This is a genomic window from Halobacillus sp. 12SKB, from assembly GCF_052941655.1.
The window spans coordinates 3241515-3356857 of sequence record NZ_JBRFWR010000001.1; the positions used below are offsets into that span (position 1 = coordinate 3241515).

A 115343-nucleotide genomic window follows, 5' to 3' on the forward strand; every position below is an offset into this window, starting at 1 on the left:
TCCCTCCTCTTCTCATCCATGATTTTCTTTCTTTTATCTTTCATATCATTCAATTGATTTTCAAACAGCTGTTGGAACTGTATGGAAGATTGACTCCCTGATTCTTGCTTGTCTTTCCATTTTTCTGTCCATTTTTTTATGTTCAATTGAGGAGGTGATCCTCCATTGTTATCTTGATTCAGCAACGTCTGCTTCGTCTCTTCTTCTGTGATTTCTGTAATGATCTGAACCGTTTCCCCCACTCCCAGAATGAAGACCTGCCTCCCAATACGAACGGCCTGGATAGAACGGTTCGGCCCCAGGTTCATTCCTCCGAGATTCTGCATCGTGCGGTTTTGGCTGAACATTTTATTTTTTTGGTTAAAGAATTTAAGCAGACCATATAAGAGAGCTACCACAAAAATCAATGCAAAGATCAACTTAACCACATTCCACACCAGACTGCCCCCGGCATCCATTTCTACTGAGGAATCTGATGTTTGCTGATCCTCTTCCTGCCCACCTTCAGATGAAGGACAACCCTCAAGTTGAGGGTTCTCCAAACATTCAAAGGCCGTGGGCTGCGCAAGCCCATGGACAGGAAATACACCCATCATTATGATGAACAGGATAACTGCAACTGTCACTCTTGTTGTATAAACCATGGGCACTCCTTCTTAACTCAACGCTTTTTGGATAGCCTCGATCACTCGATCAGCCTGGAATGGTTTCACGATAAAATCTTTCGCTCCAGCTTGAATGGCATCCACAACCATGGCTTGCTGCCCCATAGCTGAACACATAATGACTTTGGCATCCGGGTATTGGCCTTTGATTTCTTTCAATGCCGTAATTCCATCCATCTCAGGCATCGTAATATCCATCGTGACCAAATCCGGTTGCTCCTCTTTATATAGTTCTACTGCTTTCCTGCCGTCTTCCGCTTCACCAGCAATTTCGTAGCCATTTTTCGTTAAAATATCTTTCACCATCATTCTCATAAATGCCGCATCGTCTACGATTAAAATTCTTTCTGCCATGTTAAATCCTCCCTAGTAATCCATTGTTTATCGTAATTTTGTCAAACGATCTTTCGGACTCAAAATATCTGTCACCCGCACGCCAAAGTTCTCATCTATGACGACCACTTCTCCTTTAGCCATCAATTTTTCATTGACATGGATGTCGACAGGCTCTCCCGCTAATTTATCAAGTTCCAGCACTGAACCTGATGATAATTCCAGTATTTCTCTGACAGAACGCTTCGTACGTCCAAGCTCTACTGTTACTTTCAACGGAATGTCCATCAACATATCCAAGTTCTTTTGTTCAGACCCGTTCAATTGGACAGGATCGAAATTTTGAAACTCGGCGGTTTGGACATTTGCGTCATCAGCTGTTTGGCCGGATGGTCCTCCAACGTATTGTGGAGTATGAGTAGCCTCAGTTTTGTTAGAAGATTCATAGAATGTGCTGTCAGGCATGCTCTTCCTCTGTTCTTCTTGTTTCTGAAATGAAGGCTGTTCTTGGACCGGTTCAGGTTCGCTCTTTGAAGACGGTTCTTCTGGAGTCTTGAAGCTCTCTTCATCCTTAGTCTCTTCCTGCTGTGGATTCATTAATTCTTCCACAAGCTCTTTCGCAAAACTCACTGGAATGAGCTGCATGATATTTGAATCAATTAAGTTCCCTACTTGGAGTTGAAAAGAGACTTTTACAAGCACTTCCTCATCAGGAATCTTTTGAGTTCCTTCATCCTCCTCCAGATCCAGCACATCAATAGCTGGTGGTGAGATGTCCACTTTCTTGTTGAAAATTGTTGACATACTCGTAGCGGCAGAACCCATCATTTGATTCATCGCTTCTTGCACAGCACTCAATGCAATTTCATTCAAATGCTCATCCGGGTCCGTCCCGTCACCTCCAAGCATCAAATCCGCAATGATTGCGGCATCCTTCGTTCGTATGACGAGTACATTTTCGCCTGAAAAGCCGTGTGTATAGGTAACACCTACCGCTACATGCGGCTTCGGGAATTCATCAGGTAAGTCTTTCCTTTCCAGGACTGAAATCTGCGGCGTTGTAATATCAACCTTTTGATTTAAAAGAGAAGATAGTGCAGTCGCTGAACTTCCGAATGAAATGTTGCCAATCTCACCTAAGGCGTCTTCCTCCAACGATGAAATCATTTCATCTCCTGTAAATTTCGAGAGGCCCTCTTCGTTGTCTTTGTCACCCCCGCCGTTCAAAAGCGCATCAATTTCATCCTGGGATAACATATCATCACTCATTTTCTCCGGCACCCCCTTGATATTCCTCTAATACTTGCACAGCCAGCTTATTCTTTGATTTCCCTGGCTGTATGTAAAATTTAACTTCATCATCCACCTTCAATTTCAGCGGTTGGTCGATGGGCTGGTCAAGTCGGATGACATCTTCTTTACTCAATCCTAAAAACTGTTCAATGCTCATGTCAGCTTCTCCCAGGAGCGCCCGTACATCCAACTCCGCTCCCTTGATCGTATGGCTGATGGCTTGGACTTCTTCAGGATCCCGTTCTTTCGGCTTTTCTTTTTGCATCCAGTAGTGGACGGATAACCTCGGGATAATCGGTTCTAGAACGACATGCGGAATGCATATATTGATCATCCCGCTTGTCTCTCCTATAGTTGTGTTTAATGAAACGACAACAACGGTTTCATTTGGTGAGACCATCTGCAGAAATTGCGGATTTACTTCAAATTCTTCCAGTAAAGGATCAATATCGACAATCGATCCCCATGCTTCTTGATAATTCTCTAATGACCTTTCAAAAAGATGAGACATGATCGTCGTTTCAATTTCAGTCAGATTCTCTATTTTATTGACACTGCTTCCTTTTCCTCCAAGCACACGATCCATCATGGCATAAGAAACGTTCGGGTTTGCTTCTAACAGGATCCGTCCTTCAAGGGGAGGCACGCTGAAAATATTCAAGATTGTCATTGTAGGAATCGATCGGATAAATTCTTCATAAGGTAACTGATCCACCGAGGCCACTTCAATGTTCACATACGTTCTCAGCTGTGCTGAAAAATAGGTGGTCAACAGCCTGGAAAAGTTCTCGTGTATTCGTGTTAAACTTCTAATCTGATCCTTAGAAAAGCGGAGCGCTCTCTTAAAATCATAAACTCTAACCTTCTTTTCCTTTTTTTCATTCTTTAGCTCTTCTGCATTCATCTCCCCGGTAGACAGGGCTGAAAGCAATGAATCGATTTCATTCTGCGAGAGAACCTCTTCTGCCAAAACCTCACCCCCCTTTCTTCTTCTACTCTATTTATTGAAGGACTTTGTTAACCGTGTAGACGTCTGTCACTTCTCCTTCAGACATGAACTCATTCAGTTTCAACTTGACCTTCGCTTCCAAGTCAGATAATCCGGATTGAAACGTCTCAGAATCCATGGCCGATAATTCTTTCAGCAAAATGTTCTGCATTTGAAAGTCTCTTTTTTTTAATTCTTCCATAGATTCTTTACTGTCCGTCACAACACGGAAGCTGATGCGAACATAATCTCCATTTTGCAAGTCTGTTGTGATTTCCTCTGTTAAGAAGGAAGCTTCACGAATTTCATCGATGGATCTTTCTCCACTCGCTTCGCTTTCTCCATTAAAATTGAGCACAAGCACCAGCGCTACGACACCGATGACAGTCAACGTACTTAGCGAAATCACCGTCACCTTAAATCCATTCACTTGTCTTCACCTGCCTTGTCTGACACCCTGACGATACCGATTTCTTTATAAAAACCAGTGATCTTTTCAACAACCTGTTCTTCACTCTCTTTCACTAGGAACGTCCGTCCGGTAGTTGTCATCACTGTCGTATCAGGGTTCGATTGGATTTGCTCTATGTAAATCGCGTTGAAGGTAAAAGGTTGGCCATTTAATTTAGTTAAAGTAATCATTCTTATATAGAGAGGGGCATTGATTCAGACCCCTCTATCCCCTTTTATCGTTTCAAGTTGACGAGCTCTTGTAAGATTTCATCCGATGTCGTGATGATCCTTGTGTTTGCCTGGAACCCACGTTGAGCAGTAATCATTTCAGTGAATGATTCTGCAAGGTCGACGTTGGACATCTCCAGGGCTCCGGATACCATCTGGCCCGTTCCGTTTTGTCCAGCAATAAGCAGGTCATCAAATCCAGCAATAGGTTCTCCAGCATTTTGAGTGTACTGGAAGCTATTCCCCCCTAACTTTTCCAATCCACTCGGGTTCGGAAAGTTTGCTAACAAGACCCGGCCGGCCACTTGTGGGTTTCCGTTTTCATCAACGTAATTAACCGTACCATCTGTTTGAATGCTGAAACTTTGAGCACTTTCAGGAATGGTAATAATCCCAGCAGTTTCCCCACCTGCAGCATTTAGTATGGGTTCTGAAGTTGTCGTATCGTCTGCAGGATCACCAGGAGTACCATTTTCATTTGTAATAGATTCATAAGGCTGCCCGATCAGATACTTTCCTTCGCTGTTCACAATCGCTCCATCAGAATCCAGATAGAAATTACCTGCACGTGTATAACTTTGATTAACACTTCCTAAGTCAACCGTTTTTACAGTTGGGTCAATGAACCCGTCCCCGGCTTCAGCGAGTACAAACATCCCATCACCCTCAAGAGAAAGGTCGAGTGGACGATTGGTTGTTTGTCGGTTTCCTTGAGTGTGTATCGTATCGATTGAACCAACTTGTGAACCCAGACCGACTTGCGAAGGGTTGATTCCACCTCTTACATTCCCACCATCTCCGGCAATCGGGCCTTGAGCTGCAGACATCGTCTGACTCATCATATCCTGGAAGGTGACTCTTCCTTTTTTGTAACCATAAGTGTTGACGTTTGCGATGTTGTTCCCAATTGTATCGAGCTTTGTCTGAAAACCTTTCATACCAGAAATCCCAGAGTACATTGAACGTAGCATATTGACGACATTCCTTTCTTTCACTAGATTCATCTGCATCGATCGGTCAGCAGATGTTCAAGGCCTCCCACTCAGGGTCCAGCCTATTCGTTTATAAAAATTGTTCCATTGATGTTCGTGAAAATTTGAGACTGTGTTTCGTTGCGATCCATGGCTGTTACGACCGTTCGATTTTTTGAGCTGACCACAAGCGCCGCTTCGTTGAGCACGACCAAGGATTGGTCCACCCCTTTTTTGCTGGCTTCGTTCATTTTCTCTCCAATTTTTGACCAGGTTTGTTCCCTGATCTCTATCTTCCTGTCTCTCATCCGCTCCATCGCATGCTTACTCAATTTAATTTCTTTTGCTTCGTGAAGGAACTGTTGAAAGGGAACGTTAGCTTTTTTGTTCAGGGGTCCCCTCTTCGGTATGGGTAATGGTCGATGTATAGATTGTATACGCGGGTCCATATTATTCCTCATTAACTATGTTCTCAGTTTCACCGTCTACCTCTCCCACTTTGGTAATGTACTCCACTGAGATTTTCTCCCCTGATTTGAGTTCTAAGTAGGTTTCAGCCCCATTCTGATTGACTGCTTGGACGATATCCGATTCCGTTCGCTCAAGTAATCCCGTTTCCTGGTCATAAACAGGGTAAGAAACTTCTTTGCCAATCAGACCACTGTACTGGATAAGGGGAGGGAGGTTTTGACTGTCCATAAACCTTTGGAAGGACTGCGACATATTGGTCATTTGTTCCAGGCTTGAAAACTGTGTCATTTGTGAAATAAACTCTTTGTCTTTCATAGGGTCCAAAGGATTTTGGTTTTTAATTTGTGCCATAAGTATTTTCAAGAAATCATCCTTACCGAGCGTGCTGCTTCCAGTACCTCGAACCTGCTGATTTTGCAAATATAGAGAAGGGTCTATACTTGTCATACCATCACCTATACTTTCTCATTCATTAATATTTCGTGGAAACTGAGTTCTTCGTTTTCCGGATCTTCCCCTTCGTCTTGTTCATAATCATGATTGTGATCCCGTGGTTGACCCCGGTCTTTATCGCTGCTCTCCATCTGCTCTTGGAGCTGTTGCTGCATGGCAGAGGCTTCGACTTTCTCTATCACCACTTGCTGCGGGGAAAACATATGTCTTAATTGTGTTTTGTTCCCTTCAAGCATTTCTTTGGCAGCTTGACTGGTTACCAGTATTTTCACTGCCATTTCACCGTTGATTTGCGCAAATTTCACAGTAAGATCTCCCAGGTTCCCTGGTTTCATCTTGATCAGCATTTCCATGTTACCTTTTGGATTCGTGAACATACGACTGGATTGTATAATTCTCTCCAGCTCGTGGATCACCTGTTTTTGTGAAGATGAGCCCTCTTGACTTTGGTTCATATGGATGACGTGCTGTTCCACTTTTGTTATGGGCATCGATGAACCATTGGATAATGGCTGATGATTAGAAGATTGAAGTTTAGTATCCTGCTGTACTTCTTCTCCCAATGCCTGCTTTACCCACCTAACAACTTCCTTTCCTGTTACGGGTGTCTGTTGATGATAGGTTTTTGGAACTTCCATTCGATTTTGATACATCTGGATCAACTTATTGAACACTTTTTGCTCTTCATTAGACGCTTTTTTCATAACTCTTTCCAGTACATCCTGCCCCAGGCCATTTTCTTTGTTCGGCAAAGAATCAACGAGTTGCATGAATTTCTGCATCAACTCTTTCATATCTTTACCAGCTTTATGAGATAGGTGTGGCGAAGGGCCTTCTTCAATGAAGGTCTGAATGATTTCCCTCATTGCCTGCCATGTCTTATGTAAGTTTTCTTCTGTTTCGACAGGATTGGATGAGGAAGAGGTTTCTATCCCATTGAAAGATGAAGGAAGATGTAACAAGGAACTATCATTTTTCGCAGTAACTGTGGTCATCAGCGATGTCAATTCCTTGAATGTCACCACCAGATTTTGTTTTTCAAAAGTTAAATCTGAGAAATTGTCTTCCGGTATCAATTTTTGTTCCAACTGAATCATGGGTGAAATAATATTTGAGAAGAGTCCTTCTGAAGCCGCTTCTTTAGCTCGTTGGACGATTTCCTTCCACTCCACCCCTTCTCCACCAGACGATGCCCCCTGCTCGACCAAGTTCGAAATGATCGTCTCGATTTCTTCAATGAGTGCTATGAATTTCTCAGTCGTTTCTTCTAGTTTGACTTCTTTTGAGTCAGACATTGAGTTCATCGCATGAAAATTGATGAGAAGGGATCCAAAGAGAGCTCCTTCCGGCTTACCTTCAGCTTTTTGTTTCGTATTAGGGTTCATGACCATTTTTTGCGAATTCCCTAAAACCGTCATCATACCTGTATTCACTATTACACCCCCTTTCAAGGAAGCCTCAGTCTTCAATAAGAATACTTGCGATGTTTGCTGCAGTTTCCGCATCCATCTGACCAAGGATTTCTCCTCTTTCCTCACTAGCTACATCACTTAAGACTTGCACCGCTAAATTTTCATTCATACTTTCAAGAATAGGGGCAGCTTCTTCTGGCTCCATTTCCTGAAAAGATCGAGCCATATCTGCCGCTCTTGAATTGTCGTTCTCACCCTCTGATCTTGCATCTTCCAAATCAGCTTCCAACTGCACCACCTGTTGTTCCAACTCATTGATTTGATTCTGTTTACGATCCGATTCTGATTGCATTTCTTCCATCTCAGCTTCTTTGTTGGCAATAACGGCCTGCAACCGGTCCATTTCGCCGGCTTTTGAATCTTCACCTTCGGATGAAACGGCAGTGGATATTCCTGGAATTCGACTGACATACTTTTCAGCTTCTTCAAAAACGTTGACACCACTTAACGTGAGGACGATCAAGGTGAGCGTAATAAGGAAAATCAGTGGAGTGAAAATGGCAGCGATGATTTTTAAGAAAGATTTCTTGTTTTTTTTCGTAGGTTCACTCTTCGCCATTTCATCACCTATTCTGGAAATTTAAGTATTGTTGCATGGATAGTTCATCCATCTGTTTGTTTTCTTCATTTTTTATAAGGTGCCATTGCTCATTCCGCTTATGCTCTACAATTTTTTCAAACTTTTTCACCTCTATATGGGCTTGAGAAAGTTTGACTTGTTTTTGTTGCATCTTTATCCTGGCTTTCTGGACAGCGGGCTGAAGGTGATCGATCGTCTCCTGTAAACCTTGTATGTATCGTTGATGCCGGACGATGGCTTCTGCTTTCACCGTGTGGTATTTCATTTCTTGCTCAAAGCTTTTTTCCGCTGTTTCTTTCTTCTTCAGACATTCATAAAGTTCTTCTGCATGTTTTTCAAAAATGCTGACAGCTTCCTGATATACCTTCTGGGTCTTTTGCTTCTCTCGGTCTCTTAAATCTCTAATTCTTTGGAATGTTTGAATATCAGCCATACCTAGCGGCCTCCTAAGCGAACAAATTTCTAAGATCTTCCACTGACTTCTCAAAGCTTGCCGGCTCGTGAATCCCTTGTCTTAAAAATTGAATGATGGCAGAGTGATAGGATATCGCTTGATCGATTTCCATGCTCGATCCCTTTTTGTAAGCACCAATTTGGATCAGCTCACTATTTTCTTCGTAAGTAGCTAAGAGGGCGCGCAGCTTCTCAGCAGATTCTTTATGTTCGGTAGCAGCAATTTGCTTCATCACACGGCTGATCGACCTTAAGATATTGATAGCTGGAAAGTGACCCTGTTCTGCAAGTTTTCGATCAAGAACAAAATGACCATCGAGAATTCCCCGTACGGTATCAGAAATTGGCTCATTCAAGTCATCACCGTCCACTAAAACTGTATAAAAAGCAGTAATCGTTCCGGTGGTACTTGACCCTGTCCGTTCTAAAAGTTTCGGTAATAGAGCAAAAACAGATGGAGTATACCCTTTTGTCGTAGGTGGTTCGCCTGTAGCGAGACCGATTTCACGCTGAGCCATGGCAAAACGGGTGACAGAGTCCATCATCAAATTGACGTTGTACCCTTGGTCACGAAAATATTCACTTATGGCTGTGGCTGTGTACGCGCCTTTCACCCTCATTAAAGCAGGCTGATCTGAAGTGGCAACGACGAGGATGGAGTTTTTCAACCCATCTTCTCCAAGGTCATTCTCAATAAACTCTCTCACTTCTCGTCCTCTTTCACCGATCAGAGCGATCACATTCAAATCGGCGGAGCTGTTTCGAGCGATCATTCCCATCAATGTGCTTTTACCAACCCCACTCCCTGCGAAAATACCGACCCTCTGTCCTTTTCCAACAGTCAGCATCGTGTCCACAGCTCTCACACCAACTTGAATCGGTTCATGTATCGGTGGCCTCATGAGGGGATTAGGAGGGTTTTGATCTGTTGGATACCCTTTCAAACCCAGCGGCATGGCCATTCCATCTAACGGGTGCCCTGTAGCATCCAGAATCTTACCGACAAGGCCCATTCCGACTTTTATTCGCATAGGTTCACCGGTTGCCTCAACAATGCTGCCTGGACGAACTTCTTTCACTTCCCGAAAAGGCATCAAGAGGATGTTTTCATTGTTGAAACCGACGACCTCGGCTGCAATCTTTTCTTTTTGTTCAGACGTATGGATATAACACAAATCCCCGACCGAGGCTTCCGGGCCTTTCGATTCAATCATTAGTCCGACAACTCTATGAATTTTTCCATACCTTTTCATAGATTCTCCATTGGAAATCGCATCAAAATAACGCTGCCTATTCATTTCCCATCTCCTCATTCGCAATAGAGAGCAGTTGTTGTCTGAGTTCTGATAACTGTGTATCTATACTTCCATCAAGCCTTCCAAACTGGGATTCCACGATACAGGCGGTAGGTTCCAATTCTTCTTGAGCATAGATGCTTAGGTAAGAAGATGGTGTGACCAGCCGCTCAAGTTCGTCCGACTGTTTATAGACGAGGTCGTATTTTTCTGGGTGAACATACAAAGCGACTTCAGGTTGGCCTTTAACCTCTTCGATCACTTTTTTGACCAATGGTATGAACAGATCCGATTCTTCTTCAAGTTTCGCATGAAGGATCTTCTCAGCTGTTTTCATGGCCACTTCTACAATGGTTCTTTCACTATTAGTAACCGTACGGTCATGCGAAGCTTTCGCTTGTTGGATGATATCGTTGGCCTGGGATAGTCTGGTTCGTAATGCGTCGATTCCCTCCTCATGACCTTTTTGGAAACCTTCTTTCAGCCCTTTTTGGTAGGCTTCATTTTCAATTACTTTTCTCTCTTCTTCCCAAGTAGCTTTAAGTGACTCTATTTCTTCTTCCGTGGATCGGATCAACTGTTCTCTTTGATTCTTTACTGTCTCTAATTCTCTTTGGGCCTGTTCCAGCTCTTGGTCGATTTGCAGACTTTTTTGTTCCCGTTGATTTTCCTGAGCGCCCGGCCCTTGAATATGAACGGGTCTTAAGCCGATGACTCGGCCATTTGATGAAGGTCTATCTTTAGACAATGATGTCATCTCCTCCACCTCTTGCTATCACAATTTCACCAACATCTTCTAAACGGCGAATGGTAGAAACCACTCTCGTTTGGGCTTCCTCCACATCCCGAAGTCTGACGGGTCCCATGAACTCCATCTCTTCCTTAAATGTGGTCGCCATCCGTTCAGACATGTTACTGAATACGATGTCTTTGACTTCTTCACTGGACACTTTAAGCGACAGACGCAGATCATCATTTTCCACATCGCGGATGATCCTCTGAATCGCCCGATTATCAAGAGCAACGATATCTTCAAAGACGAACATCCGCTTCTTAATTTCTTCCGCCAGTTCAGGATCCTGTATTTCAAGGGAGTCAAGAATCGTTCTTTCTGTACTACGATCGACACCATTTAAAACTTCCACAACGGCTTGAATGCCCCCTGTTTCTGTATAATCCTGTGTTACCGTGGTCGATAACTTTTTCTCGAGAATTTGTTCAACCTGACTGATCACTTCAGGGGAGGTCGAATCCATAGTGGCAATTCTTCGAGCCACATCTGCCTGAAGCTCTTGTGGAAGTTCTGATAAGATCTGTCCGGACTGTTCAGGATCGAGGTAGGACAAAACGAGCGCTATCGTTTGCGGGTGCTCATTTTGAATAAAGTTCAGAATCTGGTGAGCATCTGCTTTTCTAGCAAAATCAAACGGTTTCACCTGCAAAGATGAAGTGAGGCGTCCGATAATATTAGACGCTTCATCAGAACCGAGCGCTTTCTCAAGGATCGTTTTGGCATAACCTATTCCCCCTTGAGAAATGTAATCCTGAGCTAAAGCAATTTGATGGAACTGGTCCAGTATTTCCTCTTTTTCTTTGCTATCCACTTTTTGAACAGAAGAGATTTCCAACGTCAATTGTTCAATCTCTTCTTCATCTAAATGTTTGTAAACTTGGGCAGCAACATCCGGCCCAAGGGAGATCAACAGGACAGCCGCTTTCTGTTTCCCTGTCAACGCTGACTTTCTCAAGGCCATACAAAGACCTCCTTAATCTTCCGCAATCCATGATCGCAATAGTTTCGCAAAATCTTCCGGTTTTTCTTTAGCCATTTTTTCCAGCTGTTTTCGTTTGCGTGTTCCTTCATCTTCTCGTTCTTCTATAGAAGGCACGTCCTGAGGTTTGGATTCATGAACCTCTTCTTCAAACATCATGTACTCTTCTTCATGATCTTCCTCAGCCCTCTTTCTGCGAGTAAGAACGATGAAAAGGACGATGATTATAAATAGGAGTAAACCTCCTATTACATAAGCCCATAGAGGGATACCTTGACCTGAATCAGGAAACTCAGGTTCTCCGTTGAACTCCTGGAAAACGATCGATACTTTTTCTTGTGTGTCTACTTCTCCGTACTCGCCATTGATCGATGTGGTTATCATAGAATCCACAATGGACTGTACGCTCTCTTGAACGGTTTGCTGCTCCGCAGCAGTCAAGTATTCGATTTCTCCCTCTGGACCCACACTTTTCGTATTATCGATCGCTACTTGAATCCCTAGGTCCCTTACTTTATATGGGCTTTCTTCGATATTCTTTTTTATGCGGTTGAACTCGTTGTTAATGGTTTCGCGATTCATTTCGTAATCGCCACCTGAGCCCTCTGTGCCAGCAGGGTATTCTGGTATGTCCCCTTCTTCCGTGCCTACAGGACCACCCTCAGGCACACCGCCTTCGTAGGTCTCTTCAATTCTTTCTACACTTACAGGCAGCCCCTCCATCGTTTCAGGGTCTACCGGTTCTACCAGTTCCTCTACACGATTTTCTTTTGTGAAATCGATGTCCGCGGTTACGGTAGCGATTACTTTCTGTTGACCGATCATCATTCCAAGCATGCGTTGCAAACGCTGCTTAATGTCTCTTTCAATGTCTTTTTTCACATTCTGCTGATATGTATAAGCATTTTCAGAGCTACCTATCGGTGAATCATTTATGTCAAAATAGTTGAAATTTTGATCCATAATGACGATATTATCTTTGGGCAGGTTCGGTACAGACTTGGAAGCCAAATTATAGAGAGCTTCAATTTGACCATTTTCGATTTGATACCCAGGCTGTACATTAAGAACAATCGAGGCTGAAGCAGGTTGCGCAGTTTCAGAAACAAAGACCTGCTCTTCAGGCATATTGATCATGACTTGAGCATCCTGAATGCCTGTGATGCCTTTCATTAAGTTTGCAAGTTCAGTCTGCATCGCATCCAGTTTAATAACATCAAACTCATCATCCGTCATACCCCAAGAAGTATTTCCACTGAAGAAACCATAATCGATTGTTCCACTGTTGGGCAGCCCGGCGGCTGCGAGATCCACAAGCAAACCTTCTGCCTGTGTGTCTGGAACAAGGATGGTTGAACCTCCCTGTTCAAGTTCATATGTAACTCCTCTTGTTTCAAGTTCCGTTTTGATTTGACCAATTTCCTGTAAAGTTAAATCCCTGTACAAGGGAACCATCTTTGTACTTGAGGCTAAAACACTTGTAAGGATAAGGATGAAAATGAGAGCAGCCATTCCGCCAATCATCCAACCCTTTTGCGATTTTTTCCGCTCTTTCCAAAAGGTTGTCAGTCTTCCTTGATATTTCTTTATTTTTTCTTTCATAGTTGCCCCCAAAAAAAGCACGACCTAAGCGAATGGTTTAGTGCGAATTAAATATAGTAGAGTCACACTTGCATACGCATGACTTCTTTATATGCTTCTACGACTTTACTCTGCATTTCCACAGCTGTTTTCATAGTGATGCTTGCCTTTTGTGAAGTAATCATCACGTCATGTAAATCATTGATTTCTCCTTGAGCAAGAGCCTTGGTCTTATCATTAGATAAAATCTGCGCTTCGTTCACCCCTGCGATTGCATTTTTTAACTGACTGGAAAATGCAGCATGAGCTTCACCAGGAGAAACATTTTTCTTCCATTGCGTTTGAGAAGGTTGGCTTAAGGGGATGGTGTTAATTAGATGGTTTGACATTATGGATTCTCCTTACCTTATCTTCCAATTTCCAATGCTTTCATCAGCATACTTTTCGATGCATTGACGGCCGTAACATTCGCCTCATAAGAACGAGTGGCACTCATCATATCAACCATTTCTTTTAAAGGATCGACATTCGGCAGTTCTACATAGCCATCCTCGTTCGCATCAGGATGATTCGGGTTATACACAAGTTTAAACGGCTCACTGTCTTCAATAATTTCGGTTGCTTTCACACCACTTCCTTGCGATGAATCAGTGGCTGCTTTATGTAAAAAACTTTTAAAGCTGTTTTGAGACGGCTCGAAAACAACCATTTTGCGCCGATAAGGCTGCCAATCTCCAGTCTCATCCAGAGAGGCTCGCGTTGTATTAGCGTTCGCCATATTCGATGAAGCAACATCCATTCGTAAGCGCTGAGCTGTAAGAGCGCTCGCACTATTATTCATAGCATGAAAAATACTCATCCGTTAATTTCCTCCTCTGATTACGGATTCCAGGCTACGGAATTTCCCACTCATACGATCAACCAGTGCCTGATATTGAATTTGATTTTGTGCCAGATCATTCATTTCTTTATCAATGTCCACATTATTTCCATTATGGTTGTACACCGTATTCGTTTTTGTAAAAGTCCGATACGGTTCACCAGAATCATTCTTGAAGGGTAAATGTCGTTCATTCGTCCTTTTCGCCTTCAGGAACGAATGTTCTTGATCTAACACATCCTTAAAAGAGACGCCTTTTGCTTTGTATCCTGGCGTATCCACATTGGCAACATTATTAGAGATCGCTCTATTTTTTGCTGAAGAATAGTCTAAAGCATTCTCTAAACTTGTAAAAGTACTACTGAAAAGAGTCATTACCCCACCTCTATTCGACATTTTTCTATACTCACAGACACAATTGTAAAAAAATTCACGTACTTGTGTCTATACAAAATACCACTTTTTTACGAGAGTATTACAAACACCCCAAAGGAACTAGGGACAATTCCCTTGATTTTTGGCTTTTGTTTCCATGTGTCGAAATCTTTCCCATAATGAACATTATTACATAACTTTTTGTCGAATAGTGAATATATTATGGATATTTTTAAAACACGACATAAGATAGTGAAAATAGGTTAAATCTGTTAAAAAAACGCTCTGTTACATGCATGTATTGGTTATTGGTCATTTTAAGTAAAATCGATTGTGGAAGCATTCATTTCGAGGGCACCTTTGCTCTTAGTGGCAGAGGACAATAGGTTCGCTTTCCACAGGGCACTATATGAGTTGTGGTACTTCGAAGTAATTGCAGGGCATGGCGAATTTGATCAAACTTGCTTTATCCTTTTGAGCCTCTCCCCCTTTATCCTGTTGGATCTCATCTTCCCCGCATCACCGATATAATTAATAATTCCCACATTACATTTCAAACATAAAAAACCGCCACTTTATATAAAGTGGCGGTTTGATTTTTCTTAATTGGTACGAAGTTTTTGAAGCTCTAGTAGGAAATTATTATTCAATACTTTGATATACGTTCCCTTCATACCTAAAGAACGGGACTCGATCACTCCAGCGCTTTCCAATTTTCTCAACGCATTAACAATCACTGACCTTGTGATTCCAACACGATCGGCAATTTTACTTGCTACAAGCAATCCTTCGTTCCCTTCCAACTCTTCAAAAATGTGTTCAATAGCTTCTAGTTCACTATAGGATAGGGAGCTGATCGCCATTTGTACGACAGCTTTGCTTCGTGCTTCCTGCTCAATTTCCTCTGTTTTTTCATGGAGAATTTCCATACCGACTACGGTAGCACCATATTCGGCAAGAAGTAGGTCATCCTCATTAAAATTGCTGTTTAGACGGCTTAGAATTAGCGTACCCAGACGCTGTCCACCACCGATAATTGGTACGATTGTCGTCAATCCATTCTCAAAAAGTTCACGGTTTTCTACAGGGAAAGCTGTGAATTCACTGTTAATATCGATATCCGGCGTCGTTTCTTCTATTTTGAAAAGGTTTTGTGTGTACTCTTCCGGAAATTGACGCTCTGAAAGCATTGCCTTCATTCGCTCATTTTCAATTTCCTGATTGATGGCAAAGCCTAAAAGCTTCCCTCGACGGCTCAAGACGAATGTATTCGCTTCAATCACATCCCGCATCGTTGCGGACATATCATTAAAGTCCACCGATTTTCCGGTTGTTTTTTGTAGCATTGCATTGATTTTACGTGCACGGTCTAATAGTTTCATGTTCATTTCCTCCTTGTTGTTCACCCTATAAAATAAATCGACTCAAATCTTTGTTTTTTACGATTGATGATAGTTTGCTGTCTACATACTGTGGTGTGATTTCAATGGTTTCCATCGTGACGTCAGGAGCTTCAAAGGATAAATCCTCAAGCAGTTTTTCTAAGATCGTATGCAACCTCCGCGCCCCGATGTTGTCTGTTTCCTGATTTACTTCATGAGCGATTTCTGCGAGTCTAGTAATAGCATCGTCAGAAAATTCAACCTTTATACCTTCTATTTCAAGTAATGCCTTATATTGTTTCAAAAGAGCATTTGAAGGCTCTGTTAGAATGTTCTTGAAGTCCGAAACACTGAGTTTATTCAACTCTACGCGGATCGGAAACCTTCCCTGCAGTTCTGGAATTAAATCCGATGGCTTAGCCATATGAAACGCACCCGCAGCAACGAATAGAATATGGTCAGTCGCTACTGGTCCATATTTTGTCACAACCGTTGAGCCTTCGACAATCGGAAGGATGTCTCTCTGTACACCTTCACGGGATACATTCGCCTGATTATCGCCCTTCGCGGCAACTTTATCGATCTCATCAATAAAGATCATTCCTGCCTGTTCTACTTTAGCAACGGCATCCTGACCAACTTCGTCCATATCCACCAACTTGCCTGCTTCTTCCTGTGTTAGTACTTTTCGTGCTTCTGAAACAGGAAGTTTACGTTTCTTTTTCTTCTTCGGCATGAATTGACTAAATGCATCCTGCATGTTCATACCCATCTGTTCCATGCCGGAGCCCTGCATCATGTCAAACATGGAAGATTGAGATTCTTCCACTTCGATGGTCACCATTCGGTCTTCCAGCTCACCAAGATCCAATTGATGACGAATACGGCTTCTTTTTGTCTCTATTTCCGCTTCTTCACTCTTATCATCAGGATCCACTTCCTGCTGACTGCCTTGATTAAAGATCATCTCAAATGGATTTTTGAAGTTATTGGACTGCTTTTTCTTAGAAGGAACGAGCAGTTTTACAAGCCGTTTATTTGCTTGTTCTTCCGCTCTGTCTTTCACAGCTTCCATTTTTTCTTCCTTCACCATACGTACGGCCATTTCCACCAAGTCACGTACCATAGATTCAACATCTCGGCCAACGTATCCGACTTCAGTGAATTTCGTGGCTTCCACTTTTACAAAAGGAGCCCCGACTAGTTTCGCCAACCGACGGGCAATTTCAGTTTTCCCTACTCCCGTAGGACCCATCATCAGAATATTTTTCGGTACGATTTCATCCTTCAAATCATCCGTCAGCTGCATGCGACGATATCTGTTCCGAAGAGCAATGGCTACAGATCGTTTGGCGCTTTCCTGGCCAATAATATATTGATCGAGTTTTTCAACAATTTGTCTAGGAGTCAAGTTTAATGACATTCATGGTCCCCCTTAATTGAGAACTTCCAGGATTATTTGATCATTGGTAAACACGCAGATCTCTCCTGCAACCTCAAGCGCTGCTCTCGCAATTTGAGAAGCAGATTGTTCCGGTGAATAACGTTTCAAAGCTCGCCCTGCACTTAAAGCAAAGTTTCCACCTGAGCCGATAGCAAGAATACCATCGTCCGGTTCTATTACTTCCCCAGTACCCGACACAAGAAACATATTTTCTTTATCCATAACAATCAGCATCGCTTCTAATTTCCTTAGAACACGATCACTACGCCACTCTTTGGCAAGTTCCACAGAAGCTCTTGCCAAGTTTCCATCATAGCTTTCCAGTTTTCCTTCAAACTTCTCAAAAAGAGTAAAAGCATCGGCCACCGAACCAGCGAAGCCTGCTAATACTTGATCATTGAATAATCGACGGACTTTTCTTGCCTTATGTTTCATCACTACTTGATTACCTAATGTTACCTGGCCATCTCCGCTCATCGCACATTCTCCATTGTGCTGAACGGCAAAGATTGTTGTTGCGTGAAATTGCTGCTCCATTGTTTTCACCTCTTATTTGCTCGGGGATGACTGTTCATATAGACATTTTTCAACCGATCTTTTGATACGTGTGTGTAGATCTGAGTTGAAGAGAGTCGTTCATGCCCTAACAATTCTTGTACTGAGCGCAAATCTGCTCCTTCGTTTAGCAGGTGGGTAGCAAACGAATGCCTCAATTTATGGGGATGAATATCGACTGTCATTGCTGCCTTTTCCACCATCTTTTTCAATATGAGCCTGATTCCATCAGCTGTTAAAGGCCCACCTTTAGCATTCAAAAACAATCGTTTACTCGATTCATTTTTCTTAGAAGCCAATTGGTTTCTACCATCATTTATATATGTCTGAAGTGCTTTTGCAGCAAACTGCCCGTAAGGAACGTAACGATCTTTACTTCCTTTCCCATGAACAAGCGCTGTGTTCAATGAAAAATCCAGGTCAGGGAGTTCCATTTTCACGCATTCACTAACACGCACACCCGTTCCATAGAGAAGTTCGATAAGAGCCTGGTTTCTCTGTCCTAAGGGCGTATGCAAATCACTCACTGTGAAAAGTTTCTCCAACTCTTCTTCATAAAAGAAATTGGGAATGGGACTTTCCTTCTTTGGCAATACCACATTTAAAAATGGGTTTTGAACGACAATTTCTTCTCGTTCCAAGAAACGGAAGTAGCTTCTCAAACTCGAAATTTTTCTGGAAACTGTCCTCCTTGAGTACTGCGCTTCATATTGCTTAGATAAAAAGATTCGGATGACAGGATACTCACATTCCAGAATCGTTAATCCTTCTGATGTGAGAAAGGATTCGAATTCATCTAAATCCCTCCCGTAGTGTTTTAATGTAAGAGGCGAAGCGTTTTTCTCAATTTGAAGGTATTCCATAAAGAGCTCTTTGTAAGACTGCATAATTCCTTCCACCTCTCAAAGGCGTCTAAATTTTATCACAACATTCATTGACATAACAATGGATTTAATAAAAATGTAACAAAATTCTGAATTGTTTCCAACTCTAATGAATCAAGTATTTAAAGAAATCGTACTTTAACGGGATTAAGTGTCAAGTATGTATACTTACCAAAGCGTAATTATAGCGCCCCACATTATTGCTGTCAATCAAAAAATAGCGTCCCTTTAAAACTCAGCACCCATTTCCATAAACACTCCCTATTATGGAAATTTCAGTGTCATGATAAACAGGGAAGTGGACCGGTTAATCGTGGAGGGTTAATAAAATAGGTTTCCCCAAAGAGGGATTGTCTCCCATGTGAAAAGCGTAAAGTTTACTATATCAAGCTGTCACAATACTCCCTTGTCCTTTTCCTATTAATACCCCAGTGTTAAATAAAACCAATAAGAAAAAGAGCCTACAACTAAAAGGATAGTCATAGACCCTTGGTTTTATAACTCGATCATGATTGAGGCTCTTCTTTATAGTCACATTCGGTACACTGAATCTGTGTCCCCTTCTTCGACTTCTTCTCCACAAGTAAAGATTCACATTTCGGACATGGTCGGCTAATTGGCTTATCCCAAGAGATGAAGTCACAATCAGGATAGTTTTCACAGCCAAAGAACTTGCGGTTTTTCTTACTCTTCCTTTCGACGACTTCTCCATCCTTACATTTCGGACAAGTGACTCCGACTTTTTTAAGAATGGGTTTTGTATTGCGGCAGTCTGGGAAATTTGAGCAGGCAAGGAACTTACCGTACCTTCCCATTTTATATACCATTTCATGCCCACACTTTTCGCAGTCAATTCCTGCAGGCTCATCTTTAATTTCAATTTCTTCCATTTCTTTTTCCGCTTTTTCTAAGCGAGGCTGAAAGCCCTCATAGAAATGACTGATGATATTCACCCAGTCCTCTTTTCCATCCTCGATCGCATCAAGGTCATCTTCCATGCCCTTCGTAAAGTCGACATCGATGATTTCCGGAAAGTACTCTCTCAGTTGTTCAAGGACGATTTCTCCGAGCTCCGTTGGGATAAACCGTTTATTATCCAGAGCGACATATCCACGGCGCTGGATCGTATCGAGAGTCGGGGCATAAGTTGAAGGACGTCCAATCCCGAGCTCTTCAAGCGTCTTAACTAGACGTGCTTCCGTGTAACGCGGCGGAGGCTGTGTAAAGTGCTGGTTCGGTTTGATTTCTTCCGCTTTTACGGTCATGCCCTCTTCGAGGTGAGGCAGAAGCTTGTCTTTCTCTTTTTTGTTATCATCCCGACCTTCGATATAAACCTTCATAAAACCTTTGAACTTCACTTCAGAACCTGTAGCTCTGAACTCTACACCTTCGTTATAAAGGTGGACCGTCATCGTATCCAGGACTGCTGGTGCCATTTGGCTGGCAATGAACCTGTCCCAAATCAATTTGTATAGACGATATTGATCACGGGATAATATGCTCTTCATTGCTTTTGGATCACGGTCTGCACCCGTTGGCCTAATGGCCTCGTGAGCGTCCTGGGCCCCTTCTTGCTTTTTAGTTCCTTTATTTTGTCCATGAAACTCTTTACCGAAATTACCTTCGATGTACTGCTTAGCATCTTCTTTGGCTGAATTCGAGAGTCTAGTGGAATCCGTACGCATATACGTAATCAAACCAGTAGTTCCTTGCTTTCCACCAAGGTCAATACCTTCATAAAGCTGTTGGGCAATCATCATCGTTTTCTTCGCACGGAAGTTCAATTTACGTGCTGCTTCCTGTTGTAGTGAAGAAGTGGTGAATGGAAGGGATGGATTCCTTTTTCTCTCTCGTTTGTTTACTTTATCTACAGAGAAATCTTTCCCTTTCATCCGCTTTTGAATTTGGTCGACATCGTCCTGTGTTTTTAAATCCTTCTTCTTACCATCAACACCATAAAAAGAACCTTCGAATGACTCTTTATCTTTTAAGAAATCTGCTTCAATCGTCCAATATTCTTCTGGCTGGAATTTTTTAATCTCATTTTCACGATCAATAATGATTTTAACAGCCACTGATTGAACACGGCCTGCACTTAAGCCTTTTTTAACTTTCTTCCAAAGAATTGGACTGATATTATATCCGACAAGGCGGTCAAGTATCCGGCGAGCCTGTTGGGCATCAACCAAGTCTGAATCGATGGATCTCGGTTGTTTAAATGAATCTTTAATTGCTTCCTTAGTGATTTCATTGAAAACCACTCTACAATCTGATGTATCGTCAATATCCAAGCTGTGGGCTAAATGCCAGGCAATTGCTTCCCCTTCGCGGTCGGGGTCGGCAGCAAGATAAACTTTCTTTGCTTTTTTGGCTGCTGTTTTTAGTTCTTTTAAAACAGGACCTTTTCCCCTGATGGTTATATATTTAGGGTTGAATTCATTCTCTACATCCACGCCCATTTGACTTTTAGGCAAGTCACGCACATGACCTAGGGATGCTTTCACTTTATATTTCTTTCCAAGATATCGTTCAATTGTTTTTGCTTTCGCAGGTGATTCTACTATTACCAGATAATCTGCCATATATGTTCCTCCCATAGAGGTGTTTTCTCTTTATGTTCATACACTCTTTTTATATTTCTCGTTTTTGATTTACCTTTTGCTGTATAACTAAATCTAATGAAAAGGAAGACTATCTGTCCTTTCCAGAGAGAAAAAGTCGTTCTCACGTTGTTATTTTTGCATGAAATTGGTTGAGTTAGCTTTTTATAAAATAAATCTTCCCTATTATTAAATACAATGAAACCGTTTGTCAAACATATATTTTTCAAAAAAGTCTCAAATTGGTCCAATCTCACCCTTGAATGTAACACCTTTGTAACGGATTATTCAAATTTTTCTAACCAATCTTCCAATATGTCATGATACGTATGAACTAATTTTGCGCCTTCATTAATCATTTTATGACAACCTTCACTCGTTATCCTTCCTGCAGGTCCCGGTAGTGCGTACACATCTTTGCCTTGTTCTAGAGCTTGATCCACGGTAATCATTGTGCCGCTTTTCAGTCGCGCTTCGATGACAAAGGTACTGGGAGTCACCCCCGCGATCAGCCGGTTTCGCTCAGGGAAATGATATTTTTTTGGTGCACAGTCAGGAGGATATTCACTTACGACCAGATGTTCTTGAGTCAAAGTGTTATATAAAATGGGATTGTTCTTAGGATAAATATGCTGAAATCCCGAACCGAGAACGGCAATTGTTTTTCCATTATATTCAGTTGCTAACTCGTGAGCAAGCTGATCGACTCCCTGAGCCATACCACTGACAATAGTAAACCCGGACCGGATAAGTGGGACAAGGACTGATTTCATAGCCGGAAATGCATAAGGCGATGGCTTACGAGTGCCCACCACACTGATGGAAAGCGGTGTATGCAATAAAGATACATCCCCTTCCGAGTAAAGGACAAAAGGAGGGTCTGGAATCGTTTTTAAACTCATGGGGTATGTTTGATCAAACACGGTTACAATTGTATATTTTTGGTCATACATGTCGAGTTTCTTCATTATATTAGGGTCTGTTATATGACGGAGGATAGATTGAGCTCTTGAAAGGGGAATGGATAGATCTTTGGATAACTGTGCCGGTGTACGTGAAAAGGGGTGAAGGAAAGAAGCATCGACCTGCAGTAATTTTCTAAGGAGAGGTCTCGTCATATGAGGAGAATCGTGAAGGAGGAGTAAGCGTGTTCTACAATCTTTCATCAGGCACCTCATCTACATAGTTTAGAGGCCGTACCTGTTCACCGATACGGCCTCTTTCTTCATTTACTTAGTGTGTTTTGCATTTTTCAAATAGATCCTGGTCTTTCAGAACTTGAATCAATGTCTCACCCATAACTGAAGGTGTTTCAGCCACTTGAATTCCACATTCATTCATGACACGGATTTTTTCATCCGCGGTCCCTTTTCCACCAGAAATAATCGCACCAGCATGACCCATGCGTTTTCCTGGAGGGGCTGTACGACCACCAATAAAGCCTACAACCGGTTTACTCATATTCGCTTTCACCCATTCAGCTGCTTCTTCTTCAGCTGTTCCGCCGATTTCACCAATCATGATGACAGCTTCTGTATCAGGGTCTTCATTGAAAGCTTTCAATACATCGATGAAATCGGTCCCATTCACAGGGTCTCCACCAATGCCGACCGCTGTGGATTGACCGATTCCAGCTTCAGATAGCTGGTGAACGGCTTCGTATGTCAGCGTACCAGAACGAGAAACAACGCCGACATGACCTTTTTTATGGATGTAGCCAGGCATGATGCCGATTTTACACTCATCAGGTGTAATGACTCCAGGACAGTTAGGCCCGACGAGGCGTGTTTTCTTCCCTTCCATATAACGTTTTACTTTGATCATATCCAATACAGGGATATGTTCTGTGATGCAAATGGCAAGATCCATTTCTGAATCTGTCGCTTCCATGATGGCATCCGCTGCAAACGGTGCAGGGACATAAATGACGGAAGCATTCGCCCCTGTTTTTTCTACAGCTTCCGCAACTGTATTAAATACAGGAATTCCCTCAACTTCGGTGCCGCCTTTACCTGGTGTGACACCGCCCACGATCTGTGTCCCATACTCAACCATCTGTTTGGTATGGAAAAGTGCTGTGGAGCCTGTAATACCTTGAACAATGACTTTTGTGTTCTTATCAATATATACACTCATCTGATTCCCCGCCTTTCTTACTTGACTAGTTCAACGATTTTTTGTGCGCCTTCTGCCATAGAATCTGCAGAAGTGATGTTCAAGCCTGATTCATCAAGAATTTTCTTCCCAGCATCTACGTTCGTACCTTCTAAACGAACAACGAGCGGCAATGTGAGTCCGATTTGTTTCGTTGCTTCGACCACACCTTCAGCGATCACATCACACTTCATAATGCCACCGAAAATGTTAACGAAGATTCCTTTGACATTTTCATCAGAAAGGATGATCTTGAAAGCTTCGGTTACTTTTTCAGTTGTAGCGCCGCCTCCGACATCCAGGAAATTGGCAGGATCTCCACTATAGTGTTTGATTGTGTCCATTGTAGCCATCGCTAGACCCGCACCATTGACCATACAGCCGATGTTACCATCGAGCGCGATGTAACTAAGATCATATTTAGATGCTTCTACTTCTTTAGGATCTTCTTCTTCAAGATCACGAAGTTCAGCAATATCTTTTTGACGGAAAAGGGCATTATCGTCAAAGTTCAACTTGGAGTCAAGCGCCAGTACATCCCCATCACCTGTTGTAACGAGTGGATTGATTTCTGCAACAGAGCAATCCTTTTGTACAAAAACGTCGTAAAGGCCAAGCATAAACTTAACCGCTTTTCCTAAAGATTCTTTCGGAATATTAATATTGAATGCAAGTCGACGCGCCTGGAATGGTGTGAGACCTGTCACAGGATCGATGACTTCTTTGAAGATTTTTTCAGGAGTCTTTTCTGCGACTTCCTCAATTTCTGTTCCACCTTCTTCAGATGCCATCATCGTCACACGGCTTGTCGCGCGATCGAGAACAAGACCGACATAGTATTCGCTCTTAATATCGCAACCTTCTTCGATAAGTAAGCGCTTTACTTCTTTGCCTTCTGGTCCAGTCTGATGGGTTACAAGAGTTTTTCCTAGTATTTCGTCAGCGTATGTACGCACCTCGTCAAGATTTTTAGCAATTTTGACTCCGCCGGCTTTCCCGCGGCCACCTGCGTGGATCTGCGCTTTGACAACTGTGACATCGCTACCTAATTTCTTCGCTGCTTCGACAGCTTCTTCTGCGGTATATGCGACGTGTCCATTTGGCACAGATACGCCAAAATCACGCATGATTTCTTTTCCTTGATACTCGTGAATGTTCATGTTTCATCCTCCCATCAAATTTCACTGCATGTACATTGTATAAAAAAACGCTATCAATTGTCCATACTAAGCTAGATATCTGTCGAAAAATTCACTAGATTCACAGGTATAATATTATGTAAACTAGTTTAGCGTTGTCTTTTTTTAAACTTAGTTTCTAGGTTTTCCCGGTCGTGACTCAGTGGTGGCTGGGAAGCTACTCGTCTAGCTCCATCGCCCAGACACTTGCGTCATAAGTCGAACATCAACGGAATAAAAAAGCACATTTCTTTGCTGGTCTATGCCAGTCGTTTCTATCAGGGCGATTCCGCATTTGAACACTTTCCTATGGTGGAGCGCCGAGCTTCCTCGGACTGCGTCCTGCGGAATCTCGCCGATCTCCTTCTCCCACGGGGGTCTCACAGCTTCCCCCCATTCGATGTAAGAGAGAAACGCCCCCCTCTACCACGAAGGATTCTCTTCCACGAGCACTACAACTTATGTATAAAGCGCACGACATCAAGATTTTATGCTTTGAATGCTAGCTATGAATACAATTACTTAACCACTTCCTTAAGTATGGATACTGATTATCCCAATAATGATTTCGAAAACCTTTTATGACAAAGGAGTGGAGGGGAATGACGAGACTCCTGCGGGAAGATAGTGCTTGGTGAGACCCCGCAAGGCAACAGCCTGAGGAGGATCACCGTGCTCCCGCGGAAAGCGAGTTATTCCCCGCCCCGATCCACTCAACAAAAGCCTCGAAATCGAGCCCTCCACAATCCTGTTATATTCTTCAAAAAGGATTATTTCTTATGTTGCTGGTCAACGTTGTAAATAAAGGCGAAAACTTCAGCGACAACGTGGTAAAGATCTTCCGGGATTTGTTCGTTGATGTTCAACTCTGACAGCAATTCGACAAGCGTGGCGTCTTCTTGTACGGGTATTTGGTGCTCCTCTGCGGCTTTTAGAATATTTTCAGCTATGATGCCCTTCCCTTTAGCCACTACCTCAGGAGCAGTCGTTTTTTCGGATTGATAGGTCAAAGCAATGGCTTCTTTTCTTTTTTGATTCATATTCTGATATCCAGCCCTTCTTCCACCGACTTTTGTTTGTTAGCGTTAGAGTTTTTTGAAACTACACTTGTGACGCGTGCCTTTATAGAGTTCAGTTCATATCCCGCATTTTCCAAACCCTCTACTAACTTCTTTTGAAACGGCTGAAAAAGCTTTTCAAGTTCTGGGTTTTCATTATATACGACGATAGACACCCGGCGCTCAACAATATTTAAATCTATGATTGTTTCCTCAAGCTGAGAAAGGTGTAAGTAAAACATCACATGACAATAGTCAGAATCAATCTGCCCATCGTCATTTTTCCGCCCTTCCATGTTCATATGTACATCCTTTAGAGCCCCAATGAAATCACCCGGGAATTGAAGCGCTATTTGTAAGGTTTGGGAGTTATCCGAGTAAGAAGCGAGTTGAGTCCCGTTGATTAAGTTTATCAGCCGGTTTGCAGTCTCTGCTTTCACCTCTGAACCTTCACTTAAACCGTTTAACAGCAACGATTTTAACGAGTTTTCAGTCTGTGCAGATGCATCTGTCAATTTGGAGGAGCTTGAAAGAAGATCATGCTCATCATTGAATCCTAGGCCATTCATCATTGTTCGCATTTGGAGCCACATTCTATCTTTGGCAGACAGTGGAATGTTATGGCTTAATGACTGCAGCAAATAAATGAGGAGCTTTTGCTGTACATGGGGAAGTTGTTTTCCTGACAAATGTTGAATATCAGAAAGATAAGACTTGAATTCAGCACTTGTAAAAGGAATTTCATCTCTCTTCTCACTGCCTAATAGAGTGACGGCTTTCTCAATAAACAGCTTTGTTGATTCCTGTAAGTACGGAGTTAAACGTTCCAATATCTTTTGGTTCACTACTTTTTTGAAAGTATCCGTCCATTGTTTACGTGTTTGTTCAGACAATGTTGAAAAATCAGCTTTTGAAGGTTGTTGAGTCCAGAGTGACAGGAGTCTCTCTGCCGTTAAACCCCACTGTTTAACCGTTTTATTCTCTGATGGGGATAACGGAAGTTGATTTTGTAACAGCTCTTGTAAAGAAGCAGCTACTTGTTCTTTAGTGAATGGTAATCGATCCATGCTGGGATTTAGACGAGACCAATTTTGCTTGAACGTTGAATAAGTCACCTTGGTATCTATAATTCCCGATCTCTTAAATAGCTCAAAAGTAGCGCTCGATCCATTCGTCAATTCGGATTTTAATTTATTCAAAATCCTACCTTCAGAGTTCTGAGTTTGTTCTGCACGTAATGTTTGGACCATAGATTTAATTTTCTCATCAGATGGAGAAAGTGATTTTTCTCCCAATTGCTGCTTAACATCTGATAAAACTTGAGAATATTCGGCTGTGTATTTAGCAGATAGCGCAGAGTATACAGAAGGTTGAATGGGCATTTTCCTGCTAATCATATGTAGTAATAGATCACGTGAAACTCGTTGATCGGCCGAAGACTGAAACAACTTGAACACTTGGGCTAACTCTTTCTTATTTAATGGCACTTTCAAATCAACCATTGCCTTCATTAGTGAGAGGTTGTCTTTATTTTCTTGTACTCCTACTTGCTTTAAAAGCGATGCTAGACCCGATGGTGCGGAACGCTCTTCAGAAACCGTTATGGGTCGTAAGACGAGATTAGGTTCTACCTGTTCTACTTGAAATAAGTAAGAGGAACCTTTGATCAACGGTTGATTCACTTTAGCTTCCACACTTTTCATGCCCATGTTCACCACGTACTTGTTGTTTTGTAGTGGCTGTATGACTTTCCCTTTTATCAGTTGGCCTGATTTAGGCTCAACAGGAAGGGCTGAATGTGCAGATAAGCGTGTAAGACTATTGATCAAATGGTTCATCTTTAATCCATCCCTCTCTTAAAGCAGATCTTTTACAGGGGCAAATGTTTTTCTATGAACCGGTGAAGGCCCATAAGCTTTTAATGCTTCCACGTGTGGCTTTGTTCCATATCCCTGATTATTTCGGAATTGATAAACAGGATACTGTTCATCTAATTCCGCCATCATCCGGTCTCGCGTCACCTTGGCGATCACACTAGCAGCGGCGATTGAAACACTTCTCTCATCCCCTTTTATAAGTTTCGTTTGAGGACTTGGTATCGCGTCTAATTCCATCGCATCAATCAGCAAATGTTCCGGTTGGCCAGAAAGATCTTCGACGGCTCTCTTCATGGCAAGTTTTGTTGCTTGATAGATGTTGATTTGATCAATCTCTTCATTTGTGACAATCCCTATACCCCAATCAGCATCTGCTTTGATCCGATCAAAGTAGGCCTCACGACTTTTTAAAGAAAGTTTCTTCGAATCATTCAGCCCTTCTAAGTAATAATCACGAGGTAAAATGACAGCACCCGCCACGACAGGACCTGCAATCGGCCCACGCCCTGCTTCGTCTATTCCTGCTACCTCAGTAAAACCGCGGTGAAACAGATTTTCTTCAAACGTCATCATCATCTCATACTGCTTTTTCAGCTCTTGTTTTTGCTTGATCTCCTTATCATAGCGTTTCATGAGCTGTTGGACACCTTTCCTTGAATCCTCTTTAAACAAAGTCAGCTCCTGATCGCTCAATTCATCGTCATTCAGTCTTTCTTTTATCTGGGCTACAGTCAATTGGGTCATGAAACATAAACCCTCCATTTCTTATCATATCGGACATTTGTCATCAATCTATAACCAAATTTCATTTGTTTTTTCTATCCATATCACTGTTCTCCCTTAAAGGTGTGTCCCCTGTGCGGCTGAGCCGGCTTCTGACATTAACAGACCTCGATGCATACTTTTGATAAATGATAGAAAAAAAACTCACAAAGAAAGCGCAAGGGGCAAGGGCCTCTTTGCGCTTTGATTTATGAGTCAGGGCGTTCAAGGGTAATCATTCCGAGCTTCCCTGTCCTTAAGTCTTGCAAGATAATATCAGAAACTTTTTCAAAATTAATGCGGCCTCCACTTTCGAGACAGCCTCGCTTTTTCCCAATGGCCTCAAAAGCCTCCATCATATCATCCACATTCTCAAGACCAAATCTCTCTTCTAGCCGATCCGGGTAGGATTGATGTAGGAAATTAAGGACATAAGCAGCTACATCTTCTTTAGGAAGGATTTGATCTTTGATCGTGCCGATCGCTGCTAAGCGATATCCCACTTCCTCTTCCTCAAATTTAGGCCACAGAATTCCAGGTGTATCAAGCAATTCGAATTCTTTCTTTACTTTGATCCATTGTTGTTTCGTGGTAACCCCGGGTTTATCCCCTGTTTTAGCCATTTTCTTGTTGGCCAGTCTATTGATCAACGTAGACTTCCCTACATTTGGAATACCTATGATCATCGCCCGCGAAGCTCTGGGGCGTATGCCTTTCGCTTTAAGTTTGTCCATTTTTTCTCTGCCTAACTCTTTCGCTTTCTGGACAACTTTTTGCACATCCTGTTTTTGATTCGCTTCAATCTCAACGGCTGGAATTCCTTTTTCTTTAAAATGTTGAATCCATTCACTGGTGATTTGGGTGTCCGCCAGATCTTTTTTCATCAGCACCATCATTTTGGGCTTTTCTTGTAAAGTGTTATGAAGCATAGGGTTCTGAGAAGAAAGTGGTGCACGTGCATCAACAAGTTCAATAACAAAGTCCACGAGCTTAAGCTTCTCAGCGACTTCCCTTTTTGCTTTGGCCATATGGCCTGGGAACCATTGAATGGTCATGTAGATCCTCCTAATTCACAAGCTGGATGCGATTTAATGGCCAGTAGGAAACAACAGCTTCCCCTACCATCTGGTCCTGATCAATCATGCCAAGCATCCGGCTGTCTGTCGAGTTGTTGCGGTTGTCGCCAAGTACGAACAGTTGACCTTCAGGCACTTCTTCATATTCACCTGGTAAATTCTCCATGGTGAAATCATCAGTCAAAGGCCGGCTTCCGCTTAATTGTTGTTTTCTTTCATTTAGAAATGGCTCTTCCACAGGTTCGCCATTCACATAGAGTTGATCATCTTCATAGGCGATATGATCTCCAGGAAGTCCAATCACGCGTTTAATATAGTCTTTACGTTCTGTTGCATGAAATACAACCACATCAAAACGCTCCGGCGATCCAATCTTATAATTGAGCTTACTGACAATCAAGTGATCCCCGCTATGTAAAGTGGTCAACATGGAAGGCCCTTCAACGACGACCGGTGCAAACAAGAACACTCTTACGACCACAGCCAAAACGCCGGCGATAAGAAATGCTTTCAACCAGTCCAACCATTGTTGTTTCATCAATATCCCTTCTTCCTTGAATGAAGGAGTCTGGAGCGGCAAAACCATAGTGTGCAGGCTGCAGGCACAACCTTTTTAAAATATATGGTTACATTTGCTGCTGAACGCTCTCTAGTCTTGAGTTTTATCTTCGTCTTACAAATCATATCATAAAATTCTTTACCCTTGTTTCTATTTCCGTTTAACTCCCCTTAGTGTAAACTCAAGTCTGTGACGTTAGTGTACGTTTTGGGGCTGTAGGAAATCTATGAAATGGGAATTTAATGGTTGTGAAACCTCTAGATAAGTAGAAAAAAGGAGCTTGGCATCGCAAGCTCCTTTTGACTGAAATTAGATAATTTCTTTAATACGTGCAGCTTTACCGCGTAGGTTACGCAAGTAGTAAAGTTTCGCACGACGTACTTTACCACGACGAGTACGCTCAATCTTAGCGATACGTGGAGAATGAACTGGGAATGTACGCTCAACACCTGTACCGTAAGTAATCTTACGAACAGTGAATGTTTCGCTGATTCCGCCGTTCTGACGCTTGATGACAACACCTTCGAATACCTGGATACGTTCACGTGTGCCTTCGACAACTTTCACGTGTACTTTTACAGTATCACCAGGACGGAAATCTGGGTGATCCGTACGAAGTTGTTCTTTTGTAATGTCATGAATCAATTGTTGCATGATTTTCACTCCTTTTTAACTAATGCTCATGTCTTCTAAGAGGCAGCGGAACATCGTTTTCCACTTAAACCGTACGTTTAAGCACAAAATTTAATATACCATATCTAGAGACAAACATCAACAATACTCAGCTATTTTTCCACTCTTCCAACCACGATTGCTCTTTAGCAGATAATTCTCTTCCTTCAAGCAGGTCAGGCCTTCTTTCGAAAGTACGCTTCAATGACTGATAGTGACGCCACTCATCAATTTTGGCATGGTTCCCTGATAAGAGGACATCCGGCACTTTGTGACCTCGAAAATCAGCCGGCCTCGTATAATGGGGATGCTCCAGCAAACCGTTTGAGAATGAATCCATCGGTGCCGACTGTTCATTTCCGAGAACCCCTGGAAGAAGTCGGACTACGGAATCGATGACGACCATCGCACCAAGCTCTCCACCAGTAAGGACATAATCACCGATGGAAATTTCATCAGTCACCAGTTCCTGTCTGATCCGTTCATCATACCCTTCATAATGGCCGCAAATAAAGACAAGATGATCTTCTTCGGAAAGTTCTTCCGCTTTTTGCTGGGAGTAGGGTTCTCCCTGCGGGCAAAGAAGCACGACACGTGGAGGTTTTTCCGCTGTGTCTTTGATGGACTGAATGCTGTCAAAGATGGGCTGCGGGGATAGAACAAGCCCCGCTCCTCCACCATAAGGGTAATCATCAACTTTATTGTGTTTGTTTTCAGTGTAATCACGGAAATTGACATACTGATGTGAAAAGGCGCCTTGTTCCTGAGCACGCTTCATGATGGAATTCTGCAGTACACCATCAAACATTTCTGGAAAAAGTGTCAGAATATCGATATGCATTAGTCTAGCAGCCCCTCTATTGGATCGATGATGATTGTCTTCCGCTCCGTATCCACTTCTTTAACGACAGGTTCGATATACGGAATGAGAACATCCGATTGATTCTTCCGCTTCACAACCCAAACGTCATTCGCACCAGGAGTAAGAATTTCTTTGATTTCACCTAATTCTTCCCCTGACTCTAAAAATACGGTACACCCGATGATTTCATAAAAATAGAATTCATGGTCACCAAGCTCTTCTTGATGCTCTTCAGATACCATCAGCTTTCCATTCTTGTATCCTTCGACATCATTAATCGTAGGATGATCTTCGAAGCTTACAAGGTCGAAACCTTTATGAATTCGGTGTGTTCGAATTACGAGTGGCTTCGGCTCCTTTTTATCACTTACCCAATACAAAAGCTGACCTGGTTCGAAACGTTCATCAAAATCTGTAACGCGATGAACTTTCACTTCTCCTTTGATGCCATGTGTGTTTATAATTTTACCAACATTGAATAACTGTTTCTCCATGAATGCAATTACCTCGCTCGTATGACTTTTCCGTCTTCCACGACGATTTGACGATCCTGAATGACCTCATCCCATTGATCGCCTTCTTCAACTTCAATCAGCGCCTGTACTTCGTCCGTTTCAAGCTCACTTCCATCAGGCAGGATATCCAATTGTCTGCGCTGATATTCAAGCCACTTCAGCTGATCTTTTCTGCGCCCGATTTCCTTCGAAAACCGGCGCTCCACTTCCTGTCTCGACACCCCGGGCTTGCGTTCCAATTTTTTCTGCTCAAAGGAAAGCTGCCTGCATTCCCGGTCCAGACGTTGATATCTTTCATCGAACTTTTCCTTAATCTGCGCACGACTCGCCTCTGTCAAAATCTGTTTGACAGGTACTGTTCGGATGATCTGCATCTTTTCGCCCGCCCCTCTGCCGTTCCATGAGAATAGTAAAAAAGGGAAAAGGTTTCCCTTCTCCCTCCTTACACCAATAAAATTAGTTCTCTTACATGATATCCAAATAGATTCGTTTTTCAGAATCTGAACCTGCCGCATAAACGACAGTCCGAATCGCTTTCGCAATCCGTCCGTTCTTACCGATGACTTTCCCTACATCATCCGGGTGGACTGTAAGATGATAAACCACTTTGTGATCTTCTTCTTTCTCATCCACTACGATGTCATCAGGATAATCGACAAGCGGAGTTACGATCGTTTCGATCAAGGTTTTCATGGAATCACCACTACTTTATGATTTATTGGTTTTTCTTATCGTGGAACTGTTTCATGATGCCTTCGTTAGAGAATAGGTTACGAACAGTGTCGCTTGGCTTCGCGCCGTTTGACATCCAGTCGATCGCTTTCTCAGCATCAAGTTTAACCTCTACAGGGTTAGCAACTGGGTTATATGTTCCGATTTGCTCGATGATACGTCCATCACGAGGAGAACGAGAATCAGCAACTACTACACGATAAAATGGGTTACGCTTAGATCCCATACGTTTTAGGCGAATTTTTACTGCCATTTTTAACAACCTCCAAATTTCTTTTCTTTAATGTTTCACACAGATTTAGATTTTAGCAGAACTTCAAGGGTGTGTAAAGGTTTTTTCCATTACATAAAAGGAAATTTCATTCCTTTGCCTTTTTTCCCTTTGGTATTGCTCATTTGTTTCATCATTTTCTTCATTTCTTCAAACTGCTTCAACAGTCTGTTGACCTCTGACACAGAGGTTCCTGAACCCTTAGCGATCCGCTTCTTACGGCTTGCATTCATCACAGAAGGGTCCTGACGTTCATTTTTTGTCATCGATTGGATAATCGCTTCTACATGAACGATCTGTTTGTCATCGAAGGACACATTCTGAAGACCTTTCATTTTGTTCGCACCAGGAATCATGTTTAAAATTTCATCCAGTGGTCCCATGTTCTTCACTTGCTCCATCTGCTCAAGGAAATCCTCGAAAGTAAAGGACGCATTACGCATTTTCGACTCCAGCTCTTTCGCCTGTTTCTCATCGACTTGCGTTTGTGCTTTTTCAATTAATGTGAGCATGTCGCCCATTCCAAGGATTCTTGAGGCCATACGCTCAGGGTGGAAGGTCTCAAGCTGGTCGAGCTTTTCCCCCATACCCGCGAATTTGATCGGTTTACCTGTCACAGCTTTGATGGATAATGCAGCACCACCACGGGTATCTCCATCCAGTTTTGTGAGGAGCACACCGGTGACGTCAAGCTGCTCATCGAAGCTTTCAGCTACATTCACCGCATCCTGCCCCGTCATAGCATCGACAACAAGGAAGATTTCATCAGGATTGACGGCTTCCTTGATCTCTTGCAATTCACCCATCAAATCGCCATCAATATGCAAACGACCAGCGGTATCGATGAGCACATAATCATGGTGCTCCTCTTTGGCCTTCGCTATCGCATTTTTGGCAATATCAACAGGATTGGCTTCGGTCCCTTCCTCATGGACAGGCATATCCAGCTGTTTACCGAGTGTCTGTAATTGCTGAATGGCAGCTGGTCGGTAAACGTCGGCTCCTACGAGTAACGGCTTCCTGTTGTAGCTTTTACGCAACAGGTTCGCAAGCTTCCCGGTCGTCGTCGTTTTACCTGCACCCTGCAAACCGACCATCATAATGACCGTCGGAGGACGCTTGGCGACAGCGATTTTACTTTCATCGCCACCCATCAGCTCTGTGAGCTCTTCTTTAACCACTTTGATGACCTGCTGTCCAGGGGTCAGGCTTTCCATGACCTCCTGACCGACGGCGCGTTCACGTACACGCTTAACAAAATCTTTCACGACTTTAAAGTTTACATCGGCCTCAAGGAGGGCGAGACGGACCTCCCTGGTCATCTCTTTTACGTCTTGTTCGTTTACCTTCCCTTTGCCTTTGATTTTCTTGATCGTTTCCTGCAAACGGTCGGATAAACCCTCAAATGCCATCGAAGATCCCCTCCTATTCTAATTCTTGTAATTCTTGCAACCATGATTCATAAGGGGCTGGCAGCTCGTCTTTTTTAAACTGAGCTTCCATCTCCTTAATCACTTTCTGGCGTTTTTCAAACTTCCCATATAGATGAAGCTTTTTTTCATATTCTTCAAGCATCGTCTCTGTTCGGCGAATATTATCGTACACGGCTTGACGTGAGACATCAAAGGTTTCCGATATTTCACCAAGAGAGTAATCTTCGAGATAGTACAACTCCATATAGTTTCTCTGCTTAGGAGTCAACAACGATTGATAGAAATCAAATAGATAATTAATCCGTGTCGTTTTTTCAAGCATGCTTGAAGCACTCCTTGTTAAGTGAAATGCCTTTACACATAAATACTAAAGGAACATGTACCTTTATGTCAAGGCTTATGAAAGTTCTTCTTCTTCCTCATATTCATCAATCATATCTGCAAACAGACCATAAACGAAAGCATGAGCATCGAATGTTTCAAGATCGGTCACTTTTTCTCCCAGGCCTACGAGTTTTACCGGGATCTCCAATTCATTTCGAATGGCAAGAACGATTCCGCCTTTTGCTGTTCCATCCAGTTTCGATAGGACAATGCCGGAAACATCCGTCGCTTCGGAGAATGTTTTCGCCTGACTCATAGCATTCTGCCCTGTTGTAGCATCGAGAACAAGCAGAACTTCATGAGGAGCTCCAGGAATTTCACGTTCAATGACACGTTTCACCTTGGAAAGCTCATTCATCAAGTTCACTTTATTTTGCAGACGACCGGCAGTATCGCAAATGAGGACATCGGCATTCTTCGATTTTGCCGATTGAATGCCATCATAAATGACAGCAGCCGGGTCGCTTCCTTCACTATGCTTTGTGACATTCACTCCGACACGTTTGCCCCACTCTTCCAGTTGCTCTATCGCACCTGCACGGAAAGTATCTCCTGCGGCGAGTGTGACGTTCTTCCCTTCGCTTTTCAGTCTGTGGGCGAGTTTACCGATGGTCGTTGTTTTCCCTACCCCATTCACACCAACAAACAGGTAGACCGTCAAACCACCTGGGTTTTCATTCAACCCTTCGATCTCTTCAGCCCTGTCATCACCATAGTAGATTTCAACAAGCTTTTCGGAAATGATTTCTTTCACCTTTTGAGGGTCCTGAACATTCCTACGCTTCACTTCCATCTCAAGCTCTTCAATCATTTCCATAACGGTCGTAACCCCGACATCAGCAGAAATCAACACTTCTTCAAGTTCTTCGAAGAAGTCTTCATCAACGGTACGGTAGCGTGCAACAAGATCATTGATCTTAGTTGAGAACGAATCCCTCGTTTTTGCCAAACCCATTTTAAACTTAGATGCTATGGAAGCTTTTTCATCCTCTTCCTGACTTTCTGCACCTATTTCTTCTTCTTCTGGGAATGATTCTTCAAGATTTTCAACACTCTGATCATCTTCTTCATCCACTGTTGATTCTAAAGTATCTTCCTCCGTACCCTCTGCAGGGAGCTCTGTTTCCGGAGTTTCTGTTTCTCCCTGAAGGTCAAGCTCCTGATGTTCACTCTCTGCAGGGTCTGCCTCCGGAGAATTTTCCTTTTCGTCGGAACCTTCTGTTTCATCCAGCTTCTGTTCCTCTTTTTCTTCTTCCGACTCAGGACCTTTCACGAATTTTTCTTTCAGTTTCTTAAAAAAACTCATCGACTCATCCTTCCTATGCTTCCAATAATTCCGGTGTTTCCTCTAATCTGACGGATACAAGTTTAGATACGCCTGACTCTTGCATGGTGACCCCATAAAGAACATCCGATTCTTCCATCGTCCCTTTTCTGTGGGTGATCACAATGAACTGTGTTTTCTCACTGAATTCTTTCAAAAACTTAGCAAAACGATCCACGTTCGCTTCGTCCAATGCCGCTTCCACCTCATCAAGGACACAGAACGGGACGGGCCGGACGCGCAAAATCGAGAATAACAAAGCGATAGCTGTCAGAGCGCGTTCTCCGCCGGATAACAAACTCATATTTTGCAATTTCTTACCCGGAGGCTGGGCAACAATATCAACCCCTGTTTCTAACATGTCACCCGGATCAGTGAGTTGCAGATCGGCTCGCCCTCCCCCGAACAATGTACGGAAAACTTCACCGAATTCAGCACGGATCTTCGTAAAGGTATCTTCAAATTTCCGCTTCATTTCACCATCCATTTCATTGATGACTGTATGAAGGGTTTGTTTCGCTTCAAGTAAGTCATCCTGCTGCCCTTTCAAAAATTCGTAACGCTCTTTAATCCGATCATACTCATCGATGGCTCCCAGATTCACAGTTCCAAGCTCTTCAATGGCCCGCTTGATCAGTTTGACCTTTGTCGATGCTTTATCAATATCGTCTACACCCGGGTAGTCCCTCTTCGCTTTCTCAAACGTCATCACATACTCTTCCTGCAAGTATTGAAGCATATTCTCAAGCTCGACATCCAGCCGGTTGGCTTTAACTTCCTTTTGCTGCAGGTCCTGGATGAAGTTTTGATGCCTTCGCTTCCATTCCTTCAATTTTTGTTCGGCTTGCTGAATGTCCGAAGCCAGATCTTGACGCTCTTTTCTCTTCCTTTCGATCGACGAAGTGGTCTCTTCCTTTGCCGCCCTCATGCTTTCTATTTGAGCCTGGATTTCATCTTCTGTCTGATTCGACTCCTTGACTTCCATCAACTGTTGATAAGAAACACGGTTGCCTCGTAATTCCTGCTCGATAAGATCTTTTTCCTGCTGGTAACGGTCCGCTTTTTCTTTTTGGTTGTTTACCGCAGACTCTTGCTCGGCTAGCTGAATTTGAAGCTTCTGCCTGCGTTCCTGCAAGTTAGCCTCGTCTTCTTTTTGACGTTCTTTTGTTGTCGTCAACTCTTCGATCTTTGTATTGATCGAGACGAGTTGCCCCTCAAGGGTACGCAAAGTATCGTCAAGCTCGTTCAACTGCTGATCTGCATGATGAGAATCTTGATCGTACTGGGCCTGATCTTGGTCAAACAATTGAAGCTGATCATTCAAGTGGTCGAGTTTCAACTGTACTTCCCTTTGATCAGACTGCCTTTCGTACTCTTCTCTCTTTAATTCAGAGAGGTTTACATTCCACTGTTCTTTTTCCTCTTCTTGCTCAGCTAAAGTCGTCTTTAGCTTTTTCACTTTACTCTCAACATCCAAAGCCTTCGCTTCGTAGTTGACAATTTTCTCACTAAGTTCCTGCAATTCCTTTTCTCTTGTAAACAAAGATTGTTTGGATTGCTTTTTCGCTCCTCCTGACATCGAACCACCAGGATTGACGACATCTCCATCAAGCGTTACAACTCTGTATTTCCGATTCAATACACGGGCAATTTGGTTTGCATGTTCTAACCCTTCAGCAATGACGATATGACCTAGAAGGTGCTGGATCGGTTTTGAATGGGCCGCATCGTATTGAATAAGATCTGCTGCCACCCCTACATACCCTTCTTGCTGTGAGAGTGATGCACTCCCATGGACAGAACGAGGTTGAATGGAGGTAAGAGGAAGAAAAGTAGCTCTTCCTTTATTGTTGGATTTCAACCAGTGTATCGCTTGTCTTCCGGTTTGTTCGTCCTCCACGACAATATGCTGGGCCTGTGCACCAAGTGCTGTCTCAATCGCTGTTAAAAGGTGGGAAGGTATATCAATCAATTCGAGGACAGCTCCATGAATCCCCTGCAACTGGCCCTTTTGAGATGCTTTTAATACTTCACGAACGCCGTGGAAGTAACCGGAGAAGTCTTCCTTCATCTCTTCAAGCATTTCCTTCTTAGACCGCATGTTTTCCAAATATTGATACCCTTTATAAAGCTTCTCCTGCCACTCTTGATACGTCTGTTTATTCTTTTCGTATCTTTTGCTTAACTCTTGGACTTGAGACTCCAGGTTTTCCCGCTGTGTGGTCAGGTTTTCCAACTCATTTGTCATAGAAGTCAACTGCTCTTCAAGCTTAGCACGTTCAATTCTAAGATCTTTGAATTTATCAATTTGACTACCTTTTTTGGAGTGAATTTGGTCCAGCTGTTTTTCTAAGAGTTGTTTCTCATTCCGTTTAGCTGCCTGCTTATTCAGCAGTTCAATATATTCACTCTTCAAATCTTCGATCTCATCTTCGATCAAATGAAGGTCCTGTTTTAACGCCTGTGTGGTTTGGTTTAACTCTTGTTTCGTTTGTTCTCTTTTTTCTTTGATTTGTTTTAACTTTTGAGTTTCTTCTTCGGCAATCGTCTTTAAATTCACCAGTTTGTCAGAGAGATCCTCATAGGCTTCTTCCAATTTGGATTTGTTTTCTTCAAAATGCTTATGGCGCTCTTTCATCAGTTGCTTTTTCCCCTCAAGATTTTCAAGGTCTCTCGTTAGTTCAAGCAACTTCGCCTGCATGTTTTCTATTGAAGCATCCAGACTTTCCACATGATCCCTTTGACTTTTCAATGAAACCTCATCAGACTCGATTTTCTCACTCAACTCGTTTTCCTGGCTTTTGACTTCTTCCAGATCTTTGAGAATTCTTTCCCATTCTCCGTGAACCTGCTGGATTTGAGTGATCAATAAAGAGATCTCCACGTTCTTAAGCTCATCTTTTTTCTCTAAGTAATCTTTTGCAACAGCCGCCTGCTCTTTTAACGGTTCAAGCTGGCCATCAATCTCCCATATGATATCTTCCACACGGTTTAGATTTTCCTGTGTTTCCGACAACTTATATTCCGCTTTTTTCTTCCGCTGTTTGTACTTCAGTACTCCTGCGGCTTCTTCAAAAATGGACCGGCGATCTTCTGCTTTGGAGCTGAGAATCTCTTCCACTTTTCCTTGGCTGATGATAGAGAATGCTTCTCTACCGAGCCCGGAGTCCATGAATAGATCGACGATATCTTTCAAACGGCAAGTCTGATTATTTATATAGAACTCACTTTCGCCAGAGCGATAAACGCGTCTCGTCACACTGACTTCCTGGTAATCCAAAGGCAGTGCCTGATCCGTATTATCAAGAGTCAAAGTCACTTCTGCCATATTCAATGGTGCCCTGCTCTCACTACCTGCAAAAATGATATCTTCCATTTTACTACCGCGGAGCGATCGGGCTGATTGTTCACCTAATACCCAGCGAATCGCATCCGTTATATTACTTTTTCCACTACCATTCGGCCCGACGACAGATGTGACTCCAGAAACAAAATCAACAGTCACACGTTCGGCAAATGATTTAAAACCTATCGTATCTAATTGTTTGAGGAACATATTCATCCTCCTGTATTTTCACAAATCTTTCATTCACTCAACTTATATATTTTATCATAAAGAAAGCCCCTACGGTAGGAACCGAGAGCTACTTTTATAACACCCTGGTAAATCTTATTGTTCCATAAAAGCTCCCTTTACTTGAAGACTCAGTTTCGAGACTTTTGTTGAGTGGATGGGGGCTGCAGGGAATAGCTCGCTTTCCGCGGGAGCGCGGTGAGCCTCCTCGGACTGCGTCCTGTGGGGTCTCACCCTGCACTTTTTTCCCGCAGGAGTCTCGCCATTCCCCTCCGCCCCTTTGGTTATAAGTATCTCGAAACCCCTTCTGGAATAAGCTGCTTTCATTCACATGGAAATTAAAAGGGAATTAACTCTCAATGAAGCTATTATGTATGCGGAAAGCTTATGACAGAGCGTTTTATGCTTACAAACACCAGGATAGTGAAAGGCATCCTCTCCAACTGTGAAGGGGTTCGTTTCTCTCTTACATCAAAAGGGGTGGTTGGGAAGCTGCGAGACTCCCGTGGGAGAAAGGAGATAGGCGAGATCCCGCAGGGCGGTAGCCCGAGGAAGCTTGCCACTCCCCCACAGGAAAGCGAGTAGCTTCCCAGCCATCCCTGGCGCACAATCCAGGTAACGAACCCTGTAAAGTCTTGAAACTGGGTCTTCCACAATCCTCCCATTTACTTTAACAAACTATAATTATAATGAAGGGTTTCAAAATTCGGTAAAGTCCTTTATCATATGTAATAGCCTAGATAACGAGCCCTGAAGGAGGATTCATTTTTGAGTTTACAAGAAGCAAACCAAGAAAACTTAGAAGTCATCATTAATGATATGGCAGAAAAACTGCAGGTCGTGAACCGTTCCCTCATGGACCCAGAGGATTACGATCTCAACAAATACGAAGAAATCAAATCCCTTCACGACATTATTGAAATGAAAGGTTCATTGAGTGTTTCTGAAATCCAGGCATTCGTTCAGGAACTTGGTCAATACAGAAAATAAAGAACGCTACTAAAAGAGACCGTTATCCGAAGATTCCCTCCGGATAACGGTCTCTTTTTGATCCTTTTTTAAAGGCGGATTATAAATGAGCTCCTTGATTTTCCAATGCTTGTTGAGCCGCTTTTTGTTCCGCTTCTTTCTTTGTACGGCCTACACCAATCCCGCCAATTTCATCCTGGATCAGTACATGCGCGATAAACTCACGGCTGTGTGCAGGTCCTCTCTCTTCAACGATTTCATATTCAATTTTGCTGTTCTTATCCCGTTGAATAAATTCTTGTAGCTGACTTTTGAAATCCATCGCATGAGAAAAAGCACCTTTTTTCACTTTCGGATACACATACGTTCTCAAGAACTGTATAACTGCATCATAACCCTGGTCTAAATAAAGAGCTCCAATGAACGCTTCAAAAACATCAGCAAGCAATGCCGGCCGGTTGCGTCCTCCTGTCAGCTCTTCTCCTTTACCAAGTAAAATCAGGTCTTGGAAATTCAGCTCATTTGCAAATTCTACTAATGAGACTTCACACACAATCGAGGCTCTGAACTTCGTAAGCTCTCCTTCAGCCATGTCCGGGAACTCCCGGTACAAATACTGTGAGACTCCTAGTTCAAGAACGGCATCTCCCAAGAATTCCAGCCGTTCATTATCCTCCCGATCGGTTTTCCGATGCTCATTCACATATGATGAATGTGTAAAAGCCTGTTCCAGTAACGAGATATCATTGAATTGTAAGTTTATCTTTTTCTGGAAACTGGAAAAATCATCCATAAATCACCTTGTCCTTTGCAATGAATTTCTTAAAAATATAGGAAAGGCTGCCCGAAGAAAACGGACAGCGATCCTATTACGACTGGCTGCTTATGTAATTCACAGCGTCGCCTACTGTATTGATTTTTTCAGCTTCTTCATCAGAAATTTCCATATCAAACTCGTCTTCAAGCTCCATTACAAGCTCAACGACATCAAGAGAGTCTGCTTCTAGATCTTCTTTGAAGGAAGCTTCCATAGTCACTTTAGACTCATCAACATCAAGACGATCGACGATGATTTGTTTTACACGATCAAATGTTTCTGCCATTGGAACCTCACCTCCCTTCAGTAATTATAGTAATGTGTAGTCAAAAGCGCAAGAGGTTGTTTAGCCCCGACCAGATTAAGCAAACCTATGAAGTGGCGTATTTTGCCACTTCATAGGGCTTGCTTAAGACCTCGAGGGGCTAACCTCTGGAGCTGGATGTAGTCAAAAGCGCAAGAGGCTGTTTTGACCCGATTTCCAGCAGAAATCGTAATCTCTTTATTTCAATAGAGATCACTGCCTAGTAAGAGCCATGTTTTACATGACCATACCACCATCGACATGTAATGTTTGACCTGTCATGTATGCCGCATCTTCAGAAGCCAGGAAGCGTACCACGCGTGCCACATCCTGCCCTTCTCCTAAACGCTTCAGCGGAATCAAGGCAAGCATCTGCTCGCGCTGCTCGTCTGTAAGGGAATCTGTCATATCTGTAGCGATATATCCCGGAGCTACCGCGTTCACCTGGATGTTTCTAGCTGCCAATTCTTTAGCGTTCGATTTCGTCATCCCGATTACACCAGCTTTAGCAGCGACGTAGTTCGCCTGCCCTGGATTCCCAGAAACACCTACAATTGAAGCAACGTTGATGATCCGTCCATATTTCTGCTTCATCATCTGACGCGTCACTCCTTTTGTACAGAGGAAGACGCCTTTCAAGTTCGTATCAATCACTGAATCAAATTCTTCTTCTTTCATTCTCATCAAAAGATTATCCTTCGTAATTCCTGCATTGTTCACAAGGATGTCCAGACGTCCGAATTCATCAACGACTGTTTTCACCATACGTTTGACATCTTCATCTTTAGAGACATTGGCCTGTATTTTGATGGCCACACCGCCCTGTTCATGAATTTCCTGAACAACTGCCTCGGCTTTATCTTCGCTTCCCGCATAGTTGACGGCTACTTTAGCTCCTTGTGCAGCAAGTTCAAGAGCTATAGCTTTTCCGATTCCTCGAGATGCTCCTGTGACGAGAGCCACCTGGTCTTGTAACATTACGATTCCTCCTTATACCAATCGGTGAACGCTTGCAGTGAATCTGGGTCCTGGACGCTGAACGTTTTCATGCGGCGTTTCACTTTTCTAACAAGGCCGCTCAACACTTTCCCTTGCCCTACTTCTACAATAGCTTCGACATCTTCCTCGACAAATGCCTCAAGGATTTGTTGAAACCTTACTGGTGAGTAGAGTTGCTCCACGAGAAGCTTTTCTATTTCTTCAGCATTTGTCACCGGCGCTGCAGTTACGTTCGCATACACAGGGACATCAGCGTCATGGATGGTCGTCTCAGACAAATGGTCAGCAAAATCATCACTGGCTGATTTCATAAGACGGGAATGGAATGGACCACTGACATTGAGAGGAAGTACACGCTTCGCCCCTGCCTCTGACAATTGCTCAGATGCTTTGTCCACGCCTTCCTTCGTACCGGAAATAACAATTTGTCCAGGGCAGTTGATATTCGCAAGGTCTACGGCTAAATCCCCGTCAAAGTCCCTTAACACTTCTTCTATTTCCTCCTGAGAGAGGCCAAGAACAGCCGCCATCGTCCCCATCCCTGTTGGATAAGCTTCTTCCATCAACTTTCCACGGACATGGACAAGTTGAACTGCTTCCATTGGATCCAGTGCTCCAGCTGCAACCAAGGCGCTGTACTCTCCAAGACTGTGACCTGCCGTCATAGCAGGAGCCACCCCTTCTTGCTGTAGTACTCGTTGAATGGCTATACTATTCAAAAGTAATGCCGGTTGAGCATTTTCTGTTTTTGTTAATTCTTCTGAAGGTCCTTCGAACATTAAACGAGTCAAAGAATAACCAAGGGCTTCATCCGCTTCATCAAACAATTGTTTCACAGCAGGATAAGCCTCATACATCGCCTTCCCCATTCCTACTTCCTGAGACCCTTGCCCAGGAAAAACACATGCGATTCGCTTCATGATTCATCCTCCTCTTTGTTCATTTTAGAAAGTGTTGCTGATATTGTATTCGTTACACCAAGCTCAATCATGTGGCACGCTTGACGGATCGCATTCAAAACAGCTCGATCATTGGAAGAGCCGTGTGCTTTAATCACAGGCGCGGCCAAACCAAATAACCCTGCTCCGCCATATTCACTATAATCGAGTTGGGCTTTTAAATTCCGCAAATCATTTTTTGCTAAGCCAGCTGCAATTTTAGTTTTAAAGTTACTCATAAAGGTTTGCTTGATCATCGAAAACATCGTCATTGCCGTTCCTTCAATCGTCTTCAAGGTCACATTACCTGTGAACCCGTCAGTCACGACTACATCGGCTACACCTTCAAGCAAATCACGGGCCTCGACGTTTCCGATGAAATTGATCGGAGCTTCCTTCATTAGATCAAACGCTTTTTTGGTCAGGTCACTTCCTTTGCCATCTTCCGTACCGACATTCAAAAGACCGACCCTCGGTTGTTTGATTTTGCGTACATTTTCAGCATAGATACTTCCAATCACTGCATATTGCAATAAGTGATCGGGCTTGGCATCCACGTTCGCCCCGACATCCAGCATAAGAAACCCTTTGCCATCTGACGTTGGAAGGGTTGGACTGAGGGCAGGCCTGTCCACACCTTTCATGCGACCGACGACAAACAACCCTGCACTCATCAAGGCCCCTGTATTTCCAGCCGAAATGCAACCATCCGCCCGTCCTTCTTTCACTTCAGTGGCTGTGAGAACCATAGAGGACTGCTTCTTTCTCCTTACGGCTCTTACCGGTTCATCATCTGCTGTAATGACTTCTGTTGTATGTAATATGGACACATTCGACTGCCCTTTTAAAAAAGGTTTGATTTGTGCTTCATCACCTACAAGAGTGATTTCCAAGCCGTCAATTGTGTCTGCCGCCTGTACGGCTCCTTTTACGATCGCTTCAGGAGCGTTGTCACCGCCCATAGCGTCAATGGCTAGCTTCATTCTCGATCCATCTCCTTCTGTTGGTTCGAACGATACATCTCAAACGTACCTGCAAACACTTCTTCGTTACCTACGTAACTATGCACATTCACAAGTGTTCGTCCCTTTTCATCGTCCCCTTTAACAGTCGCTTTGGCCACCACTCGTTCTCCAAGCTTCACTGGCCTTGTGAATGTAATCTCCGACTGCGCAGTAAGCGCGAGTTCATCATTAATCAAGGCGACGGCAAGGGAGTTTGCCTGTGCAAATAAATAGTGGCCTCTAGCGATATGGTTTCTGGAAAAGACATGTTCCGGGCGGATGTCCAAAATCGAAATGGCACGGTCGTCCAGTTCCAGGTCGACCACTTCTCCGATGATTTCTTCAACCGGTAAAGCTTTCACTGTTTCATTCCATTCCTGTGTGGCAACCGACTTGATCCGTTCCCGTAATTCCGGAATTCCGAGTTCCATCCGGTCGAGCCTTATCGTCTGAATGCTGACCCCGAATGTCTTTGCTAGTTCTTCGTCTGTAATGAAGGGGGTATGGTCTATTTTCGTTTTCAATTCTTCCTGACGTACTTTTTTAGACTTCTTCATACATATGCCACCGTTCATTTAGTCATAATGTCATCCCCTTATGACTAGGTACTAATAGTAATATATAATACCAAGTTCAATTACGCAAGGATTTGCTTAGGATTCCCTATTTTCTTCTTCATAGTAACTCAACCCTCAATTAAGGAAACACGCGCACCATCTTAAACAATATGGCAGGATTCTTGAAGACGGGGTGGTTGGGAAGCTGCGAGACTCCCGTGGGAGAAAGGAGATCGGCGAGATCCCGCAGGACGTAGTCAGAGGAAGCTCGCCACTCCCCCACAGGAAAGTGTTCAAATGCGAAATCGCCCTGGTAGACACGACTGGCATAAGCAAAACAGCAACCGTATGCGCTTTTTATCCCTTTGCTGTTCTGCTTATGACGCGAGGGTCTGGGCGATGGAGCTGGACGAGTTGCTTCCAAGCCAACCCTGACGCTCAACCAGGCAACCAACCCTGAAACGTCTCGAAGCTGAGTCTTCCACAATCAGGAGCTATTCTTGGAATTTAGGAAATGGAAAACACTCGGCTTTTGGAAGCCGAGTGTTTGTTTGGTTAGTCCAACACATTGCCGAGAATGTGCTGGTCACTATAAACTTGTTCTTTTAGCGCTTTGTATCGTTCGTCATTATCCAGCATGTTCTCCATAATCATTTCTGCCGCATCTTTTCTTGCAGTTTCGAGAGCACGGTAATCGTGGACCATATCACCGACCCTAAATTCAGGCAGACCGCTTTGTTTTTTGCCGAAAAAATCACCCGGACCACGAAGCTTCAAGTCTTGTTCGGATAATTCGAAGCCATCATTTGTTTCGGTCATAATTCTCATCCGTTCTTTCCCAACGTCTCCCTTTGGATCACCAAGAAGTATGCAGTAACTTTGATCTGCCCCACGCCCTACTCGTCCTCTTAACTGGTGAAGTTGAGAAAGGCCGAACCTCTGTGCATCATAAATGACCATTACGGTTGCATTTGGTACGTTCACCCCTACCTCGACAACCGTTGTAGAGACGAGAATTTTCAGCTCGTTTGCAGCAAACTGGTGCATAACGCTCTCTTTTTCTTCGTTATGAAGCCGACCATGCATTAACCCGACTGATGTGGAAGGCTCAAAAACCGCGCTAAGCTGATCATAAAGGTCGATGGCATTTTGAATATCAAGCTGATCCGACTCTTCGATCAATGGACAAATAACGTAAGCCTGGTGTCCCTGGTCAATCTCTTTCTGGATAAAGCTCAACACGCGGTTGGTCATTTCCCCTTTAACCCAATACGTATCTACAGGCTTTCTTCCCGCAGGCATTTCATCAATCACACTTACATCCATATCTCCGAATGCCGTAATCGCGAGTGTTCTCGGGATAGGTGTTGCTGTCATAAATAGGACATCCGGGGAGAGACCTTTATCCCGTAATGACCTGCGCTGTTCAACCCCAAATCGGTGCTGCTCATCAACGATGACGAAACCAAGATTTTTAAAAACGACCTCGTCCTGAATGAGCGCATGGGTGCCGACCAAGATATCAATTTCTTCCTGCTCGACGGCTTCAAGAATTTCTTTTCTCCGCTTCCCCTTTATAGATCCTGTCAGCAAAGCAACTTTGGCACGTCCTTCAAACATTTCTTTCAAGGAATGGTAGTGTTGTTCTGCAAGGATTTCTGTCGGAACCATGAGTGCACCTTGATAACCTGCTGTAATGGATGCGTAAAGAGCTATTGCGGCAACAGCTGTCTTCCCTGATCCAACGTCCCCTTGTAGGAGACGGTTCATTCTGTGCGGACTTTTCATGTCGTTTAAAATTTCTGCCAGGGAACGTTTCTGCGCAGAAGTCAATTCGAATGGCAGTGATTGAACAAAAGCCGTCAACTGTTCGTTATCATACGTTTGAACAATTCCGGATGTCGATTCACGGTTATGCTTCCTTAACAACTGCATTTTCAATTGAAACAGAAGAAATTCTTCATAAATAAAGCGACGTTTTGCATGCTTCAGCATGACCCTGGTCTCAGGATAGTGCATTTGATTCAAAGCTTGAGGACGCTCTGGAAGCTTATAGGCAAGAGCCAGATCTTCAGGAAGAATCTCAGGAATATCCTCACTGTAGTCTTCAAGGGCATTTTTAATCACTTTCCTCAATGTGTTGAGGTTGACCCCTTCTTTCAACGTGTACACAGGCTGAATAGGTTCCTGACTTTTGGACTCTCCTTTTTTAAATTGGCTGACCGTTATTTGGAGTCTTTGCTGATCCCATTTCCCTGTCACCGTAACCGTGTCCCCCTGAGTCAATTGCTTCTTCGCAAAAGCACGATTGAACATGACAGCTTTTACTGCAAACTGATCGACTTGAAGGGTAAAAGTCAGCCTTGATTTCTTCCTGCCATAAAAACTTAAAGCAGGTTCAGAGACGATTTCCCCTTCAATGGTCGCCTTCTCATTGTGCGTGAGTTCAGTAAGAGGCTTCACTTCATAAGAATCATAACGGTGCGGAAAGTAGAATAATAGATCCTCTACGGTGAAGAGTCCAAGCTCATTTAATTGTGATTGTAGTTTGTCCCCTACTCCTTTGACTTCACTGATCGATTGCTGCAACACGTCATTCACTCTTTCTTCAACGATATTCCGTACACTTTGGCTTCTAATTCACGTCCCGTTGGAGTAGCTGCAAGTCCTCCTTGTGCGGTTTCCCTGAACGCTGAAGGCATGCGTTGTCCGACTTTGTACATCGCATCTATAACCTCATCACAAGGAATTCGACTCGTCACACCCGCAAGAGCCATATCCGCAGCTACAACTGCGTTGGAGGAGCCCATAGCATTCCTCTTCACACACGGCACTTCTACCAGGCCTGCAACCGGATCACAAATAAGTCCGAGCATGTTCTTCAAAGTAATAGCCATCGCTTCAGCAGATTGTGAAGGAGTTCCCCCAGCCATTTCAACGATTGCAGCAGCAGCCATTCCAGCAGCTGAACCGACTTCTGCCTGACAGCCTCCTGCTGCCCCAGAAATAGAAGCATTATTGGCAACCACAAATCCAAAGGCACCTGAAGTAAACAGGTAACGAACCATTTGCTCACGTGTAGGGTTCAGCTGATTTTTCACAGCAAAAAGGGTCCCCGGCACACACCCTGCGCTCCCTGCAGTAGGAGTAGCACAGATGGTTCCCATTGCTGCGTTCACTTCATTAGTTGCAACAGCTTTACTGACAGCATCCATAAGAAGGTTTCCGGATAATGGGGTATGGTTTTTCATGTAGTTTTGGATAAGTACCGCATCTCCCCCTGTCAATCCACTGTGAGATTTAACACCTTTCAAGCCATCCTCAATCGCTTTTTCCATAACATCGAGGTTTCTTTCCATTTGAGAGAACACTTGCTCCCTCGTTAGTTGTTTCACTTCCATCTCCTGACGAATCATAACTTCAGAGATTTGGATATTTTCACTTTCTGCTAATTCTACGAGTTCAGCGACATTTCGAAACATGTGACCTCTCCTTTCTTTTTAGTCCGATATTTTAGCTACTTGTGTAATGTGATCCGCTCGCTCTAGTTCATCGAGAATGGAATCATCAATATTCTGGTCCACTTCAATGACCATCAAGGCCTGTTCGCCCTGCGCTTTACGCGATACTTCCATGCGTCCGATATTAATTTCGTTTTTTGCTAAAATGGCCGTTGCCGAGGCAATCGCCCCATAGCGGTCATTGTGAATAAGCAGGATTGCCGGGTGACTTCCAGATAAACGAAGTTCAAAACCGTTCAACTCTGTTATTTCTGCTTTTCCTCCCCCGATGGAGATTCCGACTAACTCGAGCTCACCATGATCATCACCGATTTTAACTCTTGCTGTATTGGGATGATCCGTATGAGCATCCTCTTCATGAAACCTTATCTTCATTCCATTTTTCCTAGCCGTAACAAGTGATTGACTGATGCGTTCATCATACGTATCATAGTCGAGCAGTCCACCAATTATAGCTACATCTGTTCCGTGACCTTTATAGGTTTTCGCAAAGGATCCATACAAATGGATATGGGCATATTTTGGTTCCCTTCCAAATAAATGGCGTGCGGCACGCCCGATTCTGGCCGCCCCAGCGGTGTGGGAACTGGATGGTCCAATCATGACAGGACCAATAATATCGAATACTGAACGATATTTCATGAGAATCACCTTCCCTTTTCATCTATATATAAAGAAAGAAAACGCTTTCTACTATATTATAATCCTTTTATATCTTAACACAAACTGTTGTTCTACACCTCATTTTTTACAAAAAGCAAACAAATCAGGTTGATAGATTGACGATTTACGAGTAAAATAAACGTTTGTGGGTTACTCGGTAACCGGGCGGGAGAGGGATAAATTTCATAGAGGAGATTCAAATGCTCAATCAGCATCATCAAAAAGTGAGCTGGAAGAAAGAAGGATTGGCTGGGTTAATCGGTTATTTCACGACCGTCTACATCGTGGCCGTAAACAGTCAGATCCTTCATAGTGCAGGTCTGCCGCTTGAGAGCGGTATGATTGCAACGATTCTTGCCAGCGCACTCGGCTGTTTGATCATGGCCATATACGCCAATGCGCCTATGGTTCTCATTCCAGGAATGGGTGTCAACGCTCTATTCGCTTACTCCATCGTTGAAGGATCGGGGATGACTTTTCAAGAAGGGCTGGCAGTTGTATTCGTAGCCTCCCTCATCTTTCTAGTCACAGCTTTCACCAAACTTGGTGACTGGTTGAAACATGCCATACCCGCTTCCCTGAAACATGCGATTACGGTTGGTCTCGGATTGTTTTTGACGTTGATCGGATTAGAAAAAGGCGGCCTTGTTGTAAGAGGAGAACATTCTTTGATTACTCTCGGCAATCCTTCTTCTGCGATTGTCATCACAAGTATCCTCACCTTGTTTATTGGGATTTTCCTTTTCACAAGAAATGTTCCCGGTAACTTCTTGGTGACGATGATTGCAGGGACCATTATCGCTCATTTCACAGGAGTATTGGGTGAACGAGGAGATTCTCTCGCACTCAGCGAACAATCCTGGGTTTTCATGCCGGACTTCACAAGTGTGACCGGTTTCGGGTTCTGGATGGCTGTTTTCCCACTTGCGATCGTTCTCATTTTCGAGAACATGGGTCTCATCCACGGACAATTGGATATGCTGGATCAACAAAGCAAATTCAAAAAGTCCTATCAGGCCTCTGCCTTTTCAGCATTAAGTACGGGATTCCTCGGTACATCACCGACGGTTTCTTCAGCTGAGAGTGCAGCTGTCATTGCATCCGGAGGAAAGTCAGGACGAGCAGCACTAACGATGGCTGTCTTATTCAGTGGCACCATCTTTTTGATTCCTTGGATTTCCATGGTTCCATCTACCGCTATCGCACCGATCCTCATCATCGTCGGAGCACTGATGGTACAGAATATTAAGGAAATCCCACTGGATCAATTGTCTGAAGCGATGCCAGCCTTCCTGATTATCGTGATGATTCCATTCACCTACTCCATCGCTGATGGAATGGCTTTTGGATTTATCGCTTACCCGATCGTAAAGTTCGCCATCGGAAAGCAAAGAGAACTAACTACGCCAGTCGTACTCATCGCCATGATCTTTCTCATTGAATTTATCATGCGCTCGCTTGGTCATTAATAATTAGTAGCAATACAATAAACCCCGTACATCCAGGATGTACGGGGTTTATTGTACTCTCCACCTTAGAACAATAGTTAACTGACAGCACTCCACCTGTTGATTACTTGCAGACAAATGGATTTTCATCCGGTCTGGATTATATTCCGCTTGAAAAGGCGATTCTACACCAGAACTTCGAATCAAAGTGTTTACTTTCGATTGATCTGACTCCTGAGCAGCCCCCATCATGTCATTAGCAAAATCATGAGAATTACTGATTTTTTCTACTACTTTGCTGGCATCTTCCATCAACTTTTCCATCTCGGAGGCAGACTGGACAAACATGTCCTCATTAACTTCTGGATACAAGCGGCAACGTTGAGGATAATGAGGGTAATGAGGGTAAACATTCCGATATACGATAGGGACATAGCACGGAACCCACACGACATACATACAAAAACCCCCCCGGGTCCTTTAAAACATTTCCTCCTCTAATAAACCATTATTAAATATATGTACCCCACCAAAAATCAGAAGCCCCCCTTCTTCCTGTAGTGCTCCCTATTCTGGAAGACTCAGTTTCGAAACGATTATGTGGTTCTAGGGGCTCCGGGAAAAGATTCGCTTTCCATGGGGCGGGCGGCGAGCCTCCTCAGGCTACGCCTTCCGGGGTCTCACCTGTCCCACACGTCCCATGGGAGTCTCACCGTTTCCCTCCGCCCCTTTACCTTACAAGTGTCTCGAAACCACTTCTAAAAGGGGAGCATGTATGGTTGAGGGAAGTGGATGATTAGAACACCTCCAAAGTACGTAAAAGCTTGATCCAGAGCTCATTACACCTCAAATGTGTGGTAGTGGAAGACCTTCCAACTTGGTACAGAGGTTCGTTTTTCACATACCTCGAATGGGGTGGTTGGGAAGCTGCGAGACTCCCGTGGGAGAAGGAGTTAGGTGAGATCCCGCAGGACGTAGTCCGAGGAAGCTCGGCGCTCCCCCACAGGAAAGCGAGTTGCTTCCCAGCCACCCCTGACGCTCAAAATGGCAACGAACCCCGGGACATCTCGAAATCGAGTCTTCCACAATCCTGCCATTTAGCTTAATAACGAAAAAACGTCCAGGAGATTCTGGACGTTTTTTTAGTTAGGTTATTGACCATCCACATCGATGGCCTTGATGGTAGAGTTATGCTTGGGAAATACAATTGTAAGAACGCCACCTTTAAAGGATGCACTGCTTGCTGTCTCCGCAACAGCAAAGGGAAGGGTCACTACGCGTTCTCTTTGACTTAATGAATGAGTACGGTGGTAATAATGTGCCTCTTCATTCTTTACTTCTCGTAGTTGCCGTTCATCTACGCGGATTCGAAGCTGATTCCCAGATCGATCTATGCGTATTTGCTCCCGTGACACATTAGGAAGGTAAGCTTCGACAGTGACGTCTCGATCTGTTTCGAACACTTCCACAGGAATTGTGGTCTGTTGAAAAAAGTCATGGACGTGCTTAATCGATTCGTCAAAGAACGAATCGAACGCCTTGACGATATCACGAAAACTCTTGTCAAACAAATCCGGCAGTTGTTTATGTTTATCATCCATACCTTTGCACCTCTTTTTGCATAAAGTCTGCCCTACACTTTATGCACGGCGCTCGGTTTGGTGAACATTTCATTTATGAATGAAAATCCTGACCTGAAGTCACAGGCTGGATGTATCCTTTGCGTATGACAAAATCTCCAAACCTTTCACCATCTTCCCGCTGCTTCGCATAATGAACAAGTAATGGTTTTAACTCTTCTAAGATTTCTCTTTCGCCAATATTTTCACGGTACAGTTTATTCAGTCGATCCCCTGCAAACCCGGCTCCTAAATAAAGGTTGTATTTACCAGGAGCTTTACCGATAAAACCAATTTCCGCAAGGGCTGGGCGTGAACATCCATTTGGACAACCTGACATTCTTATAGTAATTTCTTCATTTCTCAAGCCCACTTCATCCAAGACTTCTTCTATTTGATCAATCAGTGAAGGGAGATACCTTTCCGATTCTGCCATGGCCAGCCCACAGGTAGGCATTGCTACACAGGCCATGGAATTCCTTCTTAATGCAGAATTTTGCTTTCCTTCCGATAACCCATATTCTTCAATCACAGCTTCTATTTCTGGTTTACTTTCTTCCTTTATCTTAGAAAGCGTTACATTCTGATTAGCGGTCAGCCTGAACTCTCCAAGTCCCAGTTCCGCAATTTTCCGCATTCCTTCCTTTAATAAATAGGAATCTTCATCTTTAATGCGTCCATTCTGGATGAAAAACGTATGATGCCAATCCCCATCTTCTCCTTTCATCCATCCATACCGATCGCTATTGTCAGTAAAATGATAAGGCTTTGCCTCTTCCAGCTCCCAACCTGTTCTCCGGTTCAATTCCCCGCGGATCCAATCCTCTCCAAGACGATCTACGGTGTATTTGAAACGAGCGTTTTTCCGATTCGAACGGTTTCCGTAATCACGTTGTATCGTCAGGATTTTTTCAGCGACATCTTTTCCTTTTTCTTTCGGACAAAAACCGAGGACGCGCCCTAATTGAGGGTATGTCGTCTCATCCCCATGGGTCATGCCCATCCCTCCGCCGACAACGACATTGAAACCGATCAGCCTCCCCTCTTTTTCAACGGCTATGAAACCGAGATCCTGTGAGAAAACGTCCACATCATTGGAAGGGGGGACAGCGACACCGATTTTGAATTTCCGAGGCAGGTAGTGGGACCCGTAAATGGTCTCTTCTTCCTTCTGGCCATCAATCACTTTTTCTTCATCAAGCCAGATCTCATGATAAGCTCTGGTCTTAGGGAGTAAATGTTCACTTATTTGTTTAGCAAACTGATAGACTTCCGCGTGAAAAGAGGATTGATCTGGGTTCACATTAGCCATGACATTACGGTTGACATCCCCACACGCAGCAATGGAATCTAATAACGCTTCATTCATTGCCTGTATGCTGTTTTTCATGTTCCACTTCAATATCCCGTGGAGCTGAAAGGTCTGCCTTGTGGTCAGTTTCATAGTTCCATTTCCATATTCATCCGCTAACGAATCCATCGTTAACCATTGATCCGGTGTCGCTACACCCCCGGGAAGACGTACCCGGACCATGAATTGATAAGCGGGCTCTAACTTCTGCTTTCTCCGCTCATTCCTCAAATCACGATCATCCTGCATGTAACTTCCGTGGAATTTCAGTAGTTTCGTATCATCTTCGGGAATACTCGCACTGATCTGGTCTTGAAAACTATCCACGAGCGTACCTCTTAGAAGACGACTTTCTTCTTTAATCCTCTCCATGTCATCCGGTGGACCTTCCGGCCTTAAGATTTTGTTTTCAGCCACTAGACTTCCTCTCCTTTCGTTTTTCTTCTTAATAAACGTCTCTTTGGTAACGCTTCGCCTTTCTCAATTCTTTCAGATACTCCTCTGCTTCTTCGTCGTTGTATTTCCCTTCTTCTTTGACAATTTGCAGAATGGTGTTGTGGACATCTTTGGCCATATGTTTTTCATCCCCACATACATAGACATAAGCCCCGGCTGCTAACCATTGATAAAATTCTTCCCTATTCTCAAGCAAGCGGTGCTGGACGTACACTTTTTCTTTCGAATCTCTGGAGAAAGCGACATCCATTTTTGTTAAGACCCCATTTTTTAACCACTGCTGCCATTCCACTTGGTAAAGAAAATCCGTGACAAAGTGCTGCTCGCCGAAGAAAAGCCAGGACCTTCCCTGCGCCTCACTCTCTTCTCGCTCTTCAAGGAAGGCTCGATATGGCGCCACGCCGGTTCCTGCTCCTATCATGATGATAGGGAGAGATGGATCGTCCGGCAGCTTGAAATTGTTGTTTTTCTGAACAAATACAGACAGGTGATCTCCCGCTTCTGTCCTTTCTGCACATTGGCCGGAACAGACTCCCGTGCGTTTCCGTCCATTGGAATCGTACCTCACTGTTCCTATTGTCAGATGAACTTCATCAGGGTTTGCTTTGAAGCTGCTCGCAATGGAATAAAGCCTTGCCGGAATTTTTCTTAATATGCTGACAAACTCCTCAGCACCCGCATTCCATGGTCCATAATCCCTAACAACATCCAACAGGTCTCTTCCATAGATATAAGCATTCATTTCTTCCCTGGAAGCCACCAGTTGTTTGAATTCTTCACGATCTGTGAATCCTGCTATTTTTTGCAGTAAGGGTATGGTCAAGGCCGTAATCTCGTAATGAGAGGACAGAGCTTCCCGTAAAGCACGAACTTCTCCATCTTTGTTTACAATGACCGATAAATCAGGATCCCATTCCATTTCCTCTATCAGCTCATCTACTAGCGCTTCTTCATTGTTCGGAAAAATTCCCAGGCTATCCCCCGGCTCATAAGTAAGGTTCGATCCCTCTAGATCGATCTCCAAATGGCGCGTCTCTTTATTGGATCCTCGCCCGCTGAGATTGATGTTCTCCAGCACTTCGGCTTGAAATGGATTCTTTTTAGAGTACAACGGTCGATCTGTAACAGAAGGGGTTGGCTCGACCGGTGGAGAGACATGTTCCTGAGTATCGCCTAATGCATCCAGCACCACATTCCACCATGCTTCAGCATTTTCTTCATAATCCAGGTCACAATCGACAAGTGTGTGAATACGCTCAGCGCCAAGTTCGTTCAGCCGTTCATCGATTTCTTTCCCTGTCTGACAAAAGAACTCATAAGAACTGTCACCAAGAGCAAGGACGGCATACCTCACTCCGTCTAACTTCTGGGCTCGTTTACTGAATAGGAAATCATAAAAGGACAGCGCATTATCCGGTGGGTCTCCGTCTCCATGGGTACTTGTTAAAATCAATAAATCCTGTTCATTTTTTAAGTTTTTCGGTTTGTATTCATCCATATCCAAAACTTTGGCTTCAAAGCCTTTTGCTTTTAACCGGGCTCCATATTCTTCAGCAAGGGCCTGACAGTTGCCGGTGTGAGACCCATACAACAAAGTTACCTGCCGGGAAGCCGATCCTTGTTCTTCTGCTTGATGATCCTTTACAGCAAAGGAAGCAGAGTGCAGATCGGCAGCTAAATACCCGCTTAACCATATTTTCTGTCGATCATCCATTGTCAAAAGCAAACGGTTTAATTGTTCCGTTTGTTCTTGATCAAAAGGACTGTTTCTGACTTCAAGATTCAACATTGACACCTCCACCATGATCGCTATTGGTTCAACACTAGCGATTGAAAATACTTATCAAGTTCGACAATCATCGCACCCATTTTTGGGCGGTCAGGTTGAACGACCGAAGTAACCCCATGATCATAGAGGGCTCTGGCGGTTACTTTCCCGACAGCTACAGTCTGGACGTGATGATTAAAAGCTTCCAAGACATATGGAAACCTGTTTGTTTGATAAAATAAATTTTTAACCTGCGTTTTGCTTGTGAAAACCACCGCATCCAGTTGATCGTTTGTTATACGTTGTGTTAAGTCTTCCACGATCTCAGGATCAGGCGGTAGAAATTTGTAAGGGTTAGCTTTGTAAACACTGTAACCTTTCTTCTCTAATTTACTTACCAATAACTCTTCATCTTCATTGTAGGTCTGGAGAAAGATTGATTTTTTCTGTGTTTGATCTACGTCCGGGATCTGACTGAATAGATTTTCCATCGTTCCGTCTGCAGATAGGACATCAGGGAATAAATGATGGGCTTTTAACCAGTCTTTCGTTTTGGAGCCACGAATAGCAAGAAAGTCTTTTTCCAACTTCTGAATAAACCGGTCGCCCTCACCTGCTTTTATCGCGGCGTCCCCCAGTGTCCGAGCCCCAATTCCTGTCGTTAAAATAACCTGGCTGAACGATTGGCGAATGTAGTCTCCCACATGACGGCGGGATGCTTTTTCATCCAGCAGCTGCTTCCCTTGCAGTGGAAAAACATATGGTATCCCACCCATGTTTGTAATTAAGCGTTCAATCGCATCCGAACGGCGGTCAGCCGCTATACCAACCTTTTTTCCTTTTAATCCCGACAAATGCTTCCTCCTCCTTTTTTATGTATTTCTTCCTTGAGGATCAACTGTTGTTCCCGTTCTAAATAAGAAGGATCCAGCATTTTTTCCAGATACATGTCTTTTTCCGCTCTTGATATAGGAGAGGCCTTTACTATTTGCCTGCACTCATATAAGAAATTCATATAATCCTTATAGGCAGGCGGGAACTGTCCTTCCCATTCTTCACGCAGCCTGCGGGCGAACTTAGGGCTTGCCCCTTGAGTGGTAACAGAGATGTTTAGTTTTCCTCTGGAAAATTGCGCTGGAATATGAAGGTTTCCACCCTTTCCACCATCCGCCCTGTTCACAAGAGGCACGTCATCCGCAAGCTTTGCAATCGTGTCATTCGTCACATAGTCATTTGTCGCAATGACTACAAGGAATGCGCCGATCACATCACCACTTTCAAAATGGCGATTCACCCACTGTATTTCGTTCTTCTTGATCATCCCTTTCAGTCTGGTTGTGACTGCAGGACTGACAACTGTGATCCTTGCCTCTTCCCGCTGTAAAACCTCCGCCCTTTTCTCAGCTGTTTTTCCTCCTCCAATGATGATGACATCCCTTTGTTTCAAGTCCACGGAAAGTGAAATCACCTCACCCCCTCCTCCTCTTCCATCCCTTTTCTTAATGCCTGGTTGACTCGATCAACCAGGGAGTGGATCATATTGGGATGGTCATTTAAATAGGAAGCGAGATAAACAGAGTCTCCGTTGTCTCTAGCATCCCGTACACTTTTTTCCAAAGAGTCAAAGAGGAGGCCGGTGAACCACAAATAAGGGACGACAATCGTTTTAGAATAATTCCTTAGTGATTCTTCAAACGCATCTTTAAATTGCGGGGAAAGAGCAGCCAGGTAGCATGTCTGGATATGTGGGATCGAACCCTTTTCTTTCAACGCCCCGGCAATGTATTCAATGGATGTTTTTGTAGCGGGATGCCTGCTCCCTCTTCCTACAAGTAATACATTGGTTGTTTCATCAGGTTCAGCAGGGAGTTCTTTCAGACGATCCACCAGAACATCCGTGATTCGTTCCTGCACCCCAAGCGTTTGACCATACGTGATCGATATGTCTGGATAAATCACTTTCGCCTTCACAATTTCACTGGGAATATCCTTGAAATAATGTCCGGCACTCAAGAGCAGTACAGGGATGACGACGACCTTATCAGCCCCTTTTTCCACAAGTCGGCGGATGCCTTCCAACACATCCGGATCGGCCAATTCAAGAAAACAAATATGAAAAAGTTCGCAGTCAATCCTTCGCTGAACTTGGGTCAATAGGCGAATGGCTTCCTCTTTCGCTTGCGTTTTTCTACTGCCATGACTGACATATAAAACGGCTTTCATAGTACCCCCACTTTCACACAATGCCTGTGGCCATTTCTTTAAGGTTTTCTTCCAGGGAAGACTCAAACCATTTCAAACGTTCTCGTAACCGAACTACATCACCTACGATGATCATCGCGGGATTCTCAATAGTGTTTGATTTTTCTACGATGTCTTCGATTGTCCCAGTCACTGTTTTTTGCCCTTCTGTTGTGCCCCATTGAACCAAAGCTACAGGTGTATGAAGAGGTCTTCCATATTTCAAGAGTCGTTCACATATGTGAGGCAGCTTCTTTACTCCCATATAAATGCACAAGGTATCCATACTTTTTACGACTCGCTCCCAATACGCTTCTTCATCACTGTCTTTTTTATGGACACCTGAAATGAAAGCAACCGATGAACTGTATTCCCTGTGGGTCACAGGAATCCCTGCATAAGCAGGTGCTGCAATGCCTGAAGTGATTCCGGGCACGATTTCATAGGAAATGCTTCTTTTAGCGAGTGCTTCTGCTTCTTCTCCTCCACGCCCGAATACGAATGGGTCTCCCCCTTTCAAGCGGGTAACCACTTTTCCTTTTAGTGCATGTTTACACAAGAGATGATTGATTGTCGTTTGACTAAGGGCATGATGGTCCGGACGTTTGCCACAAAAAATAAGTTCTGCGCCTTCCTTCGCTTCATCCAGAAGCTCTTGATTGATCAATCGATCATATAGAATGACGTCTGCTTTTTGTATGGCTTTCAACCCTTTCACTGTAATAAGGTCGTAATCTCCCGGTCCCGCTCCCACAATATACACGTTTGTCATCTTCCGGCCCCTTTCACTTCACCCAATTTTTATCTTGCAAAAACCTGAGTACTTGTTTTGCACAGTTTTCAGCATCATACGTTTTCGAATCGAGCAAAAGTTCCGGTTGAAGCGGTTTTTCATAAGGAGCATCAATGCCTGTAAATCCTTTGATCTCTCCGTTTCTAGCTTTCTTATAAAGGCCCTTGGGATCTCGGTTTTCACACTCTTCCAAAGGACAGTCGACAAGAATTTCAATAAAATCCCCAGACGGAACAGAAGCCCTTACCAGGTCACGGTCTTTTTGATAAGGAGAAATGAAAGCAGTCAAAACGATGGTGCCACTATCGGCAAAGAGTTTCGCTACCTCCCCAATCCGTCTGATGTTCTCCTCCCTGTCTGCTTCTGAAAACCCGAGGTCTGAGTTCAATCCATGTCTCACATTATCCCCGTCAAGCAAATAGGTTTGGATCCCTTTTTCATACAAAGCTTTATTCAAATGATTGGCAATGCTTGATTTCCCTGAGCCCGAAAGGCCTGTAAACCAGAGTACTCCGCTTTGATGCCCATTTTTCCTGCGATAATCTTCGCTGCCAATGGATGCCTCATGCCAGGTAAGATTTTTACTCATTATTTTCACCCTTTCTATTCCACGGTTTCTTTCTGCATTCCTTTGATTAGTACGTCCACCACTTCAGGGCGGCTGAACGTTTTTGGCGGCTTTTCCCCTTTACGGAGCAATTCTCTCACTTTCGTCCCAGACAAAATCATGTGATGTTGTTTGTCATGCGGGCAGGTTTTATGTGAAGCCATCGATTCGCAGGCGTTGCAATAAAAGCTGTGTTCAAAGAAAAGTGGTGTGATGCCAAGTTCTCCATTTTCATAGTGGCTGAAGATTTTCTGAGCATCGTAAGTTCCATAATAATCCCCTACACCAGCGTGATCACGGCCGACAATGAAGTGAGAACACCCGAAATTCTTCCTGACGATGGCATGAAAGATGGCCTCCCGAGGGCCTGCATACCGCATCGCCGCGTTGAAAACAGCCAAGGTGACTCTTTCTTTTGGATAGTATTGATCAAGAAGGACTTGATAGCTCTTCATCCGGACATCACTCGGAATGTCATCGCTTTTCGTTTCACCCACCAATGGATTTAAGAACAATCCGTCCACCGTCTCCAGCGCAGCTTTTTGGATGTATTCGTGTGCTCTATGGACAGGATTCCGTGTTTGGAAGCCAACAACTTTTTTCCACCCAAGTTTTTGAAAAAGCTCTCTTGTTTCTTCCGGATCCAGATAGAATGTTTTTTCATGTTCGTAAGGAGGTCTTTGAAATACCTCGATTTCGCCTGCTGCATACCAATCTGCCCGTTTGTATAATTTGTTCACGCCAGGGTGCGCAGAATCTGTCGTTAAGTATACGCTTTGAGCTTCTTTTTCCTTATCCGGTTTAAACCGACCCGTTATGTTGATCGTCCCATACACGATACCGTCCTTGACCAACCGGGCTTTGTTTCCAAGCGTGCGTGCTTGTGCTGCTGTGATCGGGAGGGTAATAGGTATACTCCATGGGGTGCCATCCTTCAATCTCATCGTATCGACAACAGATTCATAGTCTTCCTTGTTCAAAAATCCTTTTAAAGGACTATAAGCACCGTTTGCAATTAATCCGACATCACTTAGGGCCATGGAATCAAGCTCGATGATATCTTCCGGCCACTCCTCTGGTTTCGTTTCCTTCCACCTGTTAACAAGTACACCACCGTGCGGGGTTATCATTGACATAATAATTCCTCCTTCATGAATGTTCCTCTCCCAAAGATTCCGTCGTGTGTAACCCACATTCAGATTTATTGAACCCTTTCCATCTTCCCGTCCTCCCATCATCGTCAGCAGGGGCGGTACATGGGATGCACCCCACACTCGGATAGTTTTGATCATGTAATTCATTGTAATCCAACCTATTTAATCGGATATATTGCCATACGTCTGCCCATGACCAGTGAATCAAGGGGCATACTTTGATGGATTTGAATCTCTCATCCTTATTTATAAAATTCGTTTTCTGACGACTGGGGGACTGTTCACGTCTGAGCCCAGACATCCATGCCGTTCTTCCCCTGAGGGCATCTTCGAGCGGTTTAATTTTACGAATGTAACAACATTGGTCAGGATTCCGTTTCCAAAGGGCGGAACCGTACTGCCCGGCTTGTTCTTCCAGCGTAATTTCAGGTTTTTTCATCCTTATGTTTAACTTCGGATACCTTTTTTTCACTTTTTCTATCAGTTGATAAGTTTCTTGAAAATGGAGATCTGTATCTAGGAAGACAACTTCAGCATCTGGTTTCTCCTTGGAAATCAAATCGATGAGAACGATCCCTTCTGCTCCGAAACTGCAGGCATACACAAGATCCTCATATTGAGTATAGGCCCAACGAATGACCTCCTCCGCTCCTTTCGTATCGTCGTCTTTCGGTTGATCACCTTTAAATGGATTTTCAAAAGATTGGTAGGTAACAGATGGTTGTTTCATTTCCTCCTCCTTTCTAAAAAGAAAAAATGCCTTTCTCCGCGATAAGAAGAAAGGCATTTACGAATAAACGTAAACTACATTCTCCTTATCTTCTCAAGTGCTTAACACTTGCTGGAATTGGCACAGTACCTGTATAGATCCGTTGCCGAGGCTTCAAAGGGCCAGTCCCTCCACCTCTCTAGATAAGAAAAGGTATGAAATTTTCTGAAAAACAAGTTGATACAAATCATATGCTCCATATCCTCATATGTCAATGCCTTTTCAGGAAAATCAAAAAAATTCTGATTTTTTATACTATATGATTGACAAACAAAACCATGTCCGTTAGTTTTAGAATTATTCTTCAATTACACATACAATCCTTATGAAGAGTCGGGGGAGGAACCTGGTCTGACGATCCCGCAGCAACCTGGAAAAGGTGCTCATTCCAGCAGCCAAAAGGCTGAAAGATAAGGTGTGGGTACTCCTCCTTCTTTCAGATGGGGGAGTTTTATTTTTTTGATTATAAAACCAAGTAAATACATAGGAATAATAAAATATCTTCAAAACATGGATTGATTAAAAGGAGTGGTGTATTTTGCATAAATTGACGATTTTTGCTTTTATTGGTTTTATAGCCCAATTAATGGATGGAGCACTTGGCATGGGTTTTGGACTCAGCTCATCAACCATCCTCCTATCGTACGGCCTTGCTCCTGCTGTAGCCTCGGCTTCTATTCATATGTCGCAGATTGCCACAACGGCTGTTTCGGGATTTTCCCACTATAAGTTTGGCAATATCGACAAACGACTTGTCATGTCGATCGCAATTCCTGGAGCCATCAGTGCCTTTTTAGGAGCAGCATTTTTAAGCTATATCCCAGGAGAATTCATAAGACCGTACATATCCATATTCCTACTCACACTAGGGGGTTATATCGTAGTTCGTTTTCTATGCTTCTCGAAAAAAACTCACGTTAAAGAAAAGAAGGCAGTAAACAAACGTTTCCTCTTGCCACTTGGAATAGCAGGAGGCTTTTTGGATAGCGTCGGCGGGGGAGGATGGGGACCGGTGAATACTCCCGCGCTTCTTTCTCAATCGGGAATCGCTCCTAGAAAAGTTATAGGAACGGTGGACACGAGCGAATTTCTGGTAACGATTTCTGCAACGGCTGGTTTCTTAATCTTTTTAGGGCACCATTCATTCAGCTGGCTGCTCATTGCCTCGTTCGTTATTGGTGGTGTTATAGCTGCACCCATTGCCGCCTGGCTTGTCAAAATCCTCCCTTCTGCTATTCTTGGAGTATTAGCTGGAGGTTTTATTATCCTTACCAATGCAAGGACTTTACTATCTTCTATCCAAGTCAGTAATTCGACTTTAACATTTGTCTACACTTCACTGATCTCCGGCTATCTCTTAGTTATCTTTGTATCAATAAGAAATCACCTTCGAGTCAAAGTGGTTCAAAAGCAAGCATAAAAAAACGCAGCTCCTGGAGCTGCGTTTCTGAACGACTTATTCTATTGAGAAGATATAGGAATATATCGGCTGTCCACCGTTGTGGATCTCCACTTCCAAATCTTCGTATGTTTCTTCAATGAATGACTCAAGTTCTGCAATCTCTTTTTCGTCGGCCTCTTCACCAGTTAAGATGGTCAGAATTTCATCTTCATCCTCATCGATCATTTGGTTCAACAGCGTTTTAGCCGTCGTCAACGCATTTTTGTCTGTGGATGAGATTTTACCATCGGCAATTCCCATGAAATGGCCTTTGGAAATATCCAACCCATCAATTTGCGTATCTCTGACGGCATACGTAATTTGTCCTGTTTTCACTTCAGACATAAGGCTGAGCATTTCTTCTTTATTTCCATCCAGATCTGCTTCCGGATTGAAGCCAAGAAGTGCGCTCATTCCTTGAGGAATGGTTTTTGATGGAATGACAGCAACCTCTACATCCGCTAATTCTGCCGCTTGTTCAGCAGCCATGACGATATTCTTGTTATTCGGCAAGATGAGTACACGTTTCGCATGTGCTTCTTTAATCGCTTCCGAAAGATCTTGAGTACTTGGGTTCATGGTTTGACCGCCTTGAATGACAACAGTAGCTCCAAGACTCTCAAACAATTTCTTGATTCCGTCTCCCATGCTTACCGTGACGATTCCGTACTCTGCTTTTTCCTCTGATTTGGGCTTGGCTTTCTTTTTGTCACCAACGATCGACGTATGCTGCTCACGCATATTCTCGATCTTCATATTGACAAGACTACCGTATCTTTGCCCCAAGGTCATGGCTTCACCTGGGTATTCCACGTGTACATGGACTTTGATCAAGTCTTCATCAGAGACGACAAGCAGAGAATCTCCCATTTCACTAAGCTCATTTCGAAAAGCTTCTTCATCATATGGGTGTTCAGCAAGTTTATCTTCCTCAAATTTAACCATGAATTCTGTACAATAGCCAAATTCTATATCTTCTGTATTCATGAAGTCCTGATTTAACTTGTGGTGCTCAGCGCTGACCATGTCATCCATCGATACAGTATCTTCAAGATCAGGAAGTTCTTCTCCTTTTAAGTTGGATAGGAAACCTTCATAAATCGTGACAAGGCCCTGTCCACCACTATCCACCACGCCTACTTCCTTCAATACTGGAAGCAGTTCAGGCGTGTGCTTCAATGATTTCTTCGCTGCTTGAACGACTGCTTCAATAAACGGAATGAAGTCTTCCTCTTTTTCAGCTATCTCGACAGAAGCTTCGGCTGTTTCTCTTGCTACAGTAAGAATGGTTCCTTCCACAGGTTTCATGACAGCTTTATATGCTGTATTGGCTCCGCCTTGAAGAGCGTCTGAAAAGTCTTTGGTTGTTATGACTTCTTTGTCTTCAATTGTCTTTGAAAAACCTCGGAAAATTTGAGATAGAATAACACCTGAGTTTCCACGCGCTCCCATCAAGAGACCTTTGGATAAAGACTGGGCAACTGTTCCTACATGATTCTTATCCACGTTCCGTACTTCTTCTGCTCCAGAAGTCATGGACAGATTCATATTCGTCCCCGTATCTCCATCCGGTACAGGGAAAACATTCAAAGCATCAATCATTTGTGAGTTCTGCTTTAAATGATGAGCTCCTTGCAAGATCATTTCGGCAAGCGTCTTGCCGTCTAACTTTTGTAACGTCACACTTACTTCCTCCTTTGACTACAACCGCGATCTATTCTGTTGTCACACGAACTCCCTGAATGAAAATATTCACAGAATCCACGGACAAACCAACTGTTTTGTTTAGTGTGTATTTTACTTGTGATTGGACATTATTAGCGACTTCGGATATCTTCGTGCCGTAGCTCACGATAATGAACATATCTATATGGAGGCGATCTTCATCCTGTCTGACAACGACGCCTCTGGAAAAATTCTCTTTGCGGAGCATTTCAGATAAACCGTCACGGATCTGATTTTTAGATGCCATACCCACGATGCCGTAGCACTCGACAGCGGCTCCTCCAGCAATCGTTGAAATGACTTCATTGCTAATAGTAATATGACCATATTGGTTATTTAAATCAACAGACATAATAGATCCTCCTTTATTATCCTCATCAATCCTACCCTATTATAACACAAAAAAGCGAAATGAATTTCTGTTCAATAGTAAGAAAATGACCTGGATATCCCTATTATACTGTGTAACAATTCAGTAGTTCTGTCAAGAAAAAATTCTTGATATAATTCTGACTAGATTATTGCAAACACGTTTTCTATATGATAAAGTTACTAAGTATCTGATGATTTATGTATGTAACAGGAGGGATTTTCATGGCACGCAGAAGTGTTCTATCTGGTAAAGGTACACGCTCAGGTAACCACCGTTCACACGCGATGAACGCTAATAAACGTAAATTTAAAGCTAATGTTCAAAAAGTTCGCATCCTTGTGGATGGCAAGCCTCAAAAAGTTTACGTAACAGCACGTGAACTTAAGTCCGGCAAAGTACAACGTGTATAATTGCTGAGACAGAGCTTACGGGCTCATAAAAAAAGCACCCTTCCCGGGTGCTTTTTTTATTTGTCTAACGATAAGTAAACGGGCACTTGTCATGCTCTCCGGAGCTCAGCCCATGTGTACTCCGGAGTTCTCCATTTTGATTTGGTCCTAATCTTTTTTAAATGTACTTATGACTGCGCGCACTAAACCCCCGACGAACCGTGGGAGTTTGATGGTATAAAATTTCAAAAGAGCCCCCTCCTCCTATATGAACTAATGCGAACTCCCTTATTACCCTCAAGTAGGCAAGTCTGTACTTCTTATTACTAAGAGTATGCCTGACTCAAATGAAAAAGTACCTGTATCTTCAATCAGTCGATTCGAGATGCACAAGGTAGATCCAAATGGCAGATGAGCTTGATCCAAAGGATAGTAGAATCCTTTGAGCGTAATCTTCGTCACTTCAAGTGTGACCGGTAAGAAAGAAACATACGGGTAAAATTCATCCGCTTCTATCTTATGCTCACCAGCGGGGACTAATTCCACACGATTCTGGCGATCAATGATCGTACTCTTTGTATTCTCTTTCATGAGAGGGTAAAGGAGTTGCATGTTCGCCTGAGAATGATCGATTCGACCACCGGTCACTCCGAATAATAGAATATGCCCTGGACTTAAACGGAGTGCTTCATTTATTGCTAATTCCAAGTCTGTTTCATCTTTTTCGTCTGGATAAACTAGGACTCGTTTGGATCTCTTCTTTATTTCAGCCAGAGACCGTTCAGATACGGAGTCAAAATCTCCGATAGCAATGTCAGGCTCTACCCCCTGTTCAACAAGGACTTCTGCACCTTGATCAGCCCCGATCCAAATGCATTCTTCACATGCATATTCTTTTACATCCGGTATGTAAGACTTCGGCCCACCACCGACAACAATAACTCTCTTCATATCCATAACATCCTTCCTATGCCTTTCACCATAAAAAACATTCCTTCTCTATTCAAGATAAGCCCCGATTGTGGAAGACTCAGTTTCGAAATGTTCCTGGGTTCGTTACCTGGGTTGAGTGTCAGGGGTGGCTGGGAAGCTACTCGCTTTCCTGTGGGGGAGTGGCAAGCTTCCTCGGACTGCGTCCTGCGGGATCTCGCCTATCTCCTTTCTCCCACGGGAGTCTCGCAGCTTCCCAACCACCCCATTCATTGTATGTAAGAAACGAACCCCTTCAACAAGTTGGATCGTCTTCCACTATCCCAATGTTAGAGGCAAAAAGCGCTCTACATCAAGCTTTCATGCTCAAAATGAACACTGGGGATAGGTTATATTACTCGATTCACGGGAGCATATAAGCCGAGTTGCCAAGAAGTGGTTTCGAGAAACTGATATAGCCCAAGGGGCTAAGGGGAATGGCGAGACTCCTGCGGGAACAGAGTGCTTGATGAGATCCCACAGGACGCAGTCCGAAGAGGCTCGCCGCGCTCATGCGGAAAGCGAGTTATTCCCCGCAGCCCCATCCACTCAATAAAAGTCTCGAAACTGAGTCTTACACAATCCTCCCATATTTTACAATAGGACGCTTTCTCCTATTGTAAAATGTAACTTATTTTTGTATGGGATGCCAATCAAAAAAGGAATGAAAAAGCTCAAAGGATGGGATCCTTTGAGCTTTTTCATCATTTTGTTGATTTTCTGATTTCTTCGATCGCTTTTTTGCGATCTTCTTGATTAAATATGGCACTGCCGGCGACGAGTACATCAGCTCCAGCGTCAGTACAAAGTTTTGCCGTTCCCACTTTCACTCCGCCATCGATTTCAATCTCGAAGGATAGTCCTTCTTCTTCGCGCCACTGGGAGATTTGTTCGATTTTCGGTACGACGGAATGGATGAACGATTGACCTCCAAATCCTGGGTTGACCGTCATTAAGAGGACAAGATCGACATCTTGGAGAATCGGCCGAATCGATTCTGCTGGAGTAGCCGGGTTGATGACGACTCCTGCTTTTACCCCATGGCTTTTGATCAATTGAATCGTCCTATGGAGGTGAGGACACGCTTCCTGATGAACAGTGATGATATCAGATCCTGCTTTGGCAAAAGCTTCGATGTAATGATCGGGATTTTCAATCATCAAATGGACATCAAGGGGCAAATCGGTGACCGGACGGATGTGATCAACGATTAACGGACCGATTGTAATATTGGGAACAAAATGTCCGTCCATGACGTCGACGTGGATATAATCCGCTCCTCCACGTTCAACATCCTTGATTTCTTCTCCAAGTTTCGAAAAATCAGAAGCTAGAATAGATGGTGCAATTTTTGTCATGATTAATACCTCGGCTTTCTATTCTGTATTTCATTTAAAAATTGTAAGTAATGCTCGTAGCGCTGATTGGAAATCTCTCCGTTTTCTACGGCTGATTTGACCGCGCATTTCGGTTCTTTATGGTGCAGACAACCTCGGAATTTACAGTCATTCTGTACCTCAACGAACTCAGGGAAACACTCGGGTAGTTGATCAAGTTCCAACTCCCCGAATTCCAATGAACTGAAGCCAGGGGTATCCGCTACAAGACCGCCCGCGATCTCATAAAGTTCTACATGGCGTGTCGTATGTTTCCCCCGGCCTAAACTCTCAGAGATTTCATCCGTATCAATGGAAAGTCTAGGATCGATAGAATTAAGGAGCGACGATTTACCGACGCCGGACTGGCCAGCGATCACCGTTGTGCGGCCGGCCAGATGAGATTGGATTTGGTCCATGGATTCCGTATCGTCTACGGCAGATAAAATGACAGGATAGCCGATTTTTTCATACAGCGATTGGTAGCTTTCCATCTCTTTCATTTGTTGTTCATCTAGTTGATCCACCTTGGAAATGACAATAAAAGGCTCTATCCTCTTCTCTTCCACAAGGACGAGGAAGCGATCCAGTAACAATGCATTGAAATCGGGGTGAACGGCAGAAGTAACGATTAACGCCTGATCAACATTTGAAATCGGAGGCCTTACCAACTCATTCTTTCTATTTTCGATGGATAAGATATATCCTTCTTCCTTATTATCCGCCTTGAATTCTACGAGATCACCCACTAAAGGAGTGACTTTCTTTTTGCGGAAGTTCCCACGACCCCGACATTGGTAGACCTCTCCTTCACTAAGGACATAATAAAAACCACTCAATGATTTAATGATTTTTCCTGCTGGCATTTTTTCACCTCTTAATACGGTACTTCCACTTCATCTTGGAAGACTTCTCCATCTCTCATTACCCGGTAGGTGGCTACTTCTCCCGGCTCAATCGTTAAGGTAATTTCAAAAGTCTTCGTCTCGGTGATCGTTTCATTGATCACAGGTGTACTTCCGTCTCGATTTGCATCGTTCACATAAATCAATACTTCCTGACCCTCGGGTTCTGCCTGTTCTCCTTCTTGCTCCCCATCCCCTTGTCCTTCTTCCTCATTGATCTCTGGTTCATAAGGAACTTCAATAGAAACGGTCTCATCTCTAGGAGGTTTTGGCTCAGCTCCCTTAGAAATAACTAAGTTTACGGTAGATTCTTGCTCTACCTCCGTTTCAGCACCTGGATCTTGACTAATCACATATCCTTCCCTTACCTCATCAGAATATTGACGGGTCACTTCAACGTTTAAGTTGTTTCTATCTAAGTAATCTGTCGCAAACTTCTCATTTGCATCCACTAAACTCGCAAGTTGCACTGTAGCAACTCCAGAACTTACACGAAAGGTCACTGTCGTCTCATCTGGAATGACACTTGTCCCAGGGCTTGGACTCACATGAGCAATAATTTCTCCTGCTGGTTGTTCCTCACTTGTCTGTTCAATTAAATCGATTCCACTGTACCCCTTACTTTCCAACTCTTCTTTTACTTGTTCGTAATCCTCGCCCGTGTAATCCGGGAAATCCACCCGCTCTTTTCCGTTGCTGAGATAAACGGTAATCTCTGAACCTTCTTTTACTGTCATTCCTGCTTCAGGATCCGTTTCGATGACATCGCCCTCTTCCACCTCATCAGAAAAACGGGTTTCTCTTGTCACACTAAGGTTCAAGTCACTGAGTTCACTATAAGCCGTTTCATACTCTTCTCCTGCAAGGTCAGGAATTTCCACATCGGCTGGCTGAATGATCCCGGGAATCGTGAATAATGCCACTAGTCCCCCGATCAATAGCAATAAAATAACAGAAAGGATCCACGGCCATGCTTTCCGCTTCTTCTTTTGCTTTTTGTCAGCACTCGGTGTATCTGCAGGAGTTGTTTCTTTATAAGTTTTTGTCGGTGATGCCGGAGCTGGAGTGACAGGGTTATGATCACTGGTATTAATAATCGTATCTTCATTCGGAGAATCCCCATAGGCTTCATTTGTAATGACAGGGATGGCTTTTGTTTTTTCTTCATCATCATCATCCGGTAATGTGAACACAGGTTCATCTGCCCGATAAGGCTCGAGGGAGGTTTCAATCTCATGTTCCATTTCCAATACCGATTCATACCGGTGAAAAGGATCTTTGGCCGTCGATTTCAAAACGATATTTTCGACACTTTGAGGCAGGTCCGCATTCCACCTTTTCAAAGAAGGCGTTTCATGCTGAAGATGCTTCAAAGCGATCGAGACGGGAGATTCCCCTGAAAAAGGAAGCCTTCCCGTCAGTAATTCGAAAAAAACAATGCCGAGTGAATAGACGTCGGATTTTTTTGTCGCCATCCCGCCCCGCGCTTGTTCCGGAGACAAATAATGAACAGAACCAAGCACAGAGTTGGTCTGAGTCAACGCAGTCGCACTGAGAGCCATGGCAATGCCGAAATCCGTCACTTTCACATGACCGTAATGATCAATGAGTATATTTTGAGGTTTGATATCCCTATGAACGATTCCATTGTCATGCGCGTGCGCAATCGCTGATGCAATCTGTTTCATAATATCCACCGCTTCAGACACATCGATCGGGCTGTGCTGTTGAATATACTGCTTTAACGTCATCCCATCGACGTACTCCATCACCATAAAATAAATGTCGTCTTCTTCTCCAACATCATAAATGTTGACGATATTCGGATGAGATAGACTCGTAGCTGATTGGGCTTCTCTATGAAAGCGGGCAATAAACTCTTCATCATTCCCATGTTCCAGCCGCAATACTTTAATGGCGACATCCCTGTCTAGAATCGTATCGTAGGCAAGGTAGACGTTCGCCATACCGCCGCCACCGATCATCTCTTGCACACGATAACGGTCATTAAGGAGACGGTTATTCAACATTATTCCGCACCTTCTTTCTGGTCGGAAGAAGGATGATGGTGCACGACTGCAAGCGTAATGTTATCTTCCCCTCCACGCTCATTCGCTAGGTTGATCATCTGCTGCGTAAACGACGACCATTCCCCTTCAAATGTTTTCAATTCACTTAATTCTTCATCGCTAACCTTATTTGTTAACCCGTCTGTGCATAAGAGGAGCCGGTCATCTTCTTCGAATTCCATCGTTTTCACATCGGCTGTCAAATCAAATTCTGTCCCAAGCGCTTTTAATAATACGTTTTTACGGGGATGATGCTCCGCCTGCTCTTCTGTAATCTGACCGGAACGTACCAGTTCATTCACGAGGGAATGATCCTCTGTAATCATTTTGAACCCATAAGCATTAGCAAAATAACAGCGGCTGTCTCCAATGTGACCGATGGTTGCAAATTCTCCTGTACACAAAGCCACAACGACGGTCGTACCCATTCCTGCACATTCTTCATTGTCATTAGCATAAGATTTAATTTCATTGTTTGCCGAGCGGACCGCTTCTTTGATCCATTTTTCCGCTTCACCAGGAGTCTCAATGAGCTTGGCTTCCTGCCATTTTTTATGTAAGTGTGAGGTCGTCATCTGGCTGGCTACATCACCGGCCTGATGCCCGCCCATTCCGTCGGCTACGATGGCAAGGACCTGGCCTGCATCGTTTTTGAAAACCCCGCCGGCATCCTCGTTATGAATTCTGACTTTCCCCTGATCTGTCTCGTAATAACCTATCATGGTCTCACCTGCCTCATATTTATAACTTTGATCAAACATGGGTGTTGATTCTTAGGTGGTGTTCCTATTTATGCCTTGAGGGAAGGAATCAAAGCTTCCTTCCCAAGGCTTTATTATCCATTTCTAAGGTATCTCACTTCTTTCGCAATCGGGTCAAGAAGAATCCATCCGTATCCCATTCCTGAGGGAAAAGCTGCAGGCCTGTTTCGGAAAGGCCCTGGGATTCTTTAAGGGCTGATGGAAGCTCCTTGAAAAAGGCTGGATCTACTTCAAAGTCGGGATGCTCGTTTAAGAAGTGCTGGACGGCTTCCTCATTTTCATGACGGTCAACCGTACAAGTACTGTAGACGAGTTTCCCACCCTCCTTTAGAAGTGGGGCAACTTCTCTTAATAAGTCATCCTGAATGTTTCTTAAGGAGAATATATCTTCTTCTTTTTTATGGTATTTGATGTCCGGTTTTCCTCGCAATACTCCAAGCCCGGAACACGGCGCATCCAGTAAAATACGATCAAACGTTTCTGCTGCATGTTTTTCACTCAGTTTCCTTGAGTCTGCCTGACCTGCAGTAATCGACGTTAGTTGAAGCTGTTCAGCCTTTTTGCTTACGAGCTTCGCCTTCTTTTCGTGAAGGTCATAAGCAACGACTTCTCCTTCATCTTCCATCTTTTCAGCGATATGCGTCGTTTTACCTCCAGGGGCGCTGCAGGCATCCAGCACCGTCAATCCTCTTTCAAGATCCATCATTTCAGCTACAAGCATGGAACTCTGGTCTTGTACTGTCACATATCCTTCTTGGAAAAGGGAATGGGAGAGAATCGCTCCTTCAAGTACAAGGAAGCCTTGAGGGGAAAGCATGCTCTCTTCCACTTTGAATCCATCCTCCTGCAGCTGCCTCATTGCCTCTTCACGTGAGATTCTGAGCGGCTGGACTCTCAGCGACATAGGAAGGTGTTGATTGTTCGCTTCACACATCGCTTTTGTCTTTTCAAAACCGTATTGTTCGACCCAGCGGTTCACAAGCCATTGAGGATGACTGGTTTCAGTCGCCATTCGCTCCACAGGGTCTTCAATTTCATCCAGGCTCTGGACTCCTTTGCGCTGGACGTTCCGAAGCACTCCGTTCATAAATGAAGAAATCCCTTTATGGCCACGCTTCTTGGAGATTTCCACGGCTTCATGGATGATGGCGTGATCCGGCACTCTTTCAAGAAAGATCATCTGGTAAACAGACATATAAAGCAGCCAACGGACCCATGGCTTTATTTTCTTCTGTTTGGCAATATAAGGCTGGATGGAATAATGGATCAAATCCCTGCGTTGAAGGGTTCCGTATACGATTTCAGTTAACAGTGCACCATCCTGGCGGGAAAGTTTCTGCTTAGAAATTTCCCGGTCTAATAAAACGTGACTGAATCCGCCCTGTTCTCCAATTCTGGTAAGAAGATCAAGGGCAGACTCTCTTAATGCATACTTAGTCATTCGTCTCACCCAGACGTTCGCCGACCTGTAAGGACTGACCAGCTCCATTAATAAACGCCTGCCCATCCATCTTTTTCTTTCCAGAAGGTTGAAGGGAAACGACCTTTACGGCTTTGTTTCCTCCTGTTGTGACAAGAAAACCGTCTTCATCGATTCTTACAACTGTCCCAGGGGCTTCCTCAAAGGTATCTTCCACTTTTTCAATCCACCAGACTTTCATAGGCTTGCCGTTCCAATACGTGTAAGCGACGGGCCATGGATGAAGTCCACGTACATGATTATAGACCGTTTGCTGATCCTTGCCCCAATCGATAAGCTCCTGTTCCCTTTTAATATTGGAAGCGAAAGTGACTTTGGATTCATCCTGCTCTTCCGGCGTGATATCGCCGCTCAATAACTTCGGCATCGTGTCTGCCAGTAAGTCCGCTCCGGCAACAGAGAGTTTATCATGAAGCGTTCCTACATGATCATCGTCTTCGATCGGCACCGTCACTTTAGAAAGCATATCTCCTGCATCGAGACGTTTGACCATATACATGATGGTGACTCCTGTCTCTTTCTTTCCTTCAAGAATGCTGTAATGGATAGGTGCACCGCCTCGGAATTCAGGAAGTAAGGATGCATGGACATTAATACAGCCATGTTTCGGCTCTTTGAGTAAAGCTTCTGGTAAAATTTGTCCGAAGGCAGCGGTTACGATCAAGTCGGGATCGTAAGCAAGAACTTCTTGATATTCTTCTTTGATTTTTTCTGGTTGAAATACTGGGATCCCGTGTTTCTCCGCCGCTACTTTGACCGGAGGAGGGGTCATCGTTTTCTTTCTCCCTTTCGGTCGGTCCGGTTGTGTAATAACGAGGACAACCTCATACCCCTCTTCAATGATGCGGTCAAGGACAGGTACGGCGAAATCCGGTGTCCCCATAAATGCGATTCGTGTCATGACTTTGTTGCTCCCTTCTTGCTTACATCAGCTGATACGGTTGGAAATCCACCGTGATCTGCAAACCATTTTCTTGTTTCATTTCATCTTCGTAATAGTGCAATATCCGTTCAACGAACTTTCGCTGCTCAGGTTCCTTCTTGTATTTTATCATGCATTGATAGCGATATCTATTATTGATCCTGGTGAGCGCAGAAGGAGTAGGCCCGAGGACATACGATTGGTCGGAAAGCTTCTGCTGCATGAACATGGTGATTTTCTGTGTCACTTCCTGCACTTTCAGTTGGTTGGGGTGTGAAATTGTAAAAAGTGTCAAGAAAAAATATGGAGGATAGCGGAAAGCTTTCCTCAATTTCATCTCTTCATTGAAGAATTGTTCGTAATCATATTGGCTGGCTAGCTCAATACTGTAATGTTCCGGTGTATAGGTTTGGACGACGACTTCTCCGGGCTTCTCATGTCTGCCTGCCCTTCCGCTTACCTGGGTGATCAATTGGAACGTTTTTTCTGATGCACGGAAATCAGGCAGGTTAAGGAGGGCATCGGCGGCAAGAACCCCCACAAGGGTCACGTTTCCGAAGTCCAGACCTTTAGCGATCATCTGCGTGCCGAGCAGGATATCCGCTTGTCCTTCTCCGAACTTTTTAAGCAGGCGTTCGTGGGCACCTTTTCTTCTCGTTGTATCAACGTCCATGCGAATCACACGTGCTTCCGGGATCAACTCCTGAAGTGCCTCTTCCACTTTTTGTGTCCCTGTACCGAAATAGCGGATGGTTTTGCTCTCACATTCCGGACACTCCGACGGCATAGGTTCTTCATGGGAACAATAGTGGCATTTCAGACGATTCTGCCTTTTATGATACGTAAGTGCAATGTCACAGTGCGGGCACTCACTGACGTGACCGCAGTCCCTGCACATAACGAAGGTCGAATAGCCACGTCTATTGAGAAAAAGAACGACCTGCTCCCCTCGGGAAAGCCTTTCTTCGATCTTTTCCTTCAACGAGATGGAAAACATCGAGCGGTTTCCACTATGAAGTTCCTCTCTCATATCAACGAGATCCACCGTGGGCATGACCGCCTCATTCATACGCTTCTTCATCGTCAACAGCTGATAATTGCCTTTCACAGCTCTGGCGTAACTTTCGAGAGCTGGTGTAGCACTGCCTAAAACGACCGGACATTGATGGGTCTTTCCCCTTTCAATGGCGACATCTCTCGCATGATAACGTGTTCGATCTTCCTGCTTATAACTCGTTTCATGTTCTTCATCAATGATGATTAAGCCGATGTTTGTAAACGGAGCGAAGATGGCAGACCTTGCTCCGACCACGACCTGGACTTCCTTGCGCTGAATCTTCCGCCATTCATCGTATTTTTCCCCCGCCGACAAAGCACTGTGAAGGACGGCGACCTTTGAGCCGAATCTCCCTTTAAAGCGTTCAACCATTTGCGGAGTCAAAGCAATTTCCGGTACAAGCATGATGGCTTCCTCACCTTTATCAATCACTTCCTGTATGGACTGCAAATACACTTCGGTTTTCCCGCTTCCGGTCACTCCATGAAGAAGAAAAACATCATGTTTTTTTTCTTCGATGGTTTTAAGAATCGGCTGTATGGCTCTCTCCTGTTCTGATGTCAGAGGGAAAGGTTCCGTTCGATCAAAATCGCGATCACCATAAGGATCCCTGAAAACTTCCTGCTTGAATTCACGAATCACTCCTTGTTCGATCAGCGGCTTCAAAGAGGCAGGAGTTGTTGATAATAGCTCCAAAAGCTTCTTCTTCTGTAAGGCTTCTGGATATCCCAGGAAAAACTCGACAATCGTGCGTTGTTTTTTAGCTTGCGGTGAAAGATCTTCCAGCTTTTCCTCAAGCTCCATCGGATTCAGATGTGCCTCTACCATTGTCATTGTTTTTTTCGTTTCCCGACTTTTCACTTCATAATGAACATCAACTTCCCCATCATTCATGTGTTTACGGAGAGTGTGGTAGCCGATGCCCGATTGTTCAAACTCCTCAAAATCTACAACTGCACGCCCATCAAAAAATGCCTCCAGTTCAGAATCGAGCGGCTCTTCGGTGAGCTTCCATAGCTCTTTTCGATACTTGGCTTTCATGACTTGAGGGAGCATAACCTGTAGACAGGATATATAGTAGCTTAACGTATTTTTAGATAACCATTTCCCAAGATGAAGGAGTTCTTCGGTCAACGTTGGGATAACGTCAAGTACATCCGTAATTTTTTTTACAGAGGAAAATGAACTCGTTTCTGACAGAGAGATGACATACCCTAAGATCTTACGTGGTCCGAATGGGACGATGACCCGTACGCCTGGCTGTACTATTCCTTCGAACTTTTCTGGTATTTCATAGTCGAAGGGGCGGTTTGTATTTTGTGAGGGTACATCGACAATGACGTTCGCAATCAAAGGTTTTCACTCTCCATCTCACCACTAGCCATGAGGAGAATATTCTCAGCGAGGTCCTCTTTGCTCATCAAAGGGTATGCCACTTCTTCTCCTTTTTTGGTAATAAACAGGGAGGCATTGGTATCTGTGCCAAACCCTGCCCCCTCTTCAGAAACGTTATTGATGACAATAGCATCGAGGTTCTTTTTCTCCAGCTTCTGTCTGCCATACTGCTCCACATCTGTCGTTTCTGCAGCAAATCCAACTAAGTACTGGTGTTCTTTTCGTTCTCCGAGTTCCATTAATATATCTTTCGTCCGTTCCATCTCGACCACATAATCCCCTGGCTTTTTCTTCATCTTTTGATCGTACGTTACTCTCGGACGGTAATCAGCTACAGCCGCCGATTTGATGACAAGGTCCTGATCAGGGTAAGCTTTCAGAACTTCCTCATACATTTCCTTTGCGGTCGTAATTTGGATGACATTTACCCCCACGGGAGGATCTAGAGCCACTTGTCCAGAAACGAGCGTCACTTCAGCACCAAGCTGCTTGGCTTTTTTTGCTAAAGCATATCCCATTTTGCCTGTCGATGGATTGGTGAAGAAACGCACCGGGTCGATCTGCTCGCGTGTAGGACCGGCTGTTACCAGTACTTTTTTACCTTTGAGAGGTTGCGAACGTTGATACTCTTTCTCAAGCACACCGACGATCGTTTCAGGCTCCTCTAAACGTCCTTTTCCTACATAACCACAGGCAAGATAACCTTCGCCGGGCTCTATGAAGCGAAAGCCCCACTCATCAAGCTGTTTCAAATTCTTCATCACAGCCGGATGACTGTACATATGGACATTCATTGCAGGAGCAATATAAACAGGTGCCTCGGTCGCAAGTAAGGTTGTCGAGAGCATGTCATCGGCCAGACCGTTCGCAAGTTTTCCAATCACATTTGCAGTCGCGGGAGCGATTAAAAAGAGGTCCGCCCAGTCAGCGACATCAATATGCTGGATTTGAGAAGAATCTTGTTCATCGAAGGTATCGGTATAAACAGGCTGTCTGGATAATGCTTGAAAAGTAGTCGGAGCGACAAATTTTTGAGCGCTGTTTGTCATGATTACTTTAACAACCGCCCCTGCCTGTACAAGTTTGCTTGTTAAAGCGGCTGCTTTGTAGGCGGCGATTCCGCCTGATACTCCTAAGACGATCTTTTTTCCATTCAACATCTGAGAGACCCCTTTACTTGAAAAATGTTGTCACTAAAACACGTAGGAAAAGCCGCGCTGATTCAATGAAGAAGCGCGGCTTTTCCTACGTCGTTTCGATGTTCTTATGTGGTTTCTGTTCGTTCCTGGATTTCATCCGCTTCAATATAGTTCAATTTGCCATCGCGGATTTCTTCAAGCGCCACACCAACTTGCTGGTGGGATGTCGGATTATCGATCATCGGCGCACTTCCTTGTTTCAATTCACGCGCACGTCTTGCAGATAGCGTAACAAGCGTATATTTGGATTTGATCTGTTTCTGTAGGGAATCAATGGACGGTTCTAACATCATGATTATTCATCCTCCAATGCTTTTTTATATTGATGGGCGACACGTTCACGTTTGCAATGTTCACTGGCAACGATTGATTTTACTTTCGTGACAGCATTGTCAATCTGATCGTTCACGACGACATAATCATACGCATCCATCATATCAATTTCTTCTTTTGCTGCTTTCAGGCGGTTTTTCACTTTATCTTCCGTTTCTGTGCCACGATTGACAATCCTGTCTTTCAATTCTTCCAAAGAAGGTGGAATTAAAAAGACGAACACGCCTTCAGGGAAGTTTTCCCTTACTTTGAGCGCTCCCTGAACTTCAATTTCCAAAAAGACATCTTTGCCTTCGTTCAAAGTCTGCTCCACGTATTGACGGGGGGTTCCATAATAGTTTCCCACATATTCTGCATGTTCAATCAATTGGCCTTCACTGATTAATTTCTCAAACTCATCTCTAGATTTGAAGAAGTAATCGACGCCGTCCACTTCGCCTTCCCGTGGATCACGAGTCGTCATGGAAATGGAATAGCGCAAATCTGTGGATTGTTCGAATAATGCCTTACGTACCGTACCTTTCCCGACACCTGATGGGCCGGAAAGGATGAATAAAATACCTTTCTGATCAATCACTGCAAATAGTCCTCCTAGTTTTCATCTGAGATCTCGTCGTTACTGATGACACGCTGCCCGACGGTTTCCGGCTGGACGGCTGAAAGGACGACATGATCACTATCTGTAATGATGACCGCACGCGTACGGCGGCCATATGTAGCATCTACTAATTTATTATTGTCACGAGCGACCGTGATGATACGTTTGATCGGAGCGGATTCAGGCGAAACAATAGAAATAATACGATTCGCAGATACGACGTTTCCAAAACCGATATTAATTAATTTCAAGCTCAAAGCTGACTCCTCCTTCTTCTGACCAAGCACTTTCATGACTACCTCTATTATATGAAAAAACTAGGCATAAACACAATTGTTATTCGACATTTTGTACTTGTTCTTTCAACTTTTCAATCTCGCTTTTCAAATTCACAACCATTTCCGTCATTTTGCCGTCATTGGATTTCGATCCGATCGTATTCACTTCCCGGTGCATTTCCTGGACAATAAAATCGAGTCTTCTTCCAACAGGCTCATCCATCGAAAGGGTGTCCTCAAATTGGACGAAATGGGACTGTAGTCTAGTCAACTCTTCGGTGACGTCCCCTTTTTCTGCAAGCAAAGCGACTTCCTGGAGGATTTTTGTTTCATCGGGCCTGATTTGTTCTTTGGTGTATTCTTCTACGCGGGTCCGAATCCTCTCTTTATACTCCTCGATCACCCTCGGCCGCCTCTCGTCCAGGCTATTCAGCCATGACCGGACTTTAGCGATGCGTTTTTCAAGATCTTCATACAGCTCCTGACCTTCTTTCGCCCGCATCTCTACAAGCTCTCTGGCAGCGTTATCCATGGCATCTAATAAAGCCACCTTCAACTCATCCGTATCGTTTTCCGTTTCTTTTTCCGAAAAAACGTTGTCTAACTTGGATACCATATCAATAGAAATATCCCCCGTCAAATCATGGCGGTGCTGGATATCCTTCAAATGGGTAATATATTGATTGACTATTCCCCAATTGACATCGATTTTCTTTTCAACTAATTCTTCTGCTTCAAGTGTTATAAAGATATCGATACGCCCTCTTGCCAACCGGCCTTTGACCACTTGTTTCAGCCGCTCTTCCAAAAACAGCAAGGCGTGAGGCATCTTGGTTGTTATATCCAAAAAGCGGTGATTCACCGATCGGATTTCTACATGAATCCTTGATTCACCGGTTTCCACCGTACTCTTTCCATACCCTGTCATACTTTTTAACAATACGATCATCACCTAATATGTAAAATGAATTCAACACCTATTTTAGCAAATGAATGGTTGGTGTTGCGAATGTTTGGCTTTACGTGATGAAAAATTTTAGAATAACGAGCTTTACTCATGCTATACTTCTAACAGTAGAGAGGTGAAGACGATGTCTTTTGACGGAATTGTAACCCGGGCGATCACGAACGAATTGAATGAAACGATCCAGTCCGGGCGTATTGTGAAAATTTATCAGCCAACTGAAACGGAGCTCGTATTTACGGTCCGTTCCAATCGAAAAAAACATACGCTATTGTTGTCCGCACACCCGAGCTATGCTCGTTTCCATTTGACGGATGATCAATATCATAACCCTAAAGAACCACCTATGCTTTGCATGCTTCTCCGGAAGCATTTGGTCGGTGGTTTTATTGAACGTATTGAACAGGTGGACATGGAAAGGATTGTGAAGTTCCATATCCGCACCCGCAACGAAGTCGGGGATGAAACAATGAAAACGCTCATTATTGAAGTGATGGGGAAACACTCCAACATCCTGCTTGTGGATGAAGAAGAAGGACATATGCTCGACAGCATCAAACACTTACCCCCTTCCCAAAACCGGCACCGAACGATTATGCCTGGACAGCCTTATAAACTTCCACCAGAACAAGGAAAGATCAACCCAGTTGACCTTGAACCAGAAGATTTCATCAGGAAATTGGACTTCAACGCAGGCAAAATGGATAAACAAATACTGAATGTGGTGATGGGTTTTTCACCTATGGTGACGAAGGAAATTGTGCATCGCGCTGGACTCGGTGGGTCACAAGCCGTTAAAGAAGCCTACCGGGAGATACGAGAGATTATCCTCAATCACACGTATGAGCCACAAATCCATCGAGCAGAAAAAGAGCAGTTCTATGTCATTCCATTACATGCCTTTTCAGATGGTGTGGAAAATTTCGAGAGCGTCAGTGCGATGCTGGATGATTATTATTCAGGGAAAGCAGAACGTGACCGTGTTAAGCAGCAGGCAGGGGATTTACACCGTTTCTTGAAAAATGAACGGGATAAAAACAAACGAAAAATTAAAAAACACGAAACGACGCTGAAAAAATCGGAGTCAGCCGAAGAATACCAGAAACTCGGTGAACTGTTGACTGCTCATATGCACATGGTCAAAACAGGAGACGAATCGGTGACGGTCGTTGACTACTACGATCCCGACCAATCAGAAATGACGATCGAACTCAATCCTAATAAAACGCCGAGTGAAAATGCACAAAGCTATTTTCAAACGTACACGAAACTGAAGAAATCCAAGGAAGTCGTGCAAAAGGAAATTCAAAAAGCAGAAGATGAAATCCTTTATTTCGATCGTCTTCTTCAACAAGTAGAATCGGCTAGAGAAGAAGACATCGAAGAAATTCGGGAAGAACTGCGTGAACAAGGGTACTTAAAGAAAAAAACGTCTGCAAAAGGGAACCGTAAGAACAAACCCCAGAAACCGAAACCGGAAAGTTTTGAGTCGACGGACGGGACCTTGATCTATGTAGGTCGAAACAACAAGCAAAACGAATATTTAACCAACCGAATGGCAAACAAAATGGATGTTTGGCTTCATGCCAAAGATATTCCCGGCTCCCATGTCGTCATACGAGACGAAGACCCGAGCGAAGATACGTTGTTTGAAGCCGCCCAGCTTGCTGCGAATTTCAGTAAATCCAGCAAGTCGTCCTCCGTTCCAGTAGACTACACGCGTATCCGCCATGTGAAGAAACCGTCAGGAGCGAAACCTGGGTTTGTCACCTATGACCAGCAACAGACGTTGTTTGTGACACCTGATTCAACTTTCATTAAAAAGTTAAAGAAAAAAGACTGACCCATGATCCCTGTGCCTATAAATGGCACAGGGATTTTCACATACGACAGGCCCGGATAACAAATAATATAAAGGCAACTGAATACGATTAAGGAGGTTGCTGTTATGCCGAAAAATTCAAAATCCAAACGCAATCCGAAAAAGAGCAGAGATGCTGTTCAACCAGCTTCTGGAGAAGAACGAATGACGATCTCCAAAGCTGGAGAAGGTCCTTACGATCGTAACAGATAAATAAAAAGCAGCACGTGTGTACTTTCACACGTGCTGCTTTTAATCTTCCATCCGTTCTACTGTTTCAAGCCCCATTCTTTCTCCAACAGCAAGCAAAGCTTGATTGATTTTCCAAATATAAAACAAGTGGTGAACAATATCTCCCTGCTCTTCCTTATGTCCTGGTGCAAACCGTTCAATCATTTCCCGCTCATGTTGAAGCCTAAATAATTGTCCACTCATCACTTCGCCGGTCATGACCGCCATGATTGTACGTATGTTGTGCTTGTACACCTTCTCCGTACGTTTGAGTGCATGTGTAATTTCCTTCGAGTGATGAAAATCCTTTTGGTAGGTAGAAGCCACTAACTGTTTCGCATAATAATTAATAGCCGTAAACGACATGAGCAGCCGGGGGATACCTGAGTATTTATTAGCTCCAGGTCTTTGTAGTGCAGGTTTTGCATCCTCCTCAAGCAGCTGAATCTTCTCATCCATTTGAAAAGCGAGATCCGCCAGCCCCTTCATGCTTTCTGAACGGCGGAAGTTTCGAATGTAAGACAAGATATATTCCTCGAGACTCTCTAAGTACTCCACCAGCTGCTCCTTCATTTTATCAAGCGTCCGTGTAGGGAAAATGAAGGCAGCCGCCGCTAGTGCAATCCCAGCTCCAGCAATCGTGTCGACCACCCTTGCAACCAGCAAAGAATAACTGATTCCGCCCAAAATGAGGTCGTACATGAAGGCGATGAGCATCGTGATAAACATACTCATCACGGTGTAGGAAACGGGAAGCATATAGAAAGCAAAAAAGATGACCGCAAAAATGAGACCTACTTCGAGTTCCGATTGTCCTGATACAGATTTTGCCAAAATGAAACCTATAATGGCCCCTGCTACGGTCCCGATCGATCTTTCCAACCCTTTCAAATAGGTGCGCCCAACGGTCGGTGTTCCTAATTGGACGATAAATGTCGTTAACAATACCCAATAGGGTTGGATAGGAGAAATCAAATGGCCCACAATCACAGCGATTGTTCCGGCAATCACCGATTGGATCGCTTTTTTTGTTGAAGGCTCCATCCCCTGCTCTTTATCTTCTTCTTCTGGTACTTCTTCTTCTACGTAGGATTGATCATCTGGATAGCCTCCCCCACTGTATCTAATGGCGAGGGCTCCTTCCGTCACATGCGTAGCAATCGCCTCGATACGACGGAGCAGATACAGCCACCCTTCCGGCCTTGTTTCATGTTCACCAAACCTTTGGTCAATCATCTTTCTCAAAGCGAGGACTACTCGTTCGGCTTCAGAAAGATGCTTCTCTTCCTTTTCCATTTTTAGTACTTCTGCCTTTTGCAACGTCTGAATGAGATGGAAGAGAATGGAACGGAGTTCTTCTGTCTCCAGTGCTCCACTTTCTTTCAATTTTTCCAAGCTATCCGAAAGCGTCATGACAAACATAGCCGTATCAAACACATATAATCGTAATTGTTCCGTACGGACTCCCGGCCAGACTTCTCTAATATTCTGTGCATTCAAGTCCGTGGACACATGATTGGCATAGTCCCTCAACTTTTTTACATTCTCCGTCAGTTTTTTTGAACGAATCTGATTCCTTTCTGGATCTTTAACGACATCTGCTAACAATTCAAAGGTCAGATTCGCCTGCCTGTGAAAAGATTGAAGACTACGCTTAAGCTGTTGAGCCGTATCTCTAAAAATGATGAAATTATATAAAAATGCGTAGGTGATGCCGATACAGATTGCACCGTAAAACCAAGGGAATTGTTCGGGAGGAAGTTTTAAAAAGGAAGAAAAGTAGACGGTAATAAATCCGATCATACCTAAAGAAAAATATCGACTACCGAATTTAGAAAAATAAAAGCTGCAAAAAATGATCAAGATCATCAACATGGACACGAGGACGGCACTCCAGGACATTAAAGACCCAAGCGTCACTCCAGTGATCGCTGAAAAGGGAAGCAAAAGTGTCGTGCCCTGCTTTTCTTTTTTCGTATCATCCATTACCGCCATGATCCCCAGCAGCCCACATACACCAGAAATGATTGCGGGAAGAAGCGGATCGTGCCCGAGCAGGTTCAAGACCAGTAAAGTAGTGAAAACAGCCGAGATCACACTGAGTGTTGCTTTCCCTGCCTGCTGCAACCGCTTATTTCCTGGATCTGAAGCCAGCATTCTCTTGAACCAATACGATTGTCTTCCTATTTCATACATGGAACAATTCCTCCTCTCTTCTGTTTTTTTATGTATTGCGTTAATCCCATTTATCAAATAGGTATCACTTTTCTATAAGTCCGCACATCCCTATTCCTTTATTCGTAAGAGTAACGACAGGATAGATAAAGATAAATTATAGAGTGCACTCCCCCATCTGTCAAAGATAAAGCAGCCTTCCTTAATCGTTTATCCTACTATCTTTACATCATATAAACTTTTTAAGATAATGGCAGGATTGTGGAAGACTCAGTTTCGAGGTGTCTTGGGGTTCGTTTCCTGGTTGAGCGTCAGGGGTAGTTGGGAAGCCACTCGCTTTCCTGTGGGGGAGTGGCGAGCTTCCTCGGGCTACGCCCTGCGGGATCTCGCCGATCTCCTCTCTCCCACGGGAGTCTCCTAGCTTCCCAACCACCCCATCCGATGAAGAGGATAACGAACCCCTTTACCAATTGGGGAGATCTCCCGCTCCCCCAATTGTTGTAAGCATAAAACTCTCTGTATCAAAATTTCAGGGTTCGAGTGCCTCGGCATGGGAGTTGTTTACTGATACCCCCATCAAACGGAATAGCTGATCATTCGGGAGGTGGTTTCGAGATACTTATATGGCAAAGGGGCGGAGGGGGATGGCGAGACTCCTAACTTAAGTGTGCAGGCGCCTTGATCAGCGGCGTATGGACTGGACTGAGCTGGCGGAGATAAAGGAAACACGAAGAACGGAATGATTCGATGTTGACTTATCGTACAGAAGCGAGGGAAGTCTCGCTAGCCGCACAGGACGCAGTCCGAGGAGGCTCACCTCGCTCCTGCGGAAAGCGAGTCATCCCCCGCAGCCCCGCCCCACCTCACAAACGTCTCGAAACTGAGTCTTCCAGAAAAGGGAGCTTTCCTTGAATAGAATATGCATAGACATTATGCCATTGGATAAAAAAAACCACGATTGATCGTGGTTTTAGGTTAGGAAATATGCGAATACTGCTATTGATGCTAAATAAGAAAAGATCGCCTGTGCCCAGTACCTTCTACTTTCACGCTTCAACATGTAAACATTCCACAAAATGAATAAAGTGAGGGAAGCGAATAAGCTCAATAAAGGTTCTAAAGACCACATGGACTCCATAAATGCGAATGCCACCCACGTGTACAAATAGACAAAACAGGTCAATAAGCCGAGCGAGGCATTCATGAGTATGAAGAAAGAATGTTTTTTAGATTTCATTTTCATCACCAATATGTTTTGATGATTTCATCGTACTAGGAGACTGAAGAAATAGCAACTCCTCTATACGTTAAGAGTTCGTAAAAACATAAGGATCCTGTCTCCACGTCATCAACAGTTGTTCCTGCTCTTTTTCGATTTTATTTTCAGTAAGTAACTGCTGAAGAAGCTCTTCATAACTTGTCAGGGATTGATATGAGTAGCTTTTACCTGCGAACGCCTCTTGAGCCGTTTGAAGGTTATAAGTGAAGATCGACAGTACTTCGACCACTTCAACACCTTCGTTCTCGAGGGCTTCTGCAGCTTCTATTGAGGATTTTCCTGTTGAAATTAAATCCTCGATGACGATCGCCTTCTGCCCTTTTTCAATGTGACCTTCAATCTGATTTCCTTTTCCGTGCTTTTTGGCCGACGACCGGACATAAACCATAGGTAAGTTCAGAAGATCCGCCACCCAGGCTGCATGGGGAATACCCGCTGTCGCGCAACCTGCGATAACATCGATGGGACCGAGAGCCTCAATTTTTTCCGCGAATGCTTCCGCAATGTTTTTTCTTACTTTAGGATAGGACATCGTTAAGCGGTTATCACAATAAATCGGAGACTTTAGTCCGGATGTCCATGTGAAGAAGTGATCGGTTTCAATTTTCACCGCTCCTATGTGAAGCAGGTCATCTATGATGGTTGATCGACTCATGTTGAAAGGCCTCCTTTATTTTTTTGTACATTTCCAAAGGGTTTTCTGCGTCTCGGATAGCTCTGCCTACAACCATCGCATCACTCCCGGTTACCCGGGCCTTCTCGGGTGTAGCCACACGTTTCTGGTCATGCTGTTCTCCACCATCGAGACGGATTCCTGGTGTTAAAGCGGCAAGCCCAGTATTTTTCTTTATGATCCCGGCCTCTTCTACTGAGCACACGACACCATCCACGCCACATTTCTCTGCCCGCATACCATAATGCTTGACTACTTCAGCTAAAGGATGGTCGATCAGCAGCTGATCTTTCAGCATTTGCTGGTCTGAAGAGGTAAGGACCGTGACAGCTAACAAGACGGGCACCTGACCTTGCGCTCCTTCTTTTAAGCCAATCTTTGCGGCTTTCATCATGTCTTCCCCACCTTGAGCATGGACGTTTACGACATCAACTTCCAGACTTGCAAGATTTCTCATCGCACGGCGGACTGTTTCTGGAATATCATGCAGTTTCAAATCGAGAAAAATTTCGTGCCCTTTTTCCTTTAATTGATGGATGACGGTTGGGCCTTCTTTATAAAAAAGCTCCATGCCCACTTTCACCGGAATACCCGTAAGATGGTTACGCTCCAAGAAATCCAAGGCCTCGTTTCCTGTTTGGAAGTCAAGAGCGAAGTACAGGGGTTTCAACTTTTTCATCGTGGGCACCTCCAATCGCTTGCTTTACGCTTGAAAAACCGTAACGTGCGAGAACAGCCGGCAGTTCTTCAATGATCTCTTTGCATATGAACGGATTTTTGAAGTTCGCACTTCCAATCGCTACTGCACTTGCACCGGCAAGTAAGTATTCCAACACATCTTCAGCTGATTCAATCCCGCCCATGCCTATAATTGGGATGGTTACTGCTTGATAGACCTGATGGATCATCCGGATGCTGATCGGTTTGATCGCTGCTCCGGAGAGACCTCCTGTTCCATTTGCAATGACAGGTTTGCGCGTCTTAGGATCAATCCTCATTCCTGTTAAGGTATTGATCATTGAAAGACCAGATGCACCTGCTTCCTCTGCTGCAAGAGCCATACCGACGATGTCAGTCACGTTCGGGGAGAGTTTCACATATACAGGTACATGGCTAACTTCAACGACATGACGGGTCACTTCTTTCGCTAAGGCCGGGTCGGTGCCGAACTGCACCCCTCCCTCTTTGACATTCGGACAAGAAATGTTCAGTTCGATGGCATCCACGTGAGGGGAGATTTTTTCAGCGACCTCCACATACTCCCCTACTGTACTGCCGGCAACATTTGCAATAATCGGAAGGTGATGGTTTTTCAAAAATGGGATTTCGTCTGAGATGATGCTTTCCACACCAGGATTTTGCAGTCCGATCGCATTCAACATGCCGCTTGCGGTTTCAGCAACTCTTGGTGTGCCATTTCCAAAGCGGCGTTCCTTCGTAGCTGCTTTCATAATGACAGCTCCAAGGTTGGATAAATCATAAAATTGGGCGAATTCCTTCCCGAATGCAAAACACCCAGAAGCCGGCATAATGGGATTTTTCAAACGTAAACCTGGTAGATTGACAGTTAAATTCATGTTAAGACGACCTCCCCGGCCTTGAATACAGGTCCATCACAGCAGATGCGCTTGTATCCTTTTTCATCATTAGATTCTACGACACAGGCAAAGCAGGCTCCGATGCCACACCCCATCCGCTCTTCCATGGACAAGTATCCTTCTTTGTCAGAAAGATGATCAGCCACTGCTTTCAGCATCACCGTCGGACCACAGGATAAGTAGTGCTGGTAATTATCTTTCACATCAGGGAGAGCGTCCGTCACACGGCCGCTCCTCCCTAGTGATCCATCTTCTGTCGTCACGTGGACTTCTCCAAGGGCCTTGAATTCATCCAGTAAAAAGGCATCCTCCTTTAATCTGAAACCGAGAATACTCGTAACGGACACTCCGTTTTCTTTCAGTTTATTCGCCGCACTGTAAAGCGGTGGCACTCCGATCCCTCCACCAATAATTAAGGCGTGATCGCAATGGATTCTTGCTGCCGGAAAGCCTTGACCTCCAGGACCTAGAACATCTAAACGCTCACCAACCGGACAACGTGTTAAAGCTTTCGTCCCGTCTCCCATGACTTTATAAATGAGAGTCATTGTATCATTTACCGGATTATAATCCGCAATGGATATCGGGCGACGCAGGTAGAAACCATCAATTTTGACGTGGACGAATTGACCGGGATCTTCGATGTCCTTGACCAAATCCCCCTCCAGCATGAGAAGGTGCGTATCTCTCGCAAGCTTTTCATGCTTAAGAATAGTCATCCTTTCGTTTTTCATCCTGTCACCCCTTCCATCGGTGTGATCGCACGTGCCGAGAAGGACATAGCATTGATGACATCAACAATGGTTTTTGCCGTGTCCAGACTGGTTAAGCAGGCGAGGCCATGTTCGACGGCTTCTCTACGGATTCTGAATCCGTCCGATCTTGCACGCATACCTTTATTGAGGGTATTGACGACGAATTGTACTTCTCCTTGCTGAATCAGATCAATGACGTCGCGCTGATCGGATCCTACTTTTCCTACAGCTTCGACCGGAATCTTCGCTTCTTCTATTACGGAAGCTGTACCTTCTGTAGCGAACAATCGGAAGCCCAGCTCAAAGAATGTCTTCGCAATGTCCAACATCTCTGATTTGTCTTTGTCTGCAACGGTCAGCAGAACAGATCCTTGAGTCGGTATTTTCAAGCCTGCGGATGTCATTCCCTTATAAAGGGCTTTTTCCAATGTTTGATCATACCCGATGACTTCGCCGGTTGACTTCATCTCAGGCCCGAGCGTCGTATCAACACTTCTCAGTTTTTCAAAGGAGAACACAGGCACTTTGACATAGACACCATTCGGCTTGGCAGCTACTCCGGATGTGTACCCTTCATCTGCCAACGTTTTTCCTAATAGAACCTTCGTCGCAAGTCGTGCCATTGGAACACCTGTGATTTTACTCAAGAAAGGAACGGTCCGGCTTGCTCTAGGATTCACTTCAAGGACGTAGGCTGTCCCTTTGTAAACGACGAACTGGATGTTGATGAGTCCTTTCATATTCAGCTCTCTGGCAATCTTCGTTGTCGCGTCGATACACTGTTGTTCGAGTTCCTTCGTAAGTCGCTGGGTCGGATAAACCGCCATGGAATCTCCTGAATGGACTCCTGCGCGTTCAATATGCTCCATAATTCCTGGAATGAAAACATCTACACCGTCCGAGATCGCATCCACTTCAATTTCCATTCCTGTCATATACTTGTCGATCAAAATGGGGTGGTCATTGTGCGCGGCAGCATTCGTTTCCAAGTAAGAAGATAGTTCCTCATTTGAATAGACAATCGCCATCGCACGTCCGCCAAGAACATAGGAAGGTCTGACGACAAGTGGAAAGCCGATCTTTTCAGCCGCAAGGAATGCTTCCTCTGCGCTTGTGACACTTTCTCCTCCTGGTTTAGGGATGTTCAGATCGTTAAGCAGTTGTTCGAACAAATCTCTGTCTTCTGTTTTATCGATCGACTCCATTGTTGTACCTAATATTTTGACGCCTTCTCTGGTCAATCCGTCTACGAGGTTGATGGCCGTCTGCCCACCGAACTGGACGATGACTCCTTCAGGCTGTTCGAGATCGATGACATTCATTACATCTTCCAATGATAACGGTTCAAAATAAAGTTTGTCAGAAACACTGAAGTCTGTGGAGACCGTTTCCGGGTTGTTGTTCATAATAATCGCTTCAAAGCCCATTTCTTTGAGAGCCAGGACAGAATGGACGGTCGCATAGTCGAATTCGACCCCCTGCCCAATCCGGATCGGGCCTGAACCAATGACGAGCACCTTTTTATTTTCGCTCGGGATGGCTTCATTTTCATCCTCATAACTACTGTAAAAATAAGGTGTTTCCGACTCAAACTCTCCGGCACATGTATCGACCATTTTGTACACCGGGCGGATCCCGTGACTTCTTCTCCATTCCCTCACTTCTGTAACCTTACGTTCTGTTAAACGTGCGATTTGCTGATCAGAAAATCCTATTCTCTTCACCTTTTGTAGTAAAGAAGCATCCAATTCTCCTTGTGCGACTTTCTTTTCAAGCTGAATGATTCGCTGTAGTTTATAAAGGAAGAATAAGTCAATCCCGCCTGTCGTTTCATGCAGGCTTTCAATGGAATAGCCTCTCCTTAATGCCTCTGCGATTAAAAATATCCGCTCATCATCCGCCTTTTTCAGTCTTCTTGTCAGCTCTTCATCTTTCAAATGTTCCGCATAAGAGAGGTAAAGTTCTTCTGTATCGCCTTCCAGTGAACGGATGCCTTTTAGAAGAGATTCTTCAAAGCTTCTCCCGATACTCATCACTTCACCGGTCGCTTTCATTTGTGTCCCGAGTGTACGGTTTCCTTTGGCAAATTTATCGAACGGCCAGCGCGGGATTTTCGTTACGACATAATCGAGTGCTGGTTCAAAGCAGGCATAGGTCGTACCAGTAACTGGATTCTTGATTTCATCAAGCGTCATTCCTACAGCGATTTTGGCTGCTAATTTTGCAATCGGGTAGCCGGTCGCCTTGGATGCAAGGGCAGAAGAACGACTGACGCGTGGATTCACTTCGATGATGTAATATTGGAAACTATTCGGATCGAGAGCAAGCTGTACATTACATCCACCTTCAATTCGGAGAGCCTGGATGATTTCCAAAGACGCATTTCTAAGCATTTGATACTCACGGTCACTTAGTGTCTGAGAAGGAGCGACAACGATGGAATCACCGGTATGAATACCGACAGGGTCGAAGTTTTCCATGTTACAAACGACAATTTTGTTGTCCGCACCATCGCGCATCACTTCATACTCCACTTCTTTGAAGCCGGCAATGTTTTTTTCTATCAAGCACTGGCTGACCGGAGAAGCCGCCAGTCCGCTTCTAGCAATCTCTTTCAACTGAGCGGCATCGTCACACATGCCCCCACCGGCTCCGCCCATCGTGTAAGCCGGACGGACGATAACCGGAAAGCCGATGGTCTCTGCAAAATCCAGTGCCTCTTCTACTGTGCTGACAATTTCACTTTCAGGTACAGGCTGGTTCATTTCATGCATCAAGGACCGGAATTTCTCACGGTCTTCCGCTTGTTGGATCGCATCGAGCGGCGTCCCTAACAGTTCCACATCAAATTCTTCAAGAATGCCAGATTCGCTCAACTCTACCGCCATATTCAGACCTGTCTGCCCCCCAAGCGTCGGGAGAATCGCATCCGGGGTTTCTTTTCGGATGATTTTCTGCAGGAACTCAAGGGTTAGTGGTTCCATGTAGACTTGATCGGCAAAGGTATGGTCAGTCATGATCGTTGCTGGATTCGAATTTGCAAGGATGACTTCATACCCTTCTTCTTTCAAAGATTGGCAGGCTTGGGTTCCGGAATAATCGAATTCAGCGGCCTGGCCGATAACAATTGGACCGGATCCGATGACGAGAATTTTAGTTAGATCTGTACGCTTAGGCATTGGGAGTCCTCCTTCGTTGTCTTCTGATGGTGATCGATCATTTTCAAGAATTCATCGAATAAGTGGGCCGTATCTTCAGGTCCTGGTGAACTCTCCGGATGGTATTGCACAGAGAAAACAGGGTGGTTCTTGTGTTTCAATCCTTCCACAGAGTTGTCATTCAAAGAAACTTGAGAAAGGCGCAGCTCGGTCTGTTCCAGTGAATGAAGGTTGACGGAATAGCCATGGTTCTGTGATGTGATATAGGTTCTTCCTGTATCCAAATCTTTCACAGGCTGATTGATTCCTCTGTGGCCGAATTTCATCTTAGAAGTATCTGCTCCAGAAGCAAGAGCAATCAACTGATGACCGAGACAGATTCCGAATATAGGTACTTGAGACATCAATTCCCTAATCGTTTGGATCGCTTCCGGAACATCTTTTGGATCTCCAGGACCGTTCGATAGCATGACGCCATCCGGTTTTAGTCTTAGGATCTCTTCTGATGAAGTATGGTAAGGAACGACGGTCACATGACAATCACGCTTCGTGAATTCCCGTAAAATCCCGTGTTTCATACCATAATCAACAAGGACGATCCGCTCGCCACGTCCTGGAACAACATAAGGCTTCACCGTCGATACCTGTTTTACTTGATCTTTCAACAGCGGAGTTGCTTCCAGTATGTGAAGTACTTCAGAAACCGGACGATCGGATGAAGTGATCATCGCCTTCATCGTTCCGTGCTGGCGTATGATTTTTGTCAGCTTTCTCGTATCAATATCGCTGATGCCTGGTATATTTTTAGCTTTCAGAAATTCATCAATCGTTTCTTCGTTACGGAAATTGGAAGGAAAATCACAGTGTTCTTTTACTATGACCCCGAACACTCCCGGGTTGACGGTTTCAAAATCATCGCGATTGATCCCGTAATTTCCGATGAGTGGATAAGTAAATGTGATCAACTGTCCATAGTAGGAAGGGTCAGAAATCACTTCCTGATAACCGCTCATTCCTGTGTTGAAAACGACCTCACCGATCGTTTCCCTTTCACTTCCGAATCCTTCTCCTACAAATACGGTTCCATCTTCAAGCACGAGTTGTTTCATGCGTTTTTCCCTCCCATACAATTTTTCCGTCAACCATCGTAAGCTCCGGCCAACCTTTCGCTCTCCAGCCATGGAACGGCGTGTTCTTCCCTTTTGATACAAAACTGTGACGGTCAATCATCCGTTCATGGTTTACGTCCACAATGGTTACATCCGCTGGTGCTCCTTTTTTCAATGTTCCATATGGGATTCCAAAAATCTCAGCCGGCTTACTCGTCATCCACTCCACAAGACGCTCCAGCTGAATTCCATGCTTTTCTAAAAAATGAGTGAACAAGAGCGGAAAAGCGGTTTCCAATCCTGTAATTCCAAAAGGCGAGTAAAGAAAACCTTGTTTTTTATCCTCCTCCGTATGTGGAGCATGATCGGTCGCAATAAAATCGATAGTCCCGTCCATCAACCCTTCGACGAGCGCTTGCTGATCTTCTTTTGATCGAAGCGGCGGGTTCATTTTGAAAAAGGCATCGTCTTCAGGAATGTCTGTTTCGTTTAGAATCAAGTGATGCGGAGTCACTTCTGCTGTGACATGAATCCCTGCCTTTTTCGCATCCCGGATGACCCTCACCGATTCCTTCGTTGATACGTGACACACGTGATAATGGCAGCCGGTCGCTTCGGCAAGAAGGACGTCTCTCGCGATTTGCACGGATTCAGCAACATTCGCTATGCCAGGGAGGCCGAGTCTCTCGCTTACCTCGCCCTCATGAGCGACACCTTTGTACACGAGTGAATTATCTTCGCAGTGAGCAACAATGGCTTTGTTCAGACGACTCGCTTCCTTCATCGCTTCGTACATCATGCCCGCGGTTTGAACACCAACTCCATCATCGGTAAAGGCGAAGGCACCCATTTTTGACAGCGTCGGCATGTCAACAAGCTCTCTTCCAAGTTGACGAGTCGTGATGGAAGCATAAGGCAGCACTCGAACGGTTGCATCCTGCTTGATCTTCTCCAATAATGTTTCCATGTTCTCTTCGGAATCAGGTACAGGCTTTGTGTTCGGCATGGCACACACCGTTGTGAATCCTCCACGAGCCGCAGCTTCTGTTCCTGTAAGGATCGTTTCTTTTTGTTCGTCTCCAGGTTCACGCAAATGGATATGGACATCGACCAGCCCCGGCAGAACAAACCCTTCTTTCGCATCAATGACCTCATCCGCTTCTCCGACATCCGGAGCTATTTCAACAATTTTACCGTCCTCGATCAGAATTTCGCATCGATCAAAGCTATGATCCGTAAACACCTGACCGTTGATGATTTTCTTCTTCATTTAAAGCTCCCCTTTCATGAGTGCGTGGATGATGGCCATCCGCATGGTCACTCCATTCGTCATTTGCCTGAAAATCTTTGATTTTTCACATTCCACAAGCCTCTCATCGATTTCCACCCCGCGATTGACAGGAGCTGGATGAAGGATGATGCTGTGGTTCATCATTTGCGCCTCCCTTTCGACGGTCAGCCCATATTCTTCTAGATAACTCCCTATTACACCATGGTTTGTATGCCGCTCATGTTGAATCCGCAGCAGCATCAGGACATCACACGTTTCAACGGCTTCGTCCATCGTAATGTAGTCCTTTGTCATGGTAGGGTCCTGCCAATCTGGTTTACTGACAAAAGATACCCGGGCCCCGAGCTGTCTCAGTGCATAGGCATTGGACCTTGCCACACGGCTATGTTTCAAATCTCCCGCAATGCAGATATGCAAGCCTCTGAAACTATGAAAATGTTCATGGATCGTGTACAAGTCCAGGAGTGATTGTGTGGGATGCTCCCCACAGCCATCTCCGGCATTGATCAGAGGCATATCTAATCCATCGGTACATGTCGCGAGCCCTCCGACTTCGGATTGCCGGACGACAGCTAGATCCACGCCGATGGACTCTAATGTCTTTAGAGTGTCATACAAGCTTTCCCCTTTCGTTAAGCTGGAATCAACGCCATCCAATTCAACGACTTCAAAATCCAACTTCCTTTCGGCTATGTGAAAGCTCGTTTTTGTACGTGTGCTCGGTTCTAAAAATAGATTGGCAGCAAAATGTCCCGTATAAGAGGGGAAGTTTGTGGGATCTTCCAGTCGATCTGCTAAATGAAGCAGGTGATAGATCTGTTCATTGCTCAGCTGTTTAATGGAAAGCAAATTCCTCTTGGATCGAATAGCGGTCATGTACATCTCTCCGTTCCTTTAAGTAATGTAACGGGGACTAAGGAGAAAAAAAGCACCCCCAGGTGTCTGGGGGTGCTGAACTCGTCGCATGACAGACGAGCCCATCCCTAGTACACCTTTTCGAGCCTCTCGGGACTCAGTTAAAACGTGAAGCTAGTGTTGGTTATGCTACATGATCTTTGTTGTTTTTCTGTTCGATTTCAGGCACCTCAAACATTTGTCCATTTCCGTGTCCTTTTTCTTTACCAGGAAGGATCAAGTTAAGGCCGACACCGATGATGGCTGCAAGCGCCATTCCCGCGATTTGGACTTCCTCCGTCACTTGGACGAAAGCACCGCCTACACCGATGACAAGGATGACAGAAGCGATGATCAGGTTTCTCTTTTCACCAAAGTCGATCTGATTATCAATCAGCATCCGCAGGCCACTGGAGGCGATGATTCCGAAGAGCAGGATGGACACCCCTCCCATGACGGCTGTCGGGATGGAGCTGATGACCGCGGTGACCATGCCGATAAAACCGAAGACGATGGCGATCACAGCTGCTCCGCCAATGACGAACACACTGTACACTCTCGTAATCGCGAGCACTCCGATATTTTCTCCATAGGTGGTGTTCGGCGGTCCTCCCAGACAGGAGGCGATGAATGTGGCGACTCCATCTCCAAGAATGGATTTATCAAGACCTGGGTTTTTCAAAAAGTTTCTGCCTACGACTTTCGATAAGACCATCTGATCGCCTGTATGTTCCGTGATGGTGACAAGCGCAAAGGGAACCATCAGAAAGGCGATTTCCCAGCTGATCACTTCCAGCGGTGAAAAGTCGATGAATGGGACAACGAAATCAGGAGCCTGGAAGAGAGCTGCTATAGCGCCCGTAAACGAGCCGGCTGTCGTAATGGCCGTCCATTCTTCCTGGATGCCACTCGTATCTACAATTCCCTGGGTCATAGCGAATGCATAACCGCCGACAATTCCGAAGAGGATGGGCAGCAGGGAAAAGAATCCTTTAAAATAGATGGATGCAATAATCGTGATAGCCAGAGTGACAAGAGCGACCATGAAGTGCGTTCCACTGTAGATGTTTTCTTCCTGCCCCGGCAGGTACATAGCCATCTCCACAGCCGTTGAAGCCAACCCAAGACCGATGACTATGATGACCGGGCCGACCACAATCGGAGGAAGCAGGTTCATGAGCCACTTCGTTCCGAAAATGGAGATTAAAAGGGCAACCAGTCCGTAGACGAGACCGGCAAGAAAACTTCCGACCATTGCCCCGGCAACCCCGCTCGATTTGGAAACTTCTATAATCGGAGCGATGAAAGCAAAACTTGAGCCGAGATAGGCCGGCACCTTCCCTCTTGTAATGAGCAGGTAAGCAAGTGTTCCGAACCCGCTTGATACAAGAGCGACTGATGGCGATAAGCCGGTCAGAAAAGGAACGAGAATCGTTGCGCCGAACATTGCGAACAGATGCTGGAGGCTTAGAACAAGCCATTTATTGAGTGCTGGGACTTCATTAACGTCGAGTGCTGCTTGATGTTGTTTCATATTGATTTCCTCCTTGATGTCTCCTCTTCTATTAGAGGTAGTAAGTGGCTTTGAGCCCTCGAGATTTTCCCATAAAAAAACCTCTTTGCGCTTAAAAAGTACGCAAAGAGGTAGACGTGTAGAGATACACGTATCCTTACGAACCTTTTAAGCCTCACGGGACTTCCTTTAAAGGTTACTCTTCATTCATTTTTCATAAATTTTCACTTCGTCTGCTTTATCCGTTTCAGATAAAGTGACGGTAATGATTTCTTCCTGGGAAGTCGGAACATTTTTCCCGACATAATCCGCTCGGATCGGCAGCTCCCGGTGCCCCCGGTCTACTAAGACTGCCAGCTGGATTTCTTTCGGTCGCCCATGGTCGATCAGTGCATCCATTGCGGCACGCACCGTCCGGCCTGTATAAAGAACATCGTCGACGAGGATGACTTTCTTGCCATCAATATCCGCCGTAATATTCGTTTCTTTCAATTGAGGTTCCGCACCATTTTCCTTAGGAGTTAAATCGTCGCGGTAAAGCGTGATATCAAGCTCTCCATCCGGAAGGGCTCCACCTTCAATCTCCTGGATTTTTTCCTTGAGACGTTGAGCAATTGGAACGCCGCGGGTTTTAATTCCTACTAGGACAAGGTCCTCAATCCCTTTATTCTTTTCAATAATTTCATGTGAGATCCGGGTCAATGCCCGTCGGATCGCTGCATCATCGAGTACTGTAGCTTTTGGATTCATGATTGAGTCCTCCTTGATTCCATGGATTCAGTGACGAAAAAACCCCTTTTCCGCATAATGGCAGAAAAGGGGTTCTCGATACACGTATCCTGTGTATAACCGTCACCTTTTCAGCCTCACGGGACTGTCTTTAAAGGTCTTTATATTCTATATGGAAGTATGACACTCCCATTAGAGTTTGTCAATAACTTTTTATACCTCCCGAGTTTCCAAGTACTTCAGTGTCTCTTGAAATTCCGCTGGAGGCTCAACCTCAAACTTTTTCCATTCGCCTGTTCTCGGATGCTCGAAACCTAAGGATTTGGCATGCAGGGCCTGCCCATCAAGGTCTAACGTTTTACGAGGGCCGTACTTCGGATCACCCGCTAGCGGATGCTCAATGTAGCGCATATGCACACGGATCTGGTGTGTACGCCCTGTTTCCAGTTTACATTCGACGAGGGTGAAATCAGTGAAATGACGCAGCACGCGGAAATGGGTCACAGCATCACGTCCACCATCGACCACAGCCATCCTTTGACGATCTTTAGGATCCCTTCCAATCGGTGCATCAATGGTTCCATATTCATGATGAATTTCCCCATGGACAATCGCTTCATATTTACGTTCCACTGTCTTTTTCGACAGTTGCTCAGCAAGGGATTGATGGGCAAGGTCATTCTTAGCTACCATCAATAGACCACTCGTGTCTTTATCAATCCGATGGACGATTCCCGGTCGCTCCACCCCGTTGATTCCAGACAAATCTTTCACATGGAATAAAAGAGCATTTACGAGTGTTCCGGAGGAGTGGCCCGCTGCCGGGTGGATCACCATGCCTGATGGTTTATTGACGACAATGACATCTTCATCTTCATACACGATCTCAATCGGAATGTCCTCAGGGAGGATATCCATCGGTTCAGGCTCGGGAATATACCAAGTGATACTCTCCCCCTCCTGCACCTTGTAATTGCTCTTTACCGCTTTCCCATCTACGAAGACAATGCCATCCTTAAGCCATCCCTGGATTTGGGATCTGGATGCTTCTTCGATGACTTCTGTTAACAATTTATCAATCCGCTTGGACTGATCATTTTCTGTAACCTTATAATGTTCACTCAAGATTTCAAACTTCCTTTCTTTCTGCGCTCATCCACGAACGTGGCAATCATGACGAAAATCACTCCGACGACAAGGGCAGAGTCCGCTACATTGAAAATAGGAAAGTCATAAGTGAAAATGTACGTGTTGGCGAAATCAACGACTTCCTTACGAAATACGCGGTCGATGAAATTCCCAATTGCTCCCGCGAGGATGAATGCAAGCGCTACACCTACAAAACGACTTTCTTTTCCATATTGATGTAAATAGTAAATGACAAAACCAATCACGACCACCGTTATGATATAAAAGAACCACATCTGCCCTTGCAGGATTCCCCAGGCAGCTCCTTGATTCCGGTGAGAGGTCAAGTAGAAAAAGTTTTCGATGATTGTTATGCTTTCTCCAATATCCATTTTTGTGACCACAAGCCACTTCGTCCACTGATCAAGGATAATGAGACCAATGGCGATGATATAATACAAAATCATAAGCGTCCCCCATGAATCTTAGTCCTAGCCTATTGTACCACAAAACTCCCTCTGCAAAGAACAACTTCTCCATTCTGCGTAAGCTCCGTTTAGTTGACGACTCAGTTTCGCGATGCTTTCGGGTATTCGTTTGCCATAATGGGAGTCAGGGGTGGCCGGGAAGCTACTCGCTTTCCTGTGGGGGAGCGCCGAGCTTCCTCGGACTGCGTCCTGCGGGATCTCGCCTATCTCCTTCTCCCACGAGAGTCTCGCAGCTCCCCATCCACCCCATTCGTTGAGGAGTGAAACGAACCCCTATACCGCGAGTGAGTGTCTCTTACGCCTCTCCCTAAGTAGGCATTAAACGCTCTACACCAAGCTTTATGTTCTGGCTGTCTCGTAAGTGGAAAAGTTTATATGATTCATTTCGCTTCACCATTCAAGCTGATCTATTAGAAGTGGTTTCGAGAATCATCCTTGGTAAAGGGGCGGAGGGGGATGGCGAGACTCCTAACTTTAGTGTGGAGGCGCCTTGATCACCGGCGTATGGACTGGACTGAGCTCGAGGAGATAAAGGAAACACGAAGAACGGAGTGATTCGATGTTGACTTATCGTACAGACAGAAGCGAGGGAAGTCTCACTAGCCGCTAGGCGCCGGAACTAAATAACGAAGAGGAAAAGAGTGTTTGGTGAGACCCCGTAAGGCGTCAGCCTGAGGAGGCTCATCGGACTCACGTGGAAAGCGAGCTATTCCCCGTAGCCCCCATCCACTCAATAAAAGTCTCGAAACTGAGTCTTCAAGAATCCTGCCAGTTTGCTTAAGAAGGGATGGAAGAGAAAAGGTGCCGTTCTTGTGGGAACGGCACCTTGGTTAGTATGAAAGGATAATGTCCGTATGTACGGCATGGTACTTAAGGCTGGGAGCTGTATTCCTCTTCCATTTTACGCTCCACTTCTTTCTCATCATCAAGCTCTGTATCAAATAAATGATCCCAGTCATCGTTATCAATCATATCGATTTGAGCTTCTACCAGCATACGCAGTCTTGTTTTGAAAACTTTTGCCTGCTTTTTCATATCTTCCACTTCGATATTAATACGGCGTGATTTTTCAAGTGCTTCATTGATAATACGATCGGCATTTTTTTCTGCCTCTTTGACAATTAATTTCGATTCTTTGTTTGCACTGTTCTTTACGTCTTCTGCGGTTTCTTGAGCGACGAGAATTGATTTATTGAGCGTCGTCTCGATATCGTTAAAGTGACCTAGACGTTCGTTCAATTGACTAACTTCCCGTTCCAGCTCTTTTTTCTGACGGATAACAATTTCATAATCTTTGATAACTTGATCGAGAAATTCGTTAACCTCGTCTTCATCATATCCTCTAAAACCGCGTGTGAATTCTTTGTTATGAATATCCAGTGGTGTTAATGGCACACCATCCACCTCCCCAAAACATCGATCTAATTTATAAATTCGACAGGAACCTACGTTATCCTTCTTTGCTGCTACATTAATTTAATTTTGATGTCATCACTTTATATTTTTCTTTTTTCGTTTCACCCAGCACTTCATCGAGTCGGCTTCTGCCTTTTCCACGTAAAGAAATGAGATCCCCTTCTTCTAATGAAAATGATGTATCTTCAACGGTACGGAAATTGACCTTCACCTGTCCCGCTTCAATGAACATGGATGCTTTATTACGGGACATCCCATAAATTTCCTTGACCATAACATCCAGGCGAAGCGAAGAAACAGTCGTTTGTTTCGTCGACCATGTTTCATTACTCTCTATCCGCGCAGATAAAGGTTTTTCTTCAAATTGCACGTTGGAGCGCTTAATGCCGGTTAAGTTCATTTTAATGTAGTCACTAATTTCAGAGGCTGCTGTAATTTGAAGGATGCCATCCTGCACAACGAGATCTCCCATCTTCTCTCTGCGAATTCCCAACGACATAAAAGCCCCCAGAACATCGCGATGCTCAAGCGTTACAAATTTTTGAGGATAGGAAGCCTCTAATAACATCAACTGAAAATCTTCTTTTTCAATAATCTCGTAATCAGGAGCGATGATCGCACGCTTTCGTTCACTAGTCACCGCTCCCCCTTCTAATCCGTATATAAGATCCGGATCATTCCCCATAATTGCCTTCATGATCATTTGTTCCCTCGGATCAAGGAAATCTGTCAGCTTCCGCTGGTATTTAAGAGCCACATCTTCACGAATAGATAACACTTGATCAATGAATGGCTTTTCTTCTTTTCGAAAGTGTTGATAGATATCCACCTAAAAAACCTCCATAACTACCAAAAGGAACAGATGTGAGAACATAAAGATGTGCTCTCTGATCTGTTCCTCGACTTATAATCCCATAATGATGTAATATAGTTCGCCTAAACCTGCTCGAGCAAAGTTCAGGACGAGAATAGCAACGATTGGTGAAATATCAATCATACCTAGTGGAGGAATGATTTTTCGGAAAGGCTCCAGGAAAGGCTCAGCCAACCGGGAAAGGACTTCACCGAAACTAGATTCACGCGCGCCAGGGAACCAGGACATCAAAATGTAGATAATGAGAATCCAACTGTAAATTTGTAGTGCAGTCATTAAAATCTGAAACAAAAACGCCATGTCTTACCACCTTCTGTTTATATCATCTTCATCTTGCGCAATCATTTCTGAAATAGATCCTGAAATTTCAACGTTATCAGGAGTACACAGAAATGTTTGTGTTCCGAGCTTTTGAATATCTCCCCCTATAGCATATACCGTTCCGCTTAAAAAATCTACAATCCGTTTTGCCTGATGATGATCGACACGTTGTAAATTGATTACAACAGCACGGCGGTTGACCAGCTGATCGGCAATGTCCTGAGCTTCGTTATAGCTGCTCGGCTCACTCAACACCATTTTTGATGAGGATTTAGCACTTTTCAAACTGACGACATTGCCCTGCTCCTGTTTCTTCGTCGCCCGTTGACGCTGTGCAGGCTCTTCTTCGTAATCATCTTCCACTTCTTCCTCAATGTACTCGTATTCATCATCCAACGTGAAAAACGAACGAAATTTATTTTTCATGCTCATTTTCATCACCTCTGATTTTATTTATTCACCGACAAGACTGGAGCCAAGGCGGATATGTGTCGCTCCTTCTTCGATCGCCAATGCAAAGTCGTTGCTCATTCCCATGGATAAATATTCACAAGGGGCATGCCGGTAACCTTTGTCCCTGATGCGATCTCTTAGAGCCCTCAATTGGCGGAATACTCCACGCAGTTTCTCTTCGTCATCTGTATGGGGGGCCATCGTCATCAGACCGACGACTTTAACATTTTCGTAATGACTTAACACTTCTATAAAAGATTCAACTTCTGAAGCAGCTAACCCGTGTTTAGATTCCTCTTCACTAATGTTAACCTGAATAAAACATGGAACCGGACAACCAGCCCTTTTGTTTATCTCTTTAGCAAGGGACTTGCGGTCAAGAGAGTGGATCATGGAGACTTGTCCGATAACATCCTTCACTTTTCGCGATTGCAGGGTCCCGATAAAATGCCAGGTCGCCTGATCACCGATTTCCTCATACTTTTCCAGAAGGCCCTCTTTCCTGTTTTCACCAAGATGTTTAATCCCGGCCTCCAGGGCTTCCTGCGCCCGTTCAGTAGTGACGTATTTGGTAACCGCTATAAGGGTGATTTCATTTTTAGAACGTCCACTATTTTTACAAGCTTGTTCAATTTGTTGATCAATTGTTGCTAAGTTATCTACAACCGACATGTTAGAACTCCTTCCCGCTCATCAAGTCCGAAGCGTAATATACCCAAGCATACGCCCCGTACTTCCCTGATCGCGCCGGTGGGAATAAAACGTTTTTTCTTCCTCGTATGTACAAAAGTCAGTCATTTGAATATTGTTTTCCCTCAAGCCTTCCTCTATCATCATTCTCCGGTGAAGTACTTTCAGGTCTAATTGATATTTCCCTTTTCCTTTATTTATCACACATTCTTTTTTGTAGCTTTCAGGAATGAAACTGATCACATGATCATCAACTTCATAGTGTTTCATGCCAATGGATGGACCGATAACGACTTGGATGTTTTCAAGCTTACATCCTTTGTCTTGAAGTGCGCGGAGCATCTCTCCTGCCATCCCGTTTACTGTTCCCTTCCATCCAGCATGAGCAATTCCGACCCAGCCTGATTCAGAATCAGAAAAGTATAACGGCACGCAATCTGCAAAAAAAGCGCCAAGGACAAGGTTTTTCTCATTGGTAATCAACCCATCTACCTTCGAGACGGCGGTTTGCAAGGAAGTCGTACCAGCTCCAGCATTTCTCTTATCTACAGCAGCGACCTCGGTACCATGAACTTGCTCACCGATTACCCATCTGGAAAGCGGGATGCCAATCTCTCCGGCAAGCGCGTGTCTATTTTTCAATACATCTTCTTTTTTATCGGATACATGGAGCCCCATGTTCAGCGAATCGAAAGGGGCTTCACTATGTCCGCCCTGACGTGTTGTCAATCCTGCAGTCACATTCTGGTGGGAATGAAAACAAGTCATCTGTCTAATGGAATGTGATTGGAAAGGTTCCATTTGAACACCACCTCAATTTCACTCCATTTTAACACATTTTTCATCCAATTTCTTCTCTTATTCGTCTGATTCTGTCTTTTGTACCGTAGAAATGCTTTTGTAGCCATTCTTTTTCACTAAAATGACATCAGCTCCAATATTCACAATTTGGTCCCACGGGATTGTCATTTCTTCTTCCTTCCCGAAAAGGCCCATCGCTTTCCCTTTCAAAGTAAGGACGAGTCCCTTGAGCCGACCCCTTTGTGTATCTATATCAAGATCGCTTATATATCCTAGACGTTCCCCTGTTTCCATCGCAATGACATCTTTCATCTGCAGTTCCGTGATTTTCATTTCTCCTCACTCTCCTTATTCCCACTATATGCATAGAATCAACAATTTAGAAAACAGAGAAAACGATTCCACCCATTTACTCAAAACCTTAATAAAGTATATGGGAGGTTTGTGGAAGACTCAGACTCGAGATGTTTCAGGGGTTCGTTGCCTTGTGGAGCGTCTCGGTTGGCTGGGAAGCTACTCGCTTTCCTGTGGGGGAGTGCCGAGCTTCCTCGGACTTCGTCCTGCGGGATCTCGCCTATCTCCTTTCTCCCACGGGAGTCTCGCAGCTTCCCAGCCAATCCATTCTTCGTATGCGGGTAACGAACCCCTACACCGGGGGAGACTGCCTTCCACTACCCTGGTGTTATATGCATAAAGCGCTCTATAACAAGCTTTTCACGTGCAGAATATCGTACTTAGGGGATTATTCCTCTCCAATTACCAAGTGTATGAAAGCAGTATCTTCCGGAAGTGGTTTCGAGGTAATCATATGGCAAAGGGGCGGAGGGGGATGGCGAGACTCCTGCGGGAAAAAAGTGCATGGTGAGACCCCACAGGACGCAGTCCGAGGAGGCTCACCGCGCTCCCGCGGAAAGCGAGTTATTCCCCGTAGCCCCCATCCACTCAACAAACGTCTCGAAACTGAGTCTTCAACAAACGGGAGCGTTTGTTGAAGAAAAGGGAGTTCGGGCATTAAAAAAAGCTTCTGCGTGGGCAGAAGCTTAAGGGTTCATTGGAACATGGATGAATTCATTTCTTTGATCGCCGCTTTTTCTAAACGCGACACTTGAGCTTGCGAAATGCCGATTTCCTCAGCGACTTCCATTTGCGTTTTCCCTTGGAAGAAGCGTTTCGTCAAAATCATTTTCTCTCGGTCATTCAGTTGCTTCATTCCTTCTCTTAGCGATAGTTCATCGAGCCACACCGAGTCTTTTTCCCGGTCATCTTTCAGCTGATCCACAACGAAAATCGGATCACCACCGTCATTATAGATCGGTTCGAAAAGGGATACGGGATCCTGGATGGCATCCATCGCGAAGACTACATCTTCGTGCGGGACTCCCATACGTTCAGCAATTTCATGAGGAGCCGGATCTTTACTCGTCTCACTGATCATTTTCTCACGCATCTGCAAAGCTTTATAAGCTGTGTCGCGCAAGGATCTGGAAACACGAATCGGGTTGTTGTCTCTTAAGTACCTGCGAATTTCCCCAATGATCATGGGTACAGCGTAAGTAGAAAATTTAACATTGTGGCTTAAATCAAAATTATCAATGGATTTCATGAGACCAATGCATCCAACCTGGAACAAATCGTCTCCATACTCTCCGCGATTGTTAAAACGCTGAATAACGGATAGGACGAGGCGGAGGTTGCCATTTACCAGCTTTTCTCTTGCCTCCAACTCTCCACTTTGCAAGCGTTCAAACAGGTCTCTCATTTCTGCATTTTTCAGTACCGGAAGTTTTGATGTATCTACGCCGCATATCTCTACTTTATGTCGTGTCAATGTAAGACCCTCCCAGGAAGCTGTAATCAGTTCTCAGTATCTCCCTGGGTGGGAAAATTATGCATCACAGAGTCGTCAGCTGTTAGACCATTTTGTCGAATTCGCGTTGCAGCCGGCGGATGATTTTCTTTTCAAGCCTTGATATATATGACTGTGAGATGCCCATCATGTCTGCCACATCTTTTTGTGTTTTTTCTTTTTTCCCAATTAATCCGAAGCGAAGTTCCATGATTTGTTTTTCACGATCATTTAATTGTTCAAGCGCCGATTTGAGTAATTTCTTATCGATTTTCTTTTCGATGCCTTTCGTAATTAAATCTTCATCTGTTCCTAAAATATCAGATAGTAAAAGTTCATTTCCGTCCCAGTCCACATTCAAAGGCTCATCAAAGGATACTTCTGTTTTCAACTTATTGCTTTTTCTAAGGTGCATGAGTATTTCATTTTCTATACAGCGGGAAGCGTAAGTCGCAAGTTTGATTTTCTTTTCCGGATCAAACGTGTTCACTGCTTTGATAAGTCCAATCGTCCCAATACTAATTAAATCTTCTATGTTCAACCCCGTGTTTTCAAACTTCCTGGCGATATAAACGACAAGTCTTAAATTCCGCTCAATGAGCATCGCGCGTGCCGCTTTATCCCCTTTAGGAAGAAGTTCAAGCAATTCTCTCTCTTCTTCTCTGGATAATGGTGGTGGCAGGGCTTCACTTCCACCAATGTAATAAATCTCATCTTGTTTAATTCCAAGCTTCATAAGTAAGCGATAATACCAGAGCCGCGCTTTAAAGAACCATTTGAACATGGAATCCCCCTCCTGAAATCACGCTGATTTGCCTTTAACCATCAAGTGCGGATGTATGAGCATTTGATAAAGTCGATCATGTGTTAAATCCTGTTGCTGCACCCCTAATAGAGGAGCTTTCATTTCCAAATTCCCTGCCTCCGTTTTGACCGTGATTTTATCCACCACTAACGTCACAAGTAACTTTCCAGCAACACCTGCCGCCTGATAAGGAACAAGCCGTACTGAGGACTGAATCTCATCCGGTAAGTCCGCTAAGGCGGTTACTACATGATCCACTTCAAGCTGCTGGACCTGTTCCTTTGATAAAAATTGTTCCCATAAAAAAGAGTCGGCGAGAAAGACCATTTTCCGACTGACCGGATCCACGAGCTGGTTTCCGCTGTCTACTAAACCTTTGCAATGGGCGGTCATTCCATTCCACTCTACTGTCACATCATAAATATCCTCAAGCTTCATCTTATGGACGCTCACTTGATTCAATCGCCATTTTGTAAAAACAAAGGAACACGGAAAACCAATGATTACAAACAACCAACTGACCGGGTCTCCATAACCACCACTGAATGTTACGATTGAACCCCCTTGTAAGCTGATCTCTGTGGCAAGAAAATAATGAACTCCCATCATGCTTCCACCTATGGCGAAGGTAATAAAATAAAAACTGATCCACTGGACAAAAAATGCTCGGAGAGAGGTGTAGGAAAAGGCCACCCAGATGATGAATATCGAAAAAAAGATTTTCCCGAAACTTCCTACAAGCCAGGAATCCGGCATATAAATGGTAATCGGGACAATCGTAGAGGCGACAAACGCCCCAGCGGCCATTCTAATTTTCGATGATTTCGCTCTCGTAATCCCCTGCGTAAGCGATAAGATCATGCCATCCATCAAAAGGTTAAGCAACCAGACAGCATCAAGATAAATGATCCTCTCTCCCCCCTTCTCTTTATCTGCTGTACTGAAAAGTATAAGCCCGTCCGGTTAAAAAGTCTGTCACAATCTGAACCACACGCTAGCAAGTTTTGTAGAAGGATGGAAAGATATCTTTATTCCACAAACGCTCCCGAATGTGGAATACTCAGTTTCGAGACGTTTGTTGAGTGTATGGGGACTGCGGGGAATAGCTCGCTTTCCGCGGGAGCGCGGTGAGCCTCCTCGGACTGCGTCCTGTGGGGTCTCACCCTGCACTTTTTTCCTCTTCGATATCCGGTTCCGGCGCCTAGCGGCTAGTGAGACTTCCCTCGCTTCTGTACGATAAGTCAACATCGAATCACTCCGTTCTTCGTGTTTTCTTTATCTCCGCCAGCTCAGTCCAGTCCATACGCCGCTGATCGAGGCGCCTGCACACTTAAGTTAGGAGTCTCGCCATTCCCCTCCGTCCACTTGCCGGAAGAAATTCTCGAAACTACCTTCCAGCAATAGGAGCTTTTATGGTTGAAGCCTATGTCAACGCGGTTTATGCAGGATTTAAAAGAGTTTTAGGCAGGGTACTATAAGAGGGATTTCGAGAACCTCATATGGCAAAGGGGCGGAGGGAAACGGTGAGACTCCTGTGGGAAGTACGTGGTAGATGAGACCCCGCAGAGCGTTAGCTCGAGGAGGCTCATCACTCGCCCACGGAAAGCGAACCTTTTCCCGGAGCCCCTAAACCCACACAAACATCTCGAAATCAAGTCTTCCACAATCCTGCCATTATGTTTAATAAATGGGTGATGGTGAAAGGAAATAAAAACCCGCCACACGGGAATGTGTGACGGGTTTGGATGGTTATTATCGGCGACGGTTGCGGTTACGCAGGAACGTCGGGATATCAAGCGTGTCTTCTTCTTGATTCGGTTTGTTCTGTGGTTGTGGCGGAGCTTGACGACGAGGAGGTTGCTCTTCCCGTACGTTACGCTCCGGCTGTTGTTGTTCTACTTGCTTTTGCTGGTTCACAGGGTTAACGGTTGGACGCTTTTTCTGCTGACCCTGAGCAATTTGTGCTTCATCGAAACCTGTTGCAATAACAGTAACAACGATTTCATCTTTCAGGTTTTCGTTGATCACAGAACCGAAGATGACGTTTACTTCCTGATCTGCTGCAGAGGTTACGATATCCGCTGCTTCCTGAACTTCATAAAGGCTCAAGTTGGCACCACCGCTGATGTTCATCAGGACACCGTGTGCACCGTCAATGGAAGTTTCGAGTAATGGAGAGGAGATCGCCTTTTTGGCTGCTTCAGCTGCACGATTTTCTCCTGTCGCAATTCCGATTCCCATAAGGGCCGATCCTTTGTCGACCATGATTGTTTTCACGTCGGCAAAGTCTACGTTGATCAATCCTGGTACCGCAATCAAATCGGAGATACCTTGTACACCTTGACGAAGGACGTTATCCGCTTCACGGAACGCTTCAAGCATTGGCGTATTCTTATCTACGATTTCAAGCAAACGGTCGTTCGGGATGACAATCAGTGTATCAACCGCGCCTTTAAGGCTTTCTGTACCTCCGCTTGCTTGTGTAGAACGCTTACGTCCTTCAAACGTGAATGGACGAGTGACAACCCCGACAGTAAGAGCGCCTAGTTCTTTAGCTACTTGGGCAATGACGGGAGCAGCACCTGTACCTGTTCCGCCTCCCATTCCTGCAGTTACGAAGACCATGTCTGCACCTTGAAGGGCTTCTTCGATTTGTTCTTTACTTTCTTCCGCAGCTTTACGACCGACTTCCGGATTCGCACCTGCACCAAGTCCGCGAGTCAATTTTCCACCAATTTGCATTTTAACTTCTGCTTTTGAAAGATTAAGCGCTTGTGCATCCGTATTGACGGCGATGAATTCGACGCCTTGGACACCATGCTCAATCATACGGTTAACGGCGTTACTTCCGCCGCCACCTACTCCGATTACTTTAATCGTTGCTAGTTGGTCCATGCTTGTATCAAAATCTAACATCTTACGTTCCTCCTAATACACGAGATTACAAGATTTATTGGTTCGTCCGTCCCTTGACCGACTCAAACTTGTTCATTAATCAAAGAAATACTTCAAGAGATTACTGAAGCCTGATTCTTTTTTCTTCTCTGGTTTCTCTGTTTCTTCTTTCGGCTGTTGCTTTGTCGCACGTTTTTGCTTTTTAGGTTGAGGTTTTTCTTGAAATTCTTCAGTTACAGATGGAAAGATCTCTTTGCCTTGTATTTTCGCATTACGATAGGCGAATTGCAAGATTCCTACCCCACTCGTAAACTGCGGCTCTCTTACTCCGATGTAATCCGGAATCGCGAGTCTTACGTTTGCGTGGAAAACATCCTGCGCTAACTCAAGAACACCAGGCATATTCATCGTACCACCGGTCAGTACAAAGCCTCCCGGAAGTTCGCGTACACCCATGCGCTGGATCTCCTGGGCAGCAAAGACAAAAATTTCTTCTAGTCTAGCTTCAATCATATCAGAGATTTGCAATTGATTGAATGCCTGTTGACGATTACTTCCAATAATCGTGACAGAAAAATTTTCCTCTTCATTCGCATCATCAAAAAATGCATGACCGTGTTCCATTTTCACCTGCTCGGCTTCTTCTGTAGAAGTCCTCAGGCCGATGGATAAATCTTTCGTTAAATTGTCCCCACCAAAAGGAATCATGCTCGTTCCTTTTAGATGTCCTTCCTCAAATACAGAGATCGTCGTAGAGCCACCTCCGACGTCGATAAGTGCAACGCCCAGATTCGTTTCATCACCGGATAACGAGACAGTTCCAGAAGCGAGCGGCTGCAAACAAACATCCAATACTTCCAAACCTGCTCGTTCTACACATTTCAATGTATTATGTAAAACGGTTTTGGCACAGGTAATAATCATACCTTCCATCTCAAGACGTACGCCGATCATTCCACGTGGGTCTGTGATTTCATCCTGACCATCTACAATAAACTGACGAGGAATCACATCGATAATTTCTCTTTCCGGTGGTACAGAAACCACCTGAGCAGCATCGATGACTCGTGTGATGTCTTCGTTTCCAATTTCTCTACTCTCGCTGGAAACGGCAACAACACCATGGCATGGCTGCAATTGAATGTGATTGCCATTTACACCAACAACGACCCGGTCAATTTTCATATCCACCATGCGTTCGGCCTGTTCAACCGCTGAACGGATCGAATGGACCGTTTGATCGATATCTACAATCGCACCTTTTTTCATACCGTTCGATTTAGCTGTACCTACCCCAATGATATTGAGGTTATCATTCATAATTTCTCCTATGATCACTTTGATTCGACTTGTGCCTATATCTAAACTTACTAAAATTTCATTTTGATTCACCAGTGACGCACCTCCTGTAGCAAGCCATATAAGTAGTTCAAAGCATATCGAATTCACGCTTAAAATACAATCTTTGAAATACAAACGTAAATGAATTGATATATTCCATGGGGTATATCCTTGGAATATGAGAGAAAAAACTCGTTCCTATGTTGTTTTCCACAGTGTTTCGTGAATTTCCTCTTAAATACGTTTATTTTTTTCTGAATTTTGTTAGCAATTTCTGGTCGATGACGATTCTTCTGACGATAGCAAGGTTTCTGAACAACCGGACACCGAAAGCAAAGACAGCTGCAAGATAGAGATCCACGCCTAATTGAACGCCGAGAAAGGCAAGTAATGCAGCAAGTGTAATGTTGAAAAAGAAACCGGTCAGAAACACGGTATCATCGAACGTTTTTTCTAATTGTGCCCTGATTCCGCCGAGAAGTGTGTCAAAAGCGGCCAGCACAGCAATGGATAAATAATCGGAATAGGCATCCGGGATACGGATATCCGTCAAGATACCAAGGGTCACACCGATGATCAGAAATAAAAGGGGTAACCACAAATTAACCACCAGCTTCTTCTAAAATTTCTAAATGGAGAGGGTCATCGTACTTTGGAAGCACCAACTGTTCTTTTACATCAAAAACAATTTCCATATTGTCGATGTTGAATATATCTTGAGTGGGACTTGCTTTCATGTGATCCTGCAATTTTTCTGGATCTTCCGCCAACACCTTTATGGTCAACGGGAGTGAACCGATCGGCCGATTATTCACATAGGTCGATCCATTTACATCCCTAACTGGGGAAAGATTGGTCAACCGTTCATTCCCTATGCTGATATCCTCTGCTCCGTATGTGTTCAGTTCATTCAGGAGACGACTGAGAAGATGAGGGGAAATACTGGGGAATTCCTGACCAGCAGCACTTTCATCAAAAATAGGACGGATCGTAAGTTCCACTCCTGTCCCCTTTTTTTTCTGAAGGCCTAGCTTCTTTTCCAAGGTCCCAATGGAATCTTTCAATGTCTCCACTTGTTCGCGTGACGATTGCTTCTCATAATTTCCAATGGTCTGATCGGCCATGGCAATTTTCTCTAAGAGGTCCTGCTGGTGTTCCTGCTGGGTTTTCAAATCTTCCCGCACTTCCCAAACATCTCTAGTATCTCTCATCTCTGTTTCATGGGATGTGGTCTGAAACTGAACAGCCACCATAAATCCAATCAAAAGAAATACGGTAGATAGCAGCCACTGTGTTCTACGCTTCATGTTGATCACCCTTCAGCGGATAGCCTTGCCTTCATTTCCAATTGGTTTTCCTTTGATAATTGCACCTCGACATTTTCGTTGAGAAGCTGATCGACGACACCTCTGGTCAGGTTAAGGCTGGAATAGAGAACCTCCGGGTCCCCGATCGCAGAAATGACGAACGGAGCCGGGTGTTGAACGCCGTCTACAGTAATGACCGGTCCTGTACATGCAATATAACTATCTCTCATATACCTTTGTCCATTAATGGCTATGGCCTTTGCTCCGGCACTGAGAAGTTCGTTGATCACACTGTGGATATGACTTTCGTGAACGATGTACTGATTCACTTGATCTTCATCTGGTATATACTCTGAGTCGCTCAGAACGACTTCCACCCCTTGTCCCTCAACCGGAACTTCACCATTCAGCATCTGAAGCTTCTTTTTACGTTCGACGAAGTCGGCAATCACCTGTTCACGATCGGCCATCTCATTCTCAAAGTCTTGAATTGTATGGCGCTTCTCTTTTAACTCCTCACGCAGCTGCTTGTTCCTTTTTTCCATGTCCAGCAGCTGTTGTTGATAAAAGTATTCTTTTTCCCATTGCGAATCGTTCAGTTGAACCATCTGTGGTGAACTCTTTGTCAATTGATAGCTGTAGCTGATAAGAAAGCCGGAGATGAGCAGGACAAGAGATAAAATAATTGGTTTTCCTTTACGCCTCTTCATCCGTGTTCTCCTCTTCCTCACCCGCTTCCGGGTCCTCTTGCGACTCTTCTTCCTCCGATTCAGGATATTCTTCGAAGTAGGCCCCTACATCGATATGTATGATCCCTTCAGCTCCTTCATCAAGCTGTGCAACGATGGAAGGATAAGCCGGCATTTTTTCGGCAAAACTGCGGATCGAGGCCTGCACCTGGTAGCCATCATTCATATACAGAAGGATTTGATATGGATTCCCGTCTCGAGGGTCCCAATGGATTTCCGAAATAAGACTGCTTACACTCGAAGGCAGTTCTTTTAACTCTTGAGAGATTTCCTTCAGATACGTTTCCTTATTGAACCCGACAAGGATTGGAGCATCTCCTCCTGGAAGTGCCGTTTGTCCATCCAAGCGAGATCCATTTTCAAGAATGGCATGAAAAGCACCATCCTGTTTGACGTAACCGATTCTCTCCGCTTCCTTCACTTCAATCTGAACATTGTTCGGGAAGGAACGATCGATGGAAGCAAAGGTGATTTCTTGATGCGACTCAATCTGCTGTTTCATCTCTTCTTCATCGACTCTCCAATAATTCGTGGATGTTGTGACTCCGGCAAGCTCGATGATTTCTTCCTCAGATACGTGGTACTCACCTTCCACAACTATATGACGAACATTACTGAGTGGCGACTGGAGATAGATGACCGTCGCAATCAGCAAAAATAGAATAGTCAAATACAGAATCAAACGACGATTGGCTTTTTTTCGCCTCGTCTGTTTCAATTTTGGTATGCGATCTTCTATGGAAACCACTTTTCTCTCTTCCATAACGGGCATTTCTCCTTATTGCTAGACACCCTTTACGCTGTTTGTCCTAGCTGTTTGAAAGAATGATGTTCCTCTAAAAGATGCCGAGCTTACTCTACATCTATACGATTCCCATTATATCACAAAAACAGAGTGAAATATTGATAGAGTTTTACTAGTTTCCTATCAATTTTATTACAGGAAAACCCGCATTTCGATAGGGGTCATGTGATTTCGCTAAAATGGTTTACCCATTCTTCACCTCAGCTAAACTTCCAATCAGAAATTCTTCTATATTTCCACTTCTCCTTTTGTGAAATGACTCATTTCCGAGTTTTATAGCACCTGATCCGGGTTAGAGGAAAACAGCCCCATCCGCCCTGTTTCATATTAAGAAATAAGAATTCGATCATCCGCCCAAGGTGAAAAGGAGGTCAAAATAAAAAAGCCATGGAGTCCATGGCCTTTTTATTTTGTAGAGAAACGGCTGACGCTGAGAAGTAGTCCCAGGGATGCAAGGGTCAAGGTTAGAGACGAGCCTCCATAGCTGATAAGGGGAAGCGTAATTCCTGTGACAGGAATCAGTCCTGTGACTACACTAATGTTGATCATAACCTGAATGCTGATCATTCCGACGATGCCAAGGGCAAGCAATGATCCGAAAAGGTCCGGGGCAAGGAGACTTGCACGGATTCCCCGCCATAAAAGAATAAAGAAAAGACCAAGGACGAGTAATCCGCCTAGGAATCCCAGTTCTTCAGCAAGTACCGCAAAAATGAAATCCGTCTGAGGTTCGGGCAGATAGAAAAACTTCTGCATACTGTTGCCTAACCCTAATCCCATTAACCCGCCAGGCCCAATCGCATATAGAGACTGGATGATCTGGAACCCTGCTCCTAAAGGGTCTTCCCATGGATGCAGGAAAGCGGTGATTCTTTTTATACGATAAGGAGCCGAAGCGATCAATCCAACCATACCCGCTGCTCCTGCACCGGCAATCCACATGAAATGACTGATCCGTGCCCCAGCTGTAAACAACATGACAAGGCATGTCCCTACCATAACGACACCTGTCCCCAGGTCAGGCTGAAGCATGATGAGTGCGAACGGGAACAAAATTAATGCTAGAGCTGGCAGGAAACCCTGCTGGAAAGAGTTCATGAATTTTTGGCGCTCCGATAAAAAGCGTGCAAGAAATAAGATCAAACCGAGTTTCATAAATTCTGATGGCTGGATGCTGAACATCCCCACTCCGATCCAGCTTCGTGCTCCCCCACGGACCATCCCAACCCCCGGAATGAGGACGAGCACAAGGAATACCAGGCAGATGATCATAATCATCTTCGAATGTCCATGCCATACATAGTAAGGAATTCTTGATAACACCACCATGGCAATTAAACCGGCGGTAGCAAAAAGAATCTGACGTTTGGCGTAAAACCATGGATCATCAAACTTATATTCGGACCAGATGCTCGATGAACTGTAAACCATCACGACCCCGATGATCAAAATTCCGAGTATGGCGGCAACCAACCATAAATCCGGCTTTTTTTCTTCCATAGAAAAAGCCCTACCTCCCATCTAAGTGGAAAACAGGGCTTTAGCTTGTCACACAAAGCCCTTATTAGAGCTTATGCACAGCTTGGATAAACATGTGGCCTCTTTCTTCAAAAGTACGATACTGATCCCAGCTCGCACAAGCAGGTGAGAGCAGGATGACGTCCTCTTCTTCTGAGTATTGGTATGCCTGATCAACGGCTTCCTGCATTGTTTCTACTTTGGTGACATCCTCAATACCAGCTTTCCCGGCCGTTTCGGTTAATTGGTCAGCCGTTTCTCCAAACACGACCATGGCCTTGACACCTTTCATATGAGGAATCAGTGTTTCGAAACTCGTCCCTCGATCAAGACCACCTGCAAGCAGGATGACCGGATTCTCGAATGATTTCAACGCATAAGAGGTCGCTAATAGATTCGTCGCCTTAGAATCATTGTAAAATAAACGGCCGTTTTTTTTCGTGACGAATTGCAGGCGGTGTTCTACTCCGGCAAATGTTTTCAACACCTCGACGATTGCCTCGTTGCGTATTCCATTCACTTTAACCGCTGCAACGGCAGCCAGGATATTCTGAAGGTTTTGTTCCCCCACTAATACAATGTCCTGTTTATTCATAATCGGTTCGTCATTAAAGTAAATGAACGTATCATCGGCCCAGGCGCCTTCGCCTACCTTCTTAATTGAAAAAGGAACGAGCTTCGCTTTGACATCAGGTAAAAATCGGGCAATGCTCTCATCATCCGCATTGTAGACCAGTGTGTCATCAGCCGTTTGGTTGGCCGTTATTTTCGCCTTCGCCTGATGATAATTTTCTAACGTATGGTGATAATCAAGGTGCGCTTCATAGAGGTTGAGCCACACCGCGATCTCAGGATGGAATTTCTCTGTG

General features: G+C 44.3%; 115 protein-coding genes and 2 riboswitches (2 of these 117 cut by a window edge). Of the genes, 6 read left to right on the forward strand and 109 right to left on the reverse strand.

Annotation, left to right across the window (positions count from 1 at the left end; genetic code table 11):
• The 42 genes from ACQ4XT_RS16155 to smc all read right to left on the reverse strand — a co-directional run.
• Positions 1-626, reverse strand: the 5' portion of a protein-coding gene (locus ACQ4XT_RS16155; RefSeq protein WP_446854556.1) for a flagellar biosynthetic protein FliO. It extends 16 nt beyond the left edge of the window; the window shows 626 of its 642 coding nt (coding positions 1-626); it begins with the start codon at positions 624-626; the stop codon falls past the left edge of the window.
• A 30-nt stretch (positions 627-656) separates the two neighbouring features.
• The gene (locus ACQ4XT_RS16160) at positions 657-1019 is read right to left on the reverse strand and encodes a response regulator (protein ID WP_446854557.1); all 363 of its coding nucleotides are present in this window, start codon (positions 1017-1019) and stop codon (positions 657-659) included.
• 27 nt (positions 1020-1046) lie between these two features.
• Positions 1047-2267, reverse strand: coding sequence for a flagellar motor switch phosphatase FliY (gene fliY / locus ACQ4XT_RS16165; RefSeq protein WP_446854558.1), 1221 nt, complete (start codon positions 2265-2267; stop codon positions 1047-1049).
• Positions 2260-3261 carry a flagellar motor switch protein FliM gene (gene fliM, locus ACQ4XT_RS16170; RefSeq protein ID WP_446854559.1) on the reverse strand — a complete coding sequence of 334 codons (1002 nt, stop codon included), beginning with the start codon at positions 3259-3261 and terminating at the stop codon, positions 2260-2262. Before fliM ends, fliY begins: the two co-directional genes overlap by 8 nt.
• A 31-nt stretch (positions 3262-3292) precedes the next feature.
• The gene (gene fliL / locus ACQ4XT_RS16175; RefSeq protein ID WP_446854560.1) at positions 3293-3709 is read right to left on the reverse strand and encodes a flagellar basal body-associated protein FliL; all 417 of its coding nucleotides are present in this window, start codon (positions 3707-3709) and stop codon (positions 3293-3295) included.
• Positions 3706-3921: a flagellar FlbD family protein gene (locus tag ACQ4XT_RS16180; protein WP_446854561.1), complete on the reverse strand. Its 216-nt coding sequence runs from the start codon at positions 3919-3921 to the stop codon at positions 3706-3708. Before ACQ4XT_RS16180 ends, fliL begins: the two co-directional genes overlap by 4 nt.
• A gap of 44 nt (positions 3922-3965) precedes the next feature.
• Positions 3966-4931 carry a flagellar basal body rod protein FlgG gene (flgG, locus tag ACQ4XT_RS16185; protein ID WP_446855712.1) on the reverse strand — a complete coding sequence of 322 codons (966 nt, stop codon included), beginning with the start codon at positions 4929-4931 and terminating at the stop codon, positions 3966-3968.
• 83 nt (positions 4932-5014) lie between these two features.
• Complete coding sequence (locus tag ACQ4XT_RS16190; RefSeq protein WP_446854562.1) at positions 5015-5380, reverse strand: TIGR02530 family flagellar biosynthesis protein; 366 nt, start codon at positions 5378-5380, stop codon at positions 5015-5017.
• A 1-nt stretch (position 5381) separates the two neighbouring features.
• Positions 5382-5849 (reverse strand): flagellar hook assembly protein FlgD, encoded by a 468-nt coding sequence (flgD, locus tag ACQ4XT_RS16195; RefSeq protein WP_446854563.1) that lies wholly within the window; start codon positions 5847-5849, stop codon positions 5382-5384.
• An 8-nt stretch (positions 5850-5857) separates the two neighbouring features.
• Positions 5858-7288: a flagellar hook-length control protein FliK gene (locus tag ACQ4XT_RS16200; protein WP_446854564.1), complete on the reverse strand. Its 1431-nt coding sequence runs from the start codon at positions 7286-7288 to the stop codon at positions 5858-5860.
• Positions 7289-7313: 25 nt separating this feature from the next.
• Positions 7314-7886, reverse strand: a complete 573-nt coding sequence (locus ACQ4XT_RS16205) for a MotE family protein (protein WP_446854565.1) — start codon at positions 7884-7886, stop codon at positions 7314-7316.
• 4 nt (positions 7887-7890) lie between these two features.
• Positions 7891-8340: a flagellar export protein FliJ gene (fliJ, locus tag ACQ4XT_RS16210; protein WP_446854566.1), complete on the reverse strand. Its 450-nt coding sequence runs from the start codon at positions 8338-8340 to the stop codon at positions 7891-7893.
• A 13-nt stretch (positions 8341-8353) separates the two neighbouring features.
• Entirely contained in the window at positions 8354-9658 is a 1305-nt protein-coding gene (gene fliI, locus ACQ4XT_RS16215) for a flagellar protein export ATPase FliI (protein WP_446854567.1), read from the reverse strand.
• Positions 9651-10403, reverse strand: coding sequence for a flagellar assembly protein FliH (fliH, locus tag ACQ4XT_RS16220; RefSeq protein WP_446854568.1), 753 nt, complete (start codon positions 10401-10403; stop codon positions 9651-9653). The genes fliI and fliH overlap by 8 nt, the downstream gene beginning before the upstream one ends.
• On the reverse strand, positions 10396-11409 hold the full coding sequence (gene fliG, locus ACQ4XT_RS16225; protein WP_446854569.1) for a flagellar motor switch protein FliG: 1014 nt from the start codon (positions 11407-11409) through the stop codon (positions 10396-10398). Before fliG ends, fliH begins: the two co-directional genes overlap by 8 nt.
• Positions 11410-11421: 12 nt before the next feature.
• A complete protein-coding gene (gene fliF, locus ACQ4XT_RS16230) occupies positions 11422-13029 on the reverse strand; it encodes a flagellar basal-body MS-ring/collar protein FliF (protein WP_446854570.1) in 1608 nt (535 codons plus the stop codon).
• A gap of 62 nt (positions 13030-13091) precedes the next feature.
• A complete protein-coding gene (gene fliE, locus ACQ4XT_RS16235) occupies positions 13092-13397 on the reverse strand; it encodes a flagellar hook-basal body complex protein FliE (RefSeq protein WP_446854571.1) in 306 nt (101 codons plus the stop codon).
• 17 nt (positions 13398-13414) lie between these two features.
• Positions 13415-13867: a flagellar basal body rod protein FlgC gene (gene flgC / locus ACQ4XT_RS16240; RefSeq protein WP_446854572.1), complete on the reverse strand. Its 453-nt coding sequence runs from the start codon at positions 13865-13867 to the stop codon at positions 13415-13417.
• A 3-nt stretch (positions 13868-13870) separates the two neighbouring features.
• Positions 13871-14263: a flagellar basal body rod protein FlgB gene (gene flgB, locus ACQ4XT_RS16245; protein WP_446854573.1), complete on the reverse strand. Its 393-nt coding sequence runs from the start codon at positions 14261-14263 to the stop codon at positions 13871-13873.
• A 602-nt stretch (positions 14264-14865) separates the two neighbouring features.
• Positions 14866-15645: a GTP-sensing pleiotropic transcriptional regulator CodY gene (codY, locus tag ACQ4XT_RS16250; RefSeq protein WP_446854574.1), complete on the reverse strand. Its 780-nt coding sequence runs from the start codon at positions 15643-15645 to the stop codon at positions 14866-14868.
• Between the two features lie 25 nt (positions 15646-15670).
• On the reverse strand, positions 15671-17068 hold the full coding sequence (gene hslU, locus ACQ4XT_RS16255) for an ATP-dependent protease ATPase subunit HslU (RefSeq protein ID WP_446854575.1): 1398 nt from the start codon (positions 17066-17068) through the stop codon (positions 15671-15673).
• Between the two features lie 12 nt (positions 17069-17080).
• Entirely contained in the window at positions 17081-17626 is a 546-nt protein-coding gene (gene hslV, locus ACQ4XT_RS16260) for an ATP-dependent protease subunit HslV (RefSeq protein WP_446854576.1), read from the reverse strand.
• A 5-nt stretch (positions 17627-17631) separates the two neighbouring features.
• A complete protein-coding gene (gene xerC, locus ACQ4XT_RS16265) occupies positions 17632-18531 on the reverse strand; it encodes a tyrosine recombinase XerC (protein WP_446854577.1) in 900 nt (299 codons plus the stop codon).
• A gap of 503 nt (positions 18532-19034) precedes the next feature.
• Positions 19035-21110 (reverse strand): type I DNA topoisomerase, encoded by a 2076-nt coding sequence (gene topA / locus ACQ4XT_RS16270; protein WP_446854578.1) that lies wholly within the window; start codon positions 21108-21110, stop codon positions 19035-19037.
• 302 nt (positions 21111-21412) lie between these two features.
• The gene (gene dprA / locus ACQ4XT_RS16275) at positions 21413-22294 is read right to left on the reverse strand and encodes a DNA-processing protein DprA (protein WP_446854579.1); all 882 of its coding nucleotides are present in this window, start codon (positions 22292-22294) and stop codon (positions 21413-21415) included.
• A gap of 67 nt (positions 22295-22361) precedes the next feature.
• A complete protein-coding gene (sucD, locus tag ACQ4XT_RS16280; RefSeq protein ID WP_446854580.1) occupies positions 22362-23264 on the reverse strand; it encodes a succinate--CoA ligase subunit alpha in 903 nt (300 codons plus the stop codon).
• 17 nt (positions 23265-23281) lie between these two features.
• Positions 23282-24442, reverse strand: coding sequence for an ADP-forming succinate--CoA ligase subunit beta (gene sucC / locus ACQ4XT_RS16285; protein ID WP_446854581.1), 1161 nt, complete (start codon positions 24440-24442; stop codon positions 23282-23284).
• A gap of 788 nt (positions 24443-25230) precedes the next feature.
• A complete protein-coding gene (locus ACQ4XT_RS16290) occupies positions 25231-25500 on the reverse strand; it encodes an EscU/YscU/HrcU family type III secretion system export apparatus switch protein (RefSeq protein ID WP_446854582.1) in 270 nt (89 codons plus the stop codon).
• Entirely contained in the window at positions 25497-27356 is a 1860-nt protein-coding gene (locus ACQ4XT_RS16295) for a TP0910 N-terminal domain-containing protein (protein ID WP_446854583.1), read from the reverse strand. Before ACQ4XT_RS16295 ends, ACQ4XT_RS16290 begins: the two co-directional genes overlap by 4 nt.
• An 18-nt stretch (positions 27357-27374) precedes the next feature.
• Entirely contained in the window at positions 27375-28139 is a 765-nt protein-coding gene (rnhB, locus tag ACQ4XT_RS16300; protein WP_446854584.1) for a ribonuclease HII, read from the reverse strand.
• A 227-nt stretch (positions 28140-28366) separates the two neighbouring features.
• Positions 28367-29212, reverse strand: a complete 846-nt coding sequence (gene ylqF / locus ACQ4XT_RS16305) for a ribosome biogenesis GTPase YlqF (protein ID WP_446854585.1) — start codon at positions 29210-29212, stop codon at positions 28367-28369.
• A gap of 10 nt (positions 29213-29222) precedes the next feature.
• Positions 29223-29771 carry a signal peptidase I gene (lepB, locus tag ACQ4XT_RS16310; protein WP_446854586.1) on the reverse strand — a complete coding sequence of 183 codons (549 nt, stop codon included), beginning with the start codon at positions 29769-29771 and terminating at the stop codon, positions 29223-29225.
• 330 nt (positions 29772-30101) lie between these two features.
• Positions 30102-30446: a 50S ribosomal protein L19 gene (gene rplS / locus ACQ4XT_RS16315; RefSeq protein ID WP_089652436.1), complete on the reverse strand. Its 345-nt coding sequence runs from the start codon at positions 30444-30446 to the stop codon at positions 30102-30104.
• 127 nt (positions 30447-30573) lie between these two features.
• Positions 30574-31305: a tRNA (guanosine(37)-N1)-methyltransferase TrmD gene (gene trmD, locus ACQ4XT_RS16320; RefSeq protein ID WP_446854587.1), complete on the reverse strand. Its 732-nt coding sequence runs from the start codon at positions 31303-31305 to the stop codon at positions 30574-30576.
• Complete coding sequence (gene rimM, locus ACQ4XT_RS16325; RefSeq protein WP_446854588.1) at positions 31305-31820, reverse strand: ribosome maturation factor RimM; 516 nt, start codon at positions 31818-31820, stop codon at positions 31305-31307. The genes trmD and rimM overlap by 1 nt, the downstream gene beginning before the upstream one ends.
• Positions 31821-31828: 8 nt before the next feature.
• Positions 31829-32215, reverse strand: a complete 387-nt coding sequence (locus tag ACQ4XT_RS16330) for a YlqD family protein (RefSeq protein ID WP_446854589.1) — start codon at positions 32213-32215, stop codon at positions 31829-31831.
• A gap of 91 nt (positions 32216-32306) precedes the next feature.
• A complete protein-coding gene (locus ACQ4XT_RS16335; protein WP_226589325.1) occupies positions 32307-32534 on the reverse strand; it encodes a KH domain-containing protein in 228 nt (75 codons plus the stop codon).
• A 22-nt stretch (positions 32535-32556) separates the two neighbouring features.
• Positions 32557-32826, reverse strand: a complete 270-nt coding sequence (gene rpsP, locus ACQ4XT_RS16340; protein ID WP_089652441.1) for a 30S ribosomal protein S16 — start codon at positions 32824-32826, stop codon at positions 32557-32559.
• An 89-nt stretch (positions 32827-32915) separates the two neighbouring features.
• Positions 32916-34256, reverse strand: a complete 1341-nt coding sequence (ffh, locus tag ACQ4XT_RS16345; RefSeq protein WP_160912454.1) for a signal recognition particle protein — start codon at positions 34254-34256, stop codon at positions 32916-32918.
• Between the two features lie 13 nt (positions 34257-34269).
• Complete coding sequence (locus ACQ4XT_RS16350) at positions 34270-34599, reverse strand: putative DNA-binding protein (RefSeq protein WP_446854590.1); 330 nt, start codon at positions 34597-34599, stop codon at positions 34270-34272.
• Positions 34600-34674: 75 nt separating this feature from the next.
• Entirely contained in the window at positions 34675-35967 is a 1293-nt protein-coding gene (gene ftsY / locus ACQ4XT_RS16355) for a signal recognition particle-docking protein FtsY (RefSeq protein ID WP_446854591.1), read from the reverse strand.
• 13 nt (positions 35968-35980) lie between these two features.
• Positions 35981-39541 carry a chromosome segregation protein SMC gene (smc, locus tag ACQ4XT_RS16360; RefSeq protein WP_446854592.1) on the reverse strand — a complete coding sequence of 1187 codons (3561 nt, stop codon included), beginning with the start codon at positions 39539-39541 and terminating at the stop codon, positions 35981-35983.
• Between the two features lie 786 nt (positions 39542-40327).
• On the opposite strand from smc, the gene ACQ4XT_RS16365 reads away from it, so the two are divergent.
• Complete coding sequence (locus ACQ4XT_RS16365) at positions 40328-40549, forward strand: DUF1128 domain-containing protein (RefSeq protein ID WP_146816528.1); 222 nt, start codon at positions 40328-40330, stop codon at positions 40547-40549.
• A 79-nt stretch (positions 40550-40628) separates the two neighbouring features.
• Here the strand turns inward: ACQ4XT_RS16365 and rnc are convergent, their stop codons facing one another.
• The 9 genes from rnc to sdaAB form a co-directional block, all read right to left on the reverse strand.
• Complete coding sequence (gene rnc, locus ACQ4XT_RS16370) at positions 40629-41321, reverse strand: ribonuclease III (protein ID WP_226589315.1); 693 nt, start codon at positions 41319-41321, stop codon at positions 40629-40631.
• Positions 41322-41397: 76 nt separating this feature from the next.
• The gene (gene acpP, locus ACQ4XT_RS16375) at positions 41398-41631 is read right to left on the reverse strand and encodes an acyl carrier protein (protein WP_035505393.1); all 234 of its coding nucleotides are present in this window, start codon (positions 41629-41631) and stop codon (positions 41398-41400) included.
• Between the two features lie 255 nt (positions 41632-41886).
• Positions 41887-42627 (reverse strand): 3-oxoacyl-[acyl-carrier-protein] reductase, encoded by a 741-nt coding sequence (gene fabG, locus ACQ4XT_RS16380; RefSeq protein ID WP_446854593.1) that lies wholly within the window; start codon positions 42625-42627, stop codon positions 41887-41889.
• Entirely contained in the window at positions 42627-43568 is a 942-nt protein-coding gene (gene fabD, locus ACQ4XT_RS16385; protein ID WP_446854594.1) for an ACP S-malonyltransferase, read from the reverse strand. The genes fabG and fabD overlap by 1 nt, the downstream gene beginning before the upstream one ends.
• The gene (gene plsX / locus ACQ4XT_RS16390; protein ID WP_446854595.1) at positions 43565-44569 is read right to left on the reverse strand and encodes a phosphate acyltransferase PlsX; all 1005 of its coding nucleotides are present in this window, start codon (positions 44567-44569) and stop codon (positions 43565-43567) included. The genes fabD and plsX overlap by 4 nt, the downstream gene beginning before the upstream one ends.
• Entirely contained in the window at positions 44566-45147 is a 582-nt protein-coding gene (fapR, locus tag ACQ4XT_RS16395) for a transcription factor FapR (protein WP_446854596.1), read from the reverse strand. The genes plsX and fapR overlap by 4 nt, the downstream gene beginning before the upstream one ends.
• 555 nt (positions 45148-45702) lie before the next feature.
• Complete coding sequence (recG, locus tag ACQ4XT_RS16400) at positions 45703-47739, reverse strand: ATP-dependent DNA helicase RecG (RefSeq protein ID WP_446855714.1); 2037 nt, start codon at positions 47737-47739, stop codon at positions 45703-45705.
• A 5-nt stretch (positions 47740-47744) separates the two neighbouring features.
• Positions 47745-48629: an L-serine ammonia-lyase, iron-sulfur-dependent, subunit alpha gene (gene sdaAA / locus ACQ4XT_RS16405; RefSeq protein ID WP_089652453.1), complete on the reverse strand. Its 885-nt coding sequence runs from the start codon at positions 48627-48629 to the stop codon at positions 47745-47747.
• Positions 48630-48647: 18 nt separating this feature from the next.
• Positions 48648-49310: an L-serine ammonia-lyase, iron-sulfur-dependent subunit beta gene (gene sdaAB / locus ACQ4XT_RS16410; protein WP_446854597.1), complete on the reverse strand. Its 663-nt coding sequence runs from the start codon at positions 49308-49310 to the stop codon at positions 48648-48650.
• Positions 49311-49531: 221 nt separating this feature from the next.
• On the opposite strand from sdaAB, the gene ACQ4XT_RS16415 reads away from it, so the two are divergent.
• Positions 49532-50800 (forward strand): NCS2 family permease, encoded by a 1269-nt coding sequence (locus ACQ4XT_RS16415; protein WP_446854598.1) that lies wholly within the window; start codon positions 49532-49534, stop codon positions 50798-50800.
• A gap of 48 nt (positions 50801-50848) precedes the next feature.
• On the opposite strand, the gene ACQ4XT_RS16420 is transcribed toward ACQ4XT_RS16415, so the two are convergent.
• The 11 genes from ACQ4XT_RS16420 to ACQ4XT_RS16470 all read right to left on the reverse strand — a co-directional run bounded on the left by ACQ4XT_RS16420 (position 50849) and on the right by ACQ4XT_RS16470 (position 61498).
• On the reverse strand, positions 50849-51238 hold the full coding sequence (locus ACQ4XT_RS16420) for a YuzC family spore coat inner layer protein (protein WP_446854599.1): 390 nt from the start codon (positions 51236-51238) through the stop codon (positions 50849-50851).
• Between the two features lie 692 nt (positions 51239-51930).
• On the reverse strand, positions 51931-52380 hold the full coding sequence (locus ACQ4XT_RS16425; protein WP_446854600.1) for an Hsp20/alpha crystallin family protein: 450 nt from the start codon (positions 52378-52380) through the stop codon (positions 51931-51933).
• A 73-nt stretch (positions 52381-52453) separates the two neighbouring features.
• Positions 52454-54166: an assimilatory sulfite reductase (NADPH) hemoprotein subunit gene (gene cysI / locus ACQ4XT_RS16430; RefSeq protein WP_446854601.1), complete on the reverse strand. Its 1713-nt coding sequence runs from the start codon at positions 54164-54166 to the stop codon at positions 52454-52456.
• A gap of 28 nt (positions 54167-54194) precedes the next feature.
• Positions 54195-55991, reverse strand: coding sequence for an assimilatory sulfite reductase (NADPH) flavoprotein subunit (locus tag ACQ4XT_RS16435; protein ID WP_446854602.1), 1797 nt, complete (start codon positions 55989-55991; stop codon positions 54195-54197).
• Positions 55992-56014: 23 nt separating this feature from the next.
• A complete protein-coding gene (locus ACQ4XT_RS16440; RefSeq protein ID WP_446854603.1) occupies positions 56015-56827 on the reverse strand; it encodes a uroporphyrinogen-III synthase in 813 nt (270 codons plus the stop codon).
• The gene (locus ACQ4XT_RS16445; RefSeq protein WP_446854604.1) at positions 56815-57426 is read right to left on the reverse strand and encodes a siroheme synthase domain-containing protein; all 612 of its coding nucleotides are present in this window, start codon (positions 57424-57426) and stop codon (positions 56815-56817) included. Before ACQ4XT_RS16445 ends, ACQ4XT_RS16440 begins: the two co-directional genes overlap by 13 nt.
• A gap of 11 nt (positions 57427-57437) precedes the next feature.
• Positions 57438-58196: a sirohydrochlorin chelatase gene (locus ACQ4XT_RS16450; RefSeq protein WP_446854605.1), complete on the reverse strand. Its 759-nt coding sequence runs from the start codon at positions 58194-58196 to the stop codon at positions 57438-57440.
• Positions 58197-58209: 13 nt separating this feature from the next.
• The gene (cobA, locus tag ACQ4XT_RS16455) at positions 58210-58986 is read right to left on the reverse strand and encodes a uroporphyrinogen-III C-methyltransferase (protein ID WP_446854606.1); all 777 of its coding nucleotides are present in this window, start codon (positions 58984-58986) and stop codon (positions 58210-58212) included.
• Between the two features lie 13 nt (positions 58987-58999).
• Positions 59000-59596 (reverse strand): adenylyl-sulfate kinase, encoded by a 597-nt coding sequence (gene cysC, locus ACQ4XT_RS16460; protein ID WP_446854607.1) that lies wholly within the window; start codon positions 59594-59596, stop codon positions 59000-59002.
• A 14-nt stretch (positions 59597-59610) separates the two neighbouring features.
• Entirely contained in the window at positions 59611-60750 is a 1140-nt protein-coding gene (gene sat / locus ACQ4XT_RS16465; protein WP_446854608.1) for a sulfate adenylyltransferase, read from the reverse strand.
• A gap of 13 nt (positions 60751-60763) precedes the next feature.
• Positions 60764-61498, reverse strand: a complete 735-nt coding sequence (locus ACQ4XT_RS16470; RefSeq protein ID WP_446854609.1) for a phosphoadenylyl-sulfate reductase — start codon at positions 61496-61498, stop codon at positions 60764-60766.
• A gap of 82 nt (positions 61499-61580) precedes the next feature.
• A riboswitch (SAM riboswitch) is annotated at positions 61581-61687 on the reverse strand.
• A gap of 170 nt (positions 61688-61857) precedes the next feature.
• A riboswitch (SAM riboswitch) is annotated at positions 61858-61954 on the forward strand.
• A gap of 121 nt (positions 61955-62075) precedes the next feature.
• On the opposite strand from ACQ4XT_RS16470, the gene ACQ4XT_RS16475 reads away from it, so the two are divergent.
• The gene (locus ACQ4XT_RS16475) at positions 62076-62957 is read left to right on the forward strand and encodes a sulfite exporter TauE/SafE family protein (RefSeq protein ID WP_446854610.1); all 882 of its coding nucleotides are present in this window, start codon (positions 62076-62078) and stop codon (positions 62955-62957) included.
• A 36-nt stretch (positions 62958-62993) separates the two neighbouring features.
• On the opposite strand, the gene fakA is transcribed toward ACQ4XT_RS16475, so the two are convergent.
• Together fakA and ACQ4XT_RS16485 are read right to left on the reverse strand one after the other, a co-directional pair.
• Entirely contained in the window at positions 62994-64661 is a 1668-nt protein-coding gene (gene fakA, locus ACQ4XT_RS16480; protein ID WP_446854611.1) for a fatty acid kinase ATP-binding subunit FakA, read from the reverse strand.
• 31 nt (positions 64662-64692) lie between these two features.
• A complete protein-coding gene (locus ACQ4XT_RS16485; protein ID WP_226589270.1) occupies positions 64693-65055 on the reverse strand; it encodes an Asp23/Gls24 family envelope stress response protein in 363 nt (120 codons plus the stop codon).
• A gap of 242 nt (positions 65056-65297) precedes the next feature.
• Here ACQ4XT_RS16485 and rpmB point away from each other — a divergent pair, with 242 nt between their 5' ends.
• Positions 65298-65486 (forward strand): 50S ribosomal protein L28, encoded by a 189-nt coding sequence (gene rpmB, locus ACQ4XT_RS16490; protein WP_035505437.1) that lies wholly within the window; start codon positions 65298-65300, stop codon positions 65484-65486.
• 147 nt (positions 65487-65633) lie between these two features.
• On the opposite strand, the gene spoVM is transcribed toward rpmB, so the two are convergent.
• The 14 genes from spoVM to ACQ4XT_RS16560 form a co-directional block, all read right to left on the reverse strand.
• Complete coding sequence (gene spoVM / locus ACQ4XT_RS16495; protein ID WP_035505439.1) at positions 65634-65714, reverse strand: stage V sporulation protein SpoVM; 81 nt, start codon at positions 65712-65714, stop codon at positions 65634-65636.
• Between the two features lie 48 nt (positions 65715-65762).
• The gene (locus ACQ4XT_RS16500; protein WP_446854612.1) at positions 65763-66416 is read right to left on the reverse strand and encodes a thiamine diphosphokinase; all 654 of its coding nucleotides are present in this window, start codon (positions 66414-66416) and stop codon (positions 65763-65765) included.
• A 722-nt stretch (positions 66417-67138) separates the two neighbouring features.
• The gene (gene rpe, locus ACQ4XT_RS16505) at positions 67139-67792 is read right to left on the reverse strand and encodes a ribulose-phosphate 3-epimerase (protein WP_446854613.1); all 654 of its coding nucleotides are present in this window, start codon (positions 67790-67792) and stop codon (positions 67139-67141) included.
• Between the two features lie 2 nt (positions 67793-67794).
• Complete coding sequence (rsgA, locus tag ACQ4XT_RS16510; protein WP_446854614.1) at positions 67795-68676, reverse strand: ribosome small subunit-dependent GTPase A; 882 nt, start codon at positions 68674-68676, stop codon at positions 67795-67797.
• Between the two features lie 11 nt (positions 68677-68687).
• Positions 68688-70745, reverse strand: coding sequence for a Stk1 family PASTA domain-containing Ser/Thr kinase (gene pknB, locus ACQ4XT_RS16515; RefSeq protein ID WP_446854615.1), 2058 nt, complete (start codon positions 70743-70745; stop codon positions 68688-68690).
• Positions 70745-71506: a Stp1/IreP family PP2C-type Ser/Thr phosphatase gene (locus tag ACQ4XT_RS16520; protein ID WP_446854616.1), complete on the reverse strand. Its 762-nt coding sequence runs from the start codon at positions 71504-71506 to the stop codon at positions 70745-70747. Before ACQ4XT_RS16520 ends, pknB begins: the two co-directional genes overlap by 1 nt.
• 133 nt (positions 71507-71639) lie before the next feature.
• Positions 71640-72986 carry a 16S rRNA (cytosine(967)-C(5))-methyltransferase RsmB gene (rsmB, locus tag ACQ4XT_RS16525; protein WP_446855716.1) on the reverse strand — a complete coding sequence of 449 codons (1347 nt, stop codon included), beginning with the start codon at positions 72984-72986 and terminating at the stop codon, positions 71640-71642.
• Complete coding sequence (gene fmt, locus ACQ4XT_RS16530) at positions 72979-73926, reverse strand: methionyl-tRNA formyltransferase (RefSeq protein WP_446854617.1); 948 nt, start codon at positions 73924-73926, stop codon at positions 72979-72981. Before fmt ends, rsmB begins: the two co-directional genes overlap by 8 nt.
• 22 nt (positions 73927-73948) lie before the next feature.
• Positions 73949-76357 carry a primosomal protein N' gene (gene priA / locus ACQ4XT_RS16535; protein WP_446854618.1) on the reverse strand — a complete coding sequence of 803 codons (2409 nt, stop codon included), beginning with the start codon at positions 76355-76357 and terminating at the stop codon, positions 73949-73951.
• Positions 76354-77559: a bifunctional phosphopantothenoylcysteine decarboxylase/phosphopantothenate--cysteine ligase CoaBC gene (coaBC, locus tag ACQ4XT_RS16540; RefSeq protein WP_446854619.1), complete on the reverse strand. Its 1206-nt coding sequence runs from the start codon at positions 77557-77559 to the stop codon at positions 76354-76356. Before coaBC ends, priA begins: the two co-directional genes overlap by 4 nt.
• Positions 77560-77663: 104 nt before the next feature.
• Entirely contained in the window at positions 77664-77891 is a 228-nt protein-coding gene (rpoZ, locus tag ACQ4XT_RS16545) for a DNA-directed RNA polymerase subunit omega (RefSeq protein WP_220583293.1), read from the reverse strand.
• 2 nt (positions 77892-77893) lie between these two features.
• On the reverse strand, positions 77894-78508 hold the full coding sequence (gene gmk / locus ACQ4XT_RS16550) for a guanylate kinase (protein ID WP_089654637.1): 615 nt from the start codon (positions 78506-78508) through the stop codon (positions 77894-77896).
• Positions 78509-78522: 14 nt separating this feature from the next.
• On the reverse strand, positions 78523-78786 hold the full coding sequence (remA, locus tag ACQ4XT_RS16555) for an extracellular matrix/biofilm regulator RemA (RefSeq protein ID WP_027954142.1): 264 nt from the start codon (positions 78784-78786) through the stop codon (positions 78523-78525).
• 79 nt (positions 78787-78865) lie between these two features.
• On the reverse strand, positions 78866-79756 hold the full coding sequence (locus ACQ4XT_RS16560) for a YicC/YloC family endoribonuclease (RefSeq protein ID WP_446855719.1): 891 nt from the start codon (positions 79754-79756) through the stop codon (positions 78866-78868).
• Positions 79757-79898: 142 nt separating this feature from the next.
• On the opposite strand from ACQ4XT_RS16560, the gene ACQ4XT_RS16565 reads away from it, so the two are divergent.
• Together ACQ4XT_RS16565 and ACQ4XT_RS16570 are read left to right on the forward strand one after the other, a co-directional pair.
• The gene (locus tag ACQ4XT_RS16565) at positions 79899-81614 is read left to right on the forward strand and encodes an Rqc2 family fibronectin-binding protein (RefSeq protein WP_446854620.1); all 1716 of its coding nucleotides are present in this window, start codon (positions 79899-79901) and stop codon (positions 81612-81614) included.
• Between the two features lie 105 nt (positions 81615-81719).
• Entirely contained in the window at positions 81720-81845 is a 126-nt protein-coding gene (locus tag ACQ4XT_RS16570) for a hypothetical protein (RefSeq protein ID WP_446854621.1), read from the forward strand.
• Between the two features lie 39 nt (positions 81846-81884).
• Here ACQ4XT_RS16570 and ACQ4XT_RS16575 read toward each other — a convergent pair whose 3' ends face one another.
• The 31 genes from ACQ4XT_RS16575 to murD all read right to left on the reverse strand — a co-directional run.
• A complete protein-coding gene (locus ACQ4XT_RS16575; protein WP_446854622.1) occupies positions 81885-84059 on the reverse strand; it encodes an FUSC family protein in 2175 nt (724 codons plus the stop codon).
• 1286 nt (positions 84060-85345) lie between these two features.
• The gene (gene pyrE / locus ACQ4XT_RS16580; protein ID WP_446854623.1) at positions 85346-85972 is read right to left on the reverse strand and encodes an orotate phosphoribosyltransferase; all 627 of its coding nucleotides are present in this window, start codon (positions 85970-85972) and stop codon (positions 85346-85348) included.
• Positions 85947-86669, reverse strand: coding sequence for an orotidine-5'-phosphate decarboxylase (pyrF, locus tag ACQ4XT_RS16585; RefSeq protein WP_446854624.1), 723 nt, complete (start codon positions 86667-86669; stop codon positions 85947-85949). Before pyrF ends, pyrE begins: the two co-directional genes overlap by 26 nt.
• Positions 86635-87567 (reverse strand): dihydroorotate dehydrogenase, encoded by a 933-nt coding sequence (locus tag ACQ4XT_RS16590; RefSeq protein ID WP_446854625.1) that lies wholly within the window; start codon positions 87565-87567, stop codon positions 86635-86637. The genes pyrF and ACQ4XT_RS16590 overlap by 35 nt, the downstream gene beginning before the upstream one ends.
• On the reverse strand, positions 87564-88322 hold the full coding sequence (locus ACQ4XT_RS16595; protein ID WP_446854626.1) for a dihydroorotate dehydrogenase electron transfer subunit: 759 nt from the start codon (positions 88320-88322) through the stop codon (positions 87564-87566). Before ACQ4XT_RS16595 ends, ACQ4XT_RS16590 begins: the two co-directional genes overlap by 4 nt.
• Entirely contained in the window at positions 88319-91522 is a 3204-nt protein-coding gene (carB, locus tag ACQ4XT_RS16600; protein WP_446854627.1) for a carbamoyl-phosphate synthase large subunit, read from the reverse strand. The genes ACQ4XT_RS16595 and carB overlap by 4 nt, the downstream gene beginning before the upstream one ends.
• The gene (locus tag ACQ4XT_RS16605; RefSeq protein WP_446854628.1) at positions 91501-92610 is read right to left on the reverse strand and encodes a carbamoyl phosphate synthase small subunit; all 1110 of its coding nucleotides are present in this window, start codon (positions 92608-92610) and stop codon (positions 91501-91503) included. The genes carB and ACQ4XT_RS16605 overlap by 22 nt, the downstream gene beginning before the upstream one ends.
• On the reverse strand, positions 92591-93880 hold the full coding sequence (gene pyrC / locus ACQ4XT_RS16610; protein WP_446854629.1) for a dihydroorotase: 1290 nt from the start codon (positions 93878-93880) through the stop codon (positions 92591-92593). The genes ACQ4XT_RS16605 and pyrC overlap by 20 nt, the downstream gene beginning before the upstream one ends.
• On the reverse strand, positions 93881-94777 hold the full coding sequence (locus tag ACQ4XT_RS16615) for an aspartate carbamoyltransferase catalytic subunit (RefSeq protein ID WP_446854630.1): 897 nt from the start codon (positions 94775-94777) through the stop codon (positions 93881-93883).
• A gap of 163 nt (positions 94778-94940) precedes the next feature.
• Complete coding sequence (locus tag ACQ4XT_RS16620; protein ID WP_446854631.1) at positions 94941-96329, reverse strand: solute carrier family 23 protein; 1389 nt, start codon at positions 96327-96329, stop codon at positions 94941-94943.
• Between the two features lie 186 nt (positions 96330-96515).
• Positions 96516-97058, reverse strand: coding sequence for a bifunctional pyr operon transcriptional regulator/uracil phosphoribosyltransferase PyrR (pyrR, locus tag ACQ4XT_RS16625; RefSeq protein ID WP_446854632.1), 543 nt, complete (start codon positions 97056-97058; stop codon positions 96516-96518).
• Between the two features lie 192 nt (positions 97059-97250).
• The gene (locus ACQ4XT_RS16630) at positions 97251-98162 is read right to left on the reverse strand and encodes an RluA family pseudouridine synthase (RefSeq protein ID WP_446854633.1); all 912 of its coding nucleotides are present in this window, start codon (positions 98160-98162) and stop codon (positions 97251-97253) included.
• The gene (gene lspA / locus ACQ4XT_RS16635) at positions 98159-98632 is read right to left on the reverse strand and encodes a signal peptidase II (RefSeq protein ID WP_446854634.1); all 474 of its coding nucleotides are present in this window, start codon (positions 98630-98632) and stop codon (positions 98159-98161) included. The genes ACQ4XT_RS16630 and lspA overlap by 4 nt, the downstream gene beginning before the upstream one ends.
• 891 nt (positions 98633-99523) lie before the next feature.
• On the reverse strand, positions 99524-100048 hold the full coding sequence (locus ACQ4XT_RS16640) for a DivIVA domain-containing protein (protein WP_089652830.1): 525 nt from the start codon (positions 100046-100048) through the stop codon (positions 99524-99526).
• Between the two features lie 76 nt (positions 100049-100124).
• Positions 100125-100898, reverse strand: coding sequence for a YlmH family RNA-binding protein (locus tag ACQ4XT_RS16645; protein ID WP_446854635.1), 774 nt, complete (start codon positions 100896-100898; stop codon positions 100125-100127).
• A 75-nt stretch (positions 100899-100973) separates the two neighbouring features.
• Complete coding sequence (locus tag ACQ4XT_RS16650) at positions 100974-101243, reverse strand: YggT family protein (protein WP_089652828.1); 270 nt, start codon at positions 101241-101243, stop codon at positions 100974-100976.
• 3 nt (positions 101244-101246) lie between these two features.
• Positions 101247-101696, reverse strand: coding sequence for a cell division protein SepF (locus ACQ4XT_RS16655; protein ID WP_446854636.1), 450 nt, complete (start codon positions 101694-101696; stop codon positions 101247-101249).
• Positions 101697-101717: 21 nt separating this feature from the next.
• The gene (locus tag ACQ4XT_RS16660) at positions 101718-102389 is read right to left on the reverse strand and encodes a YggS family pyridoxal phosphate-dependent enzyme (RefSeq protein WP_446854637.1); all 672 of its coding nucleotides are present in this window, start codon (positions 102387-102389) and stop codon (positions 101718-101720) included.
• Between the two features lie 21 nt (positions 102390-102410).
• Positions 102411-103208, reverse strand: a complete 798-nt coding sequence (pgeF, locus tag ACQ4XT_RS16665) for a peptidoglycan editing factor PgeF (protein ID WP_446854638.1) — start codon at positions 103206-103208, stop codon at positions 102411-102413.
• A gap of 57 nt (positions 103209-103265) precedes the next feature.
• Complete coding sequence (locus ACQ4XT_RS16670; RefSeq protein ID WP_226589200.1) at positions 103266-103541, reverse strand: YlmC/YmxH family sporulation protein; 276 nt, start codon at positions 103539-103541, stop codon at positions 103266-103268.
• A 715-nt stretch (positions 103542-104256) separates the two neighbouring features.
• Positions 104257-105036 (reverse strand): RNA polymerase sporulation sigma factor SigG, encoded by a 780-nt coding sequence (sigG, locus tag ACQ4XT_RS16675; protein WP_446854639.1) that lies wholly within the window; start codon positions 105034-105036, stop codon positions 104257-104259.
• Between the two features lie 82 nt (positions 105037-105118).
• On the reverse strand, positions 105119-105838 hold the full coding sequence (gene sigE / locus ACQ4XT_RS16680) for an RNA polymerase sporulation sigma factor SigE (RefSeq protein ID WP_089652821.1): 720 nt from the start codon (positions 105836-105838) through the stop codon (positions 105119-105121).
• A gap of 18 nt (positions 105839-105856) precedes the next feature.
• The gene (gene spoIIGA, locus ACQ4XT_RS16685) at positions 105857-106810 is read right to left on the reverse strand and encodes a sigma-E processing peptidase SpoIIGA (RefSeq protein WP_446855720.1); all 954 of its coding nucleotides are present in this window, start codon (positions 106808-106810) and stop codon (positions 105857-105859) included.
• Between the two features lie 801 nt (positions 106811-107611).
• The gene (ftsZ, locus tag ACQ4XT_RS16690) at positions 107612-108775 is read right to left on the reverse strand and encodes a cell division protein FtsZ (RefSeq protein ID WP_089652820.1); all 1164 of its coding nucleotides are present in this window, start codon (positions 108773-108775) and stop codon (positions 107612-107614) included.
• Between the two features lie 75 nt (positions 108776-108850).
• Positions 108851-110146, reverse strand: a complete 1296-nt coding sequence (gene ftsA, locus ACQ4XT_RS16695) for a cell division protein FtsA (RefSeq protein WP_089652819.1) — start codon at positions 110144-110146, stop codon at positions 108851-108853.
• 193 nt (positions 110147-110339) lie between these two features.
• Entirely contained in the window at positions 110340-110696 is a 357-nt protein-coding gene (locus ACQ4XT_RS16700; RefSeq protein WP_089652818.1) for a small basic family protein, read from the reverse strand.
• A 1-nt stretch (position 110697) separates the two neighbouring features.
• Positions 110698-111402, reverse strand: coding sequence for a DUF881 domain-containing protein (locus ACQ4XT_RS16705; protein WP_446854640.1), 705 nt, complete (start codon positions 111400-111402; stop codon positions 110698-110700).
• A 5-nt stretch (positions 111403-111407) separates the two neighbouring features.
• The gene (locus ACQ4XT_RS16710; protein ID WP_446854641.1) at positions 111408-112112 is read right to left on the reverse strand and encodes a DUF881 domain-containing protein; all 705 of its coding nucleotides are present in this window, start codon (positions 112110-112112) and stop codon (positions 111408-111410) included.
• On the reverse strand, positions 112099-112914 hold the full coding sequence (locus ACQ4XT_RS16715; protein WP_446854642.1) for a cell division protein FtsQ/DivIB: 816 nt from the start codon (positions 112912-112914) through the stop codon (positions 112099-112101). The genes ACQ4XT_RS16710 and ACQ4XT_RS16715 overlap by 14 nt, the downstream gene beginning before the upstream one ends.
• A gap of 447 nt (positions 112915-113361) precedes the next feature.
• Positions 113362-114456, reverse strand: a complete 1095-nt coding sequence (spoVE, locus tag ACQ4XT_RS16720; protein ID WP_446854643.1) for a stage V sporulation protein E — start codon at positions 114454-114456, stop codon at positions 113362-113364.
• A 64-nt stretch (positions 114457-114520) separates the two neighbouring features.
• Positions 114521-115343: the 3' portion of a UDP-N-acetylmuramoyl-L-alanine--D-glutamate ligase gene (murD, locus tag ACQ4XT_RS16725; RefSeq protein ID WP_446854644.1), read on the reverse strand. The gene runs 521 nt beyond the window's last position; only the last 823 of its 1344 coding nucleotides appear in the window; its start codon lies off the right edge, out of view; it ends in the stop codon at positions 114521-114523.

Bases quoted from the DNA above. Each gene is read 5' to 3' on its own strand.
- ACQ4XT_RS16160 (WP_446854557.1), bottom strand. From the start codon at position 1,019: ATGGCAGAAAGAATTTTAATCGTAGACGATGCGGCATTTATGAGAATG.
- fliY (WP_446854558.1), bottom strand. From the start codon at position 2,267: ATGAGTGATGATATGTTATCCCAGGATGAAATTGATGCGCTTTTGAAC.
- ACQ4XT_RS16180 (WP_446854561.1), bottom strand. From the start codon at position 3,921: ATGATTACTTTAACTAAATTAAATGGCCAACCTTTTACCTTCAACGCG.
- flgG (WP_446855712.1), bottom strand. From the start codon at position 4,931: ATGCTACGTTCAATGTACTCTGGGATTTCTGGTATGAAAGGTTTTCAG.
- ACQ4XT_RS16190 (WP_446854562.1), bottom strand. From the start codon at position 5,380: ATGGACCCGCGTATACAATCTATACATCGACCATTACCCATACCGAAG.
- flgD (WP_446854563.1), bottom strand. From the start codon at position 5,849: ATGACAAGTATAGACCCTTCTCTATATTTGCAAAATCAGCAGGTTCGA.
- ACQ4XT_RS16205 (WP_446854565.1), bottom strand. From the start codon at position 7,886: ATGGCGAAGAGTGAACCTACGAAAAAAAACAAGAAATCTTTCTTAAAA.
- fliJ (WP_446854566.1), bottom strand. From the start codon at position 8,340: ATGGCTGATATTCAAACATTCCAAAGAATTAGAGATTTAAGAGACCGA.
- fliI (WP_446854567.1), bottom strand. From the start codon at position 9,658: ATGAATAGGCAGCGTTATTTTGATGCGATTTCCAATGGAGAATCTATG.
- fliG (WP_446854569.1), bottom strand. From the start codon at position 11,409: ATGGCCTTGAGAAAGTCAGCGTTGACAGGGAAACAGAAAGCGGCTGTC.
- fliF (WP_446854570.1), bottom strand. From the start codon at position 13,029: ATGAAAGAAAAAATAAAGAAATATCAAGGAAGACTGACAACCTTTTGG.
- fliE (WP_446854571.1), bottom strand. From the start codon at position 13,397: ATGTCAAACCATCTAATTAACACCATCCCCTTAAGCCAACCTTCTCAA.
- flgC (WP_446854572.1), bottom strand. From the start codon at position 13,867: ATGAGTATTTTTCATGCTATGAATAATAGTGCGAGCGCTCTTACAGCT.
- flgB (WP_446854573.1), bottom strand. From the start codon at position 14,263: ATGACTCTTTTCAGTAGTACTTTTACAAGTTTAGAGAATGCTTTAGAC.
- codY (WP_446854574.1), bottom strand. From the start codon at position 15,645: ATGAAACTATTAGACCGTGCACGTAAAATCAATGCAATGCTACAAAAA.
- hslU (WP_446854575.1), bottom strand. From the start codon at position 17,068: ATGTCATTAAACTTGACTCCTAGACAAATTGTTGAAAAACTCGATCAA.
- hslV (WP_446854576.1), bottom strand. From the start codon at position 17,626: ATGGAGCAGCAATTTCACGCAACAACAATCTTTGCCGTTCAGCACAAT.
- xerC (WP_446854577.1), bottom strand. From the start codon at position 18,531: ATGCAGTCTTACAAAGAGCTCTTTATGGAATACCTTCAAATTGAGAAA.
- topA (WP_446854578.1), bottom strand. From the start codon at position 21,110: ATGGCAGATTATCTGGTAATAGTAGAATCACCTGCGAAAGCAAAAACA.
- dprA (WP_446854579.1), bottom strand. From the start codon at position 22,294: ATGAAAGATTGTAGAACACGCTTACTCCTCCTTCACGATTCTCCTCAT.
- sucD (WP_446854580.1), bottom strand. From the start codon at position 23,264: ATGAGTGTATATATTGATAAGAACACAAAAGTCATTGTTCAAGGTATT.
- sucC (WP_446854581.1), bottom strand. From the start codon at position 24,442: ATGAACATTCACGAGTATCAAGGAAAAGAAATCATGCGTGATTTTGGC.
- ACQ4XT_RS16290 (WP_446854582.1), bottom strand. From the start codon at position 25,500: ATGAATCAAAAAAGAAAAGAAGCCATTGCTTTGACCTATCAATCCGAA.
- ACQ4XT_RS16295 (WP_446854583.1), bottom strand. From the start codon at position 27,356: ATGAACCATTTGATCAATAGTCTTACACGCTTATCTGCACATTCAGCC.
- rnhB (WP_446854584.1), bottom strand. From the start codon at position 28,139: ATGACCCAATTGACTGTAGCCCAGATAAAAGAAAGACTGAATGACGAT.
- ylqF (WP_446854585.1), bottom strand. From the start codon at position 29,212: ATGACCATTCAATGGTTCCCAGGCCATATGGCCAAAGCAAAAAGGGAA.
- lepB (WP_446854586.1), bottom strand. From the start codon at position 29,771: ATGAAACAACAATGGTTGGACTGGTTGAAAGCATTTCTTATCGCCGGC.
- rplS (WP_089652436.1), bottom strand. From the start codon at position 30,446: ATGCAACAATTGATTCATGACATTACAAAAGAACAACTTCGTACGGAT.
- trmD (WP_446854587.1), bottom strand. From the start codon at position 31,305: ATGCATATCGATATTCTGACACTTTTTCCAGAAATGTTTGATGGTGTA.
- rimM (WP_446854588.1), bottom strand. From the start codon at position 31,820: ATGGAGAAACAGTTATTCAATGTTGGTAAAATTATAAACACACATGGC.
- ACQ4XT_RS16330 (WP_446854589.1), bottom strand. From the start codon at position 32,215: ATGCAGATCATCCGAACAGTACCTGTCAAACAGATTTTGACAGAGGCG.
- ACQ4XT_RS16335 (WP_226589325.1), bottom strand. From the start codon at position 32,534: ATGAAAACCTTGATCGAAACGATCGTAACTCCGCTTGTCGATTATCCT.
- rpsP (WP_089652441.1), bottom strand. From the start codon at position 32,826: ATGGCAGTAAAAATTCGCCTAAAACGTATGGGATCTAAGCGTAACCCA.
- ffh (WP_160912454.1), bottom strand. From the start codon at position 34,256: ATGGCATTTGAGGGTTTATCCGACCGTTTGCAGGAAACGATCAAGAAA.
- ACQ4XT_RS16350 (WP_446854590.1), bottom strand. From the start codon at position 34,599: ATGCTTGAAAAAACGACACGGATTAATTATCTATTTGATTTCTATCAA.
- ftsY (WP_446854591.1), bottom strand. From the start codon at position 35,967: ATGAGTTTTTTTAAGAAACTGAAAGAAAAATTCGTGAAAGGTCCTGAG.
- smc (WP_446854592.1), bottom strand. From the start codon at position 39,541: ATGTTCCTCAAACAATTAGATACGATAGGTTTTAAATCATTTGCCGAA.
- rnc (WP_226589315.1), bottom strand. From the start codon at position 41,321: ATGGATGATTTTTCCAGTTTCCAGAAAAAGATAAACTTACAATTCAAT.
- acpP (WP_035505393.1), bottom strand. From the start codon at position 41,631: ATGGCAGAAACATTTGATCGTGTAAAACAAATCATCGTCGATCGTCTT.
- fabG (WP_446854593.1), bottom strand. From the start codon at position 42,627: ATGTTACAAGACCAGGTGGCTCTCGTCACAGGAGCATCTCGAGGAATC.
- fabD (WP_446854594.1), bottom strand. From the start codon at position 43,568: ATGAAGCGAATCGCATGTGTTTTTCCTGGGCAAGGGTCTCAGGAAGTA.
- plsX (WP_446854595.1), bottom strand. From the start codon at position 44,569: ATGAAGCTAGCCATTGACGCTATGGGCGGTGACAACGCTCCTGAAGCG.
- fapR (WP_446854596.1), bottom strand. From the start codon at position 45,147: ATGAAGAAGTCTAAAAAAGTACGTCAGGAAGAATTGAAAACGAAAATA.
- sdaAA (WP_089652453.1), bottom strand. From the start codon at position 48,629: ATGTTTCGAAATGTCGCTGAACTCGTAGAATTAGCAGAAAGTGAAAAT.
- sdaAB (WP_446854597.1), bottom strand. From the start codon at position 49,310: ATGAAATATCGTTCAGTATTCGATATTATTGGTCCTGTCATGATTGGA.
- ACQ4XT_RS16415 (WP_446854598.1), top strand. From the start codon at position 49,532: ATGCTCAATCAGCATCATCAAAAAGTGAGCTGGAAGAAAGAAGGATTG.
- ACQ4XT_RS16420 (WP_446854599.1), bottom strand. From the start codon at position 51,238: ATGTATGTCGTGTGGGTTCCGTGCTATGTCCCTATCGTATATCGGAAT.
- ACQ4XT_RS16425 (WP_446854600.1), bottom strand. From the start codon at position 52,380: ATGGATGATAAACATAAACAACTGCCGGATTTGTTTGACAAGAGTTTT.
- ACQ4XT_RS16450 (WP_446854605.1), bottom strand. From the start codon at position 58,196: ATGAAAGCCGTTTTATATGTCAGTCATGGCAGTAGAAAAACGCAAGCG.
- cobA (WP_446854606.1), bottom strand. From the start codon at position 58,986: ATGACAAACGTGTATATTGTGGGAGCGGGACCGGGAGATTACGACCTT.
- cysC (WP_446854607.1), bottom strand. From the start codon at position 59,596: ATGAGTAAAAATCTTACCTGGCATGAGGCATCCATTGGCAGCGAAGAT.
- sat (WP_446854608.1), bottom strand. From the start codon at position 60,750: ATGTCAATGATAACCCCGCACGGTGGTGTACTTGTTAACAGGTGGAAG.
- ACQ4XT_RS16470 (WP_446854609.1), bottom strand. From the start codon at position 61,498: ATGAAACAACCATCTGTTACCTACCAATCTTTTGAAAATCCATTTAAA.
- ACQ4XT_RS16485 (WP_226589270.1), bottom strand. From the start codon at position 65,055: ATGTCTGTTGATTTAAATAACCAATATGGTCATATTACTATTAGCAAT.
- rpmB (WP_035505437.1), top strand. From the start codon at position 65,298: ATGGCACGCAGAAGTGTTCTATCTGGTAAAGGTACACGCTCAGGTAAC.
- ACQ4XT_RS16500 (WP_446854612.1), bottom strand. From the start codon at position 66,416: ATGAAGAGAGTTATTGTTGTCGGTGGTGGGCCGAAGTCTTACATACCG.
- rpe (WP_446854613.1), bottom strand. From the start codon at position 67,792: ATGACAAAAATTGCACCATCTATTCTAGCTTCTGATTTTTCGAAACTT.
- rsgA (WP_446854614.1), bottom strand. From the start codon at position 68,676: ATGCCAGCAGGAAAAATCATTAAATCATTGAGTGGTTTTTATTATGTC.
- pknB (WP_446854615.1), bottom strand. From the start codon at position 70,745: ATGTTGAATAACCGTCTCCTTAATGACCGTTATCGTGTGCAAGAGATG.
- ACQ4XT_RS16520 (WP_446854616.1), bottom strand. From the start codon at position 71,506: ATGATAGGTTATTACGAGACAGATCAGGGGAAAGTCAGAATTCATAAC.
- rsmB (WP_446855716.1), bottom strand. From the start codon at position 72,986: ATGACTAAGTATGCATTAAGAGAGTCTGCCCTTGATCTTCTTACCAGA.
- fmt (WP_446854617.1), bottom strand. From the start codon at position 73,926: ATGACACGAATCGCATTTATGGGGACACCGGATTTCGCCGTACCTGTC.
- coaBC (WP_446854619.1), bottom strand. From the start codon at position 77,559: ATGTTGAATGGAAAAAAGATCGTCTTAGGAGTATCAGGCGGAATCGCC.
- rpoZ (WP_220583293.1), bottom strand. From the start codon at position 77,891: ATGATGTTAGAACCGTCCATTGATTCCCTACAGAAACAGATCAAATCC.
- ACQ4XT_RS16560 (WP_446855719.1), bottom strand. From the start codon at position 79,756: ATGATCGTATTGTTAAAAAGTATGACAGGGTATGGAAAGAGTACGGTG.
- ACQ4XT_RS16565 (WP_446854620.1), top strand. From the start codon at position 79,899: ATGTCTTTTGACGGAATTGTAACCCGGGCGATCACGAACGAATTGAAT.
- ACQ4XT_RS16570 (WP_446854621.1), top strand. From the start codon at position 81,720: ATGCCGAAAAATTCAAAATCCAAACGCAATCCGAAAAAGAGCAGAGAT.
- ACQ4XT_RS16575 (WP_446854622.1), bottom strand. From the start codon at position 84,059: ATGTATGAAATAGGAAGACAATCGTATTGGTTCAAGAGAATGCTGGCT.
- pyrE (WP_446854623.1), bottom strand. From the start codon at position 85,972: ATGAGTCGATCAACCATCATAGATGACCTGCTTCACATAGGAGCGGTG.
- pyrF (WP_446854624.1), bottom strand. From the start codon at position 86,669: ATGAAAAAGTTGAAACCCCTGTACTTCGCTCTTGACTTCCAAACAGGA.
- ACQ4XT_RS16590 (WP_446854625.1), bottom strand. From the start codon at position 87,567: ATGAATTTAACTGTCAATCTACCAGGTTTACGTTTGAAAAATCCCATT.
- ACQ4XT_RS16595 (WP_446854626.1), bottom strand. From the start codon at position 88,322: ATGAAAAACGAAAGGATGACTATTCTTAAGCATGAAAAGCTTGCGAGA.
- carB (WP_446854627.1), bottom strand. From the start codon at position 91,522: ATGCCTAAGCGTACAGATCTAACTAAAATTCTCGTCATCGGATCCGGT.
- ACQ4XT_RS16605 (WP_446854628.1), bottom strand. From the start codon at position 92,610: ATGAAACAACTCGTGCTTGAAGATGGAACCGTATTTGTAGGAGAAGGA.
- pyrC (WP_446854629.1), bottom strand. From the start codon at position 93,880: ATGAAGAAGAAAATCATCAACGGTCAGGTGTTTACGGATCATAGCTTT.
- ACQ4XT_RS16615 (WP_446854630.1), bottom strand. From the start codon at position 94,777: ATGACCGCTATTCGATCCAAGAGGAATTTGCTTTCCATTAAACAGCTG.
- ACQ4XT_RS16620 (WP_446854631.1), bottom strand. From the start codon at position 96,329: ATGAAACAACATCAAGCAGCACTCGACGTTAATGAAGTCCCAGCACTC.
- pyrR (WP_446854632.1), bottom strand. From the start codon at position 97,058: ATGAATCCAAAAGCTACAGTACTCGATGATGCAGCGATCCGACGGGCA.
- lspA (WP_446854634.1), bottom strand. From the start codon at position 98,632: ATGATTTTGTATTATATCATCGCCATTGGTCTCATTATCCTTGATCAG.
- ACQ4XT_RS16650 (WP_089652828.1), bottom strand. From the start codon at position 101,243: ATGGCGTTTTTGTTTCAGATTTTAATGACTGCACTACAAATTTACAGT.
- ACQ4XT_RS16655 (WP_446854636.1), bottom strand. From the start codon at position 101,696: ATGAGCATGAAAAATAAATTTCGTTCGTTTTTCACGTTGGATGATGAA.
- ACQ4XT_RS16660 (WP_446854637.1), bottom strand. From the start codon at position 102,389: ATGTCGGTTGTAGATAACTTAGCAACAATTGATCAACAAATTGAACAA.
- pgeF (WP_446854638.1), bottom strand. From the start codon at position 103,208: ATGGAACCTTTCCAATCACATTCCATTAGACAGATGACTTGTTTTCAT.
- ACQ4XT_RS16670 (WP_226589200.1), bottom strand. From the start codon at position 103,541: ATGAAAATCACGGAACTGCAGATGAAAGATGTCATTGCGATGGAAACA.
- sigE (WP_089652821.1), bottom strand. From the start codon at position 105,838: ATGTTCAAATGGTTCTTTAAAGCGCGGCTCTGGTATTATCGCTTACTT.
- ftsZ (WP_089652820.1), bottom strand. From the start codon at position 108,775: ATGTTAGATTTTGATACAAGCATGGACCAACTAGCAACGATTAAAGTA.
- ACQ4XT_RS16705 (WP_446854640.1), bottom strand. From the start codon at position 111,402: ATGAAGCGTAGAACACAGTGGCTGCTATCTACCGTATTTCTTTTGATT.
- ACQ4XT_RS16710 (WP_446854641.1), bottom strand. From the start codon at position 112,112: ATGAAGAGGCGTAAAGGAAAACCAATTATTTTATCTCTTGTCCTGCTC.
- ACQ4XT_RS16715 (WP_446854642.1), bottom strand. From the start codon at position 112,914: ATGGAAGAGAGAAAAGTGGTTTCCATAGAAGATCGCATACCAAAATTG.
- spoVE (WP_446854643.1), bottom strand. From the start codon at position 114,456: ATGGAAGAAAAAAAGCCGGATTTATGGTTGGTTGCCGCCATACTCGGA.